Raw genomic sequence first — 103,302 nt, 5'->3', positions numbered from 1 at the left:
CCAGACGGCCCTGGCGGAGTCGGCCGTCGAGTTCGACGACTTCGCCTTCATCGACCGGCTCTGGCGGGAGTGGTCGCCCGGCTGCAGGTTCCGTGCCCGCCCGGCCGTCTTCCATGACCGGTGGTGTGGGGTTCTGCACACTCCCCCGCCGCAGGTCAACAGCAAGTTGACGGGTCTCGAAGGCCCGTGGTGGACTGCCGGAGCCATATACGGCGGCAGGAGAGGAAGCCGGTGCGAATCCGGCGCGGTCCCGCCACTGTCACCGGGGTAGGTAGCCCCGGGAGCCAGGAACTCTCGCCGCCGGACTCGTCGAACCAGGGCGCGGACACCCTGAGTGAGGACATGACGCGATGCTCGCCTGCCGATCCACCAGCAGTACCAGGCACTTGAACGACCCCGCGATCGGCTGACCCGATGCGTGCCGATCGCGTTTTCGCGTACGGCGCCGCCGCCGGTCTGATCGGTGACCTTCTGCTCGGTGACCCACGTCGTGGGCACCCGGTCGCCGCGTTCGGACGGGCCGCCGGTGCCGTGGAGCGGGTGCTGTGGCGGGACCACCGGGGGTGGGGCGCGCTGCACACCGCCGTGTGTGTGGGTGCCGCGGTGGGGCTCGGAGCCGTCGCGGAGCATGTCGTACGTCCGTCCCGTACCGCTTCCGTCGTTCTCACCGGCGCCGCCACCTGGGCTGTCGTGGGCGGGACTTCACTCGCGCGGGAGGCCCGGGTCATCGGGCGGGCGCTGGAGGCCGGGGACGTGGACGCGGCCCGGGACCGGCTGCCTCATCTCTGTGGGCGCGACCCTCAGGCTCTCGACGCCGACGGAATCGCCCGGGCGGTCGTGGAGTCCGTCGCCGAGAACACCTCCGACGCCGTCGTGGGGGCGCTCGTGTGGGGTGCCGTCGGCGGGGTGCCGGGGCTGCTCGGGTTCCGCGCCGTGAACACGCTCGACGCCATGGTGGGGCACAAGTCGCCCCGGTACAGGCGTTTCGGGTGGGCCTCGGCCCGGCTCGACGACCTCGCCGGGTGGCCCGGGGCGCGGCTGACCGCCGTACTCGCCGCCCTGGCCGGGGACAGTCCCCGGCGTGCGGTGCGGGCCTGGCGGGAGGACGCGCACAGGCATCCGAGTCCCAACGCGGGGCCCGTGGAAGCCTCGTTCGCGGGCGCGCTGGGGGTCCGGCTCGGGGGGACCCTCTCGTACGCCGGGCGGGTCGAGCACCGGCCGGTGCTGCATCAGGAGGGGCGGGCCGTCGCCACCCACGACATCGAGCGCGCGGTACGGCTGTCGCGGCGCGTCTCACTGCTCGCGCTCGGCGTCGGTGTCGCCGCGCGGGCCTTCGTGAAGGGGCACAGGGCATGAGGGGCGGGGGTCTTCTCGTCGCAGGTACCACCTCGGACGCCGGCAAGAGTGTCGTCACCGCCGGGATCTGCCGGTGGCTGGTGCGGCAGGGGGTGAAGGTCGCGCCGTTCAAGGCGCAGAACATGTCCCTCAACTCGTTCGTCACGCGCGAGGGCGCCGAGATCGGGCGGGCGCAGGCCATGCAGGCGCAGGCCTGCCGGGTCGAGCCGACCGCGCTGATGAATCCCGTGCTGCTCAAGCCCGGTGGTGAACAGAGCAGTCAGGTCGTGCTGCTGGGGAAGCCGGTCGGTGAGCTGAGCGCACGTGGGTATCACGGGGGGCGGCAGCAGAAGCTGCTCGGGACGGTGCTCGACTGTCTCGCCGAGTTGCGGGGCACGTATGACGCGGTGATCTGTGAGGGGGCCGGGAGCCCGGCCGAGATCAACCTCCGGCGGACCGACATCGTGAACATGGGGATCGCCCGCAACGCGGGGCTGCCCGTGCTGGTCGTGGGCGACATCGACCGCGGGGGCGTCTTCGCGTCCTTCTTCGGGACCGTCGCGCTGCTCTCGCAGGAGGACCAGGCGCTCGTCGCCGGGTTCCTCGTCAACAAGTTCCGGGGGGACGTCTCGCTGCTCGAACCCGGGCTCGACATGCTCCACAGCCTCACCGGCCGGCACACCTACGGCGTACTGCCCTTCCGGCACGGCCTCGGGATCGACGAGGAGGACGGGCTGCGGGTGTCGCTGCGGGGGACGGTCCGGGAATCCGCGGTGAGCCCTCCGGTGGGTGAGGACGTGCTGCGGGTCGCCGTCTGTGCGATCCCGCTGATGTCCAACTTCACCGATGTGGACGCCCTGGCCGCCGAGCCGGGTGTCGTGGTCCGGTTCGTCGACCGGCCCGAGGAGCTGGCCGACGCCGACCTCGTCGTGATCCCGGGAACCCGTGGGACCGTCCGCGCGCTGGAGTGGCTGCGCGAGCGGGGGCTCGCGGCGGCCATCGGGCGCAGGGTCGCCGAACGGCGGCCCGTCCTCGGTATCTGCGGCGGGTTCCAGATCCTCGGCGAGCACATCGAGGACGAGGTCGAATCGCGCGTCGGAGCCGTCGACGGCCTCGGAGTCCTTCCCGTGCGGGTGCGGTTCGCGCGGGAGAAGACCCTCACCCGGCCGGTGGGGGAAGCCCTCGGGGAGCGGGTCGAGGGGTACGAGATCCATCACGGGGTCGCCGACGTGAGCGGAGGCGTCCCCTTCCTCGACGGCTGCCGCGTCGGCCAGACCTGGGGCACGCACTGGCACGGCTCGCTGGAGTCGGACGGCTTCCGGCGGGCCTTCCTGCGAGAGGTGGCGGCCGCCGCGGACCGCCGGTTCGTACCGGCCCCCGACACCTCGTTCGCCGCGCTGCGCGAGGAGCAGCTCGACCGGCTCGGCGACCTGATCGAACAGCACGCGGACACGGACGCGCTGTGGCGGCTCATCGAGTCCGGCGCGCCGCAAGGACTGCCTTTCATTCCACCGGGAGCGCCCGCATGAGCACAGTGTTGTTGTTGTCCACCGCCGACACGGACCTGTTGGCGGCCCGGGCCGCTTCGGGTGCCTCGTACCGGATCGGGAACCCGACCCGGGTCGATGTCGCGCAGGAGCTGCCGGCGCTGATCGAGGGCGCGGACATCGCCGTCGTACGGCTGCTCGGCGGCAAGCGGGCCTGGGAGGACGGGCTCGGCGCGCTGAGGGCTTCGGGCATCCCGACCGTCCTGCTGGGCGGAGAGTCCGTACCCGACGCGGAGTTGATGGCCGAGTCGTCCGTACCGGCCGGTGTCGTGGCGGAGGCGCTGAAGTACCTCGTCGAGGGCGGGCCCGCGAACCTGGAGGAACTCGCCCGGTTCCTCTCCGACACCGTGCTGCTGACCGGCGAGGGCTTCGTCGAGCCGCACAAGATGCCGGAGTACGGCGTCCATGGCGCCTACGCGCGGGAGAGCGGTCGGCCCACCGTCGGTGTGCTCTTCTACCGCGCCCACGAACTCAGCGGCAACACCGGCTTCGTGGACACCCTGTGCGAGGCGATCGAGGCGAAGGGGGCCAACGCCCTTCCCGTGTACTGCGGTTCGCTGCGCGGAGCCGACGCCGGGCTCTACGAGATCCTCGCCGGGGCCGACTCCCTGATCGCCACCGTCCTCGCCGCCGGCGGCACCCACGCCTCGCAGGCCTCGGCCGGCGGGGACGAGGAGGCCTGGGACATCGGGGCGCTGGCCGACCTCGACGTGCCGGTGCTGCAAGGGCTCTGCCTGACGACGTCCAGGGCGGCCTGGGACGAGTCCGACGCGGCCCTGTCCCCCATGGACGCGGCCATGCAGGTCGCGATCCCGGAGTTCGACGGACGGCTGATCACCGTGCCGTTCTCCTTCAAGGAGCAGGGCCCCGACGACGTCCCGGTGTACGTGGCCGACCCGGAGCGGGCCGCGCGGGTCGCCGGGATCGCCGTACGGCACGCGAAGTTGCGGCACAAGCCGAACGCCGAGAAGAAGCTGGCGCTGGTCTTCACCGCGTATCCGACCAAGCACTCGCGCGTCGGCAACGCGGTGGGCCTGGACACGCCCGCTTCGGCGGTGCGGGTGCTGGACGCGCTGCGGGACGCCGGGTACTCGCTCACGGAATACCCTTCCGGCGGCGACGAGTTGATCCACCGGCTCATCGAGGCGGGCGGCCACGACGTCGAGTGGCTCACCGAGGACCAGCTGGCCTCCGCCCCCGCGCGGGTGCCGCTCGCCGACTACCAGGCGTGGTTCGACCGGCTGGACCCGGAGCTCCGGCAGGCCATGCTGGACGCGTGGGGCGAGCCGCCCGGCTCGCTGTACGTCGACGGGGACGACATCGTGCTGGCCTCCCTCCAGTTCGGCAATGTCGTCGTGATGATCCAGCCGCCGCGCGGCTTCGGGGAGAACCCGATCGCGATCTACCACGACCCGGACATGCCGCCGTCGCACCACTACATGGCCGCGTACCGGTGGCTGGACCACTCGTTCGGTGCCGACGCGGTCGTCCACATGGGCAAGCACGGCACGATGGAGTGGCTGCCGGGCAAGGGGCTCGGTCTGAGCGGGGGTTGTGCTCCGGACGCGGTGCTCGGTGAGCTGCCGCTGATCTACCCGTTCATCGTCAACGACCCCGGCGAGGGCACCCAGGCCAAGCGGCGCGGGCACGCCACCGTCGTCGACCACCTGGTCCCGCCGATGGCGCGGGCCGACACCTACGGCGACCTCGCCAAGCTGGAGCAGCTGCTCGACGAGTACGCCCTCGTCTCCGACCTGGACCCGACCAAGGCCCCGGCCGTGCGGGCGCAGATCTGGACGCTGGTCAAGGCGGCCGAGCTGCACCACGACCTGCATGTCGACGAGCAGCCGGACGACGCGGCGTTCGACGAGTTCGTCATGCACATCGACGGCTATCTGTGCGAGATCAAGGACGTGCAGATCCGGGACGGGCTGCACATCCTCGGGGGCGGTCCGGTCGACGAGGCCCGCGTCAATCTGGTGCTGGCCGTGCTGCGCGCCTCGCAGGTCTGGGGCGGGCAGGCGAACGCCCTGCCGGGGCTGCGGGCCGCGTTCGCCGCTCATTTCGGGCTGGTGGAGAAGGAGTTGCTGGCCGAGCCGGGGGCGCCGGTGAAGGTGCCGGTCGAGCTGTCCGACCTGGTGGAGGGACCGTCCCGTACGGCCGCCGACGCGATCGACCTGCTGGAGCAGCTGTGCCGGCGGGTCGCGGAGGGCATGGAGGCCGTGTCCTGGGACGCGGCGGCCGTCCCCGGTCTCGTCCGTGACGTCCTCGGCACCGAACTCGCCGACGCCGTCGCCGTGTTGGAGTTCGCCTGCGACGAAGTCGTGCCGAGGCTGGCCCGCACGACCGACGAGATCGGCCACATCCTCAAGGCCCTGGACGGCGGTTACGTCCCGGCCGGGCCCTCCGGCTCCCCGACCCGTGGGCTCGTCAACGTCCTGCCGACCGGCCGGAACTTCTACTCCGTCGACCCCAAGGCCATTCCGTCCAGGCTCAGTTGGGAGGTCGGGCAGTCGCTCGCCGACTCGCTGGTGCAGCGGTACCTCCAGGACACGGGTGAGTACCCGAAGTCCGTGGGCCTCACCGTCTGGGGCACGTCCGCGATGCGCACGCAGGGCGACGACATCGCCGAGATCCTGGCACTGCTCGGTTGCCGTCCGGTGTGGGACGAGGCCTCGCGGCGGGTCACCGGTTTCGAGGTGATCGGCCTGGAGGAACTCGGACGGCCCCGCATCGACGTGACCGTCCGGATCTCCGGGTTCTTCCGGGACGCGTTCCCGCATGTGGTCGGGCTGATCGACGACGCTGTCCGCAAGGTGGCCGAGCTGGACGAGCCGGCCGACCGCAACTTCGTGAAGGCGCACGCCGATGAGGACACCGTCGAGCACGGTGACCGGCGGCGCGCGACCGCCCGGATCTTCGGGTCAAAGCCGGGGGCGTACGGTGCCGGGCTGCTGCCCCTGATCGACGCCCGCAACTGGCGCTCGGACGCCGACCTCGCCGAGGTGTACGCGGTGTGGGGCGGCTACGCCTACGGGCGCGGGCTCGACGGGCGGGCGGCGCGCGGGGACATGGAGACGGCGTTCAAGCGGATCAACGTCGCCGCGAAGAACGTCGACACCCGCGAGCACGACCTGGTCGACGCCGACGACTACTTCCAGTACCACGGCGGCATGGTCGCCATGGTGCGCCACCTCACGGGCACCAACCCCGAGGCGTACGTGGGTGATTCGGCCACCCCGGACCAGGTGAGGACGCGCACGCTCGGCGAGGAGACCCACCGGGTCTTCCGGGCCCGGGTGGTCAACCCGCGCTGGATGGCGGCCATGCGGCGGCACGGCTACAAGGGCGCCTTCGAGATGGCGGCGACCGTCGACTACCTCTTCGGCTACGACGCCACGGCGGGCGTGGTCGACGACTGGATGTACGAGAAGCTCAGCGCGGAGTACGTCTTCGACGCGGAGAACCGGGACTTCATGAAGAAGTCCAACCCCTGGGCGCTGCGGGGCATCACGGAACGGCTCCTGGAGGCCGCCGACCGTGGACTGTGGGCCGAGCCGGACGCGGAGACGCTGGAGCGGCTGCGGGCCACGTACCTGGAGCTCGAGGGCGACTTGGAGGGTGACGAGAAGTGAGTACCCCGTTTCCGTTCACGGCCGTCGTCGGCCAGGACGACCTGCGGCTCGCGCTGCTGCTGAACGCCGTGTCACCGGCGGTCGGCGGAGTGCTGGTGCGCGGCGAGAAGGGCACCGCCAAGTCGACGGCGGTGCGCGCCCTCTCGGCGCTGCTGCCCGAGGTCGCGGTCGTCCCCGGCTGCCGGTTCTCCTGCGATCCGGCCGCGCCGGACCCCGCGTGCCCGGACGGCCCCCACGAACCGGGGCCGGGCACCTCGCGGGCGTCCCGCATGGTCGAACTCCCCGTCGGCGCCTCCGAGGACCGGCTCGTCGGCGCCCTCGACATCGAGCGGGCGCTCGCGGAGGGCGTGAAGGCCTTCGAGCCGGGACTCCTCGCCGACGCGCACCGCGGGATCCTCTACGTCGACGAGGTCAACCTCCTCCACGACCACCTCGTCGACCTGCTTCTCGACGCGGCCGCGATGGGGGCCTCGTACGTCGAGCGGGAGGGCGTCTCGGTACGGCACGCCTCGAAGTTCCTGCTGGTCGGCACCATGAACCCCGAAGAGGGCGAGCTACGGCCGCAGTTGCTCGACCGGTTCGGGCTGACCGTAGAGGTCGCGGCCTCGCGGGAGCCGGACCAGCGGGTGGAGGTCGTACGGCGCAGGCTCGCGTACGACGACGATCCGGCGGGTTTCTCGGCGCGCTGGGCGGACGAGGAGGCGGCCGTACGGCAACGGGTCGTCGCCGCACGGGAGTTGCTGCCGTCGGTGCGGCTGGGCGACGGGGCGCTGCGGCAGATCGCGGCGACCTGTGCCGCGTTCGAGGTGGACGGCATGCGGGCCGACATCGTGATGGCGCGTACGGCGACCGCGCTGGCCGCGTGGGCCGGGCGCACCGACGTGCTCGCGGAGGACGTGCGGCAGGCCGCGCTGCTCGCGCTGCCGCACCGCAGGCGCCGTAATCCCTTTGACGCGCCGGGACTCGACGAGGACAAGCTCGACGAGACGCTGGAGGAGTTCAGCGGCTCCGGGGACTCCGAGGGCTCGGAGGGCTCCGGGGACGACGAGCCGGATCCGGACGGGCCCGGTGGGGGTGGCGGGCAGCCGCCCTCCGCCGACGGGCCGCAGGCCGACGGGGGTTCCGGCGCGCGGCCCGAGGCCGGGGACGACGGTGAGCCGCAGGCGTCCGGTGCCGGTGCCGGTGAACAGGCCGCCGCACGGGCGTCCGAGCCCTTCCGCACCAAGGTGCTCAGCGTGCCCGGACTCGGGGACGGCGCTGCCGGGCGACGGTCCCGGGCGCGGACCGAGCACGGGCGGACGACGGGGGCCCGCCGCCCCCGAGGGGCCCTGACCAAGCTGCACTTGGCGGCCACCGTGCAGGCGGCCGCCCCGCATCAGCGGGCGCGGGGACGGTCGGGGCGTGGGCTCGTGGTCCGGCGTGACGATCTGCGGCAGGCGACCCGTGAGGGGCGCGAGGGCAATCTCGTGCTGTTCGTCGTCGACGCCTCGGGGTCGATGGCGGCGCGGCAGCGGATGAGCGCGGTGAAGGGGGCCGTGCTGTCGCTGCTCCTCGACGCGTATCAGCGGCGGGACAAGGTGGGGCTGGTGACGTTCCGGGGGTCGGCCGCGGAGGTCGCGTTGCCGCCCACCTCGTCGGTCGACGCGGCGGCCGCTCGGCTGGAGACGCTGCCGACCGGTGGGCGTACCCCGCTGGCGGCCGGGCTGCTGCGGGCGCACGAGGTGCTGCGGGTGGAGCGGCTGCGGGATCCCGCGCGACGGGCGCTGGTCGTGGTGGTGACGGACGGGCGGGCCACCGGCGGGCCCGAGCCGGTCGCCCTCGCGGGGCGGGCGGCCAGGCTGTTCGCCGCGGAGGGTGTCGCCTCGGTCGTCGTGGACTGTGAGTCCGGGCCCGTACGGCTGGGTCTCGCCGGGCAGCTCGCCGGTGAACTGGGCGGTACCGCGGTGACGCTGGACGAGTTGCGGGCCGACTCGATCGCCGGACTGGTGAAGGACGTACAGAGGAGGGCCGCGTAATGCCTCAGGGACAGCCGAGTGTGGTGCCGGACGACGGGTTGACGACGCGACAGCGGCGCAACCGGCCGCTGGTCGTCGTGCACACCGGAGTGGGGAAGGGGAAGTCCACCGCGGCTTTCGGGCTCGCGCTGCGGGCCTGGAACCAGGGGTGGCCCATCGGGGTGTTCCAGTTCGTCAAGTCGGCGAAGTGGAAGGTCGGCGAGGAGAACGCGCTGCGGGTGCTCGGGGCGTCCGGGGAGGGCGGGTCCGTCGACTGGCACAAGATGGGCGAGGGCTGGTCCTGGGTGCAGCGGGACGCCCAGATGGACAACGAGGAGAAGGCCCGGGAGGGCTGGGAGCAGGTCAAGCGGGATCTCGCCGCCGAGACGTACAAGCTGTACGTGCTCGACGAGTTCGCCTACCCGATGCACTGGGGGTGGGTGGACACGGACGAGGTCCTCGATGTGCTGCGGGAGCGGCCCGGGACCCAGCATGTCGTGATCACCGGACGGAACGCCCCCGAGAAGCTGGTCGACTTCGCCGATCTCGTGACCGACATGTCCAAGGTGAAGCACCCCATGGACACCGGGCAGAAGGGGCAGCGGGGTATCGAGTGGTGATGTCCTCCACCGTTTCCGTCCCTCGGCTGGTCATCGCCGCGCCGTCCTCCGGCAGCGGCAAGACCACCGTCGCCACGGGGTTGATGGCCGCGTTCGCCGCGCGGGGACTCGCCGTGTCTCCGCACAAGGTGGGCCCCGACTACATCGATCCCGGGTATCACGCGCTCGCATCCGGGCGGGTGGGGCGGAACCTCGACGCGTACCTGTGCGGGCCGGAGCTGGTGGCTCCGCTGTTCCTGCGCGGGGCACGGGGGTGTGACATCGCCGTCGTCGAGGGGGTGATGGGCATGTTCGACGGGGCTGCGGGGGAAGGCGAGCTGGCCTCTACGGCCCATGTGGCGAAGTTGCTTCGGGCGCCGGTGGTACTGGTCGTCGACGCCTCGTCGCAGTCCCGGTCGGTGGCCGCGCTGGTGCACGGGTTCGCGTCGTGGGATCCCGAGGTGCGGGTGGGTGGCGTGATCCTCAACAAGGTCGCGTCCGATCGGCATGAGGAGCTTCTGCGGGAGGCATTGGAGTCGGCCGGGGTGCCGGTGTTCGGGGTGCTGCGGCGGGTGGCGCAGGTCGACACGCCTTCTCGGCATCTGGGGTTGGTGCCGGTCGCCGAGCGGCGGGCGGATGCGGTCGACTCCGTCGCGGCGATGGCGGAGCAGGTGCGTGCCGGGTGTGATCTTGAGGGGCTGATGGCACTTGCTCGGGGTGCCGGTGCGTTGTCCTGTGCGGTGTGGGACGCGGCTGAGGTCCTGGCTTCTTCGCCCCCGCCGCCCCTACCCGTCCCGTCCCCGGGGGCTCCGCCCCCAGACCCCCGCTCCTCAAACGCCGGAGGGGCTGAATCGGCGCGAACGCCGGAAGGGCTGGATTCGGCTCAGGTCACCCACCCAGGGGCGCGGGGAACTGCGCGACCAGCCCCCACGCACCCGCACCCGACTTCCGACGGACCGGTACGAGTTGCCGTCGCCGGTGGGCCCGCCTTCACCTTCTCCTATGCAGAGCACTCCGAGCTGCTCACCGCCGCCGGTGCCGAGGTCATCGTCTTCGACCCCTTGCGCGACGAGCAACTGCCGGACGGGACACGCGGGTTGGTCATCGGCGGCGGTTTCCCCGAGGTCTACGCCGCCGAGCTCTCCGCCAACGAACCGCTGCGCAAGGCCGTTTCAGCCCTCGCGGAGACCGGCGCACCCGTCGCCGCCGAGTGTGCCGGGCTTCTCTATCTGTGCCGGGAGCTCGACGGGCAGCCGATGTGCGGGGTGCTCGACGCCTCGGCGCGGATGGAGGAGAAGCTCACCCTCGGGTACCGGGACGCGGTCGCCGTCAGCGACAGTTCGCTGGCCGTCGCCGGGACGCGGATGCGGGGGCACGAGTTCCACCGGACCGTGGTGGAGCCGGGGGCGGGGGACGCGGCGGCCTGGGGTGTGCGGGTGCCCCGGCGGCGGCTCGAAGGATTTGTACAGCGTGGTGTGCACGCGAGTTATCTGCACACGCACTGGGCCTCGCAGCCCGGTGTCGCCCGTCGGTTCGTGGAGAGGTGCCGGACGTCATGAGCAGCAGCAGGTTGATCGGGGTCGGGGTCGGGCCGGGGGATCCGGAGCTGGTGACCGTCAAGGGGGTCAACGCCCTGCGCGCCGCCGACGTGGTCGTCGTACCCGTGATGGCTGCACCTGATGGAAAGGACGGCGGAGAGCGCGGGCGGGCCGAGGCGACCGTGCTGCACTACGTGCCGCAGGAGAAGATTGTCCGGGTCGTCTTCGCCCTCAACGAGCGCAGCGATCACGGACGGCGCGAGGCCGCCTGGGACGCCGCCGGGGATCGGGTCGCCCAGTTGCTCGCCGCGCACACGTCGGTCGCCTTCGCCACCATCGGCGACCCCAACGTCTATTCCACCTTCACCTATCTCGCCCACACCATCGGCGAGCTCGTGCCCGGCGTCGTCGTCGAGACCGTGCCCGGCATCACCGCCATGCAGGATCTCGCGGCGAGGTCGGGGGCCGTGCTGACCGAAGGCACCGAACCGCTCACGCTGGTGCCCGTCACCGCCGGTTCCGCCGTGCTCAAGGACGCGCTCAACGGGCCCGGGACCGTCGTCGCCTACAAGTTCGGGCGGCAGGCCGCTGAGGTGGCCGAGGCGCTCCGGGAGACCGGGCGGATCGAGGACGCCGTATGGGGATCGGCGCTGGGTCTTGAGGCCGAGTCCATCCGGCCCGCCGCCGAGCTCGACGGGGCTCCGCTGCCGTATCTCTCCACCCTGATCGCGCCCGCGCGGCGGGACGGCACCCGGGGTGGCAAGTTGTGACCCCCTCGGCGAACCCCTTCAGAGTGGCCCGGTCAGCCGGACAACCCCACCACCAGCCAGATGAAACCCACTCCCGCGACCGTGCACAACAGGGTCGAGCGGGCGGGGTGTTCGTGGTGGGCCTCGGGGAGGATCTCGGCCGCCGCGAGGTAGAGGAGCGCGCCGCCGAAGAGGCCGAGATAGCCGCCGAGCAGGCCCTCCGGGATGGTCACGAACGACGTCGAGGCGGCACCCACCACCGGGGCCGCCGCGTCCGCGAACAGCATCGTCAGCGCTTTGCGGCGGTCGTTCCCGTACAGGCTCGTGATCGTGTACGTGTTGAAGCCGTCCGCGAAGTCGTGGGCCACGACCGCGAGTGCGACCGCCGTGCCCATGCCGCCGCCCACCTGGAAGGCCGCGCCGATGGCCACGCCGTCCATGGCGCTGTGGCCGACCATCGCGGCCGCTGCCGTGAGGCCGACCTCGGGGACCCGGCCGTCGTGCTCCTCGCCGCCGTGCGCGGCCTGGCGGGCGGCCAGCAGGCGTTCCACCAGATGGGCCAGCAGGAATCCGGCCACGAACAGGAGCAGGGCCGCGGGCACGCCGAAGACCTCGTCGCCGGCCGCGTGCAGTGCCTCCGGCAGCAGGTCCAGGCCGACCACGCCGAGCATCAGCCCGCCGGCCAGGCCGAGGACCAGATGACGGCGGTCGGTCACCCGCTGTGCCGTCCAGCCGCCGGCCAGCGTCATCAGGAACGCGCCGAGCGCGACGAAGACCGCCATAGGGACTTGGTATCCGATCGACCCCCGTTCGCGCACATCCGGCCACCGCGCCGACCGCAGCCCTAAGACCTTTTCCATACCTTTTGTGACGAGAGGACCGATTTCCATGGCCGATGCCCCCACCGGCAAGGTGACCTTCGTCGGTGCCGGCCCCGGCGCCGCCGATCTGCTGACGTTCCGGGCCGCGCGCGCCATCGCCGAGGCCGACGTCGTGATCTGGGCCGCGAGCCTGGTGCAGGCGGAGGTCCTCGAGCACGCGCGGAAGGACGCGGAGATCCTCGACTCAGCGACCATGTCGCTGGAAGACGTGGTCGCCGTGTACGAGCGGGCCCGCGAGGAGGGTCTCAAGGTCGCCCGGATCCACTCCGGCGACCCCGCCCTGTGGGGTGGCACGCAGGAGCAGCTCGACCGGTGCGCGCGGCTCGGCATCGCGACCGAGGTCGTGCCCGGGGTCTCCGCCTTCTCCGCGGTGGCCGCGCTCGCGCAGCGTGAACTGACCATCCCCGAGGTCGCGCAGTCCGTGGTGCTCACCCGGCTCGGCGGCGGCAAGACGCCGATGCCGCCCGGCGAGGAGGTGCGGGAGTTCGCCAAGCACGGCACCACCATGGCGATCTTCCTGTCCGCGGCCCGCAGTGGGCAGTTGGTGCGGGAGCTGCTGGAGGGCGGCTATCCGACCTCCACGCCGGTCGTCGTCGCCTACCAGGCGACCTGGCCCGAGGAGCTGGTCGTGCGGTGCACGATCGAGACGCTGGAGGAGACCGTCAAGGAACACAAACTGTGGAAGCACACGTTGTTCCTGGTCGGGCCCGCGCTGGACGCCGAGGGCACGCGGTCGCACCTCTACCACCCGGGCCACTTCCACGGGTACCGCAAGGCCGACCCGGAGGCCCGGCGGGCGCTGCGGGCGTCGCGGGGTGCCGGCACATGATCACGGTGGTGGGTACGGGGACGGGGGCGGCGCCTCCGGAGTGCCTGGCCGGGGCCGAGCTGGTCGTGGGCGGCCGGAGGCATCTGGACGCCGCGGCGGTCCCCGCGGACGCCGAGCGGGTCGTCCTCGGACCGCTGGCCCCGGCGCTGGACATCATCGAACGGCATCACGACAAGGGGAGCCGGGTCGTCGTGCTGGCCTCCGGTGACCCCGGGTTCTTCGGGATCGTGCGGGTGTTGGCCGAGCGGTTCGGGGCGGGCGCGTTGGACGTCCGTCCCGGTGTGTCCTCCGTGGCCGCCGCGTTTGCCCGGGTGGGGTTGCCGTGGGACGACGCGGTGGTGGTCAGTGCGCATGGGCGGGATCTGCGTGCGGCGGTGAATGTGTGCCGGGCGCATCCGAAGGTGGCGGTGCTTACCGGGCCCGGGGCCGGGCCTGCGGAGTTGGGAGCTGCGCTCGCGGCAGGGGGTGCCGAGAAAGGTTGTGGGGCGGGTGCGGCGCCGTTGGGGCTGGTCGCGCAGTTCCCCGCGCCCCTGGAGCGTGTTCTCGTGGTCGCCTCCGACTTGGGTACCGGCGATGAGCGTGTCGAGCGGGTCACCCCTGCCGAAGCCGCCGCCCGGGACTGGGGTTCCGGTGTGAGTGTCGTTCTCTGTCTCGACGAGTCTCGGGCTCTCGGCGGTGTGCGCACGGTTGCCGGACCTCCCGCCGCCCCCTCCCGATGGGCCCTGGAGGAAAGCGAGTTCGCGCACCGCGACTCGATGATCACCAAGTTCGAGGTGCGGGCGCTCGCGCTCGCGCGGCTCGGGCCGCGGCTCGGGGAACTGGTGTGGGACGTCGGTGCCGGGTCCGGGTCCGTGGCCGTGGAGTGTGCGCGGCTCGGCGCCGCCGTCGTCGCCGTCGAGAAGGCCGACGACGGGATCGAGCGGATCCGCGCCAACGCGGCCGCACACGGAGTCGACGTACAGGTCGTCCACGGGGCGGCGCCGGACGCTCTCACCGCACTGGACGATCCCGACGCGGTCTTCGTCGGTGGCGGCGGACGCGAGCTGCCCGAGATCGTCGCCGCCTGTGCCCGCCGGGCCCGGCGGAGCGTCGTCGTCGCCATGGCCGCGCTGGACCGGGTGCCGGCCGTCCGCGCGGCCCTCACCGACGCCGGGCTGGACTGCGACGGCGTACTGCTCCAGTCGTCCCGGCTGGCGCCGCTGCCCGGGGACGTGACCCGGCTCGCGGCGACCAATCCGGTTTTCCTGCTGTGGGGCGTCAGAAACCCCGTGTATCGAGAGGGAGTTGCTCAGTGATCGGCCTTATTTCCGCCACCGCGGCGGGGGCGGCGGCACGCGACCGGCTGGCCGCGGCATGGCCGGACCGCACGCGCGTGTACGACGGACCCGTGGGGGACGCCGTGCGGCGGGCGTTCGCGGAGTGCGAGCAGCTCGTGTGCTTCCTGGCCACGGGGGCGGTCGTCCGCCTGATCGCGCCGCTGCTGGGCGACAAGGCGTCCGACCCGGGTGTGGTGTGTGTCGACGAGGGCGGCCGGTTCGCCGTGTCCCTGGTCGGCGGCCACGGCGGCGGTGCCAACGAACTCGCCCGCGAAGTCGGGGAGTTGCTCGGCGCCGAGCCCGTGGTGACGACGGCCACCGACGCGGTGGGGGTGCCGGGGCTCGACACGCTCGGGCTGCCGGTGGAGGGCGCGGTGGCGGCCGTGTCGCGGGCGCTCCTGGACGGTGAACCGGTCGCCCTGCGCAACGAGTCGGGCTGGCCCCTGCCGCCGCTGCCGGTCGCCGGCGAGGGCGCGTACGGCATCCGTGTCACGGACCGGCTCGTCGAGCCCTCCGAGCGGGAGGTCGTGCTGCGCCCGCCCACGCTCGTGGTCGGCGTCGGCGCCTCCAAGGGGGCGCCCGCCGAAGAAGTCCTGGAGTTGATCGAGGAGGCGTTGCGCGAGGCCGGGCTGTCCTCCAGGTCGCTCGCCCAGCTCGCCACCGTGGACGCCAAGGCCGAGGAGCCGGGGATCCTGGCGGCGGCCGAGCGGCTCGGCGTGGCCCTGGTCACCCACACCGCGGAGGAATTGGCCGCGGTCGAGGTCCCCAACCCGTCGGACGCGCCCCTCGCCTCCGTGGGCACCCCGTCCGTCGCCGAGGCCGCCGCTCTGATCGGCGGCGGTGAACTCCTCGTCCCCAAGCGGAAATCGGCCGCGACGCCCGCCATGGCGACCTGCGCTGTCGTACGGCGTCCCGCGCGCGGCCGGCTCGCGGTCGTCGGACTCGGTCCAGGAGCCCGGGACCTGCTCACGCCCCGCGCGAAGGCGGAGTTGCAGCGGGCTTCGGTGCTGGTCGGGCTCGATCAGTACGTCGACCAGATCCGGGATCTGCTGCGGCCCGGGACCCGGGTGCTGGAGTCGGGCCTGGGAGCCGAGGAGGAGCGGGCACGCACGGCCGTCGAGGAGGCCCGCAAGGGCCAGGCCGTCGCGCTGATCGGCAGCGGGGACGCCGGCGTGTACGCCATGGCCTCGCCCGCGCTCGCCGAGGCCTCCGACGACATCGACGTGATCGGCGTCCCCGGGGTGACCGCGGCGCTCGCGGCGGCCGCGATCCTCGGGGCCCCGCTGGGTCACGACCATGTGTCCATCAGCCTGTCCGACCTGCACACCCCGTGGGAGGTCATCGAGCGGCGGGTGCGCGCGGCCGCCGAGGCGGACATCGTGGTCACCTTCTACAACCCCCGTTCCCGGGGCCGGGACTGGCAGCTGCCCAAGGCGCTCGCGATCCTCGCCGAGCACCGGGAGCCGGCCACGCCGGTCGGTGTCGTACGCAACGCCTCGCGGCCTGACGAGTCCGGTCGGCTGACGACACTGGCCGCTCTCGACCCGGCGACGGTCGACATGATGACGGTCGTGACCGTCGGCAACACGGCGACCCGTGACATCGCGGGGCGCATGGTGACGCCGCGCGGCTACCGCTGGCAGGAGGGCGCCAAGTGAACCGTGTCGTCCACCCGATCGAGGTGGAGTCCTACCGGAGGCTGCGCGCCCGCCTGGACACCTCGCACTTCCCGCCGCTGACCCGGGCGGTGGTGGAGCGGATCATCCACTCCGCCGCCGATCTGGAGTACGCCACCGATCTCGTCATGGACGAGGGCGAGTTGGAGAAGGCGCACGCCGCGCTGCACGCCGGCGCGCCGGTCGTCACCGACGTGGAGATGGTCGCGGCGGGCATCACCCGGCGGGAGACCGTCTGCCGGCTGAAGGACGCCGAGTCGGGGCCCGGGCTGACCCGTTCGGCCCACGCGATCCGCCTCGCCCACGAGCAGGTCGGCCCGGGGGCGATCTGGGTGATAGGCAACGCCCCCACCGCGCTGGAGGAGCTGCTGACCCTGGACGCGGCCCCGGCACTCGTCATCGGGCTGCCCGTCGGTTTCGTCGGGGCTGTCGAGTCCAAGGCCGCGTTGCGCGAGAGTGGGCTGCCCGCCGTCAGCAACGTGTCCGAGAAGGGCGGTTCGGCGGTGGCCTCGGCCGCGCTCAACGCCCTGCTGTACCACCCTGTTGTCCACAAGACCGAGGAGACATCGTGACCACCCCGCCGCCCGCCCTGCTCATCGCCGGTCATGGCACCCGGGACGAGGCCGGAGCCGAGGCTTTCCGTGACTTCGTCCGGGAACTGGGGGCTCGCCGTCCCGAACTGCCCGTCGCGGGCGGCTTCATCGAGCTGTCCCCGCCTCCGTTGGGCGACGCGGTGGCCGAGCTGGTGGAACGCGGTGTCCGCCGGTTCGCCGCCGTGCCGCTGATGCTGGTGTCCGCCGGACACGCCAAGGGCGACATCCCGGCGGCGCTGTCCCGTGAGAAGGAGCGGCACCCGGGGATCTCGTACACCTACGGGCGCCCGCTGGGCCCGCACCCGGCGCTGCTGAACGTCCTGGAGCGGCGCCTCGACGAGGCGCTCGGCGCCACCGGCGGGCGCGCCCCGGCGGACCGGGCGGACGTGACCGTGCTGCTCGTCGGGCGGGGTTCCACGGACCCCGACGCCAACGCCGAGGTGTACAAGGCGGCCCGGCTGCTGTGGGAGGGGCGCGGGTACGCGGGCGTGGAGACGGCGTTCGTGTCGCTGGCCGCGCCGGATGTGCCGAGCGGACTCGACCGGTGTGTGGCGCTGGGCGCGCGCAGGATCGTCGTACTCCCCTACTTCCTGTTCACCGGCATCCTGCCCGACCGGGTGCGGCACCAGACCGAGGGCTGGGCGGCCGCGCATCCGGCGGTCGAGGTGCGTTCGGCGGAGGTCATCGGTCCGGAGCCGGAGCTGCTCGACCTGGTGATGGAGCGGTACGAGGAGGCCGTCAAGGGCGATCTGCGGATGAACTGCGACTCGTGCGTGTACCGCATCGCGCTGCCGGGCTTCGAGGACAAGGTGGGCCTGCCGCAGCAGCCGCACTTCCACCCGGACGACGACGGCCACCATCACCACGACGGCCACCACCACGGAACCCACACCCATGCGCACTGACCGGGCCGGGGGCCACGATCTGCGGCACCACGGCGACGCCGAGGTGCGGGACGACGGGGCGCGGCTCACCGACCTCGCCGTCAACGTCCGCGCGGACACTCCCCCGGCCTGGCTGCGGGAGCGGATCGCAGACTCGCTGACCGGGCTCGCCGCCTACCCCGACGGACGGCGGGCGCGGGCGGCGGTGGCGGCCCGGCACCAGGTGCCCGTGGAACGGGTGCTGCTGACGGCGGGGGCCGCCGAGGCGTTCGTGCTCCTCGCGCGGGCTCTGACGGTTCGTCACGCGGTGGTGGTGCACCCGCAGTTCACCGAGCCGGAGGCGGCGCTGCGGGATGCCGGGCACGAGGTCCACCGGGTGCTGCTGCGGGAGGAGGACGGCTTCCGGCTCGATCCGGCGGCCGTCCCCGAGGACGCCGACCTGGTGGTCGTGGGAAACCCGACCAACCCCACCTCGGTCCTGCACCCGGCGGCCACGATCGCCGAACTGGCACGTCCCGGGCGGACGTTGGTGGTGGACGAGGCGTTCCTGGACGCGGTGCCGGGTGAGCGCGAGGCCCTGGCCGGGCGGACGGACGTGCCCGGACTCGTCGTCCTGCGCAGTCTGACGAAGACGTGGGGCCTGGCCGGTCTCCGGATCGGCTACGTCCTCGCCGCCCCGGAGACGATCGCCGCACTGGAACGCGCCCAGCCCCTGTGGCCGGTGTCCACGCCCGCCCTCGCCGCCGCCGTGGCGTGCATGGAGCCGCGGGCCGTGGCGGAGGCCGCCCACGCGGCCCACCGCGTCTCCACCGACCGAGCTCATCTTGTCGCCGGGCTGCGGGAGTTCGCCCCGGACGGCCTCCGGGTTGTCGAACCGGCCAAGGGCCCCTTCGTCCTCGTACGCCTGCCGAAGGCGGCCGCCGTACGACGGCATCTGCGGGACCTGGGCTTCGCGGTACGGCGCGGGGACACCTTCCCGGGGCTCGGCGAGGAGTGGCTGCGGCTCGCGGTGCGGGACCGGGCGACGGTCAACTCCCTTCTCCAGGCCCTGGATCAGGCCGTGACGCTGGCCCAGCACTGACGCGGGTGCCGTCAGGGAAGCGGATCTCGACAGTGCCGTCGGCGGTGGGCGTGGCGTCCGCGCCGGTGACCGGCACGTCGATGCCGAGGGCCACGAGGGTGACCAGGAGCGGCCCGGTGCCTTCGAGGACGGGGGTGGCCGAGTACCGCCCGCAGGCGTTGGTGTCCTCGGCCGCCACGACCGTCCCGGCGCCCTCGCCCCAGCCGTACAGGCCGACGATCGCGCTCGTCAGCCCGTCCGCCGCCCGGCGGGCCCGCGCCCAGCCCGGCCCGCACTCGGCGACGGGCGGCTCGGTGGCGTCGGCGAGAGCCCAACCTCCTTCTCTTACCTGGCCCCGGTGTGCCTCGTCGATGCGGTGCACGCGGACCTCCCACGGCCCGTGGACCACGCTCACCGTCTCCACGCGGTGGCCGAGCGCGCGATGCCAGGAGGCGGCCCTGTCGCCTTCGCAGGCCAGCGGATGGATACGGCCGCGGGAGGACGGGGTGCCGTCGGGGGCGAGCAGGGCGAGGTGGTTGTCGGGGCCGAGGGGGGTCTCGGGGGCGGTGACGGTGGAGTAGGCGAGCTTGGCGTAGTGGGGGCTGTCGGCGTCGGTCGCGGGTGGGGGCGGGAGGCGGTCGGTGCCGTGGTTGACGAGGCGGACGATGCCGTCGGAGGCGGTCGAGTGGAGCAGCCAGCCGGGGGCGGGGAGGGCGAGGACGGTGTCGGTGGTGTCGACGGGGCCGGGTTCCTCGGGGGCCGTCCACACGGGGTGGTCGGCCGGCAGCAGCAGGCCGAGGAACGCCTTGCTCGCCCAGTACGGGGAGGCGGGGCCCGAGTAGCGCTGGAGCACTCCCTCGAACGGCCGGTACCAGCCGAGCGAGAGCAGGCCGCGTTCGTCGGGGACGCCCCGCTCGGTGAAGTGCCTCAGGATGCCGGAGGCCAGGCGGCGGGTGCGGCCGGGCGGCAGCGGGGTGGCGTCGGCGAGGGCTCCCGCCCAGAGCGGGGCGGCGGCCGCGAACCGGTAGGTGAGGGAGCGGCCCTGGTGGACGGGGGCGCCGTCGGAGCCGAAGAAGTACTGGTGGACGCCGAGGAACTCGCGCAGCCGGTCGCGGTGGCGGGCCACGGTCTCCGGGTCGGCGCGCGGTCCCGCGATCCGGGCCCACAGCACCGGGTACAGGTGCAGCGCCCAGGCGTTGTAGTAGTCGAACTTCTTCCCTTCCCCGTCGGTGTACCAGCCCCCGCCCCGGTACCAGTCGTCCAGTCGGGCGAGACCCGCGTCGATCTCCGCCCGGCTGTGCGGGGCCCCCACGGAGGCCAGGAACTCCTCCGTGATCACCTGGAACAGCCGCCAGTTGGAGTCGTTGGCCGTCGCCCCGACGAAGGCGCCGAGCCACTCGACCACCCGGCCCCGCACACCGTCGTCGAGCCGGTCCCACAGCCAGGGCCGGGTCTCGTGCAGCGCGAGGGCGATCGAGGCCGCCTCCACCATCGGCTGGGCGCGGTCGGTGATCGGGGGCCAGTGCTCGGGGTGGTGCGGATCGGTACCGGCGGCGAGCCCGGCGGCGTACCGCTCGACGAGCGCGGGGCCGACCCGCCCCGCCGACCCGGCGATCCGGAAGGCGGCGAGCAGGAAGGACCGCGCGAACCCTTCGAGGCCGTCGGACCAGGCCCCGGAGTGACTGGGCGGGCCGGGCAGCCGGTACTGGGCGAAGCCGGGGGTGGCGTAGGGCAGCAGCCCGTCGAGGAGGCGGTCGGCGACGGCTTCCCAGTGGGCGCGGGTCCAGCCGGTGACCGGCGAGCGCAGGGGGTCGGTGGGCGGCAGGTCGAGGTGGTGCGTCGGGTCGTCGGGGAGCGACACATGCGGCGCGGTCATACGGGGGTGAGTCCTCCGTCGGTGGGTGGGGCGACGCTTCGGCGTACGACGATGTGTGTGCCCAGCAGATGGTGGCTTCCGGCGGCGTGTTCGGGGTCGCGCAGGGCGATGCGTACGGCGGCGCGGCCGAGTTCCTCGGCGGGTGTACGGACCGTCGTCAGCGGGGGGTTGAAGTCCTCGGCGAGCGGGATGTCGTTGTAGCCGACGACGGAGATGTCCGCCGGTACGGCGAGCCCCGCGTCGGCGATGGCGCGCAACGCCCCCGCGGCGACCATGTCGTCCCCGGCGACCACGGCCGTGAACTCCCTGGTCTCCTTGAGCAGTTCGCCCATGGCCCGCAGTCCCGCCGCCCGCCCAAGCCCGCAGTCGACGACTCGTGCGGCCTCGGACGGCAGTCCGTGCTCGGCGAGCGCGGCCCGGTATCCCGCGACGCGCGCATCAAGGGCTGTGTTGCCCGGCAGCCCCCCGAGAAAGACGATCCGCCGGTGCCCCGCGGACAGCAGGTGCCCGGTGATCGCCCGGGCCCCCGCCTCGTTGTCGAACTCGACGACCAGCGCCGGGATGTCGGGATCCGGGGCGGGACGGCCGCACAGCACGAGCCGGGCCCCGGAGGAGTCGAGGGCCTGCGCGTAGTGGGCCACGCGGGAGCGGTACGCCTCGTCCTCGACGACCCCGCCGACGAGGATCACCAGCCGGGCCCCCTCCTCCCGCATCAGCTGCACGAACTCCATCTCCCGCTGCGGGTCCCCGCCGGTCGCCCCGACCACGCACAGCCACCCGCGGTCGGCGGCCTCGGCCTCCACCCCCTCGGCGACCTGCGCGTAGAAGGGGCTGGTGACCTGCCGGACGACGACGGCGGCCATCTTGCGGCCGCCGCCGACCAGCGCCCGGGCGTGCGCGTTGGCGACGTAGTCGAGATCGCGGGCGGCACGCAGGACACGGGCCCGGGTCGCGGCCGGTACCGGGTGGTTGCCGCTGAGCGCGCGCGAGGCCGTCGCCATCGACACCCCCGCCCGCTCGGCGACCTCACGGATCGTGACCCGCCGCCTGGACCCCGTGTCCGTCATGTCGTTCTCCATCCCCCGCGTCTCCTGTTCCACCGGCGGCGCCTCATGTGTTGGCCGCGTAGTCCTTCGCGAACTCCCCGGCCATTCTGTCGCCGCCCCGGTCCCGCCACTTCTTGACCACCGCGTCCCACTCCGACAGCGGCAGCCGTCCGGCCACGATCCCGGTGACGGCGTCGTCGAGCATCGCCTTGAGCGTGGTGCCCTGGGCGTTCTTGGTGCGGGACTGCAGGCCGTTGGAGGCGTTGCGGATGGCGTGCGGCACGACCTTTCGCTGCCAGGAGTGCAGGGCCCGTACGGCGTCCGGCATGCCCGGCACGAACAGCACCTGCGGGCCCTCGGCGAGGTACTTCAGCGGCAGGTTGGTGTTGTTCTCGACCTCGCCGAGCTCGGTGGGCTCGGGTGAGCCGTCCTTGCCGCGGGTGAAGTGGGTGCCCTCGACGCCGTAGTGGACGAGCTCCCACTCCTGGCTGCCGAAGGGGGCGGCGAGGTAGTCGAGGATGCGCAGGAGGAGTTCGACGCGCTCCTTCTTGGCCTTCTTCAGGACGGTGTAGCCGAAGGAGCGGCGGGCGGCGACGATTCCTCCGCTCTCGCCGTCCACGCTGTACGGGAGAGCTGCGGCCGGGGTCAACTTGCCCTGCGACTCACGGTACTTGGGCAGGTAGGCGCCGAAGCCGTCCTGCATGGAGCCGACGGTGCCGTTGTAGTAGAGGGTGGTCAGGTCGATCTGGGAGACGGACGTCGAGTCGGGGTAGTAGGAGCCGTTCTTGCGGAGTTCGGCCTGAAAGGCGATGGCCGCCTTGTAGCGTTCGTCGGCCGCGCAGTGGTGGAAGGTGCCGTCCTTGGTGACGGCCCACTCGTTGGGCGCGTTGTGGGCGGCGGCGTGCACGGCGTTGCCGAACAGGGAGCCGTTGGCGGCCCCGAGCGCGTAGGTACGGCCGCTGGTGGCCCGCTGTGCGACGGCGGCGAAGTCCTCCGAGGTCCAGCCCTCCTTCATGCCGGCATCGGTGAACAGGCCCTGGTTGAGCCAGAGGGTGGAGCCGGGCAGCGGGCGCTCCAGCGGGATGCCGTAGAGGCGGCCGCCGATGCGGCCCATGTCCTGCCAGGCGTGGGTGGGGATCCCTGCCAGGTTCGGGTATGCGCTGATCGCCTCGCCGGAGAGGTACGGCGTGAGGTCCTCGGCCCGTCGCTGCACGAACTCCGCCTCGCGAGGCAGGACGAACCCGGAGAACAGGTTGATGATGTCGGGCAGGGTGTCGGGGTCGGCCGCCATGACGGTGGCCATCTTCTTCTGGTAGTCGGCCTGGGAGACGATCGTGTACTCGATCTTCACGCCCAGCGCCTTCTCGACCGCCGCCCAGAACCGGTTCGCCGAGGCCGGCTTGGGCGGGGTGCCGAAGGACACCGACATGACCTTGACGGTCGAGCCGTCGCCGGGCGTGCGGGAGACGGACCTGACCAGGTCGGCGGGGTAGGACGTGTATCCGGCCTGGACGCCCGCCTCGGTGGGGGCGAGGTCCGGCTTGGGCCCGCTCGCCGCCTTGTACGCGGGCCAGGGAGCCAGCTTCTTGCCCGCGTTGGAGACGTCGCTGTCGCCGGATCCGGTGGAGCAGGCGGTCAGCGCTCCGGGGACGGAGAGCGCCGCCGCGGACAGCAGCAGGGTGCGTCGGGACAGGCTGGGCATGGGTGAATCACCTCGTGTCGGCTTGTGTCAGCTCGGGTCAGCTCTTGATGGCGCCGGTGAGCACGCCCTTGGTGAAGTACTTCTGCAGGAAGGGGTAGATCAGCAGGATCGGCACGGTGGCGATCACGAGGACCGCCATCTGCACGGTCTGCGGGGCGGTGACGGTGCCCTCGCCGGTGGTGGCGTCGGTGAGCCCGGAACCGGCCACCACGTAGGTGCGCAGCACCTGTTGGAGGGGCCAGTGGTCGCTCTCCAGGTAGAGCGAGGCGTAGAACCAGGAGTTCCAGTAGGCCACCGCGTAGAAGAGCCCCACGACGGCCAACGCCGCCTTGGACAGCGGCAGTACGACGGAGACCAGCACCCGCCAGTCCCCCGCCCCGTCGAGGCGCGCGGCCTCGTACAGCTCGTCGGGGATGCCCTGGAAGAACCCGCGCAGGACGACCAGGTTGAAGACGTTCACCAGCACGGGCAGCACCAGCGAGGCGTAACTGTCCAGCAGGCCCAGCTCCTTGACCAGCAGGAAGCTCGGGATCATGCCGGGCGGGAAGAGGAAGGTGAACAGGACCAGCAGGAGCACCGGCCGGCCTCCGAAGACGCCGGGGCGGGCGAGGGCGTAGGCGAGGGTGACCGTGCACAGGAGGCTCAGCAGGGTGCCCACGACCGTGACGCCGACGCTGACGCCGAGGGCGTGGGTGACGATGCCGCCGTCGAGGATGTCGCGGTAGGCCTTCAACGACGGATGGGTCGGCCACAGCACCCAGCCCCCGTTGTCGACGACCTCCTCGGTGGAGGCGAGCGAGGTCGACACGATGACGAGGAACGGCACGCAGACCAGCAGGACGACCACGGCGAGGGCGAGCGCCTTGCCGGCCTGGGTCACCGGCTTCGGTTTCTCCATCCATCCCGGACGGGTCTGGGCACTCACTTGTAGACCCCCTGTTCGCCGAGGCGGTGGGCGACCTTGTTGGCCGCGTAGACGAGGAGGGCGCCGACGACACCCTTGAACAGGCCCGCGGCGGCGGCGAATCCGTAGTCGCCGCCGACGATGCCCTGGTAGTAGACGAAGGTGTCGATGATCTCGGAGGCCTCGGGGCCGACCGCGTCGCGCTGGAGCAGCATCTGCTCGAAGCCGACGGAGAGGATGTCACCGAGCCGCATGATGAGCAGCAGCACGATCACCGGGCGGATGGCCGGCAGGGTGACGTGCCAGAAGCGCCGCCAGGGGCCCGCCCCGTCGATCGCGGCGGCCTCGTACTGCTGCTCGTCGACCTGGGCGAGGGCGGCGAGGAAGATGATCGTGCCCCAGCCGGCGTCCTTCCAGATGACCTGGGCGACGACGAGCGGCTTGAAGGCCTCGGGGTTTCCGATGATGTCGACGCTGTGCAACCCCATACCGTCCAGGCCCGAGTTGAGCAGTCCGGTGTCGCCGAGCAGCTGCTGGAAGAGGGCGACGACGATCACCCACGAGATGAAGTGCGGGAGATAGGCGACCGACTGGACGAACCGGCGGACGCTGCTCCAGGTGAGGCTGTGCAGCAGCAGGGCGAGGCCGAGCGGGACCGGGAAGTAGAAGACGAGCTGGAGGACGGCGATCCAGACGGTGTTGAGCACCGCGTCCCAGAACGCGGTGTCCTCGAACATCCGCCGGAAGTTGCCGAGCCCGGTCCAGGGGCTGCCCCACAGACCGTCGAAGGGGACGTACTCCTTGAACGCGATGACGTTGCCGACCAGCGCGCCGTAGTGGAAGAGCAGGAAGTAGGCGAGGCCGGGCAGCATCAGCAGGAACAGGGTCCTGCTCTGGAAGCGTTTTCGTCGGACGACTGCCAAGACTCTCCCTCTTCCTGGTGGATCAGACCGAAGAGGAAGTTAAAGCGTTTTCATAGAAGGGTCAACACTTCTGACAAAGGTGGTGAGTTGAGGCAGGTCAGAGAGGTGCGCTGACGCGTGTCTGTGAATGAAAACGCTCTCACAGCTCCGGGACGGGCGTGGACCGGCGGGCCAGAAGGACGCTCGCGGTGATCACCCATACGCCCGCGAGCGCGAAGGCGAAGAAGCCGACCCAGGGGATGAAGACCAGGACACCGAGGACGAGCGCGGCCCAGGTCAGCCATCGGGGTACGGGCGAACCGGTGGCGCCGACCGTGGCCAGGCCGGTGGCCAGCAGCATCAGGCCCATCCCGGCGACGAACGGGATGAAGAAGTCCTCGTTGAGCACGTTGAGCGCCTGGAGCGCCTGAGGGGAGGCCGAGGACTTGTCCGAGAGATCCAGCAGGGCCAGGGTGATCGCCGCGCCCACCAGGAAGCCCGCGGCGAGCAGAACGCCACCCGCGAGCACCACGCGGTGCAGCCACTCGCCGGGCTGGACGTCCCGGACCGCGCGGGCCAGGCAGGCGGCGAAGAAGACGAACAGCACCGCGGCGATGACCAGCAGATACAGGCTCACTCCGGTCTGCGCGCGATGGTCGTCGTAGTACGACCTGACCTCGCGGCCGGGGGCGCCGGTCCCCGGAGTGTCGCCCAGCAGGAGGAAGGCGGCGACCGTCAGCGCCACGGCCACGACTCCGGTGAGCGGTGCTGTGCGCATGGGGACCTCCTCGCCCCCCGGGCAGGGCCGCCCCTTGTTTCCCACGGTGGCAGAGATACGGCCGCTGCGCCATCCGGGTGAGCGCGGGTCAGCGCCGGCGCGGACCGCCGGCGAGGACTACGTCGAGGCCCAGGGCTGCGACCCGGTGTCACGTTCCCCGACAGGTCAAGCGCGTCCGCCTTCACACGCTGCGCCTACTCCGCCACCCGGCCGTTCAGCACGACCTGGAGCGGGTTCGCCAGCACGCGTACGTCCGTGCGCGGGTCCTGTTCGTACACCACCAGGTCCGCGGCGGCGCCCTCCTCCAGGCCCGGCCGCCCCAGCCACTTCCGGGCGCCCCACGTGGTCGCCGACAGTGCGTTCAGCGGGGGAATTCCGGCCGTCACCAGTTCGGCGACCTCCGCCGCCACCAGGCCGTGCGGGAGGGTGCCGCCCGCGTCCGTGCCGACGTAGACCGGGATGCCGGCGTCGTAGGCGCTGCGGACGGTGTCGTAGCGGCGGTCGTGGAGTCGGCGCATGTGGGCCGACCAGCGGGGGAACCGGGACTCGCCGCCGTCCGCCAGCTTCGGGAAGGTCGCGATGTTGACCAGGGTCGGGACGATCGCGACGCCCCGCTCGACGAAGAGGGGGATCAGCTCCTCTGTGAGGCCGGTGGCGTGTTCGACGCAGTCGATGCCCGCCTCGACCAGGTCCTTCAAGGAGTTCTCGGCGAAGCAGTGCGCGGTGACGCGGGCGCCGAGGCGGTGGGCCTCCGCGATGGCCGCCTCGACCGCCTCCCGCGGCCAGCTGGGGGCCAGGTCGCCCACCTCGCGGTCGATCCAGTCGCCGACCAGCTTGACCCAGCCGTCACCCCGGCGGGCCTCCTGGGTGACGTAGGCGACGAGGTGCTCGGGCTCGATCTCCCAGGCGTAGTTCCTGATGTAGCGGCGGGTGCGGGCGATGTGCCGGCCGGCCCTGATGATCTTCGGAAGGTCCTCGCGGTCGTCCACCCAGCGGGTGTCGGAGGGCGATCCGGCATCGCGGATCAGCAGGGTGCCGGCCTCCCGGTCGGCCAGGGCCTGCTTCTCGGCCACGTCCTGGTCGACCGGGCCGTGCGCGCCCAGGCCCACATGGCAGTGCGCGTCCACCAGACCGGGCAGCGCCCAGCCCGACACCGTCCGGATGTCACGGGCGGCGACGGGACGGTCGTAGGAGATCCGCCCGTCGACCACCCACAGCTCGTCCCGGACGTCCTCGGGGCCGACCAGGATCCGGCCCTTCACGTGCAGCACCGCGCGATCGTTCATGGACCGCACCCTAGTCAGCCGGGCGTCACTGTTCCCAGGGGCGGTGGCCCCTCGAAGGCGAGCTGGTGGACGTCGAAGAGGACCGCCGCCTCGACACGGAGGGCGGGACCGCCGTGTCGGGCACCCAGATCAGTTCGCCGGTGACGTCCACGCCGCGCGTGGGGCGGTCGGCGCCGGCGACAGCCACGAAGCGGACACCGCCCCAGGGTTCGAGGTCCTCGTCGGTGAGTTCGGGGAAGATCCAGCGGTTGCCGGCGTCGCGTGCCACGTCGAGCACGGTGGTCGGCCTGGTCGGGGCACCCCGGCCACCATGCGCACGGCGTGCGCCCCTGTCACCGCGGCCTCTGGCCGGTGCCGCCGGATCGCCCGCACGATGTCGCGGCACGGGGCCGGGCCCTCCTCGATCATCCCGCCGTGGTGGTCGAGGAACTCCACCGTGTCCACGACCACTGCACGCGCGCCCGCCCGATCCGGGGGCACTCCGCCGATGCCCGCCTCGCCGCGAGGCCGGCAGAGAGGCGACCTGCCCGCCCCGGATCGTCCAGCGGGCCGTCTCGGACACCGCCGCGTACTCGATGTGTACGTCCCCTGTCAGGCGCCCTTTCCGGCGCTCTTTCCGGCGTCCTCTCCCCCGTCGCGCTCCTCCACGTCGGCCATCGCCGGGTCGAGGAGCCGGGAGAGGAAGTGGCGGGTGCGCTCATGGCTCGGATCGCCGATGACCTGGGCCGGGGTGCCGTCCTCGACGATCACCCCGGCGTCCATGAAGACGACCCGGTCGGCGACCTCGCGGGCGAAGGTCATCTCATGGGTGACGACCATCATCGTCATGCCCTCCTGGGCCAGCATCCGCATGACCGCGAGCACATCGCCCACCAGCTCCGGGTCGAGGGCCGAGGTCGGCTCGTCGAAGAGCATCACCTCGGGGCCCATGGACAGGGACCGGGCGATCGCGACGCGCTGCTGCTGTCCGCCGGAGAGGGAGGCGGGATAGGCGTCGGCCTTCTCGGCGAGGCCCACCCGCTCCAGGTTCTCGGCGGCCACCTTCGCGGCCTCCGCCTTGCCCCGCCTGAGGACCCTGCGCTGCGGCAGCGTGAGGTTCTCGGTCACCGTGAGGTGCGGGAACAGGTTGAACTGCTGGAAGACCATGCCGATACGGCGGCGTACGGCGTCGATGTCGACGTCGGGGTCGGTGAGTTCGGTGCCGCCGACGAAGACCTGCCCCTTGGTCGGCTCCTCCAGGAGGTTCACACAGCGCAGCAGCGTGGACTTGCCCGAGCCCGAGGGGCCGATCACACAGACGACCTCGCCCTGGCCGATCCTGAGGTCGATGCCCTTGAGGACCTCGTTGGTGCCGAACGACTTGTGCAGACCGCGTACTTCGATCTCCGGCCGGCTGGCCTCAACACTCATTTCACGGCCTCCTGGGCCTTGGCCTCCATACGGCGGACCACGAACCCGAGCGGGATCGTCACCAGCAGATAGCACAGGCCGGCGACGAGGATCGGCGTGGAGTTGGCCGTCGTACTGGCCAGGTCGCGGCCGTACTTGGACAGTTCGCGCTCCTCCAGGGTGACGCCGAGGAACAGCACCAGGGAGGAGTCCTTGAAGAGCAGGACGAGTTCGTTGGTCAGCGGCGGGAGGATGATCCGGAACGCCTGCGGGATGATGATCGAGACCATCGCGCGGGCCGGTGAGAAGCCCAGCGAACGGGCCGCCTCCATCTGCCCCTTGGGCACCGCCTGGATGCCCGCGCGGATCGTCTCCGCCATGTAGGCCGCCGCGACCAGGCCGAGCGCGAGGGCGACCTTGCCGTAGGTGCCGCCGATGATCTCCGTGCCGGGGAAGGCGAGCGGTACGGCCACGCCGATGAAGATGAAGATCAGCAGGGCGGGCAGGCCGCGGAAGATCTCGATGTAGACGCCGGCGAACCAGCGGTACGGACCCACCGAGGACAGCCGCATGAGCGCTATGACCATGCCGAGGACGAGCCCGACGACGAATCCGGACAGCGTGTAGAGCACGGTGTTCTTCAGCGCCAGCGTGATGACGTCGGGGAACATCTGGTCGGCGATGTCCGCCTGCGCGAACTGGTTCTTCAGTCGCCCCCAGTCCGCCGAGACCGCGAAGGCGATCACGGCGGCGAGGAAGACGGCGTACTGGATGCCTCGGGACAGGCTGCGCTTCTGACGTCGGGTCAGGCCCTTTTTGCGGGGCTGGAGTTGCGTGCCCGCCGCGGTCATGAGGCGGAGGGAGAGGCGACCGACGCCTCGTACGGGCCGATCCACTTCTCGTAGAGCTTCTTGTAGGTGCCGTCGGCCTTGGCGTCCGCGAGCGCCTTGTTGATCGCGGCCCGCAGCTTGGTGTTGCCCTTCTTCACCGTGAAGCCGTACTGCTCACCGGTGTTGATGTTGTCGGCGACCTGGAACGCGTCGGAGTTGGCCTTGTCCTTGAGCCAGCCCTGGACGACCGGGTAGTCGATGACGACGGCCTTGACCTGGCCGGAGCGCAGGCCGTTGAGGACGGCGTCGGAGGACTCGAAGGAGACCGGGTCGAAGCCCTGCGCCCTGACGTAGTCCTCGCCCGTGGTCTGGGCCTGGGCGCCGAGCTTCACCTTCTTCGCCTTGGCGTCGGCGAGCGAGGAGATCCCGCTGCCCTTGGCGACCAGGAGGGCCTGGGTGGCGTCGAAGTACGGGTCCGAGAAGTCGACGTTCTTCTTGCGCTCGTCGGTGATGGTCATGCCGGCCGCGGCCAGGTCGCACTGGCCGGAGTTGAGGAAGGCGCCGGTCTTGAAGTTCTCGAAGGGGGTGTCGATGATCTTCTGCTTCACACCCAGGTCCTTGGCGACCAGGTCGATGAGCGAGACGTCGAAGCCCTGGTACTTACCGTCGATCTCCGACTGGAACGGCGGGTACGGCAGGTGGGTGCAGGTGGTGAGCTGTCCGCCCTTGACCAGTTCGACCCCGCCCGCGGCGGTCTTCGAACCGCTGCCGCCGTCGTCGCTTGAGGTGCAGGCAGCGACGAGCAGGAGCCCGGCCGTCGCGGTGGTGGCGGCCAGGACGCGGGTCCGGCGCCCGGAGAGGGTGTTCACGGGAGGCCTCCTGTGAGGGAACTATGGGTTCCGATTATAAGGAAAGGTTTGAGTCTCTCAAACCAAACCGATGGCAGCGAGGCCGTTCAGCCTAAGAAGTCGCCGGTCGTAGGGGGTTGATCGGGAACGGTTACGCTCGTTCACGTCTACCCCAGAGAGCGAAGAGAGCACCGTCGTGACGCACCCCTTCCTGGACCTGGCACCGCTCGGCGCGGCGCAGTTCGCCTCGATCGAGGACCGTGTGGCGCGGCTGCTGCGCACCGAGCAGGACGTCGTGATCATGCAGGGCGAGGCGCTGCTGCCGCTGGAGGGGGCGATCCGGGGGACCGCGGGTCCGGGCACGACCGCGCTGAACGTCATCACCGGTCCGTACGGGCAGACCTTCGGGAACTGGCTGCGGGACTGCGGTGCGACGGTGATCGACCTGGCGGTGCCGTTCCACACGGCGGTGACGGCCGAGCGGATCGCGGCGGCGTTCGAGGAGCACCCGGCGATCGACTTCGTGTCGCTGGTGCACGCGGAGGCGGCGACCGGCAACACGAACCCGGTCGCGGGGATCGGGGAGGTCGTGCGGCGGCACGGCGCCCTCCTCTACCTGGACGCGGTCGCCTCCGTGGGGGCCGAGCCGGTGCTGCCGGACGCGTGGGGTGTGGACCTGTGTGTGATCGGGGCGCAGAAGGCGATGGGCGGGCCCGCAGGTGTGTCGGCGGTGTCGGTGAGTGAGCGGGCGTGGGCGCGGATGGCGGCGAACCCGCAGGCCCCGCGCCGGTCGTACCTCTCCCTGCTCGACTGGAAGGAGCGCTGGATCGACGGCGGCCGCAAGGTCCTGCTGCACGCTCCCGCGCAGTTGGAGATGCTGGCCCTGGAGGCGTGCGTCGAGCGGATCGAGGCGGACGGCCTCGATGCGGTGATGGGCAGGCACCGGGCCGCGGCGGCGGCGACCCGGGCGGGGGCGCGGGCCCTGGGCGGGGGCCTGGAGCCGTATGTGCACGCCGACCACGAGGCCGCTCCGGTGGCCACGACGCTGCGTTCGCCGTCCGGCGTGGCGGCGTCGGAACTCGTCGCCCGGGCCCTGTCCTCCGACCCCGTGCTGCCGCTGGCCGCGGGCGGGGGCGCGCCGGCCGAGGAGATGATCCGGGTCAACCACTACGGGGTGGACGCGACGCGGGGGGCCGTGCGGGCGAGCCTGGCGGCGCTGGGGGCCGCGCTGGGCGAGAGGGGGCTCGCAGTGGACGTGGCGGGGGCGCTGCGGGCGGCCGAGGAGGCGTTCAACCGGACAATGAATGCGCGCGGTACCGGTGCATAATTCATGAAGTAATTCCGGGGTTTATCTGAGAATAGCTTCCCGTATTCTTCTGCCCGCTTTCTCTCGGGCTAAACGCAAAGATTCTGCGAACGCGAACCGGTCGAATTCGGGGAGATCTCGTGGCGGTTACATGCTTGTGACGCGTTACACATGGTGATCAATTTGCCCCTTATCTGTTGGATGTAATCAGACATAACAGTCACTTCTTGCGCGTCGGCGCGCGCCCGCGTGATAACACACGAAGCGCCCGTACGTAACCCCACTCGGCGATGCAATTTTGAATTTCCCTCGGTAAATTCAATTCGCATGACTGCCGCACAAGCAGACCTGCAAATCGACCGGCCGACGGTCGCGGACGGAGCCGCGCTGTGGCGGATCGCCCGCGACTCGGAGGTCCTCGACCTGAACTCGTCGTACAGCTATCTGCTGTGGTGCCGCGACTTCGCCGCCACGTCGGCGGTGGCACGGAACGAGCAAGGGGAGCCGATCGGCTTCGTCACCGGGTACGTCCGCCCGGACCGACCTGGCACCCTCCTCGTCTGGCAGGTGGCGGTGGACTCGGCGTACCGCGGCCGCGGGCTCGCCGCCGCCCTGCTCGACGGACTGACCGCGCGGCTGGCCGCCGAACGCGGGCCGGCCACCGTCGAGACCACGATCACGCCGGGCAACACCGCCTCCGAGCGGCTGTTCACGGCGTTCGCCGAACGCCATGGCGCCCGCCTGGAGCGCGAGGTGCTGTTCGACACGAGCCTGTTCCCCGACGGGCCGCACGACCCCGAAGTGCTCTACCGGATCGGACCCCTCTCCCCCGGTTCCGCCACTCCCTCCGCCTGACCCCCCACGCACCCGAGGAGCGATTCGTCGTGACCATCACCCAGCCCGACCTCAGCGTCTTCGAGACCGTCGAGTCCGAGGTGCGCAGCTACTGCCGAGGCTGGCCCACCGTCTTCGACCGCGCGCAGGGCAGCCGCATGTACGACGAGGACGGCCACGCGTACCTGGACTTCTTCGCCGGCGCCGGTTCACTGAACTACGGCCACAACAACCCCGTGCTGAAACGGGCGTTGATCGACTATCTGGAGCGCGACGGCGTCACGCACGGCCTCGACATGTCGACCACCGCCAAGCGCGCCTTCCTGCAGACCTTCCAGGACCTGGTGCTGCGGCCGCGCGACCTGCCGTACAAGGTCATGTTCCCGGGCCCGACGGGGACCAACGCCGTGGAGTCGGCGCTCAAGCTGGCCCGGAAGGTCAAGGGACGCGAGGCCATCGTGTCCTTCACCAACGCCTTCCACGGGATGTCGCTCGGCTCCCTCGCCGTCACCGGCAACGCCTTCAAGCGGGCCGGCGCCGGTATCCCGCTGGTGCACGGCACGCCGATGCCGTTCGACAACTACTTCGACGGCACGGTCGAGGACTTCCTGTGGTTCGAGCGGCTCCTGGAGGACCAGGGCTCCGGACTCAACAAGCCGGCCGCCGTGATCGTGGAGACCGTGCAGGGCGAGGGCGGCATCAATGTGGCCCGCAAGGAGTGGCTGCAGGCGCTCGCCGCGCTGTGCGAGCGGCAGGACATGCTGCTCATCGTCGACGACATCCAGATGGGCTGCGGACGGACGGGGGCCTTCTTCTCGTTCGAGGAGGCGGGCATCACGCCCGACATCGTCACCGTCTCCAAGTCCATCAGCGGCTACGGCCTTCCCATGTCCCTGTGCCTGTTCAAGCCCGAGCTGGACATCTGGGAGCCGGGCGAGCACAACGGCACCTTCCGCGGCAACAACCCGGCCTTCGTCACGGCCACCGCCACCCTGGAGCAGTACTGGGCGGACGGTTCCGCGATGGAGAAGCAGACCCGCCAGCGCGGCGAGCAGGTCGAGCAGGGGCTCATCTCCATCACCGAGGAGAACCTGGCCGACGTGAAGGAGTACCGCGGGCGCGGGCTCGTGTGGGGCATGGAGTTCCACGACAAGGAGCGCGCCGGACGAGTGGCGCACCGCGCCTTCGAACTCGGCCTGCTCATCGAGACGTCGGGCCCCGAGAGCGAGGTCGTGAAGCTGCTTCCGGCACTCACGATCACCCCCGAGGAACTGGACGAGGGGCTGAGCATCCTCGCCCGTGCCGTCCGGGAAACCGCCTGAACCACCAACCCAGCCATCGTCTACGTAGGAGGCATCGCAGCACCGTGATCGTCCGTTCGTTCAAGGACATCGAAGGCACCGACCGGCATGTGAAGGCCGCGTCCGGCACCTGGGAGAGCAAACGCATCGTGCTCGCCAAGGAGCGGGTCGGCTTCTCGCTGCACGAGACGATCCTGTACGCGGGTACGGAGACGTCGATGTGGTACGCGAACCACATCGAGGCCGTCGTCTGCGTCGAGGGCGAGGCCGAGCTGACCGACCACGAGAGCGGGCAGACGCACTCGATCACGCCGGGGACCATGTACCTCCTGGACGGTCACGAGCGGCACACACTGCGGGTCAAGGAGGACTTCCGCTGCATCTGTGTGTTCAACCCGCCCGTGACCGGCCGGGAGGACCACGACGAGAACGGCGTCTACCCGCTGCTCACCGAACCCGAGGAGGTGTGACCGCATGACCACCATGACCACCGTCACCGATCTCTACCCCAGCCGCGGCGCCACCGAGGTGTCGATCCCTCGCAAGGACCCGGTCGTCTGGTCGGCGCCCGGCGCGCCGGGACCGATCGCCACGGGCGAGCTGGAGACATTCGAGCGCGATGGCTTCCTCGCCGTCGACCAGCTCATCGGCCCCGACGAAGTCCCCGTCTACCAGCGCGAGTTGGAGCGGCTCGTCACCGACCCGGAGATCCGCGCGGACGAGCGCTCGATCATCGAGCCGAAGTCCAAGGAGATCCGCTCGGTCTTCGAGGTGCACAAGATCAGCGAGGTGTTCGCGAATCTGGTGCGCGACGAGCGGGTCGTCGGCCGGGCCCGGCAGATCCTCGGCTCGGACGTCTACGTCCACCAGTCGCGGATCAACGTCAAGCCCGGTTTCGGGGCCAGCGGCTTCTACTGGCACTCCGACTTCGAGACCTGGCACGCCGAGGACGGCCTGCCCAACATGCGCACGGTGTCCGTCTCGATCGCGCTGACCGAGAACTACGACACCAACGGCGGCCTCATGATCATGCCGGGGTCCCACCGCACGTTCCTCGGGTGCGCGGGCGCCACCCCGAAGGACAACTACAAGCAGTCGCTGCAGATGCAGGACGCGGGTACGCCGTCGGACGAGGCGCTGACGGCGATGGCGTCGGAGTACGGCATCAAGCTGTTCACCGGCAAGGCCGGTTCGGCGACCTGGTTCGACTGCAACGCCATGCACGGTTCCGGCGACAACATCACGCCGTTCCCGCGCAGCAACGTGTTCATCGTGTTCAACAGCGTGGAGAACCAGGCCGTGGAGCCGTTCGCGGCCCCGATCCGGCGCCCCGAGTTCATCGGCGCGAGGGACTTCACGCCGGTGAAGTGACCCGGTGAGCTGATCCTCACAGCCACGACAGCGACGCGGCCCGCTCCAGTACGTTCCGTACGGCGGCCGCGTCGCCCGTCGTTTCCCGGGGCACGGCGTCCGGTGCGTACCGGCCGCCGACGAGCAGGCAGAAGTCCACGGCGTCCAGGGTGAGTTCGGCGGCCACGGGGGCGCTCTGCGAACCGAGCACCCACTCCTCGCCGCCCCTGACCGCGAACAGCACGGGCGGCGCCTCGGTCCCGAGAACCCCGCCGAGGATGCGGACGGCCAGCCTGACGAGCCGTCCCAGGTGCTCCTCGGGGGGCGGCGGTACGACCAGGCCCAGCGCGCGGCCGATGTCGTCGGTGTGGATCCACGTCTCGAAGGCGCGCACCAGGAAGTGCTCGGTGACGGGCAGCCGGATGCCCATCAACAGCGTGGTCCCGGAGGCGAGTTCGGGGTCGAGGGCGTGCGGGGTGCCGAGCAGTTCGGCCGCCTGCACGGCCCAGTCGGCGACGGTCTCCCCGGGCGTACGGCCGTACTCGTGGGCGATCACCTCGGCGGTGCGCCGCTCCCAGGCGTCCGCCCAGTCGGCGTCCTCGTCGATCCGCGCGCCCGGCACCCGGGCGCCGATCCCGAGCCGCAGGGCCAGGTGCTCGTCGGCGGCGAGCAGATGGGCGACGGTGGCGTGCACGTCCCAGTCGTGCACGACCGGCGTCGTCCAGCGCCCCGCCAGCTCGGGCAGCAGCGCCCTCACCCCGGCGACTGCGGCCGCGTAGGGCGCGGCGTGCCGGGCCACGGGGGGCGGGGCGGGACGGGCGCGGCGGGCGCCGGTCAGGAGGTCGTCGAGGTCGAGGGGGGACGGCGACTCGTCGAGCGGCGGCCCGTCCAGCAGTCGTACGGTCGCGTACAGCCGTTCCGCGTCCGCGGCGCAGGTCTCGCACTCGGCCAGGTGCGGTGGGACCAGCCGCTCCTCGGCCGGTTCCAGGGCGCCGAAGGCCCAGGCGGCCAGCAGGTCGCGCACGTCGTCGTGATCGGTCACCGCTCGCCCCCTTCCCCGTGTTCCCCTGCCGCCATCATGCGCCCTCTTCCCACGCCGGGTCGGGTGGGTCGGCCAAAGTCTCCGCCAGGGTGCGCAGCGCGGTGCGCAGCCGGGTCTTCGCGGTGCCCTCGGGGATGCCGAGCTCGACGGCGGCCTGCCGGTAGGTGCGCCCAGCGAAGTAGGCGAGGTGCACCACCTCCCGTTGTGGCTGCGGGAGTTCGGCGAGGGCGGTGTGCAACAGGTGGGAGCGCTCCCGGTCGACGACCGCCTCGGCGGGGCCGGGCGAGGCGTCCGGGATGCCGTGCAGCGCCAGGTCGTCGGCGCGGGCGTCCTTGCGGTGCCGGGCCTCGCCGCGCACCCAGTCCACGGCCCGCCGGTGGGCCAGCAGCGACAGCCAGGTGCGCAGGCTGCCCCTTCGCGCGTCGAAGGCGTACGGCCTGCTCCACAGCTGCGCGAAGACCTCCTGCGCGACGTCGTCGGCGGAGGCCCGGCTGCCGGTCACGCGCATGGCGACCGCCCGCACCAGCCCGCCGTACATCCCGTACGCCTCGGCCAGCGCGGACTCGTCGCCGTACACCAGCCGTCGGTGCAGCTCCGCGTCTGCGGGTTGCTGTACGGACGTCGTTCCGTCCGTGGACTCCACGGCACCACCACCCCTTGGTGCACTTCCTAGCGTCCCGGGCGGCGCGGCGCCAGCGGTTCAGTGAGACAGGGCGTCCAGAAGCCGGTCGACATCCGCGGCCGTGTTGTACAGGTGGAAGGAGGCGCGCAGGTTGCCCGCACGGTTGGACACCTCGATGCCCGCCGCGCTCAGCTCGGGCTGCCGCCCGCCGAGTCCGGGCACGGACACGATCGGCGAGCCGGGGGCCGGCAGGGGTGCGTGGCCGAGACGGGCGAGTCCGGCACGGAAGCGGTCGGCGAGCGCGAGGTCGTGGGTGCGCACCGCGTCCACCCCGAGCTCCTCCAGGAGTTCGAGGGAGCGCCGGGTGCCCGCGTAGGTGAACAGGGCCGGGCTGATGTCGAACCGCCGGGCGGAGTGGGCCAGTTCGGCGACGGGGCCGTAGCAGCTGTCCCAGGGGACCTCGCCCGCGACCCAGCCGGCGAGCACCGGCTTCAGGTCGCCGAAGTCCTCCGGCACGGCGAGGAAGGCCGCGCCGTGCGGGCCGAGCAGCCACTTGAAGGTGGTGGAGACGGTGTAGTCGTACGACCGCGCGTCCACCGGGAGCCAGCCCGCGGCCTGCGAGAAGTCGACGTAGGTACGGGTTCCGTGCGCCCTGGCCGCCTCTCGCAGGGCGGGCAGGTCGGCGATCCGGCCGTCGGCGGACTGGGCGGCGCTGACCGCGACGAGGGCGGTGCCGGGGCGGACGGAGTCGGCGAGCCGCTCCAGCGGCACCATGCGCACCTTGAGGTCGCCGCGGGTGTGGAAGGGGTTCACGACCGAGGTGAAGTCGTCCTCGGCGGTGAGGACTTCGGCGCCCGGCGGCAGCGAGGCGGCGACCAGGCCCGAGTGCGTGGACACGGACGCGCCCGCCGCGACCCGGGCGACCGGGACGCCGGCGAGCCTCGCGAACGAGGCGCGGGCCGCCTCCACGTCCTGGAACAGCGGATCCAGCGGCCTGCCCTCGGCGCGGATCAGCGCGGCCTCCTGGAGGGCGGTCACGGTGCGGGCGGGGAGCAGGCCGCTGCTCGCGGTGTTGAGGAAGGTGTTCTTCGGGGCGAACTCGGCGCGGACGAGGCTCTCGAAGGTCTCCATGACTCCACTGTGGGGCCGGGAGACCTCTCGGTCCATTGCGAATTTCTACGTGATTCCGCCAAGGAACGCTTATACGTCCGCGCCGACCTGCGCGTTTGTCAGCCGTGCTGGGGTACGGCGCACCCGTCGGGACCGCACGCCTCCGCGCCGGGGTCGCTCTGGTCGATCAGCTGCAGCGGGGAGCGGTTGCCCCAGGCCTGGGTGAGGGCCTGGGTGAAGACCTCGGCGGGCTGGGCGCCGGAGACGCCGTACTTGCGGTCCAGGACGAAGAAGGGGACGCCGTTCGCGCCGAGCTCGGCGGCCTCGCGCTCGTCGGCGCGGACCTCGTCGGCGTAGGCGGTGGGGTCGGCGAGGACCCTGCGGACCTCGTCGGCGTCCAGGCCGGCCTCCACGGCGAGCTCGACAAGGCGCTCGTCGCCCTCGGTGAACAGGGACCTCTCCTCGGCGAAGTTGGCCCGGTAGAAGATCTGGACGAGCTCGTCCTGCCTGCCCTGCTCCTTCGCGAGGTGGAGGAGGCGGTGCAGGTCGAAGGTGTTGCCGTGGTCGCGGTCACGGGTCCGGTAGGCCAGGCCCTCGGCGGCGGCCTGGGCACCGAGGTTCTCCTCGCCGGCCTGGGCCTGGGCCTCGCTCATGCCGTACTTCTTGCTGAGCATGGCGAGGACGGGCTGCACGTCGCTCTTGTCGCGCCCCGGGTCCAGCTCGAACGACCGGTGGACCACCTCGACGCCGTCACGGTGCGGGAAGGCCTCCAGCGCCTTCTCGAAGCGGGCCTTGCCCACGTAGCACCAGGGGCAGGCGATGTCGCTCCAGATCTCGACGCGCATGGTTCGGCTCTCTCCAGGTCGGACGGATGCGGAGACTCCCTCCGCCGGTTGGATGAACGTTCAAGCAGCGCGTTCCATTCCAGGAGCGCTCAGCTTCCGTCCCGCAGATCCGCCGGCCAGTCGGGCCTGAACTCGATGTGGTCGTACGTCACCACACAGCCCTCCCCCATCGGCGACTGCGCCATGAAACCGACCAGGGCCGCGCCGGTCTCCTTCTCGTCACCCAGGGTGAACAGGCGGACGAATATCCAGTGCTTGCCGTCGCGGGAGGCGTGGAAGGCGAAGGCCCGGCCGGTGCGGCTGACCCGCAGCCACACCGAACTGCCGTCCACGGTGAAGGAGTTGCAGTCGTCGGAGTGTCCCCGGGTGACGACCGTGCAGACGGTGGGCACGGTCGGGGAGTTCTCCAGGCAGAGCTTGGCCCAGGCCCGCTCGCCGACATGGACGTACAGGACCCCCGCGTCGAACGAGCCGTTGAAGCCCACCGTGACCCGGGCTATCAGCTGGAAGTCGCCCTCGGGGGCGCCGAGGAGGCGCGGTGCGTCGGCGGCGGGGTCCAGGGACTCCCCGGTGGGCGGCACGAAACGGTCCTGCCGGGGGCCGGCCCAGCCGGAGAGGATGCCGTCCTCGTGGAGCCAGTGCCCGTCGGGGCCGTAGGTGCGGAGAGGGAAGGGCAGTTCGGGGAGTTCGACGTCCATCCTCAGAGTTTTCCAGTTCCCTCTCCGCGTGCGAGCGTCGGGTGCCTAGCGCTCGAGACGGTTGTTGAAGCGGCGGGGCAGACCCAGCGGGTTGTCGTCCCTCAGCTCCGGCGGCAGCAGGGCCTCCGGCGCGTTCTGGTACGCCACCGGCCGCAGCCAGCGCTCGATCGCCGTGCCGCCCACCGACGTCGACGTGGAGGTCGTCGCCGGGTACGGACCGCCGTGCTGCTGGGCCGGGGCCACGGCCACGCCCGTCGGCCAGCCGTTCACCAGGACACGGCCGGCGAGGGGGGTCAGCTCCGCGAGGATCTCCGCGCCGCGTCCTTGGCCTGCGGCCTCCCCCTCGGACAGGTGGACCGTCGCCGTGAGGTTGCCGGGCAGCCGGGACAGCACGGTCCGGGCCTGCTCGTCGTCGTCGTAGCGGACCACCACGGTCACCGGGCCGAAGCACTCCTCCAGGAGCAGGTCGTACGCGCCCTCGGTGGTCAGCTTCTCCGCCGCCACCGTGAGGAAGCCCGGGCTGACCGTGTGCTCGCCGCCCGCGCCGGGCGTGACCGGCGACTCGACCTCGGGAAGCTGCGCGCGCTCGGCGACTCCGGCGACGAAGTTGTCCCGCATGCGGTGGTCGAGGAGGACGCCCGCGTCGGTGTCGCTGACCGCGTCGGTCAGCGACTTCACGAGGCCGTCGCCCGCCGCGCCGGACGGCACGAGGACCAGGCCCGGCTTCACGCAGAACTGGCCGACGCCGAGGGTCATGGAGCCCGCGAGTCCGGCGCCGATGGCCTCCGCGCGCTCGGCAGCGGCCTCCTCCGTGATCACGACGGGGTTCAGGGAGCCCAGCTCGCCGTGGAAGGGGATCGGCACCGGACGGGCGGCCGCCGCGTCGAACAGGGCGCGGCCGCCCTTCACGGAACCGGTGAAGCCCGCGGCGGCGACCAGCGGGTGCTTGATCAGCTCGATGCCGGCCTCGAAGCCGTGGACGAGGCCGAGCACGCCCGCGGGGATGCCGTGCTCGTCGGCGGCCCGGCGCAGCACGGACGCGACCAGCTCGGACAAGCCCGGGTGGTCGGGGTGGGCCTTGACGACGACCGGGTTGCCGGCCGCGAGGGCGCTCGCGGTGTCGCCGCCGGCGACCGAGAAGGCGAAGGGGAAGTTGGAGGCCGAGTACACGGCGACGACACCCAGCGGCACCTTGTAGCGGCGCAGGTCCGGGATCGGCGGGGTCGCGGTGTCGTCGGGGTGGTTGATCACCACGCCGAGGAACTCGCCCTCGTCGACGATGTCCGCGAAGGCCCGCAGCTGGTAGCAGGTGCGGGCGAGCTCGCCGGTCAGCCGGACCGGGCCGAGCGCGGTCTCGGCGTCCGCGGCCTCGACGAGGTGCTCCTTGGACTCCTCGAGCTTGGTGGCCGCGGTGCGCAGGAAGGCCGCGCGGACGGTGCGGTCGGCGAGGGAGGCTCGGGCGTCGTACGCGGCGCGGACGGCGGCGTCCACCTCCTGGGCTGTGGCCTCCACCGCAACCTGTTCGCGCTGCTTCCCGGTTCGGGGGTCGACACTCCAGACTGGTGCTGCTGCCACCGCGGGTCCCTCCACGTGTATCTGGGTCATCCACCAGGAACGTTCGATATGCTGAACGCTGTCTCTGATGGTGAATATGCTGTTGGAGACTATAACTCTGGTTCTCGTCCAACAAAGGGGTCAAGGGCGATGTCGGCAGGCGAGACGGGCGGCGGGTCACAGGTCAAGTCCGCGGTACGGACGGTTGAACTGCTCGAATACTTCGCCGGGCGCCCCGGCATGCATTCCCTGGCGGTCGTGCAGGAGGCCGTCGGATACCCCAAGTCCAGCCTCTACATGTTGCTGCGCACGCTCGTCGAGCTGGGCTGGGTGGAGACCGACGCGACGGGCACGCGGTACGGCATCGGGGTGCGGGCGCTGCTCGTCGGCACCTCGTACATCGACGGCGACGAGGTGGTCGCGGCGGCCCGGCCGACCCTGGACCGGCTCTCCGACGACACCACCGAGACCATCCACCTGGCGCGTCTGGACGGCACGAACGTCGTCTACCTGGCCACCCGGCAGTCGCAGCACTACCTGCGGCCCTTCACCCGGGTCGGCCGCCGCCTCCCGGCGCACTCCACCTCCCTCGGCAAGGCGCTGCTGAGCACGTACTCCGACGAACAGGTCCGCAAGATGCTGCCGGAGACCCTGCCGGCGCTCACCGAGCACACCATCACCGACCGCGAGAAGCTCATCGAGGAGCTGCACCAGATCCGGGAGCAGGGCTTCTCCGTGGACCGCGAGGAGAACACGCTGGGGCTGCGCTGCTTCGGCGTCGCGATCCCGTACCGCACGCCCGCGCGGGACGCGATCAGCTGCTCGGTGCCGGTGGCGCGGCTGACCCCGGCGCACGAACAGCTGGTGAAGGACGCGCTGTTCGACGCGCGGGACCGGCTGACACTGGCCACCCGTAGGCTCTGAGGCATGCAGATCGTTCTCCGTGAGGTCCATGACAGCGATCTGCCGGTCTTCTTCCGGCAGATGAACGACCCAGAGGCCCTGCACATGGCGGCCTTCACCCCGAAGGACCCGGCCGACCGGGACGCCTTCGACGCCCACTGGAGGCGGATCCGGGCCTCCGACGCCGTGCACCGCACGGTCCTGGCGGACGGTGACGTGGTGGGCAGCGCGGCGGTGTACGGCGAGCCGGGCGAGCGCGAGGTGACGTACTGGATCGACCGCGCCTACTGGGGACGCGGCATCGCCACGGAGGCCCTGCGCGAACTGGTCGCCCAGGTGCCCGAGCGTCCCCTGTACGCCCGCGCGGCCGCGGACAACACCGGCTCGCTGCGGGTGCTCCAGAAGTGCGGCTTCCGGGTGACCGCCCAGGCCTCCGGGTACGCCCAGGCGCGCGGTGCGGAGATCGACGAGTTCGTGCTCACGCTGGAGGCGTGACAGCTCGCGGATGAACGTCCGATGAGAAAAGCAGCCGCAGGGGAACGATTCGCTTCCGCCTGATCGTCTTGTCTGTGGGATGAACAAGACGATCAGGCGCGCATCGGTCTTCGCGCTGCTCCTGGTGTTCGCTCTGCTGATCCGAGCGACCTGGGTGCAGTTCTACGACGGCCAGGCACTCGCGGACGACAACGACAACCGGCGGAACGCGATCGAGACGTACTCCTCGCCGCTCGGGAACATCATCGTGGCCGGAAAAGCGGTCACGGGTTCCGAGAAGGTGACGGACAGCGACCTCGCGTACAAGCGGACGTATACGAACGGCAAGCTGTACGCGGCGGTGACGGGCTACGCCTCGCAGGCTTACGCCCCGACCCAGTTGGAGGGCATCTACGCCGACCTCCTCAACGGCACCGACAGTCGACTGAAGACCGTCATGGACACGATCACCAACCAGCGGGCCGAGCCCGGTGATGTGATCACGACGATCGACCCGACCGTGCAGAAGGCGGCCTACGACGCGCTCGGCGACAAGAAGGGCGCCGCCGTCGCGATCGACCCGAAGACCGGCAAGATCCTGGCGGTCGTGTCGACGCCGTCGTACGACCCGTCCGCGCTGACGGACGCCAACACCGCGGGCAAGGCCTGGAAGCAGCTCAACGCGGACTCCGACAAGCCGCTCACCAACCGCGCGCTGCGCCAGCCGCTGCCGCCGGGCTCGACGTTCAAGCTGGTGGTGGCCGCGGCCGCGCTGGAGGACGGCCTGTACTCCTCGGTGGACGAGAAGACCGTCAGCCCGGACCCGTACACCCTGCCGGGCACGGTGACCCCGCTGGGGAACGAAAGCGCCTCGGCCCCCTGCGAGAACGCCTCGATCCGGGTCGCGCTGGAGTATTCCTGCAACACCGTCTTCGCGAAGATGGCCGTCGACCTCGGCCAGGACAAGGTGAGGGCGATGGCCGAGAAGTTCGGCTTCAACGACTCGTCGCAGGACGTCCCGGTGCGGGCCTACGAGAGCGTCTACCCCTCCGGCATGGACAAGTCGTCCACGGCCCTGACCGGCATCGGCCAGTACGACGTCACGGCCACCCCGCTCCAGATGGCCATGGTCTCCGCGGCCATAGCCAACGGCGGCGAGCTGGTGACGCCCCACATGGTGTCGACGATCACCGACCATGGCGGCGACGTCCTGAAGAACTACGACGACGAGGCGAGCACGACCCGGATCGTCAGCTCCGACACGGCCGAGCAGCTCCAGTCGGCGATGCAGTCGGTGATCCAGGACGGCACCGGCACCAACGCCCGGATCGACGGCGTCACCGTGGGCGGCAAGACGGGCACCGCCCAGCACGGCGAGAACAACAGCAAGACGCCGTACGCCTGGTTCACGTCCTACGGAAAGGCCGGCGGGAAGGAGGTCGCCGTGGCGGTGGTCGTGGAGCAGTCGAACGCGGCCCGCTCCGAGGTGAGCGGCAACGGGCTGGCCGCCCCCGTGGCCAAGGCCATGATGGAGGCGGCCCTGAGGAACTGAGTCCTCCCGGTGGTTACTTGGCGCCGAGCAGCTGCTCGATCGGGTCGATGGCGAAGTACACGAGGAACAGCGCCGAGGCGGCCCACAGGAGCCAGTGGATCTCCCTGGCCTTGCCCAGCACCACCTTGATCACGACGTACGCCAGGAACCCGGCCCCGATCCCGTTGGTGATCGAGTAGGTGAAGGGCATCACGGCGATGGTCAGGAACGCCGGGATGGCGATGTCGTAGCGGTCCCAGTCGATGTGCTTGACCTGCGTCATCATCAGGAAGCCCACGGCGACCAGGGCGGGGGCGGCGGCCTGGAGCGGGACGATGGTCAGCAGGGGGGTCAGGAACAGCGCCAGGCCGAACATCCCGCCGGTGATCAGGTTCGAGAACCCGGTGCGCGAGCCCTCACCGACGCCGGCCGCCGACTCGATGTACGACGTGGCGGAAGAGGCCGACGCGGCACCGCCGGCCACCGCCGCCGCCCCGTCGATCAGCAGCACCCGGCCGAGGTTGGGCACCTTGCCCTCCTCGTCGAGGAGCCCCGCCTCCGCGCTGATCCCGACGACCGTGCCCATCGTGTCGAAGAAGTCGGACAGGATCAGGGTGAAGATCAGCAGGACGACCGTGACGATTCCGACGCCGGGCGCGCTGAAGGAGCCGAACAGGCTGAAGTGGCCGATCAGGCCGAAGTCGGGGGTGTCGACGATCTTGTCGGGCCAGGCCGGTGTGGTGAGCCCCCAGGTCTTGATGTCGGCGATCGAGTTGATGATCATCGCGAGGACCGTCATGGTCACGATGCTGATCAGAATCGCGCCCTTGACCTTGCGCGCGAGCAGCCCGATCGTCAGCAGCACTCCGAGACAGAAGACGAGGATGGGCCAGCCGGTGAGCGCGCCGGTGCCGCCGAGCTGAACGGGCACGGTGGTGTTCGCGGCGTCGGGGATACGGCTGACGAATCCCGCGTCCACGAAGCCGATGAACGCGATGAAGAGTCCGATCCCGACACTGATCGCCTGCTTGAGCGGTTGCGGGATGGCGTGCATGACGGCTTCTCGCAGACCCGTCACCACCAGCACGCAGATGAGCAACCCTTCCAGGACGACCAGGCCCATCGCGTCGTCCCAGCTCATCAGCGGGGCGATCTGGAAGGCGACGACCGCGTTCAGCCCGAGTCCGGCGGCGAGCGCGAGGGGCAGGTTGCCGCCCACGCCCATGATGATCGTCATCACCGCGGCTACCAGAGCCGTCGCCGTGGTCAGCTGCACCGCGTCCAGCTGGTGTCCGAACTTGTCCTTCGCGCTGCCCAGGATGATGGGATTCAGGACAAGGATGTAGGCCATCGTGAAGAACGTGGCGAAGCCGCCGCGTATCTCACGGGCGAAGGTGGATCCCCGTTCGGAGATCCTGAAGTACCGGTCGACGGACATGCTCGCTGCTCCCTGGTGCCTGAATGATCGTGTGCGGATGCTGGCTGGATTGTTCCTGCGTTGAACGCGCTTCAGGTCTCACCCGTGTTACGGATTCGGGGTCGCCCTGTCATACATCGTTCGAAGACCCGTACGAGAACACGTACTCGGTCACTGCTACGCTTCCGGATCTCCGCCCGGCCACCCCCGGACGATCACATGTCATTCACATGACACACAAGGGAGAGGGAGCCCGTGGGCACAGTCGTCGACGACGCCGCCTCCGTGGAGTTCCACGCCTTCTTCGAGCGCCACTACGCCGAACTGTCCCGCCTCGCCCACCTGTTGACCGGCGAGCCGGACGCCGCCGACGACCTGGCGGCGGACGCGCTGCTGGCCCTGTGGCATCGCTGGGACCGGGTGCGCGCGGCCGACCACCCGGCGGCGTACGCGCGCGGAGTGGTCGCCAACCTGGCCCGCACCCGCATCCGCAGCGCGGTCCGTGAGCGTCGGCGCGTCGCCCTGTTCTGGTCCCAGCGCGAGGAGAAGGTCGAGAACCCCGACGTGGCGGGCGCGGTCGACGTCCAGGAGGCACTGCGCAGGCTGCCGTTCCGCAAACGGGCGTGTGTGGTGCTGCGGCACGCCTTCGATCTCTCCGAGAAGGACACCGCGCTGGCCCTGGGCGTCTCGGTCGGTACGGTTAAGAGCCAGACCTCCAAGGGGATGGCCGAGTTGCAGCGGCTGCTGGGTCCCCAGAACGCTCCGCTGAGGATGCACGCCGCGATGGCGCGCACCGGTGACGCCGGAGGAAGGGACCGATGACCATGCAGCGGGACGGGCACCGCGAACTGCGCGCCCGGCTGCGGGAGGCGGCCGGGGCGCACGAGCCGAACCGTGAGCACATGCTCGCCCGGATCGAACGCGGAATGTCGGAGAAGACGCGCCCCGACCATCGGGCGACCCGGCCGCCGGTCTACGGCTGGGTGCGGGTGGTGAGCGCCACCGCCGCGGTCGCCTGTGTACTGGGCCTCGGCGGTTACGCGGTGGCCTCCGCCGTCAAGGACGAGCCGCCCGCACAGAAGTCGATCGCCGCCACGGGCACACCGACCCCCTCCCCCGACGCGACGAGCCGACCGCCCGCCCGGTCGGCGGATCCGACGCCGAGCGCCGCCCCCACCCACCGGGCCGAGAAGCCGAGCGGTACGCCCCCGTCCACGCCGAACGCCTCCACCGAGGTGCGGGCGTCCGGCGTCGAGGACGGTCCGCTGTGGTCGGACGGCTCGGTGGATCCGCACAGCAACGAGTTCTGGGCGCAGAGCAATCTGACCTTCAAGACCTCCGAGCAGCTGACCGCCCTCACGGTCGAGTTGAGGATCGCGCAGACCGGCGGTGTCACCAGTTCCGGCGCCTGGCGCTCGCTGCCCGAGGACGACTTCACGCTGACGGTCGCCGAGAAGGACGGCTTCCTCGTCTACACCTGGGTACTCAAGGACGGCCGTACGGTCCCGAAGGGCGAGTGGGTGTTCGCCGGGCAGTACGACCACAAGCGCGGCGGCCGGGACGCGAAGGACGACCGTTACACGGCGACGGCGACCGCGAAGTCCCGGGACCTCGCTGTGAAGGGCGGCTTCGCGGCCGAGGACGGCAAGACGGACGCAGGGGACTCGTAAAAAACTTCGTCGACGCGGCAACCCTTTCTTCTTCGGCGGCCACTGAGTGGGTGCAGGGCTCCCTGAAGGACTGGGTTTCGGCCGTTCCCACGGCTACCACCCCGCCCAACAACCGCTTTTTTCCCATGTGTTCGTATCATGGGAACAACCATTCGTACGTCTTCGACGTCACTAGTAGTGCCTGGAAGACCGTTCGACCTCATGGACCTGCTGGCCTGAGCCCCCCTCGGGTCGGCAGCTGCCGGCTGGAGCCCCCCTCGGGCCGGCACGAGGAACGCCCCGCCTGTGACGACAGGCGGGGCGTTCCGGCGTTCCGTGGCTCAGTCCATCGTGGTGCCGAGGGTGGTGGATCCGGTGGTCAGGAAGGCCGTCGAGGGCAGCGAACCGTCCGGACCGCGGGCTCCGTACGCCGTACCGGCGTCCGTCGACCTGAACGCGGGGGTCGGCACTCCGGCGTCCCAGTTGTTCGCCGCGGACGCCGCGGACGAGCCCAGCTTCGACGCCCCGCCCTTGTTGCCCACCGCGAGATTGCGCGCCAGCCGGGCCTTGCCCTCGGCGAAGGAGAACCCGGCCTCGGCGTTGGAGTACGCCGTGTTGCGGTTCAGCGCGATCGCCCCGGTGTTGGCGTTCTCCGTGAAGCCGTTCAGGGCGTTGTCCCAGGCCGCGTTGTCGTTGACGAGGTGCGCCACCGTGACGCCCCCGCCGCCCAGCTTGAACCCGTTGCCGTTGCCCTCGAAGGCGCTGTCCCTCCACCGGTTCCTGCCGTTCCCGAAGGCCCAGCTGTGCTCGACGGTGACCGGCGAGGAGAACTGCCACAGGTCGATCCCGTCGTCGGAGTTGTCGTACAGACGCGCCCCGGTGATCCGGTTGCCGGTGCCGGACCCGAACTTCACGGCGATCCCGTCGGCGTTCTGGCCGTGCCCGGCGGGGTCGTAGTTGCCGTAACTGTCCTGATTCTGCACGAGGTTGTCGCTGGTCCCGTCGCCGCGCAGGGTGAACCCGGAGTCCCCGTTGTTCGCGGTGACGAGGTTCTCGAAGACGCCGCCGACGGAGGAGGTGACGACGAGGCCCTGGGCCGGCGAGTGCTGGAAGGTGAGGTTCTGGACGGTCCAGTAATCGCCCTGGATCCCGGCCAGCCAGGACCCGGCGGGCAGCTCGGACCCGTCGATCCGCACCTTCTCGCTGCCGTGCGCCCGCAGGGTGATCCGTGCCGAACTCGTTCCGTCCGCGGTGGACTTGAGGGTGGCCGACGGGGTGTACGTACCGGCACGGACCTGGATGACCGTACCCGCGCTCGCGTTCCGCACCGCCGCCTCCAACTGAGCCGTGCTGGAAACGGTGACCGTCGTGGACGCGGCCTCGGCGCCGCCGCCCGACAGGCCGAGGTACACACCGCCCGCGCCCGCGGTCACGGCGACCGCCGCCGCGATGGAGAGCGTGCGGGCCCGGCGGTGACGTCCGGTGCTGTGACGCACGGGGGCGTTCCTTTCCTCGGGGGGCGGGGACGCCCTGAAGTCGCCGCCATGGCCGGGGAGGTTGCCGAGCCTCGACGAAAACGACCGAAACTTTCGCTGCTTCTCCTCGCGCACTCATCGATTGACGTGCTGTTTCCCACTCGTAACACTCCGAAGGCGCGCACAGGCCCCAACACAAACCCCCACACCCCCACACCCCCAGGAGCGACATGCGCCCACGTATCCTCCTCGTCGCCTGTCTCTCGTTGCTGCTGGCCCTTCTCACCGCACCGCCCGGTTCCGCCCACACAGGAGCACCACCCGTGAGCCACCCCAAGTACGCCGGCTATCTCTTCGCCTACTTCACCGGCGAGGGCACCGCCGACGGCGAGCAGATCCGCTACGCCCTCAGCCGCGGCAACGACCCCCTGCACTGGCGCGAGCTGAACCAGGGGAAGCCGGTCCTGACGTCGACGACCGGCGAGAAGGGCCTGCGCGACCCGTTCGTGATCCGCTCCCCCAAAGGCGACAAGTTCTATCTGATCGCCACCGACCTGCGCATGTACCAGAACAGCAGCGGCAGTTGGGACGACGTCCAGCGGCACGGCAGCAAGTCGGTCATGATCTGGGAGTCCACCGACCTGGTCCACTGGACCGACCAGCGGCTGGTGAAGGTCGCCCCGGACAACGCGGGCAACACCTGGGCGCCGGAGGCCTACTGGGACGACAGCCTCGGTGAGTACGTCGTCTTCTGGGCGTCGAAGCTGTACGCCGACGACGACCCCGGGCACACGGGATCGACGTACAACAAGATGCTCTACGCCACCACGAAGGACTTCCGCACCTTCAGCGCGCCCAAGGTCTGGGACGACCCCGGCTACTCGGTGATCGACTCGACGGTCGTGAAGTACAAGGACACCTACTACCGCTACACCAAGGACGAGCGGGACCCCACCTCCAGCTCGCCCTGCGCCAAGTTCATCACCGGCGAGAAGTCGACGAGCCTGACCTCTACGAAGTACGACCTGGTCGCGGACTGCATCGGCAGCGGGGCGATGGACCGCGGTGAGGGCCCGACGGTGTTCAGGTCGAACACCGAGAAGAAGTGGTACCTGTTCATCGACGAGTACGGCGGCCGCGGGTACGTCCCCTTCGAGACCACCGACCTCGACTCGGGCAGGTGGACCCCGTCCGCGAACTACCAGCTGCCCGCGAGTCCCCGGCACGGCACGGTGCTTCCGGTGACGCAGAAGGAGTACGACCGGCTGCTGGCCGCGTACCCGGTCTCCGGGACGTCCGTCGTGGACGCGACGGCCACGGGTCAGAAGGGGTACGCCATCGTCACCGAGGCCGCGTCGAAGGTCGTGCTGCCGATGCGGCCGGGCACCGATCTCGCCCGTCTCGCACCGGAGTTGGCGGTGGGTGAAGGCGCCACGGTCACCCCGGGATCCGGCACCCGGCGCGACTTCCGCAAGCCGCAGACGTACACCGTGACGGCGGCCGACGGGACGACCCGCAGCTGGACCGTCGAGGCCGTGCCGACCGGCAGCCCCGTCCTGCCCGGTCTGAACGCCGACCCCGACGTGCACTATCTGAACGGCGAGTACTGGATCTACCCGACCACCGACGGCTTCAACGGCTGGAACGGGACGCGGTTCAAGGCGTACTCGTCGAAGGACCTGGTCCACTGGAAGGACCACGGGGTCGTCCTGGACCTCGGCGCGGATGTGTCGTGGGCCGACAAGTACGCGTGGGCTCCGGCGATCGCGGAGAAGAACGGCAGGTACTACTTCTACTTCTGCGCCGAGCAGCAGATCGGCGTGGCGGTGGCGGACTCACCCGCCGGGCCCTTCAAGGACGCGCTGGGCAAGCCGCTGGTGGCGAAGGGCGGTTCGCTGCAGGGCCAGATGATCGACCCGGCCGTCTTCACGGACGACGACGGGACGTCGTATCTCTACTGGGGCAACGGGCACGGGTACGTGGTGCCACTGAACGGCGACATGACCTCGTACGACCCGGCGAAGATCAAGGACATCACCCCGGCCGACTTCCGCGAGGGTTCCTTCGTGATCAAGCGGAACGGCACGTACTACTTCATGTGGTCCGAGGACGACACCCGCAGCGAGAACTACCACGTCGCCTATGCGACGGGACCGTCCCCGCTCGGCCCGTGGACCAAGAAGGGGACGATCCTGTCCAAGCGTCCCGAGTACGGCATCCTCTCCACCGGTCACCACTCCGTGGTGAACGTCCCCGGCACCGACGACTGGTACATCGTCTATCACCGGTTCGCCCTGAACGGGCCGGGGAAGCCCGGCGGCGACGGTATGCACCGCGAAACCACCGTGGACCGCATGGAGTTCGCGGCGGACGGCACGATCAAGCCCGTGGTGCCGACCCTGGCGGGGATCCGGCCGGTGAAGAACTAGCTCACGAAGTACGTCGGGTTCGGGAGCTTGTACGTCCGGTCGGCGTAACCGCCGTCGAGGTCGGAGTACTGGTCGCCGAAGTTGGCGATGATCTCGTACCCGAGGTCCTTCTCGATGTGCGCGCGGGTGCCGGACTTGTACTGCACGGTGGTGCAGGTCCAGGTGCCCGGTGTGGCGCAGGCGCTCAGGTAGGACGGCGGGTTCGCCTTGTCCTTGAGGAACACATGGTCGGCGTCGAGGTTCACATCGGCGCCGATCTTCTTCAGGTTCTCGACCGCGGCCGAGCGCTGTGCCTCACTGAGGCCCGAGTTGTAGAAGACCTCGACGCCCTTCTTCTCGGCGTACTGCACGAGCTCGGGGCTGCCGAAGACGGCCGGGCGGTCGGCCCGGTTCACGTAGTCGGCCCACGTGGTCGAGTTGTACGTGTAGTTGTAGCGCTTCTCGTAGTCGAGGCTGAGCAGCAGCGTGTCGTCGATGTCGAAGACGACGGCGGGCTTCTCGCCCCGGTGGTGCGCCTTGCGGGCGGCCTGGTCTATGTACTTGCGCGCCGCCTCGTCGAGGGACGCCAGGTCCTTCGCGTAGGGGCTGGTGGGCGACGCCTGGTAGACACCGTTCGCGTCGGGCGCGGTGCCGTAGTAGGTGTCGATGTCCTTGACCAGGAGCCCGATGTTGTAGGGCTCGTGCGTGGAGTTCGCCGTGGACTGGTGGGCCGTGGCCGCACCGGCGCCGTACACGGCGACGCCGACGACCGCGCAGGCGGTGGCGACGGCTGCGATACGCAGTGACTTATGCATGACAGAGGTTCTACGCGCGTCACCCGCGTGGGCGCGAGACCCGCCGGGTAAAAAACGGGTCAAGCGCCCCGAGCCGGGTGTGCGGAGGCCGTGTCAGTTCATGGTCGCGCCGATGGTGGTGCTGCCCGTCGTCAGGAACGTGGTGGCGGGCAGGGTGCCGCTGGAGCTGCGGGCGTTGTACGTGGTCGAGGCGTCGGTCGACTTGAAGGCGGGGGTGCTGATCCCGCTGTCCCAGTTGTTGCCGGACGAGGTGACCTTGGAGCCCTTGCTCACCGAACCGCCGCCGTTGCTCACCGCGAGGTTCTTGCCGAGCTTCGCGGAGCTGGTGGCGAAGTAGTAGCCCCACTTGCTGTTGGCGTAGGCGGTGGTGCGGTTGATGACGATGGCGCCGGTGTTGGAGTTCTCGGTGAAGCCGTTGCCGGCGTTGCCCCAGGCGGCGGAGTTGTTGATGACGTGCGCGACGACCTCGCCGTCGCCGCCCAGCTTGTAGCCGTTGCCGTCGCCCGCGAAGGCGGAGTCGGACCAGCGGTTGACGCCGTTGCCCATGGACCAGGTGTGCTCGACGGTGACGGGCGAGGAGAAGGACCAGAAGTCGATCCCGTCGTCCGAGTTGTTGTAGAGGCGGGCCCCGGTGATGAGGTTACCGGAGCCGGAGCCGAACTTCACGGCGATGCCGTCGGCGTTCTCACCGTGGTTGGCGGCGTCGTAGTTGCCGTAGGAGTCGATGTTCTTGACGGTGTTGTTCACGGTTCCGTCGCCGGTGAGCGTGAAGCCGGAGTCGCCGCCGTTGATGGTCTTGATGTTGTTCCAGACCGTCCCGGTGCAGGACTGGCAGACGACCGCGCTGTCCGGGGAGTTCTGGAAGGTGATGTTGGAGACGTTCCAGTAGTCGGCGGTCAGCTTGAAGATCCAGTCCCCGTCGGGCAGCGAGGAACCGTCGATCTTCACGGTCTCCGAGCCGTACGCGGTGAGCGTGACCGGCGCGGAGGAGCTGCCGTTGGCCGTGGACTGGAGGGTGGCCGTGGGGTAGTAGGTGCCGCCGCGGACCTGGATGACGGTACCGGCGGTGGCGTTCTTGATGGCGCTGGACAGGTCGGTCGAGTTGCTGACGACGACCGTCGCGGCCTGGGCCTGGGAGGGGAGGACGGCGAGCCCGGTGCCGAGGGCGAGGGCTGCCGTGGCGATGAGAGCGGTACGACGAGACATGGAGTGCGGGTCCTTTCGTCGTGCTTTTCGGGGAAGGGGTTACAGGACGGCGTCGAGCCAGCCGAAGACCTCGTCCTGCATGCGGTCGACGAAGACATGGCCCAGGTCGGGCCAGGTCTTCAGATGCAACCGCTCCTCGGCGTGGCGGGAGTGCCAGACGGCGCGCAGCTTGTCGTACGCGACCTGTACGCCGTCGGCGGGGAACAGCGGGTCGAGCCCGCCGTTGAAGAAGAGCATCGGCCTGGGGGCGGCGATGCTCGCCACGTCGGGGAAGTCGAGGAACCGGGGCAGCCCCGGGTGGAGCATGTAGTAACTGGACTGCCCACGCAGGGTGTTGTTGCCGGGCACCATCATTTCCTTGAGGCCGGTCATCCAGCAGACCGCGGCCGTGGCCCGGACGGCGTCGGTCAGCGCGGCGGTCTGCCAGGCGCGGTAGGCGCCCATGGAGAACCCGACGGCCGCGACCCGGCGGGCATCCACCCGGTCCAGGCCGGCGAGGAAGTCGGCGGCGCGGGCGTCCTCACGGGCCATGAGCCCGGCGAGAGAGGAGCCGAGGTTGTAGAAGTTGGAGGCCAGGGCCTGCTGTTGGTCGTAGGCGATCGGCCCGCGGTCGCCCCAGCCGAGGGCGTCCGCGCACAGGACGACATAGCCGCGCCGGGCCAGCTCGTCGCCGACGAACCGGCCGCTGAAGTACCTGTCGACCCAGGCCTGCGCGGAGGCGAGCCGGGTGTCGTCGTACCAGGGCCGGACCAGTTTCTCCTTGCCGATGTCGAACTTCGCCCCGTGGTCGTGGAGCAGCAGCACGGCGGGGAACGGGCCGGGGCCGTGCGGGGTGAGCAGGGCGGCGCGGACGCGTTCGTGGTGGGTGAGGGAGAGGGTGACCAACTCCCTCGTGTAGCCGTCGCCGTGGGAGACGTGGCTGTGCTCGGGTGCGTACGGCGTTCGGTCCTCGCGGTCGACGAGAAGGTGCTCCTCGACCTTGGCACGAGCCTGCCGACGCCAGGTGCGGAAGTCGCGGACCGGTGAAGTCCCCCAGGCCAGCGGGAAGTTCAGCTCGGCCTTGAGCGCCGGGTGGAAGTCGGGCAGCGGGCCCTCCACGACCCCGGCCTCCGCTGGGCTCACCGCTGCCCCGGCCAGCACGGCCGCCCCGGCGCCCACCACGAACGCCCGCCGTCCCAGCGGGTCACCGGCACTCATAGGGCCTCCAGTCCCCGAGATAGGTGCGCGGGGTGTGCGCGGCGGCCTCGGCGGCGGTCAGCTGGGGCCGGTTGGCGGGGACGGAGATCACCGCGCCGGGGCCGGAGTTTGCGTACTCACGGAAGCGCATGGTCTGCCAGGGGTAGGTCTCGCGCATATTGGTGTAGGGCGCGACGGGGTCGATGCCGGGCCCGATCCGGCTGTCGCGCACCACGAGCGACGGCCAGGCGGTCGTCTCGTACGACGGCACCCAGGGCCGTGCCAGCTTGTACGCCCCGTCCTCGGCCCCGGAGGTGATGCGGGAGCGGACGGCGAGGATGCCGTACGGGTTGGCGCGGGCCGTGGAGGGGGCGAAGACCATGCCCTTGGGGGCGAAGCCGACGTCCCGCTGGAGGGTGTGGAAGTGGCACTCCTCGAAGACGGCGGTGGCCCGGCCGAAGACGAAGTCGACGTCACCCTCGATGTAGCAGCGCCGGAAGTACTGCCGGTCGAAGGCGGCGAGCGCGGTCGTCTCGACGAAGAGCGTGTCCTGGTGGGCCAGGAGCCGGACGTTCTCGAAGCGGGTGCGGTCGCCGTAGGTGTAGGCGGCGACCGCCTGGGTCCCGGTGATGTCGGGGTGGTCGGCGCGCAGCCAGTCGTTGGCGAGAGTGAGGTCACGGACGGTGAGGCCCGGGGCCGCAGAGGTGAAGGTGGCGGAGCCCGCGGTGCCGTAGGTGCCTGAACCGTCGGGCTTCTGGGTGCCGTTGGCGTTGTCGTACACGATGACGGCTGCGCGGGGTTCGCGGACGGCACCGCGCACGGTCAACTCGGCTGCGGCAGCCGGGATGTCGACGGCCTCGCGATAGGTGCCCGGGTGCACGACGATCGTCCAGCCGGGTCCGGTGACCGCGTCCACGGCGGCCTGGACGGAGTCACCGGGGCGGACGTGGAGGACACGGTGGCCGCCGGTGGCGAAGGCGGGGGTCGCTCCCGCCGCGGCGAGTCCGAAGCCGGCCGCGAGAAGGGTACGTCTGCGCATCAGCACGACTCCTTCCAGGGCCGCCAGTCGCCGAGGTAGGTCTCGCGCGTCGCCGACTCCGCCTGCTCCGCGGTGAGTTGGGGCCGGTTCTCCGGGACCGTGATCCTGGCGCCGGGCCCGGTGTTGCGGTACTCGGCGAAGCGCTGGTTCTGCCAGGGGAAGGTGTCCGACATGTTGGTGTAGGGAGCGGTCGCGTCGATACCGGGGCCCAGCCAGGTGTCCCGGACCACGAGCGACGGACGGGCCGTGGTGTCGGAGCTGGGGACCCACGGGCGGGCCAGCTTGTAGGCGGCGTCCGGGGCTTCGCCGGACACCCTGCCGCGCGTCACCAGGTATCCGCGCGGGTTGGCACCCGCCGTGGAGGGCGCGAAGACGAAGCCGTACGGCGCCGCCGCCAGGTCGGTCCGGTCCAGGGTCCGGAAGTGGCAGTTCTCGTAGACGGCGGTGGCCCGCCCGAAGACGAAGTCCACGTCGCCTTCGGCATAGCAGTGCGAGAAGTACTGGCGGGCGAAGGAGGTCAGGGCCGTCGAGTCGGCGTACAGGGTGTCCTGGTGGCCGAGGAAGCGGCAGTGGTGGAAGGCGGAGCGGTCGCCCTGGACCTTGAGGGCGACGGCCTGGGTGCCGGTGATGTCGGGGTGGTCGGCCCGCAGCCAGTCGTTGGCGAAGGTGATCCAGCGGGCGGTGAAGCCCTCGGCCTGGACCGTGGTGGTGGCGGAGCCGGTGGTGCCGTAGGTGCCGCCGCCGGGCTTGGGGGTGCCTGCCGCGTTGTCGTAGACGATCACGACGTCCCGGGGGTCCTCGGTGGCGCCGATCCAGGTGGCCTCGGTGCGCGTGACGTCGACGGCCACGGTCTCCCGGTAGGTGCCGGGCGCGAGGACCAGGGTCCAGCCACTGCCGGTGGCCGCGGTGACGGCGTCCTTCACGGTGGCGTGGTCGCCACGGCCCCGGGGGTCGACGTAGAGCGTCCGCGGTGTGAGCCGGGCGGCCGGGGATCCGAAGCGGCCGAAGGGGCGTCGGCCACCGGCGGCCCGAGCGGGGCTCGGCGTGAGCGCGAGGGAGGCTGCCGCTCCGGTGCTTGCGAGCAGGAATCCCCTTCTGGACAGGGGGAGTCGGGCGTGGGGCGAGGACATGCGGGTGCTCCTAGGAAACGCGGCTCGGTGGTGGGGTTCCTCGCGTGGGGGGTGAGGTGGCCGGGGCGGCCGCTGGATTCCGCCCCGGCCGGTCAGGGGGTGGTGTCAGCAGACGTGGCCCGCGCCCGCGCCCCGGTCGACGATCCCCGGCACCTTCTTGGCCGGGTCGATCTTCGTGCGCAGGGTCGGCGTCCAGCCCGCGCCGGACTGCAGGGTCTCGGCGGGGATCTCGGCGTTGTGGACGGCGATCAGGTCGGTGGGCGTGCCGTTGACGTAGTTGTCGTCGGCGGTGAGCGGGGAGACGTTCCACCGCTTGAGCACCTTGGCCGCGCTGACCCCGTCCGGCAGGGTGAAGGCGTTGTGCTCGGCGACGAGCTGGGACTCCTTGCCGATGCCGAAGCTGTAGGAGTAGTCGTCGTTCGCCACGAAGTGGTTGTTGTACGAGTCGACCTGTCCGAAGCGGACGCGGGGCGCGCGCTCGACGAGGTTCGAGAACAGGTTGTGGTGGAAGGTGACCTTGAGCTTGCCCCGGTCCCCGGCCGCCGTGGACTCGCTGTCGCTGTTTCCGATCAGGATCGTCTTGTCGTGGTCGGCGAAGACGTTCCAGGAGGCGGTGACGTGGTTGGCGCCCCGGACGATGTCCAGCTCGCCGTCGTGCTGCTGGTAGAGCATGCCGAAGTAGGCCGGCGCGGCGCTGTCGGGGTGGCTGCCGTCGGTGAAGGTGTTGTGGTCCAGCCAGACATGGGTGGAGCCGTACACGACGGCGGTGTCGTACTCGGAGTTCCAGTTGCCCTTGTCGCCGTCGGTGGGGTCCCACTGCGGGAAGCAGTCGATGGGGCTCTCGAAGGTGAGGTTGCGGACGATGACGTTGTCGACGGCCTTGATCTGGAGGCTCGCGCCCTTGAACCCGGCGTTCTTGCCGACGCCGATGATCGTGGTGTTGGCGGGGACGTTCGCCTTGATGGTCTGGTCCTGGTTGGCGGCGGAAGCGCGGCGCAGCCCCTCGGGGCTGTCGTCGGGCTCGGCGCTCAGGTCGGTGTCCAGGCCCCAGGCCTCCGGCGAGTACTTCGCCAGGTAGGCGCCGAAGTCGTAGCCGGGCGCGGCGAGGGAGTCACAGCCCTCGGAGACCGCGTCGATGGTCCCCTTCACCTTGATGATCTTGGGCGCGGTCCCGCCCGCGGCGAGCGCGGCCTTGAAGCCGGCCCAGTCGGTGACGGTGTACACGTGGGCGGCGTCCGCGGCCGCGCCTCCGGTGGTGCCGGTGCCCTCGGAGGCCCAGCCGTCACCGGCGGCGAGGGTCTCGCGGCCCGCGTCGTGGCCCTTGGCCTGAGCGGTGGTGCCGGTGACCGCGAGGACCAGGGCGGCGCAGCCCGCCACCGCCATCACCTTTGTTATGACATGGCCATGACATAGCTGTGCGTTCATTGTGCGGCTCTCTTTCGACTGCGGGAAGGTGTGGTCAGGCGGCGGCCGGCGGCGGCCAGGTGATCCAGGACTCCGGGATCTCGGCGTCGAGCCGGCGCACGTCCCGGGGCGCCAGCACGCGGTGCCGCAGCAGTTCACGGGCGACCAGACGGGCCACCGCGATGGCACCGGGCGGATTGAAGTGCGTGTTGTCCTGCTCGGTGTCGGTCCAGTTGAAGTACTTCTTGGTCTCCTCGACGCCGAGCCTCTGCCACAGGGCGAGGGACAGCGCCTGGATGTCTAGCAGCGCGACGCCCTCCTCCTGGGCGAGCGCCCGCATCGCGGCCGGGTACTCCCCGTGGGTCGGCACGGCGTTGCCGTTCGCGTCGAACTTCCGCCGCTCGACGGGGGTGGCGAGGACCGGCCGGGCACCCTTCGCGCGGGCGCCGTCGAGGTACCGGCGCAGATAGTCCTGGTACGTCGTCCAGGGCTCGGTGTAGCGGGTCGGATCGGCGGTCTTCTCGTCGTTGTGCGCGAACTGGACGAGCAGGAAGTCACCGGGCCTGATCAGCCCGAGAATCGCGTCGAGTCGCCCCTCGTCGACGAAGGACTTCGAACTACGCCCGTTCACCGCGTGATTGGCGACGGCCAGATCCTGGCGCAGAAAGAAGGGGAGTGCCATGCCCCACCCGGTCTCGGGCGCGGCGTCGGAGTATTTCTGTGCGGCGGTGGAATCACCGGCGATGTAGAGGGTGCGCTGTTCTCTGGCTTGCGCAGTACTAGTGGCGCTGAAAGCGACGGGCACGGCGGCCATCGCCGCCACGGTGACCTGTCTGCGTGTGAGTGACACCTTGGGTAGCCTCTCTTCCCTCAGGGGCGCGGGGAACTGCGCGACCAGCCACGACGGACCCGCAGCTCCCCACGACCGCATTCACCCGGGCTCTTAGCCGTTCTGTTCCTTCCACTCGGCCTGAGCCTTGTTCAGCTGCTCGGCCATGGTGTCCAGGAAGTCCTTGGCGCTCATGTCCCCCAGCAGCACCTTCTGGAAGTTGGGCTCGTTGTCGGCCTTGGAGATGGTGTTCCAGTCGGGCAGGTAGTACGGCAGCTGAACGATGCTCGTGGAACCGTCGGTCAGCGCGGCGGCGGCCAGCTTCGTGGGCTCGGCCTCCGAGATCCAGGCGTCCTTGGCGGCGTCGTTGTTCGACGGCACCTGCCCGGCGGACTTGTTGAACTTCGAGTTCTCCGCGGCGGAGGTCGCGAACTCGATGAACTTCCAGGCCGCGTCCTTGTTCTTCGAGCTCTTGAACACCCCGAGCCCGTCGACGGGGTTGGACACCTGCACCCGCTTGCCGGAGGCGCCGATCGGCTGCGGAATGCCCCGGAACTTGCCGGCTCCGAGCGCCTTCAGGTGGTCCTGGTACGACCCCAGGTTGTGGTTGAGCATCCCGATCGTGCCGGAGTCCCACTGCGCGACCATCTTGGTGAAGTCGTTGTTGAGGTCGGCCGCCGGGGTGTCCTTCTTGTACAGCGCCGCGTACTTCTCCAGCGCCGCCACGTTCTTCGGGTCGTTGAGGGTGGTCTTGTCGCCGTTCCAGAAGGAGGTGATCCCGCTCTGCCCGTACGCCGCGTCCAGGGCCTGGGCGATGGACCCGGCTCCGCCGCGGATGGTGTAACCGAACTCGTTCTTCTTGGCGTTGGTGAGCTTGTCCGCGGCCTTGTAGAACTTGTCCCAGGTCGTCGGCTCGTCGAGGCCGGCCTTCTTGAACAGGTCGGTCCGGTAGTAGAGCACACCGTTGTTGGCGGAGGTCGGGATCGAGTACAGGGTCCCGTCCCCACCCCCCGCCGCCTTCAGCGAGTCGACCATGTTCTCGTTGAGCTTGCCGCTCAGCGAGGACTTGGCGAGCCGGTCGTCCAGCGGCTCCAGCGCCTTCTGGGCGGAGAACCCGGCGAGCATGGCCGCGCCGACACCGCCGACGTCCGGCAGGCCCCCGCCCTGGATGGCGGTGTCGACCTTGGACTGGTACTCGGTGGACGCGATGCCGACGTACTCGACCTTGATGTCCGGGTTCGCCTTCTGGAAGTCGGCGATGACCTCCTTCCAGATGTCGGTGCGCACACCACCGTTGTTGTCCCAGAAGACGATCTTTCCCTTGCCGCTGCCCGCGTCGCCCTTGTCACCGCCGGCTCCGCTGCCGTCGTCACCGCAGGCGGTGGCGGTCAGCGCCAGGACGGACCCGAGGGCGACGGCTATGGCAGCGCGCCTGCTTCTGCGGATACTGATCTTCATTGATCGGCTCTCTTCTTCTTTCGATTCCAGCGGAGATGTGAAGTCGTGGGGGGAAGTCAGTGGCCGGTGTGGGGTGCCCAGCCGTCGGTGCCCTTGAGGTAGTTCGCGACGGTGTACGTCCTCGCGTCGGCGGCGTCGAGCTGCGGCCGGTCGGCGCTCGGGGCGGCTCCCGGCCCGGAGTTGCGGTACTCGGCGAACCGCGCGTCCTTCCACGAGAAGCCGCTCATGTCGGTCCAGGGCGCGGTCTTCACGGCGGCCGGAAGTTCGGTGTCGCGGATCAACACCTGGGCCACGGCGGCGGGTTCACCGCCCGGGTGCCACGGCCGCCCCAGGTGGAAGCTCTGCTCCGGGGCGTCGCTCACGACCTTCGACCGGGTGATCAGGAACCCGTACGGGTTGCCCGTCCAGGTCGAAGCAGCCGTGATGTAGCCGTTGTTGGAGTCCGAGCCGCGGCTCAGCGCCCGGATCACGGACCGGTCGATCACCGTGGTCGCCCGGCCGTAGATGAAGTCGACATCGCCCTCGATGTACGAGTCGTGGATGTAGACCCGGCTGATCACGTCCAGCTTGGGGCTGTCGGTCATCAGGGTGTCCTGGTTGCCCAGGAAGGCGGTGTCCTCGAAGACGATCCGGTCGCCGGTCGTCTTCATCGCGAGGGCCTGCTCGCCCTTCAGCTCGACCGCGGCCTCGTCGAAGTCGTTGCTGAAGGTGAGGTGGCGGGCGGTGACGTCGTTCGCGGCGATCCGGACCGTCGCGCTGCCCGTCGAACCGCCGTACTCGGCTGGGGTGTCGTAGACGATGACGGTGTCGGACCGGTCCTGTCCAGTCCCCTGGAGCACGATGTTCGGCTTGGTCGCCGGGATGTACACCTTGGCCCGGTAGGTGCCCGGCGCGACGGCGATCGTCACCGGCACGCTGTTCCCGTCGGGCACGGCGTCCACGGCGGCCTGCACGGTCGGGTGGTCACCGGGGACGTGCAGGGTCACCCCGATCCGCTGCTGCGGGCCGGAGAACCTCGACACCAGCGCGGGCACGGCGGCGGCCGGGTCCAGCCGGTAGTCGTAGAAGGAGCGCGGGTCGAATGCCGTACCCCACGCGTCCGTCCGCCCGGTCGTGTTCTTCAGGATCGACCCGCGCTGCACCAACTCGGCGGTGGCGTCGGCCTGGTAGGGATGCTGGACACCGTCGTAGTAGCTGCTCTCGATGACCATCCTGGTCCGGCCGCGCGACCAGTTCCCGTACGTCCACACCGGGTCCCCGTCGGCCACCTGCGCCGAGAGGTAGTTGTTGTAGAGGTGGGCGTAGGCGCAGTTGTCGGCGGACGGGTTGCGCTGCTTGGTCCCGGTGAACCAGTTGTGGTCGATGGTGATCTGGGTCAGCACGTTGGTCGTCCAGCCGATCCCGAACGCCTTGTTGTGGCTGCGGAACTGGTTGTACGAGACGGTGATGTACTGGCTGTCCTTGCGGATGTCGAGCAGCCCGTCACCCATGTGCTCGAAGCGGTTGTGGTCGATCCAGACGTGGTCGGCGGTGTCCATCTGGATCGCGTCGAAGTCGGTCGTCTTGCCGTCCCAGTCGCCCTCGACGTACGAGTCGCGGATGGTCAGGTTGCGGATGATCACGTTGTGGGTGCCCGGGTTGAGATGCAGCTCGCCGTGGACGATCTCGCCGGTGTCGCCGACGCCGATGATCGTCTTGTTCGAGGCCACGACGATGTCCGAGCCGAAGGGCTCGACGGCTATCGCGCCCGAGACCCGGATGACGTACGGCTCCTCGGCCGCCGCGTACTTGGCGAGCGAGGCCTGGTCGGTCACGGTGACGACCTTGCCGCCGGCCCCTCCGGTGGTACCGCCGGCGAGGGAGGCGAAGCCGTGGGCCCGGTCGCTCCAGCGGTCGGCCTGGGCCTTGCCGCTCCAGCGGTCGACCGGGGCCTTTTCGACGGCGACGGCCCTGGCCTGCCCGATGGCCCCGAGGCTCAGCGCGGCCAGCAGGCCGAGCACAGCGGCCAGGACCATGCCGTGTCCCGGTCTCTGCAAGCGCTTGCTACGAAGGTGCTGCGTCATTGCGGCTCCCAACAGGCTTACGGGTTCGGTGCGTTACAGGTGGTCGATCCTGAAGTGCGAGAAGGTTGCCGCGCCGGCGTGCCCTCCTCCGACGGGCGCGAGGGCGAACAGTCCGAGCAGGGCTCCGACCCAGCGCCAGGGGGTGGCGGCGAAGACGGGTCCGGAGGGCTGCGGGCCGTCGCCGAGGTCGTGGAAGAACCGGCAGCGCGCGCCCGCGCCGATCTCGATCCGCAGTCGCACCCGTCCGTCGGCGGCTTCGGGCACGAGGCGCGGACGGTGGGCGTCCCGCTCCTGCTCGGCGACGCCCTCGGCGAACCGGTGCACCAGCTGGACACTCCCGTCAGCGCCGCGCTGGAGCCCGATCCAGCTGAAGGCGTCCCCGAGGACGGCGAGACCGGCGCGTGCGCCCGGTTCCGCACTGTGCAGTCGCAGTTCCACCTCGACCGCCGAGGGCGTGCCGGGCAGCCGCTGGGTGAGCACGTTCGGCAGTTTGCGCAGGTCGTGCGCGTCGGCCGAACGCACGCAGGTGAGCCGCAGCCCGTCGCCGGAGTGGTGGGTGGCCCAGCCGGGCTGCGGATTGGCGGTCCACTGCCACTGTCGGCCGAAGCGTCCACCGGGGAAGTCGTCGTCGGTGGCGGGCGCAGCGTCCGGCTGCGGCGGCAGAGCGGGCCTCTCGTGTACGGCGACGGGGGCGCCCCCGTCGCCGAGCACCGGCCAGCCGTCCTCACCCCAGAGCATCGGCTGGAGGTGGACGACCCTGCCGTAGGCGCCCTTCTGCTGGAAGTGCAGAAACCAGTCCTGGCCGGCCGGGGTGCGCACCCAGCCGCCCTGATGCGGCCCGTTGACGTCCGTGTCCCGCTGCTCCAGGACGACCTTCTCCTCGTACGGGCCGAAGAACCCGCGCGAGCGGAAGGCGCCCTGCCAGCCGGTCTCCACACCCCCGGCGGGGGCCAGGATCCAGAACCAGCCGTCGTGCCTGTAGAGCTTGGGGCCTTCCAGAGTGAACCAGCCGGGGATCCGGTCCCCGTCGACGATCACCTTGCCCTCGTCGAGGAGTTCACGGCCGTCGAGGTCCATGCGGTGGCCGGTGAGGCGGTTCTTGACGCCGGAGCGGGACTTGGCCCAGGCGTGCACGAGATAGGCCTCGCCGCTCTCCTCGTCCCACAGCGGGCAGGGGTCGATCAGGCCCTTGCCCGACTTGAGGAGGTGCGGGCGGGTCCAAGGGCCCCTGATCCCGGGGGCGTTGACCTGGAAAATGCCCTGGTCGGGGTCGCCCCAGAAGATCCAGAACCGCTCGTCGTGATACCGGAGGGACGGTGCCCAGACACCGCAGTCGTGCCGGGGCCTGGTGAACTCCCCCGCCGGTTCCAGGCGTTCGAGGGCGTGGCCGATCAGGGTCCAGTTGACGAGGTCGCGGGAGTGCAGCAGCGGCAGGCCGGGGACCCGGCCGAAGCTGGAGGCGGTGAGGTAGAAGTCGTCGCCGACGCGGACGACGTCCGGGTCGGACCAGTCGGCGTTCAGGATCGGGTTCGTGTACGTCGTCGGCGGGTTCGGGTTCGTGGGTGTCACTGGCTGACCGCCTTCCGTACCAGGGCGGCCGCCTCGAGCCTGGGCAGGCGTCCGTCGGCGACGACCGTGACGATCCGCCGTACGACGGTCTCGCCGGGCGGGACCGGCAGTCTTGAGTCGTGGGCGAGCGAGGAGCCCACGCCCGGGTACTCGTCGGCGCGCACGAACCACGGGTCACGGCGGGTCTGCTCGGTGGCCCCGGCGAAGACGAGCGTCCAGGTGCTGCCCGTGAGCGCGACCCAGTCGGCGCGGGTGCCGTGGATCGCCGCCTCGCCCTCCCGGTCCGCGGTGAAGACGTCCGGCCGCTCCTGCTCCTTCCGGGCCCGCCAGAAGAAACCGCCGTACGCCGCGCCCGGCCGGCCGTTGGTGGCCGGGCTGCCGATCGACAGGGGGTCCTGGGTGACATTGGTGAGGGAGAAGGTGAAGTCCAACGCCCAGGCGGCGCCGGTCAGTTCGGTGGCCGCTACCGTACGGCGCTCGCGCAGCAGCTCCGCGCCCGAGGCGACCCAGCGCAGCTCCTCCACGAAACCGTCCGGGTCGCGGAGCTGGAAGGAGTGGTGGCGCTGGGCACCGTGGTTGTCCAGCTCGGTCGGGCCCTGGTCGCGGACGTAGGTGCGCCCGCCCCAGAAGTTGTGCCCCTCGACGTCGGGAACGGCGACACCGACGCCGAGGTGGTGGATGTGGTCGGCGGGGCTGAGTTCGGTGACCGCCGTGCCGGCCAGGGTGGTGACGGGGTGCAGATAGGGGCGCGGGGAGAGCCGGGCGGGCAGCTCGGGCCGGGTGACGTAGCGGCCGACCGGGCGGCCCGCGACACGCAGGACCGGGGAATCGGGGGTCGTCATGTGCTCACCTCGTTCGCGACGTGTGGCCGGGCCCAGTCGGCGCCCAGCTCGGAGTAGAGGGCGAGGTTGTCGGCGGCGGCCGCGACGAGTCCGTCGATGCCGGGGACGACACGGCGCTCCTCGTCGGGGAGCAGGTGCCAGGCCGTGGCCGGGAGCGGGGTCGGGTCCGGAGCCAGCCGGATCGCCTCGACGACCTTCATGAAGGCGCCCGTCACCTCGGGGACGACGAGCAGGTCGGCACCGTCGGTGACGTGGTCGACCAGGTTCTCCAGGAGGTCGGTGCGGCCGTACTCGTACTCCTCGGGGCCGTGCCCGGCCCGCTGGAGCAGCACGCGGTCCTGCTTGTACCAGTAGGTGATCCGGCCCTGGCTGCCGTGCACGACGACGTACGGCTCGTCGGGGTCCTCGGCGCACAGGGTCGCGGCGACGACGACCGGGATGCCGTTCTCGGTGGTGACGCGGACACAGGAGGTGTCGTCGGACTCGATGTCGTTGGCGCGTTGGAGCTCGGTCTCGATGCGGGTGACGTCCTCGGCGCGGGTGGTGCCGTTCAGGGCGAGTGCGGTGGCGACGGCGTGCGCGAGGGGGTTGGTCAGCACGCCGTCGATCACGTCGACGCCGTTCATCCGCCGCTTGCCCGCCCAGGGCGCGCGCCGGTAGTACGCCTCGGCTCGCGCCCAGGCACCGGCCCCGCCGACCCCGTTCACCTCGCCGATCGCGCCCTCCCGGACCAGCTCCCGGATCGCGGGCACGGCGTGCGAGCCCAGCGACTGGAAGCCGATCTGGCAGGCGACCCCGGCCGCGGCGACCCCGTCGGCCATCCGGCGGAACTCGGCGTACGACGGCGCCGGGGGCTTCTCCAGCAGGATGTGCACGCCTCGGCGAGCGGCTTCGAGCGCCAGGTCCGTGTGCGTCGGGATCGGGGTGCAGATCACCGCGATCCGGGCGCCGGTGGAGTCGAGGAGCGCCCCGAAGTCGGCGGACTGCTCGGGCGTACCCAGGCCTTGGGGGATCTCGTCGCCGGTCAGCGGGGTCAGCTCGCAGATCCCCGCCAGTCGTACGATCCCCTTGTCCTGGAGCCGGCGGATGTTCTCCAGGTGCCAGCGGCCGTGGCCGCGCGCGCCCGCCAGGACGATGTCCACGGTGCCCGGGGTGTTGTCGGTGTTCATGGTGTCCACGGTGTTCATGGCATCCTCCCTGCGCCCGCGCCGCGCGCCACCTGTCGGTCGGCTGCTTCGGCACTGTCGATCTTTGTGTGCAGGGTAGGCGTCCAGCCGACGTCCGCCGTGAGGTCGCGCTCGCTGCCGGAGTTGTAGGCGTTGTGGATGGCGAGCAGGTCCACCGGATAGCCGTTGAAGAGGGTGCCGCTCTGGTGCAGTGCGCTGCCGTTCCAGCTCTTGACGAGGTCGGCGGCCTCGATGTGGCCGGGGGTGTGGAAGGCGTTGTTCTCGGCGAAGATCGCGGACTCGGTGGAGACGCCGAGGGAGTAGCGGTAGTCGTCGTCCGGTACGACGTACCGGTTGTTGTAGACGTGCACCTGTCCGAAGCGAACCCTCGGCGCGCGCTGTACGACGGACTCGAACTCGTTGTGGTGCAGGGTGACCCGGAGCCTGCCGCGGTCGCCGGTGGCCGAGTCGCTGTTGCCGATGAGCATCGCCTTGTCGTGGTCGGCGAACCGGCTCCAGGAGACGGTGACCAGGTCGGAGCCGTTGGTGATGTCCAGCAGGCCGTCGTGACGGAGGTAGTTGCGGGCGAACCAGGTGGGCTCGGCGGAGTCGGGGTGGCCCTGGTCGCTCAGGGTCACGTGGTCGACCCACACATGGTCGGCGCCCGTCAGCCAGATGGTGTCGTAAGCCGTCTTCCAGTCGCCGAGGCCGCCGGTGTTGGGCTGCCAGACGGGGAAGCAGTCGTAGGCGTCCCGGACGTCGAGGTTGCGGATGATGACGTTGCCGGCGTTCCTGACCTGGAGGCTGCCGCCCTTGAGGACCGCCTTGCCGAGCCCGACGATCGTGGTGTTGGAACCGACGAGCAGCTCCACCCGCTCGGCCTGCTTCCTCGCGGACGCCTGCCGGGCCTCCTCCTGCGGTCCGCCGGGCTTGGCCGAGCCCCAGGTGCGGGGGTCGTAGGCGGCGAGGTACTTCTTCAGGGCGTAGCCGTCGGTGGCGTAGTCGGCGCAGTCCAGGTGGTCGCCGTCGTCGTCGGTGTTGGCATCGACGGTCCCGGCGATCTTGATGATCTTGGGCGTGTCGCTGCCACCGTCGAGGGCGCGGACCAGACCGGCGCGGTCGGTGACGGTGTAGACGTGCGCGGAGTCGGCGGCGGAACCTCCGGTGGTACCGGCCCCCTCCGCGGCCCAGCCGTCGGGCGCGGGAAGGGTGTCGCGGCCGAGGTCCCGGGCTTCGGCGTGGGCGGGGAGGCAGAGCAGCCCCAACAGGGCGGTGAGTAAGGCGATCTGGCGGAACCTCATATCTCCACCTCCGCGGCGGAACCGGAGACCGGCTGCTTCCGCACATCCGCGCCCCGGCGCACAGCGTGCGTGGCCCGCCCGTGACCGAGGGGTGCGGACACCCCGGCGTCGCCCGTCCCCAGGAGGACACGGCCGACGGCTCGTCCCTCGGCCCGGACGACGACGCCCACCAGACCCAGCACCATGGCACCCATGGCGATCCGACGGAGTCTCACTTCTCCGTCACCCCCTCGGATCCCGCAGCGAGAACTCTGGCCCGTGTCCGGCCCCCGCCGTTGTCAGCTGCTCCCGTCCGCGGACCGATGACCGGCCGCGCCGGAACTCGCCTTGCTTGAGCGCCGGCCGCACGGACACCACCGAAAGCCACCACCGGGCTGTCCGCCGAACCCGCTCCCCCGAACACCTGCCTGCTCCACGGGGAGCGCGGGCCCGGTGCCCCGGCGGGGGTCGCCCACGCCGGGGCCGGACCGCATGGTTTCGGCGTCCGAGCCCGGCAGCCGACCGACCGGTCGCGATCGTCACCGGCCCTCACCTGCCGGTCCGTCCCGCTGATCCGACGGAGTGTCATCCCTTCACCGCCCCCGCGCTGAAGCCCGTGATCAGCCACTTCTGGATGAACGCGAACACGATCACCACGGGCACCGCCGCGATGATGCCGCCGGCCGCGAGCGCGCCTAGGTCGACGCTGTCCGCGCTCATCAGGGTGTTGAGGCCGACCGGGATCGTCTGCTTGTCCTGGTTGTTGAGGAACATCAGGGCGAACAGGAAGTGGTTCCAGGAGTGCACGAAGGCGAAGGAGCCGACGGCGATCAGGCCGGGGCGGAGGAGGGGCAGGACGACGATCCTGAAGGCCGTCAGCCGGTTGCAGCCGTCGACCCAGGCCGCCTCCTCCAGGGAGTACGGCACGTTCTTGATGAAGTTGCTGATCAGGATCATCGACAGCGGAAGCTGGAAGACCGTCTCGGCGATGATGACACTGCCCAGCGAGTTGATCATCTTCAGTTCGGCGAAGATCTCGAACAGCGGCACCAGCAACAGCGCGCCCGGTACGAACTGCGAGCACAGCAGCGCCAGCATGAACGCGTTCTTGACCTTGAAGTCGAACCGGGCGAGGGCATAGCCGCCGGCCAGGGCCACCAATGTCGTCATCACCAGGGTGGCGAGACCGACGTAGACGCTGTTCTCGAAGTAGGTGCCGAAGGCCCGCTCCGTCCACACCTTCTCGAAGTGGTCGAAGGTGATCGGCCAGGGCACGAGCGAGGTCGAGCCGGCCGGGCGCAGCGCGAAGAGCAGGATCCAGTAGAAGGGGATCAGGGTGAAGACGAGGTAGATCGACAGCGGCAGGTAGATGTGCCAGCGCGGGACCTCGTCCCAGGCACGCCGGCGCTTCACCGACCGGGGCGGTTCGGGAGTCTCGTGCACGGGCGCGGGCGCGAGCTCCGTGGCCTCCTTGGTGATCACTTGGAACCGCCTCCGAACTTGCTCAGCCGCAGATAGACCATCGAGCAGAAGAGCAGGATCACGAACGCGACCGTGGTCAGGGCGGACGCGTAGCCGAAGTTGTGGGCGTCGACGCTGGTGTTGGCGATGTAGAGCGGGAGGGTGGTCGTCTCCCCCGCGGGCCCGCCGCCGGTCAGGGTGTAGAGCAGGTCGACGTTGTTGAACTCCCACACCGCGCGCAGCAGCGTGGACAGGATGATCGCGTCCTTCAGGTGGGGCAGCGTGATGTGCCAGAACTGCTTGATCGTGCTGGCCCCGTCGACCTCGGCGGCCTCGTACAGGTCCTTCGAGACGGACTGGAGGTCGGCGAGGATGAGGATCGCGAAGAAGGGCACGCCGCGCCACAGGTCGGCGACGACCGCCGCCGAGAAGACGGTGGAGGTGTCCGACAGCCAGCTGGTGCCGTAGGAGCCGATGCCCATGTCGGCGAGGTAACGGGTGACGCCCGTCTGGGAGTTGTAGAGCAGTACCCAGATCGCGGAGGTCAGCACGCCGGAGACGGCCCACGGGGAGAAGACGAGCGCGCGGCCCACCGCCCTGCCCACGAAGGTCTGGTTGACGATCAGCGCGAGCGCCAGGCCGAACAGCAGCTGGAGTCCGACCTCGACGAAGACCCACTTGGCGCTGAAGGTCAGCGTGTCCCAGAACTGCGGGTCCTTGGTGAAGATCTGGACGAAGTTGTCGAAGCCCGCGTAACCGTTCCGCCATGGCTTGGTGGGGTTGTAGTTCTGCAGGCTGTAGTAGAAGACGCTGATCACCGGGTAGGCGATGAAGCCCAGCATCAGCAGGGCCGCCGGTGCGATCAGCAGATACGGCAGTCTGCGCGGCGTGGCGGAGGCACGGCGTCGCCGGGGTGGCGCGGGCGGTGTCGCCACGGCTGCGGCTTGGGCCATGACAGGTCTCCGTTCTCGGTACGTCTCGGTGCGGCTTGCTTTCGCGGCGCAGGAAGCGCTTTCTCAATATGCGGAGGTCGGCCCCTGTTCGCGGTTCGGGGTGCCTCTTGCTGTGGTGCGGCGGGTGCGGGTGCGATGTGGCTTGTGGCGCAGTTCCCCGCGCCCCTGGGGAAGACTCGTCAACCGGCGTAAGGGTCGGGGACCTTGCCTTGCCCGGCCAGGAACTCGAAGTCGCAGCCTGTGTTCGCCTGGGTGATCTGCTCGTTGTAGAGGGCGCCGTAGCCGCGCTCGTAGCGGGTGGGCGGGGGCGTCCACTCCGCTCGGCGGCGCCCCAACTCCTCCTCGTCCACGTCGAGTTGCAGGGAGCGCGCCTCGACGTCGAGGGTGATGCTGTCCCCCGTCTGCACCAGGGCGAGCGGGCCGCCGATGTACGACTCCGGGGCCACGTGGAGCACACAGGTGCCGTAACTCGTACCGCTCATACGGGCGTCGGAGATGCGGACCATGTCCCGCACGCCCTGCTTGAGCAGGTGGTCCGGGATCGGGAGCATGCCGTACTCGGGCATACCGGGGCCGCCCTTGGGGCCGGCGTTGCGCAGCACCAGCACGCTGTCGGCGGTGATGTTCAACGCCGGGTCGTTGATGGTGCGTTGCATAGACCTGTAGTCGTCGAAGACGACCGCGGTGCCGGTGTGCTTGAGCAGGTGGGGTTCGGCGGAGATGTGCTTGATGACGGCGCCGTCGGGGCAGAGGTTGCCGCGCAGGACGGCGACCCCGCCCTCGCTCGCGACCGGGTTGTCCCGGGTGCGGATGACGTCGTCGTTGTGCACCTCGGCGCCCTCGATCTGCTCGCCCAGGGTGCCGTTGACGGTCGGCCGGTCCAGGTGGAGCAGGTCGGTGATCCGGGAGAGGAAGGCGGGCAGACCGCCGGCGAAGTAGAAGTCCTCCATGAGGTACGTCTGTCCGCCGGGCCGTACGTTCGCCAGCACCGGGACCGTGCGGGCGATGCGGTCGAAGTCGTCGAGGGTGAGCGTGACCCCGCAGCGTCCCGCCATCGCGATCAGGTGGATGACCGCGTTGGTGGAGCCGCCGAGTCCGAGCACCGTGGTGACGGCGTCCTCGAAGGCCTCGCGGGTGAGGATCTCGGACGGCCTGAGCCCGGTCCAGGCGAGCTCCACCGCGCGGCGACCGGAGGCCGCTGCCATCCGCTCGTGCGCGGAGTCGACGGCCGGGATCGAGGACGCACCCGGCAGGGTCATGCCAAGGGTTTCCGCCGCAGCGGTCATGGTCGACGCGGTCCCCATGGTCATGCAGTGACCGGGAGAGCGCGCCAACCCGCCTTGCAGTTCCCGCAGTTCACAGTCCGTCAGGTTGCCGGCACGGTGCTCGTCCCAGTACTTCCACATGTCGGTGCCGGACCCGAGGGTCTCGCCCCGCCAGTGCCCCGGCAGCATCGGCCCCGCGGGCACGAAGATCGAGGCGACGTCGGCCGAGGCCGCGCCCATGAGCAGCGCGGGCGTCGACTTGTCGCAGCCACCGAGCAGCACCGCCGCGTCGATCGGGTACGACCGCAGCAGCTCCTCCGTCTCCATCGCGAGCAGGTTGCGGTAGAGCATCGGGGTGGGCTTCTGATACGTCTCCGAGAGGGTGGCGACCGGGAATTCGCGCGGGAAGCCCCCGGCCTGCCACACCCCCCGCTTGACCGCCTCGGCCCGCTCGCGCAGATGGACGTGGCAGGGGTTGATGTCCGACCAGGTGTTGAGGACGGCGATCACCGGGCGGCCCCGGTACTCCTCGGCCTCGTAACCGAGCTGGCGCATCCGGGCGTTGTGCGACCAGGTCCGCAGCTGACCCTCGGTGCCGTACCACTGGTGGCTTCTGAGCTCTTCGGGACGCTTCCTGTCGGTCATATGGACCACCCGGCGGCTATCGCGGCGACCTCGGAGCGTGCGGCCTCGGGCAACTCGCGGCTCGGCGGGCGCACTTCGCGGCGGCACAGGCCGAGGGAGGCGAGGGCCTCCTTGACGACGGTGACGTTGTCGGCGGATCCGTTGGCCGCGCGCAGTTCCTCGAAGCGGCGGATCTGCTCCCAGACCTTCATGGCGGCCGGGTAGTCACCGGATCGAAGCGCTTCGATCATGTTCAGCGAGACGGCCGGGGCGACGTTCACGAGCCCCGAGGTGAAGCCGGTGGCGCCCGCCGAGAAGTAGGAGGGCGCGTAGGGCTCGGCGAGTCCGGCGACCCACACGAAGCGTTCCAGTCCCGCGTCCCGAGCGAAGGCGGCGAACCTGGCCGCGTCCGGGACGGCGTACTTCACGCCGATCACGTTCGGGCAGGCGTCGGCGAGTTCGGCGAGGCGGTCACCGCCGAGCTGGGCGTTGCGGATGTACGGGACGACGCCGAGCTCCGGGACGGCCGAGGCGATCGCGCGGTGGTAGTCGATCCAGCCGCCCTGCGAGACGTAGGGGTGGACGGGCTGGTGGACCATGACCATCCCGGCGCCGAGTTCACGGGCGTGGCGGGCGGAGGCGACGGCAGTGGGCACGTCGTGTCCGACGCCGACGAGGATGTCGGCCCGGTCCCCGGCCTCCTCGACGGTCAACTCCGTGACCATGCGGCGCTCTTCGGGGCTGAGGGCGTAGAACTCGCCGGTGTTCCCGTTGGGGGTGAGGGTGGTGATCCCGCCGTCGAGCAGCCGACGCAGCAGGGCCCGGTGGCTGTCCTGGTCGACGCTGCCGTCCTCGGCGAAAGGCGTCACCGGGATCGCCACCACGTCGGCCAGGGCCGCCCGCTGGGTCTCGAAGGTCTCGCTGCTCATTCCTGGCCTTCCTGGTCCAGCACTCCGGGGAACGCTCGTTCCACGAAGGACGCGATGTGGGCGTGCAGGGCGCGGGCCGCGCCGTCCGCGTCGCCGTCCAGGGCGAGCCGCAGGATCTCCCGGTGCTCACCGGCCTCCCGGTCCCAGGAGGGCGAGGCCGCCCAGGCGACGGCGGAGACCAGGGCGGCCTGGTCGCGGACTTCGTCGAGCATCCGGCCGAGCAGCGGATTGCCGCAGGGCAGGTAGAGGGCGCGGTGGAACTCCCGGTTGGCGAGGGAGCGTTCGGCGGTGTCGGTGGCGTCGTCGGCCTTGGTCAGGGCGTCGCGCGCGGCGTCGAGGGAGGCCCCGCGCCGTACGGCCCGCTTGAGCGCCTCGGGTTCGAGGAGCAGCCGGACGTCGTAGACCTCGCGCGCCATGTCCGCGTCCACCATGCGCACCGTGACGCCCTTGTACTGGCTCATCACGACGAGCCCGGTGCCGGCCAGGGTCTTGAGCGCCTCGCGCACCGGGGTCTTGGACACCCCGAACTGTGCGGCGAGTTCGGTCTCGACCAGGGCCTGACCCGGCGTCAGGCGCCCGGTGAGGATGCGGCGTTTGATCTCCTCCAGCACGTACTGCGTGCGGGAGGGGATCGGCGTGGGCACAGAGGTCATGCGCGCCTCTCGGATCTCGCGTATCGGATCTTGCGTATCTGATATCGCGTCTCATATATGACGTACGAAGTACGACGCGTTGAAGGTAAGAGGCCGGTGTTGTTTCGTCAATGCTTCCGGCAGACGAAGCCGAAGTTTCTGTGCGGGCGCGTCACACGAGCCGGGTGGCACCCTCGAAGGCCGTACTGGTGCGCCCGGCGAAGGCGACGGCCGCCCGCGTGGTGGCCGCTTCCCTGGTGAGCGTGGGTCCGACGTGGGTGACGATCAGTTCGCGCGCCCCGGCCTTGCGGGCGATGTCGCCGGCGTCCTCGGGGGTCAGATGGACCTGTTCGCCTTCGCGATGCCGATCGATGTCTGCCTCGCACAGGAACACGTCCGATTCCGCGGCGAGTTCGACGAGTGCGGCGCAGGGTCCGCTGTCCCCGGAGTACGCGAGGACACGTCCGGCGCACTCGGCGCGCAGCCCGTACGCCTCGGTGCCGTGCGCGACGGCCCGCGCGGCGAGCCGCAGGTTCCAGTGCCGGACCTCGTGGCCGTCGTACAGAGGATGGAAGGTGAGAATGCCGTCGAGGAAGCGCACGTCGGGGCGCCCGAAGAACCCGGCGAGCCGGTGGGCGCAGCCGGGCGGAGCGTACACCGGGATCGGGGCGGGCGGGGTGAGTCCGCCGTACGCGAAGGCGTAGACGGCGGACAGCAGATCCGCGCTGTGATCGGCGTGCAGATGGGAGATCCAGATCGCCGTCAGCCGGGAGGGATCCGTGTGCCGCTGCAACTCCGCGAAGGTACCGGGACCGGCGTCCACCCACACCTCGGCGCCGCCGCCGCGCAGCAGATAGCCGGAGCAGGGGCGGCCCGGCGCCGGGTGCGGGGAGGCAGTACCGAGGACGGTGAGGCTGAGGGGCGGCATGGTGGGGAGCGTACGGTCCGGGCCTGCCGCGCGCCGCCGGTTTCCGTGCGTCTACGCCTTCTCGGGGCGGCGTCTACGGCGTCCGGTCCGGGTTGCGCCCGCTGAGCCCGATCGCCCGGTCCAGCAGCGACGCGTCCTGTGGCACCGGGACGATCGGGCCGAAGATGGCGTCCCGGCTCGGATCCTCCGCGGAGGCCTGGAGGAAGTCGTACGACGCCTGGAGCGCGGCGGGGTCCGGGTCGTACGACTGACCGGTGGCGCGGGCCAGGTCCCAGCCGTGGACGACCAGTTCGTCGACGGCGACGGCGGCGGCGATCTGCGCGGGCAGGTCCACGCCGCCCGCGCGGGTCATGCCGGTCCAGGCGGCCGGGTCGCGCCAGGCCTCGGCGAGTTCGTCGAGGACCTTGGGGAGTTCCTCGCGCCAGCCGGGGCCGACGTCCGGGACGGAGTCGGTCGGCGGGGTGTCGGTCGTGGCCCCGAGATCCTTGCGGGCGGCGTCACGGAAGGCGGCGGTGAGGCCGGTCAGGTGGCCGAGCATATTGCGCACCGCGTACTCCGGACACGGGGTGGCGTGCCCCAGCTGATCATCGGTTACGCCCTCGGCCAGCAGGGCGATGACGTGGGTCTGCGGTCCGAGATCCAGGGGCGGGACGGTCATGCGGTGCTCCTCGGGGTTCGCGATGTCGTGAAGGGTGGACCGTCGCCGCCGCGAAAACTCATCGCCCGACATCCAGGGAACCTGCCCCATCCCTCCGCGGGGGCCTTAGACCCACGATGTCCAGGCATGACGAAGACACGGGCGGTGCTCCGTGACCGCAACGCCAGGCTCTACCTCACCGGAGTTCTCGTCTCAGGCTTCGGCACCTCGGCCCTGTGGCTGGTGTCCGGCGTCTGGGTCAAGGACCTCACCGGTTCGGACGGCCTGGCGGCGCTGTGCATGCTGGCGATGTGGGCGCCGACCCTGGCGGGCCCGCTGCTCGGCACCCTCGCCGACCGCGTCCGCCGCAAGCCGCTGCTGATCGGGGGCAACCTGCTGCCGGCGGCCCTCTTGCCGGTCCTGGTCACCGACCGGGCCCCGGTCATCCTCGCGGTCCTTCTCGTCTACGGAGCGACCGGCGTCGTCCACGACGCGGCGGAGTCGGCCCTGGTCGCCGGTGCCGTCGCCCCGTCCCTGCTCGGCGACTTCAACGGGCTGCGGATGGCGATCACCGAGGGCATGAAACTGGTGGCACCACTGGCGGGAGCGGGCCTCTACACCCTCTGGGGCGGACCCGCCGTGGCACTTCTGGACGCGGTCACCTTCGTGCTCGCCGCGCTCCTGTACACCGGGCTCCGGGTCCACGAGAGCCGACCGGTCGGCCTCACGTCGACCACGGCCGGCGCCGGGGGCGGCCTGTCGGAGCCCACAACGACCCCGGCGGAGGCACCCGGCCGCGGCGCGGCCCGCACCGTCCGGCACAGGCCGACCACCACCCCCAGGCACAGGCCGGGCGCCGCCTTCAGGCACAGCCTGTTCAGGCGAGCGGCGACGGCGCCGAGCACGCCCCGCAGCGCACCGCCGTCGAAACCCCTCTCCCCCGTCGGCGACCACCCCACGCCCTCCAGGCGCACCCCCGCCACCGCCGGAACCCGCCACATATGGGCCCACCCCATACTCCGCCCCCTGGTCCTGGCCGCCGGCACCACCATGCTCTTCGCCGGGCTCAACGGGGCACTGCTGTACGCCGTGATCGACGGCCTCGGCCACTCCCCCGCGTACGCCGGTGCGCTGTACGCCGTCCAGGGCGCCGGTTCCGTGGCCGTGGGGCTGCTCTCCGGGCCCGCGCTGCGTCGGCTGGGCGAGCGTCGGTTCGCCGCGTACGGCATCGCCCTGACGGCCGTGGCCGCGGGGCTGCGGGCCGTCCCCTCGGACCCGCTCGCCCTCGTCTGCAGCGCGGCCATCGGCCTGGGCCTGCCCTGTGTGCTGATCGCCGTGCTCACCGCCGTCCAGCGCGAGACCCCGGACGCGCTGCTGGGCCGTACGGTCGCCACCGCCAACACCCTGGTGTACACCCCGAACGTGCTCGGCCTCGCGGCCGGCGCGGCCCTGGTCGGACTGGTCGACCAGCGGCCGCTGTCGGCCGTGGTGGGCGTGCTCTGGCTCGCCGCGGCCCTGCCGCTGCTTCAGAGGACGGCGAGCCCCTCACGGATCGCGGACAGGTCGCCGTCCGACGCCAACCCCGCGTGATACAGCCGGACTTCGTTCGCCCCGAGCTCCCGCGCGCGGGCCACGTCCGCCGCGAGCGTGCTCGGGCTGCCGCCCATCTGCGAGACGACGGGGAAGTTGGCGGCGATCACCGCGTCCTCGCGGGCCCGCTCGAAGGGCGTGAGCAGCTCCGGTCCCCCCGCGCAGGGCACCACGACACCGTCCGCGACGGACAGGATGTGCTCGGGGTCCACGCCCGGGTTGGCACCGACGTGGTACGTCACGGGGTCGGCGTGCAGCAGGATCTGGAAGCCCTCGGGAGCGGCCGCGCGGACCGCACGGACCACCGTCTCCTGGAGCGTACGGGCGGTCTCGTCGCGCCACGCGCGCGTGGCCGCCGCCGTCCCGGCGCCGAGCAGCTTCTCGACCCCGGCCCAGCCCCCGTCGTCCGGCGCGCCCTGCCACAGCGGCTCCAGCGCGGCCCGGACGGCGACGGCGAGCGCGTCGGCGTCCAGCCCCTGTTCGCCGTACCCCTCGCGGCACGTCCCGCAGAAGCAGAGCGCCATGAGGTACATCCCGGCGTCGCCGAGGGGCACCCCGCCGGTCTTGTCGTGGGCGTGCAGGTGCTGGAGGCCGTACCAGCCGAGGGACTCCAGCTCGGTGCCGGCCGCACCCGGGCGCAGTGCCGCCTCGACGGCGAGGTCGACGAGGTACGCGCGCGTGGCGGGCTGTGCGATGCACGGGGCCCACGGGTAGCGGTCGCCGTAGGCGTTGACGACGGAGGTGTCCGGGTGCTCGGCGCCCAGGCGGGAGTTGTGCGCGAGGACGACCCAGGTGTGCACTTCGAGGCCGGCCCGGGTGAGTTCCGACAGCGCCTCCCCGAAGGCGTCGCCGGGGGCCCAGTCGCCCGCCGCGTAGGGACGCAGTTCACGCCCTTCCCAGCGGGAGTCCGTCGGGTACAGCACGGCCGCGTGCTCGGCGGTGACGATGCGGTGGCGCGGATGGCGGGGGGTCAACGCGCGCGTGGAGTGGTAGGCGGAGGCGAGGGTCGCCTGCTGTACGCCGAGCCCCGCGATGCGGGCCGCTGCCTCCGGGTCCCCGTTGACGTCCCAGGGGTAGACGAACGTCGACGCCTTCACTGTGCCTCCTCCAGCAGCGCGTGACCGCGCTCGATGATCTCCGCGAGCTGCTTCACATGATCCTCGCCCGGCTCGTGCAGCGGCGGGCGGACCTCCCCCACGTCGAGCCCGCGCATCCGGACACCGGCCTTGACGAGGGAGACGGCGTAGCCGCGGCCCCGCGCGCGTAGTTCGACGAAGGGACGGTAGAAGCCGTCGAGCAGACGGTCGGCCGTCGCCCGGTCGCCGTCGATGAGCGCGCGGTGGAAGGCGAGGGCGATCTCGGGGGCGAAGCAGAAGACGGCGGACGAGTACAAGGGGACGCCGATGGCCTGGTAGGCGAGCTGGGTCTGCTCGGCGGTCGGCAGTCCGTTGAAGTACAGGAAGTCGCCGGGCACCTCGGTGCGCACCGCGCTGACGATCCGCTGCATGAGGTCGAGGTCGCCGAGACCGTCCTTGAGGCCGATGATCCCCTCGGTGCGAGCCAGTTCGACGACGGTCTCGGGGGTGAAGACGGCGTTGTCGCGCTGGTAGACGATCATCTGGAGCGCGGTCGCGGCGGCCACCTCGCGGTAGTGCCGCAGCAGCCCCTCCTGCCCGGCCACGACGAGGTAGGGCGGCATGGCGAGCAGCCCGTCGGCCCCGGCCGACTCGGCGAGCCGCGCGTACCGCACGGCGAGGGCGGTGCCGTATCCGGCGCCCGCGACGACCGGTACGCGCCCTGCCGTCTCCGCTACGGCCGCCCGGACGCACGCCTCGAACTCCTCGGGCGTGAGCGCGTGGAACTCCCCCGTGCCGCAGCACGCGAACACGGCCGCGGCCCCCGCGTCCACGCCTGCGCGTACGTGCGCGCGATACGCGGCGAGGTCGACGGATCCGTCCGGGCCGTAGGCGGTGACGGGGAAGAACAGCGGCCCGCTGGGGATGCCGAGTCGATGGGCGAGGTCGGCGGACGGCGTCACAGGCTCTCCCTAGAGTGGCATGCAGAATACTGATCAGAGTTTATATTTATGAACTCGCATCGCGCCACCCTTGACGAAGCCAAGACACGATCCCTAACTTGTCCACGAATGTGAATACCGTACTCACGAGGCCCTTCAAGGAGACCCGCGGATGCCCGCTCCCCGTACCGTTCTGCTCACCGGTGCCGCCGGCGGGCTCGGCACCCTGATGCGGGATCTGCTCCCGGCCTACGGCTACGAGCTGCGTCTGCTCGATCTGCGGCCCGTCGAGGGCGAGCCGGACGCGATCGTCGCCGACCTCGCCGACAAGGACGCGGTGCGCGAGGCGGTGCGGGGCGTCGACGCGATCATCCACCTCGCGGGCATCTCCCTGGAAGCGCCCTTCGAGAAGATCCTCAAGGCGAACATCGAGGGCACCTACAACCTGTACGAGGCCGCGCACGCGGAGGGCGTCGGACGCATCGTCTTCGCCTCCTCCAACCACGCGGTGGGCTACACCCCCCGCCCCCGGGGCGACGACCCGTTGATCCCGATCGACACCCCGCGCCGCCCGGACACCTTCTACGGCCTGTCCAAGTCCTTCGGCGAGGACCTCGCGCAGTTCTACTGGGACAAGCACGGCCTGGAGACCGTCTCCGTGCGCATCGGCTCCTGCTTCTCCGAGCCGACCAGCGTGCGCATGCTCTCGGTGTGGATGAGCCCGGCCGACGGCGCCCGCCTCTTCCACGCGGCACTGACCGCCGAGCAGGTCGGCCACACCGTGGTCTACGGCTCCTCGGCCAACACCCGCCTGTGGTGGGACCTGACCACCGCGCGCGCCCTCGGCTACGACCCCCAGGACGACTCCGAGCCCTACGCGGAGAAACTGATCGCCGAGCAGGGCGAGCTCCAGGAGGGCAACGAGGCACACGCCTACCTGGGCGGCCAGTTCGTGACGGACCCGCCGATCTGGCCGTACTGAATCCTCGCCGCAAGGGCGGGCGGGCACCGAACGGGCCCGCCCGCATCCATATCCGGGCACGGCCGGACTCCTGGGGGCAGGCGCGACAGCGCCGCACTCAGGGGCGCGGGGAACCGCGCGACCAGGCACAACGAACCCGCAGCCGCCACCCGACCGCACACCCCACCCCCGTAGGCCCGGCCCGCCCGAACGGGCACACACGGACAGGATCCCTCCCGCAACAGACCTGGTCACCACCTCACACCCGCTGTACAACTTCCTGCATACGGCCCGAACGGGCAGACGGCACAGGAGAGCGGGTGACCCCATGACCGGAACCGCGGAAGAACGCCAGCGGCACATCGTGCGTGCCGCCCGCACCACCGGCGCCGTCGACGTCAACACCCTCGCCACCCAACTCGGCGTGGCCAAGGAGACCGTGCGCCGCGACCTCCGCGCCCTGGAGGACCACGGCCTGGTCCGCCGCACCCACGGCGGCGCCTACCCCGTGGAGAGCGCCGGATTCGAGACGACCCTCGCCTTCCGCGCCACCAGCCACGTGCCCGAGAAGCGCCGGGTCGCGGCCGCCGCGGCCGAGCTGCTCGGGGACGCCGAGACGGTCTTCGTCGACGAGGGCTTCACCCCGCAGCTCATCGCCGAGGCCCTGCCCCGGGACCGGCCACTGACCGTGGTCACCGCGTCCCTTCCGGTCGCCGGCGCCCTCGCCGAGGCCGAGAACACCTCCGTCCTGCTGCTCGGCGGCCGGGTCCGCCCCGGCACCCTGGCGACCGTCGACCACTGGACGACGAAGATGCTGGCCGGCTTCGTCCTCGACCTGGCCTTCATCGGCGCCAACGGCATCTCTCGCGAGCACGGCCTCACCACTCCCGACCCCGCGGTCAGCGAGGTCAAGGCGCAGGCGATCCGGGCCGCGCGCCGCACGGTGTTCGCCGGAGTGCACACCAAGTTCGGCGCGGTCAGCTTCTGCCGGTTCGCGGAGATCGGCGCGCTGGAGGCGATCGTGACGAGCACACTGCTGCCGTCGGCGGAGGCCCACCGATACTCCCTGCTGGGCCCGCAGGTCATCAGGGTCTGAATTTCAAACTGACATCTCTGCAGGGCCACTCACACCAGGGGTGCCCCTTATGTCCCTCTATGTCCAGGAGCGATCCATGCGAACCCAGAGCCGACGACGGCCACCGCGAGCCACGCTCGCCATGGCCGCCGCAGGGACGCTGCTCGCCCCGCTGCTCTCCGGCTGCTGGGTCGGAGCGGGCGGGGCGGGGTCGGGCGGTGACTCCATCAACGTCCTGATGGTCAACAACCCCCAGATGACCGAGCTGCAGAAGCTGACCAGCGCCCACTTCACCAAGGAGACCGGGATCAAGGTCAACTTCACCGTCCTGCCCGAGAACGACGTCCGCGACAAGATCAGCCAGGACTTCGCCAACCAGGCCGGCCAGTACGACGTGGCGACCCTCTCGAACTACGAGATCCCGATCTACGCCCGCAACGGCTGGCTGCACGCGATGGACTCGTACGTGGCCAAGGACCCGTCGTACGACGAGAAGGACGTCCTGGCGCCGATGCGCCAGTCGCTGACCGGCGACGACGGCAAGCTCTACGGCCAGCCCTTCTACGGCGAGTCGTCCTTCCTGATGTACCGCAAGGACGTCTTCGAGCGGAAGGGCCTGACGATGCCGGCCCGGCCCACCTGGCAGCAGGTGGCCGACCTGGCGGCGAAGGCCGACGGGGCGCAGCCCGGCATGAAGGGCATCTGTCTGCGCGGCCTGCCGGGCTGGGGCGAGGTCATGGCCCCGCTCACCACGGTCGTGAACACCTTCGGCGGCACCTGGTTCGACAAGGGCTGGAAGGCCCGGCTCGACTCGCCCGAGTTCGAGAAGGCGGTGAAGTTCTATGTCGACCTCGTGCGCGAGCACGGTGAGTCCGGCGCCGCCCAGTCCGGGTTCGCCGAGTGCCTCAACAACATGACCCAGGGCAAGGTCGCCATGTGGTACGACGCCACCTCCGCGGCCGGTTCCCTGGAGGCGAAGGGCTCCCCGGTCAAGGGCAAGATGGGCTACGCCCCCGCCCCCGTCGAGGAGACGAAGTCCTCCGGCTGGCTCTACACCTGGGCCTGGGGCATCCAGGACGCCTCCCGCAACCCCGACAAGGCCTGGAAGTTCGTCTCCTGGGCGTCCGGCAAGCAGTACGAGCAACTCGTCGGCGACCAGATCGGCTGGTCCAACGTACCGGCAGGAAAGCGCGCCTCGACGTACACCAACCCGGCCTACGTCAAGGAGGCCGCCGCCTTCCAGGAGATGACCAAGCAGGCCATCGAGCAGGCCCGGCCGAACGACCCGGGCGTGCAGCCGCGCCCCGCGCCCGGCATCCAGTTCGTCGGCATCCCCGAGTTCACCGATCTCGGCACCAGGGTCTCCCAGGAGATCAGCGCGGCCATCGCCGGACGCCAGTCCGTCGAGTCGGCCCTGAGGAAGTCCCAGCAGATCGCCGAGAAGATCTCCGAGGAGTACGAGGGACGATGACCGCGACGACCACGGCCCCGCTGGCCACCACTCCCGTCCGCACCGCGCGGCAGCCCTCGGGCCGACTGCGCGCCTGGGCCACCCGCGCCCCGCTGCTCCCCGCCCTGATCTTCATGATCGTGGTCACCCAACTGCCGTTCGTGGCCACGGTGGTGATCTCGTTCTTCGACTGGAACGCGCTCTATCCCAAGGCCCGTCACTTCACCGGCGTCGACAACTACAAGGACGTCCTGACCGACGCGGACCTGCGCCACTCGGTGTGGACGACCATCCTGCTGACGGTGACGGTGGTCCTGGTCAGCCTGGTGCTGGGGCTCCTCCTGGCGCTGCTCCTGGACAGGAGGTTCCGCGGCCGGGGCGTGGTCCGCACCCTGCTGATCGCCCCCTTCCTGGTGGTCCCGGTGGCGGCGGCACTGCTCTGGAAACACGTGCTCTACAACCCTGAATACGGCCTGCTCAATGGGTTGTTGCACTATGTGGGCGGCCCACAGCCGGACTGGATCTCCAACACCCCGCTGCTCGCGGTCGAGGCGTCCCTGGTCTGGCAGTGGACCCCGTTCATGATGCTCATCCTGCTGGCCGGACTCCAGAGCCGCGACCAGCAGCAGATGGAGGCCGCTCGGGTGGACGGCGCGAGCGACTGGCAGATCTTCCGCTATCTGACACTCCCCCACCTGCGCCGCTACCTGGAGCTGGGCGCCCTGCTGGGCTCGATCTACATCGTCCAGAACTTCGACGCCGTCTTCACGATCACCTCCGGCGGCCTCGGCACCGCCAACCTTCCCTACACCGTCTACCAGAGCTTCTACCAGGCCCACGAGAACGGCCTCGCCTCGGCCGCCGGCGTCCTGGTCGTCATCGGCTCGATCATCATCGCGACCTTCGCCCTGCGCGTGGTGTCGTCCCTGTTCCGTGAGGAGGTCGGCCGGGCATGAGCAGCACCATCGCCGTGAAACGCAAGGGACTTGGCCTGGGTCTGGTGGCCTGGCTGCTGGGAATCGTCTTCTTCCTGCCGATCGCCTGGATGGCCCTGACGTCCTTCCACTCGGAGACGGACGCGGCCACCAACCCGCCTTCCTTCGGTGCCGCCCTCACCCTGGACGGCTACCGCGAGTTCTTCGGCACGGGCGGCGGCGCGAGCCCCTGGCCGGCGCTGATCAACTCGACGGTCGCCTCGCTGGCCTCGACCCTCTTCGTCCTGCTCCTGGCCCTCCCGGCGGCGTACGCGCTCTCCATCCGCCCGGTCAAGAAGTGGACGGACGTCCTGTTCTTCTTCCTGTCGACGAAGATGCTGCCGGTGGTGGCGGGCCTGCTGCCCATCTACCTGTTCGCGAAGAACACGGACATGCTCGACAACATATGGCTGCTGGTCATCCTCTACACGTCGATGAACCTGCCGATCGCGGTCTGGATGATGCAGTCCTTCCTCGCCGAGGTGCCGGTCGCGGTGATCGAGGCCGCGCGCGTGGACGGCGCCCGCCTGCCGACGATCCTCGCGCGCGTAGTGGCCCCGATCGCCCTGCCCGGCATCGCCGCCACAGCCCTGATCTGCTTCATCTTCAGCTGGAACGAACTGCTCTTCGCGAGGGTCCTCACCGGCGTGGTGGCCGAGACCGCCCCCGTCTTCCTGACCGGCTTCATCACCAGCCAGGGCCTGTTCCTGGCCAAGGTGTGCGCCGCGTCGCTCGTCATCTCCCTGCCGGTGCTCGCCGCGGGGTTCGCCGCCCAGGACAAACTGGTCCAGGGCCTGTCACTGGGAGCCGTGAAATGAAGGCCGCCGTCATCGAGTCCGTGGGCCGTGCCGTCGTCGCCGAGGTCCCCGACCCGACACCCGGCCCCCGCGAGGTCGTCGTCGAGGTCGCCGCGTGCGGCCTGTGCGGCACCGACCTGCACATCCTCCAGGGCGAGTTCGCCCCCGAGCTGCCGATCGTGCCGGGCCACGAGTTCGCCGGCCAGGTGGTCGGGGTCGGCACCCGGGTCACCGAGCTCGCGGTCGGCGACCGGGTGGCGGTGGACCCGTCCCTGTACTGCCACGAGTGCCGGTACTGCCGTACGGGCCACAACAACCTCTGCGAACGCTGGGCCGCGATCGGCGTGACCACGGCGGGAGGCGCGGCGCAGTTCGCCGTCGCACCGGTGGCCAACTGTGTACGGCTGCCCGAACACGTGCGTACCCAGGACGCGGCGCTGGTGGAGCCGCTGTCCTGCGCGGTCCGGGGTTACGACGTCCTCCAGTCCCGCCTGGGCGCCCATGTGCTGATCTACGGCTCGGGGACGATGGGCCTGATGATGCTGGAGCTGGCCAAGCGGACCGGTGCGGCGAGCGTGGACATGGTGGACGTGAACCCGGCCCGCCTGGAGACGGCCCGCAAGCTCGGTGTCTCGGCCTCGGCCGCGAACCCGGACGAGCTGGACCGCCCGCAGGGCTGGGACCTGGTCATCGACGCGACGGGCAACGCGGCGGCGATCCAGGACGGCCTGGACCGGGTGGCCAAGGCGGGCACCTTCCTCCAGTTCGGCGTGGCCGACTACGCGACGCGGGTGACGATCGACCCGTACCGGATCTACAACCAGGAGATCACCATCACCGGCTCCATGGCGGTCCTGCACAGCTTCGAGCGGGCGGCGGAGCTGTTCGCGACGGGGGTACTGGACCCCGACGTCTTCATCAGCGACCGGCTGCCGCTGGACCGGTATCCGCAGGCGCTGGAGCAGTTCGCGGCGGGGGTGGGACGCAAGATCGTGGTGGTGCCGTAGCCCCGTGGGGAGGGGGCCGGGTCGATCCGGCCCCCATTTGGCCCTCGGGTAAGGGAACGGCAAAGTGGGCCCGATCGTTCACGGGGCATGACAGCTATGACCCCCGGCTCGAACATCCCCCTGTCCGCCGCCCGCGTGACGGTGGACGTCGCCGCGCCCGTGCGGCTCGACGTATCGGGCCTGCTGCTCACCGCCGACGGCAAGGTGCGCTCCGACGACGACTTCATCTTCTACAACCAGCCCTCCGGCCCGGGGGTGACGTACCGCTCGGGCGGCGGTACGGCCCCCGACGCGATCACCGTCGACACGGCGGCCGTACCGCCCGGCATCGAGAAGATCGTCGTCACCGCGAGCCCGGACGCCGCGGGCCAGACATTCCAGGGCATCGAGCCGACGGCCACGATCCGCAACGCGGACGACAACAGCGTGCTGGCCACGTTCACCCCGCCGCAGCTCGGCACCGAGACCGCGCTGGTGATCGTGGAGGTCTATCTGCGCAACGGCGCCTGGAAGGCCCGCGCGGTGGGACAGGGATACGCCAACGGGCTGGCGGGCATCGCGACGGACTTCGGCGTGACGGTGGAGGAACCGGCGCCCACGCCCGCTCCGACCCCCATGGCTCCGCCCGTCACACCCACCGTGCAGACACCGGTGGCCCCGCCCGCGCCGGCCATGGACCCCCGGATCGCCGCGCCGCCGGTGCCCGCCGCTCCCCCGGCCGCTTCCCCGGCCCCGCCCGCTCCCGGTGCCGGTGCCGGGAAGATCAACCTCGACAAGGGGCGGGTCAGCCTCCAGAAGAACCAGACGGTGTCCCTGGTCAAGGGCGGGCGTCCGCTGCTCTCCCAGGTCAAGATGGGTCTCGGCTGGGAGCCGGCGTACCGCGGCAAGGACATCGACCTCGACGCGTCGGTCATCGCCTACGGCCCGCAGCGCAACCACATCGACAGCTGCTACTTCGGCAAGCTGTCCATCGTCGGCGGCGCGATCAAACACTCCGGCGACAACCTCACGGGTGAGGGCGGTGGTGACGACGAGGTGATCGTCGTCGACCTCGGCCGGCTCCCCCAGGAGGTCACCGGTCTCGTCTTCACGGTCAACTCCTTCTCCGGCCAGAAGTTCACGGAGGTCGCCAAGGCGTACTGCCGCCTCATCGACGCCGCGAGCGGAGAGGAACTGGTCCGCTTCGACCTCACCAACGCGGAGGCGCAGACGGGCGTGATGATGGCCAAACTGATCAAGCAGTTCTCCGGCGAGTGGGAGATGACGGCGATCGGCGACTTCGTGAAGTCCCGCACGGTGAGAGGGATGGTGAAGCCGGCGGCCCAGGCTCTGTGAGCAACGCCGGGTAGTGTTCCCCGCGCTGGGCTGCACCCACCCAGGGGCGCGGGGAACTGCGCGACCAGCCCCCACTCACCCGCAGCCGCAACACGACACAGCCGGCACATCCAAAGGCGCCCCTAAGCCCGCAGTCCCTCCGTCAGCAGCGTCAGATACCGCCGGATCGACTCCCGGCCCCCGTCGGCCAGTTCCGCCGCCACCGCCACTCCATGGGCCAGCCGGAGCAGCTCGACCGGCTCGAGATCGCGCCGCAGCGTCCCCTCCGCCTGCGCCGCCGACACCAACCGCTCCGCCGCCCCGCGCACATGCGTCCCGCAGTCCGTGAGCACGGCGATACCGCCGTCCGCGACAGCGGATCCCAGCAGCGCCTTCATGCCCCGCACCTGAGTCGTCCCCACGCACAGCTCGTACAGCCACTCCGCCAGCGCCCGGCCCGGCGGCAGCTCCTCCGCGAGCGCGTCGGCACGCCGGGCGAACCCCTCGACGCGATCCATGTACGCCGCCTCCAGCAGGGCCTGCCGGGTCGGGAAGTGCCGGTAGAGCGTTCCGGACCCCACGCCCGCCCGCTTGGCGATGTCGTCGAGCGACGCGCCCTCCCCATGCTCGGCGAACGCCTCCGCGGCCACCTTCAGCAGCCGCTCGTAGTTGCGCCGAGCATCCGCGCGCATGGACCTGACCTGCGTCATCCAGACACTCCTTGCGAACCGGAGACTCGCTCCGCATCGTAGCGAACACCAGACGGAGGCAGCCCCTGATCACTGCGGAAGCAGTCGTCGCAGGTCGGTCCCGGCGCAGGCTCGGGGCGGGTCAGAACAGCGCGCTGTACCCGTTGAGCGCCGGCTGACCGCCGAGGTGGGCGTAGAGCACGGTGGAGTCGGCGCCGATCTCCCCGCGCCGGACGAGGTCGATCATCCCGGCCATGGACTTGCCCTCGTACACGGGGTCGGTGACCATCCCCTCGGTGCGGGCGGCGAGACGCATCGCCTCCAGGGTGGTCTCGTCGGGGATGCCGTAGATCCCGGCGTGGTACCGCTCGTCCAGCTCCACGTCCTCCTCGGTCAACTCCTTCTGCGCGCCGATGAGTTGTCCGGTGTTGTGGGCGATCCGCGCGATCTGTTCCCGGGTGGTGACGGGCTTGGCGGAGGCGTCGATGCCGAGGACGCGCCGGGGCCGGCCGCCCGCCTCCTCCAGCGCCCGGAACCCGGCGACCATGCCGGCCTGGGTAGAGCCGGTCACCGAGCAGACCACGACCGTGTCGAAGAAGACGCCCAACTCTCGCTCCTGATCGGCGACTTCGTACGCCCACGCGGCGAAACCCAGCCCGCCGAGCGGGTGGTCGGAGGCGCCGGCGGGGATGGCGTACGGCTTTCCGCCCGACTCCTCGACATCCCTGAGCGCCTGCTCCCAGCTCTCCTTGAACCCGATCCCGAACCCGGCCTTCACCAGCCGTACGTCGGCCCCGGCCAGCCGGCTGATCAGGATGTTGCCGACCTTGTCGTAGACGGCGTCCGGCCAGTCCACCCAACTCTCCTGCACCAGCACGCACTTGAGCCCCGCCCGGGCGGCACAGGCCGCGACCTGACGGGTGTGGTTGGACTGGACGCCGCCGATCGAGACGAGGGTGTCGCAGCCCTGGGCGAGGGCGTCGGCGACCAGGTACTCCAGTTTGCGGGTCTTGTTGCCGCCGTACGCGATCCCGGAGTTGCAGTCCTCGCGCTTGGCCCACAGGGCGGCTCCGCCGAGGTGTGCGGTGAGGCGCTCCAGGCGGTGGACGGGGGACGGTCCGAAGAGGAGGGGATAGCGGTCGTAGGACGCGAGGGGCATGGGGACCTCCGGGGGTGGGGCGCTGTGGGTTCAGTCGCTGTCGGCGAGTTGGGCCAGGCCCCGCCAGATCTCCGCCGTGACCCGGACCGCCTCGTCCACGTCACCGGCCGCGCAGGCCTCGATCAGCCGGTCGTGCAGACCTGCCGACCGGCAGTTGCCACCCTCGGCGAAGCGCCGGCGCTCCAGGCGGCGGATGAGCGGGGTGTAGCGGGCGGTGGTGGCGGCCGCCGCGCGGTTGCCGCTCACCCGGACGAGGACGTCGTGGAGCGCGTCGTCGGCGCGCACGGCCTCGTCCACGTCTCCGGCGGTGACGGCGGCCGCGAACCGCTCGTTGGCCGCGCGCATCAGCTCGATGTCGGCGGCGAACAGCCGGGGCACGGCGACCCGCGTGACCAGTTCGTGCATGGCCCCGACCACGGCGGCGGCGTCCCGCACCTCTGCGGCGACGACCTGGGTCACCCGTGTGTAGCTCTGCGGCTTGCTCTCCAGGAGCCCCTCGTCGACGAGGCGCGCGAAGGCCTCCCGCACGGGCGCCCGCGACAGCCCGAGCCGCTCGGCGAGCTCGGCGTCCCGCACGACCGCCCCGGGCTCGATCTCCCCGGCCACGATGGCGTCCCGGATGGAGACGTAGGCACGGTCGCGGAGAAGGGTGCGGGTGAGTGGTCGTATGGCCTCCATGAACTGAAATGTTAGATGTCACCTGCTCTGACAGCAAGGCCGCCTGCCACCCGGCCGACCGACGGGTGAAGGTTCCCTCGGCGGCCGACGGGTGAAGGTTCCGCTCCGTTGTCCACAGCGGAGGCACGGCGCGGGCTCCCCACGACGTGCCTCCGCCTCCTGCCTGCCGGAAAGGCCCTGCGGTCTAGCGGCGGTGCCGCTTCCAGGGCCCGGTGATCGCCAGCATGATCCCGGGGGTCTGGATGTTGGCGTACAGCGTCCGGCCGTCGGGCGAGAAGGTGACGCCGGTGAACTCGCTGTACTCCGGCGCCTCCGCGGTGCCGATGTTGAGTTCGTTGCGGGCGATCGGGTAGGTGCGGCCGCTCTCCGTCGCGCCGAACAGGTGCTGGACGCCCTCACCGTCCTCGGCGATGACGAGGCCGCCGTACGGGGAGACGGTGATGTTGTCCGGGCCGTCGAAGGCGCCGTCCTTGGACGGGTCCGGGTTCACACCGAGGAGCACCTTGAGCGTGAGGGTGCGGCGCTTGGGGTCGTAGAACCAGACCGCGCCGTCATGCTGGACGGGGCTCTCGGTGCGGGCGTACGAGGAGACGATGTACGTGCCGCCGTCGCCCCACCACATGCCTTCGAGCTTGCGGGCGCGAGTGACCTGGCCGGCGGTGAACTGCTTGCGGACGGAGGTCGTCTTCGCGTCACGGTCGGGTACGTCGACCCAGTCGACGCCGTACACCGTGCCGATCTTCGTGGCGCGGGAGAGGTCGTCGACGAACTGGCCGCCGGAGTCGAAGCACTTGAAGGCCTGGAGGGTGCCCGCGTTCTCGGCGAGGGTGCGCAGCTTGCCGTGGCCGTGGCGGAAGCCCTCGGGCGGGGTCCAGCGGTACAGCAGCCCGTTCGGGTTGGACGCGTCCTCGGTGAGGTAGAGGTGGCCGCGCTTGGGGTCGACGACGACGGCCTCGTGGGCGTAGCGGCCGAGCGCCTTGATGGGCTGGGGGTTCTTGTTGGCGCGGCGGTCGCAGGGGTCGACCTCGAAGACGTAGCCGTGGTCCTTGGTGAAGCCGTTGGTGCCGGCCTTGTCCTCGGTCTCCTCACAGGTCAGCCAGGTGCCCCAAGGGGTGTTGCCGCCCGCGCAGTTGGTGGCGGTGCCGGCGATGCCGACCCACTCGGCGACCTTGCCGCCGGGGCGCACCTCGACGACCGTGCAGCCGCCGGCCGCGGCCGGGTCGTAGACGAGGCCCTCGGTGAGCGGCACCGGGTAGGGCCACTTGGCACGGGCGCCTGCCAGCTCGTGGTTGTTGACGAGGAGAGTGGTGCCGCGCGGGCCGTCGAAGGTGGACGTGCCGTCGTGGTTGGACGGGGTGAACTCGCCGGACTCCAGCTTGGTCCTGCCGCTGTAGGTGATGACCTTGTACTTGAATCCGGCGGGCAGCGCGAGCAGGCCCTCGGGGTCGGCGATCAGCGGGCCGTAGCCGACGCCCCGGTGGGCTCCCGCGGACTCCGCGCCCTCGTCGACGCCCTCGTTCTCGACGTCGGTGGCGGCGAGCGCGTTGGGCGCGGTGGCGAGGGCGCCGACACTGCCCGCCAGTGCGACACCGGCTCCGGTGATCGCGGATTTCGCGGCAAAGTCCCTGCGGGTGAGCGACATGGTGTCTCCTGAGACGGTGGATGAACGCCGTGGAGGGTGGGGGACCTCGGGTCGGCGCTACGGTCCCGCCCACACCTGAACACCGGTTGAACGCCAGGAGACTTCAGTGCACCCGGTTCCATGAATCAACAAAGGGCAGGGAAAGCACTCCTTTGGAGGCACCGGCTGGAGGCACCGGCACCGCAACCTCAACCCCCCTGCTGCGACCGCGCCTTGAACGCGGCCTTCCGCGCCTCCTTGGCGACCCGCTTGTCCGGATGCAACCGCCCCATCGCCTCCAGCACATCCGCCGTGGCCGGATGGTCCACCCGCCAGGCCGCCGCGAAGAACCCGCTGTGCTGCTGGGCCAGTCCCTCCACCAGCCCCTGCAGCTCCTCGGAGTTCCCCTCCGCGGCGAGCTGCGCGGCGATGGTGTCGACGGTCAGCCAGAACACCATGTCCTGGGAAGGCGCGGGCACATCCGCGAACCCCCGCTCGGCCAGCCAGACCCGGGCCAGCCCACCCAGCTCGGCATCGTCGAGGACCTCCCGCAGCGCGGGCTCGGCGACCGTGCCGACCAGCGACAGGGCCTGCTGGCATCGCAGCCTCCGCAGCGGCGCCCCCGGGTCGCTGCCCCGGGCGGCAGCCAGCAACTCCCGTGCGGCCTCCAGAGGTTCACGCCGGTCCAGCCACTGCTCGGTCTCGGCCTGGGCGGACGAAGGAGGAAACGCCGCGGTCCCGTCCAGCAGCGCGTCCGCCCCCTTGTCGGCGAGGTCGCCGACGGCCGGTGCCGGGATTCCCGCCTCCAGCAGCCGCGATCGCAGCCCGTACAACCCGAGCGGGGTCAGCCGCACCATGCCGTACCGGGAGACGTCGGTCTCGTCGACGACCGCGGCGGGCTCCTCGTCGGCGTCGGCCATCAGCGTCTCGTCGACGGGCTGGTACTCGACGATCCCCACCGGCTCCAGGATCCGGAACTGGTCGTCCAGCCGCATCATCGCGTCGGACACCTGCTCCAGGACGTCGTTGGTCGGTTCGCCCATGTCGCTCGGCACGATCATCGACGCCGCGAGGGCGGGCAGCGGCACGGGTCCGTCGCCGGGACCGTCCGCGCCGACCGTGAGCAGGTAGAGGTTGCCGAGCACACCGTCGAGGAAGTCCTGTTCGGCCTCCGGGTCCCAGTCCAGGGAGGCGAAGTCGACCTCCCCCCTCTCGTCCAGGGCGTCGACCAGGTCCTCCAGATCCGGCACGCTCGCGTCGGCCAGCGCCGTCTCCAGGGCCGTCATCCACACGCCGAGCACGTCCTGCGGGGACCCGGACAGCAGGGCCAGGTCCTCGCCCGTGGCGACGGTGCCCTCCTCCTCGTCGACGATCTCGACGAGCCCGGTGTCGACGGCGACCCGCCAGGCCTCGCTCGCGTGCGCGGCCGCCTCGTCCCCGGTCAGTCCGAGGTGCGCGGCCGCCGCGGGCAACTGTTCCTCGACGAGTCCGCCCCCGGCGTCGACCCGCGTCCGATCGCCGGCCCAGCGGGCGAGCCGGGCGGCCCGGGCGAGCAGCGGGGTGGACAGGGCGGCCCGCGCCAGCTCCGCTTCGGGGTGCAGCCGCACCGGCGGCAGGGGGGAGCTGTCTGACATCGGCTGGTTCTCCTCGGACGCGTCGTGCCACTCAGCCGCTCAGCGTAGACGGATATCGACCCATGCCGCCCGGTTCATCTCCCCGACAGGGTCCGTACATGGCTGAAACCTTGACAACTGGGCTGACCAGGCAGGAGATTGACGCGCGTAGAAATCCGGCGGACATCTGTTCACTGTATTTTTCTACGCGCGTCGCAACCGCCCCACAGGTCGCGGCTCCCACCGTTCCACGTCACCCTCGTCCCGGCGCCTACGTTCGTCCCCGGAGGGATCCCGTTGCCGAGCAAGAAGTCCGCGCGTCTCGCCGCGCTCACCGTCGCCGCCCTGTCCGCGGCCTCCACCGTCGTCCTCGTGTCGCCCGCGCACGCGGCCGCCGTGAGCATCCATGACATCCAGGGCGCGACCCGGATATCCCCGTACGCCGGTCAGAAGGTCACGGATGTGGCCGGAATCGTCACCGGTGTGCGCACCTACGGCTCCTCGAAGGGTTTCTGGATCCAGGATCCGAACCCCGACGCCGACCCGGCCACCAGTGAGGGCGTGTTCGTCTTCACCAGCTCCGCTCCGAAGGTCGCCGTCGGTGACGCCGTCACGGTCACCGGCACGGTCTCGGAGTACGTCCCGGGCGGCACGTCCAGCGGGAACCAGTCGCTGACCGAGATCACCAAGCCGACGGTCACCGTCGTGTCCAGCGGCAACGCGGTCCCCGCGGCCACCGTGGTCGACACCAGGTCGGTGCCGGCCGCGTACGCCCCGGAGGGCGACCCGGCCGCGGCCAACTCGATCAACGGCCTGACCCTGGAGCCGAAGAAGTACGCCCTGGACTTCTACGAGTCCCTGGAGGGCATGAACGTCCAGGTCAAGGACGTCCGCGTGGTCGGCGCGACCGACCCGTACACCGAGCTGTGGGTGACGGTGAAGCCGCGCGAGAACGCCACCGGGCGGGGCGGCACGCTCTACGGTTCCTACAGTTCGCAGAACACCGGCCGACTGCAGATCCAGTCGCTCGGCGCGACCTCCGCGTTCCCCGTCGCGAACGTCGGTGACGTCCTCACCGGCGCCACCTCGGGCCCGCTGGACTACAACCAGTTCGGCGGCTACACGCTGGTCGCGGGCGAGATCGGCACCCTGAAGAGTGCCGGTCTCGCGCGGGAGACCACGCAGAAGCAGAAGAACGGCGAGCTCGCGGTCGCGACGTACAACGTCGAGAACCTCGACCCGTCCGACGCCACCTTCGAGGAGCACGCCTCCGCGATCGTGAACAACCTGAAGTCGCCCGACATCGTGTCCCTGGAGGAGATCCAGGACAACACCGGCGCGAAGGACGACGGCACGACCGCCGCCGACGTCACGGTGACCAAGCTGATCGACGCGATCGTCGCGGCGGGCGGCCCGAAGTACGACTGGCGCTCGATCGACCCCGCCAACGACACCGACGGCGGCGAGCCGGGCGGCAACATCCGCCAGGTGTTCCTCTTCAACCCGGAGCGGGTCTCCTTCACGGACCGCGCGGGCGGCGACGCCACCACCGCGGTGGGCGTCACCAAGGTCCACGGCAAGGCGCAGCTGACGGCCTCCCCGGGCCGTATCGCCCCCACCGACGACGCCTGGAAGTCCAGCCGCAAGCCGCTGGCCGGCGAGTTCGTCTTCCGTGGCCGCACGGTCTTCGTGATCGCCAACCACTTCAACTCCAAGGGCGGCGACTACGGTCTGACCTCGGCGACCCAGCCGGTGCCGCGCAGCTCGGAGATCCAGCGCCACCAGCAGGCGACCCTGGTCAACGCCTTCGTCAAGGACATCCTCGACACCCAGAAGAACGCTGACGTCATCGCCCTCGGCGACATCAACGACTTCGAGTTCTCCGACACCGCGAAGATCCTGGAGGGTGACGGCGAGCTGTGGTCGGCGATCAAGTCGCTGCCCAGGAGCGAGCGTTACACCTACGACTACCAGGGCAACCAGCAGGTCCTGGACCAGATCCTGGTGAGCCCGTCGATCCGACGCGGCTGCGACTTCGAGTACGACAGCGTGCACATCAACTCGGAGTTCAACGACCAGATCAGCGACCACGACCCGCAGGTGCTGCGCTTCAAGCCGTAACCCGTAGCCGGTCAGGCCTGGTTGAACACGCCGTTCAGCCAGGCCTGCCACTCGTTCTCGCACTCCTTGATGTCGGTGTCCGCCGAGAAGTCGTGCAGGGAGATGCCGACCGGGTGGCCCCAGTGGTTGCGCCCGAAGATCCGGGTGAGGCCCCGGTCGGTGCGCAGCCCGATGAAATAGGGGTTGCGGAAGTCGACGACGGCCTCGAAGGTGTCCGGTCCGTGGACCGTCACCCGCGTCCCCGCGGCCACGTCCTCGCCGACGCCGAGGGCCTGTCCCACGACAGCGAGGGCGTCGGGCGCCTTGGACGCCTCGGGTCCGTCGAAGGTGGCGAAAGCGGCCGGGCGGGGCGCGAAGTGGGTCAGGTACTCGCGCAGGGTGTGCAGATAGAAGTCGGTGTGCTTGGCGGCACCGTCGTACTGGTTGTCCCAGTCGTCGACGAAGATCCCGCTGTGGACATACCGCACCCAGGCCCGCCGGCCCTCGTCGCGGGGTTCGATGGTGTAGTCGAGCTGGTTGAGGCTCTGCTGGGAGATGCCCTCGACGTCCTCGACACGGTTGGTGTAGCGGTGCGGCGGGTCCCAGGCGGTGACCTTGGACCCGAAGGGGCCGGTGCCGCCGACGCGGGGCTCGGGCGGCTCCATCGGCCACAGATAACCGCCGGTTCCGGTGGTGATCGCCTCCCACACCTGCTCGGGGGTGGCGTCGACCTCGAACTCACGGGCGATCTCGAACTCTTTGGACATGATCTACTCCAACTCGGTCTGTTTGAGCGTGGGATGGACGGCCACCACGATCCGGTGGTCACGGCCCCCCTCGGCGTCCGGAGCGTCGTACTTGCGGATCAGGCCGGTGACTCCGGCCGTCAACTCCTCGATGAACGCGGCCCGTTCGGCGGCCGAGGCGAAGCGCACCTCGCCGTCCAGCGCGTACGTCGCCAGCCTCTTGCGGGCCTTCGCCGCGCCGGTGATCAGCGAACCGACATCCCGCACCAACCGGGCACCCAGCGCCAGCAGCCAGCGCGCGGAGAGCTGGTCGCGGAAGCGGTCCGGGTCGGGCTGCACGGCGGCGAGGGCGAGCGGTGAGATCACGTACGACGCCGCGGTCGCCCGCATCAGCCGCTCGGTGACATTGCCCTTGCGGCGCTCCCCCGCGAGCTCGACCAGGCCGTGCCGCTCCAGCGCCTTGAGGTGGTAGTTCACCTTCTGCCGGGGCAGCCCGACCTGGCCGGCCAGCATGGCGGCCGACGCGGGTCCGGCCGCCAGCTCGGCGAGCAGTCGCGCCCTTATGGGGTCCAGCGAGACGGCTGCGGCCTCGGGGTCTTCGATCACGGTGACGTCCAGCATGGGTCCACCGTCTCACCGAACACTTTTTTTGTCCAGAAGGTTCGAGTTTTCGGTGGGGCCTAGTCTGGAATCAACCCGAGAGCGTGGTCGTACCTGCTGACCACGCTGCTCTTCAGCCCCGGCCAGCTCTGCACGCGCTCCCAGCGGTCCGAGGCCGAGCCGATCCCGTCCCCAGGGGCTGCGAGCGCGTCGAGGTGGGCCTGGGCGCTCTCCCACTCGGCGTAGTTGAGGACGCGGGTGCCGTCGATGCTGAGGTGGAAGTGGCCGCTGATGCCGCCGGGGTGCGGGTTCGGCTCGCTCTCCAAGGCCTCGATGACGGCGTCGACCCAGGCGCGTTGCCGGTGGGGATCGGGGCCCTCGAACTCGATGTCGACGATCACTATGCAGCCCGGAATTCGCTGGTCACCGTCCTGGACGACGCTGCGATGGTGCCGGTACCGGCCGAGCCCCAGCCGCTCGATGCCGGGGACGGCGGTGTCGATCTCGTCGACCCGCTCCAGCCGCTGGGTCCGCGCGAACGCCTCGTAGGTCTGCTCGTCCGTCCACTGCGAGTAGTGCAGGAGGCTCGCGGTGTCGTGCCCGGTGTACACGTGGTAGCCGAGGAGCCCGTCGGCGGGCCACGGCCGGCGTTCCCAGGCGCCGGCGATGGCCTCGACGGTCTGCCGCTGCCGCAGCGGGTTGCCCACCCGCCAGGTGCTGAAGAGGGACGCGCCCACCTCGGGCCGGGCGGGGTCGGGATGGTTGTGGGTTCGGCGGGTCATGCGGGCCTCCTCGGATCACTGCTCGGTGTGTGCGCCACCCACCCTCCGACCTCAACCGAGATTCAGGTCAAGTCCGCTGTTCAGGAGGCGATTCGAGAGGGGGTTTCGGGAGACCCGCCTCGGCATGGAAGAGCAGGCCGAGGAACAGCCGCACAGTCCCGCCAAGTTGTCCGCACGATCCTGGCGCGCGGTGCTGCGGCGCACGGCGAAGGAGTTGCTGGACGACGAACTCGCCGACCGTGCGGCGGCGTTGACGTACTACGGTGTCCTGTCGCTGTTTCCCGCCCTGCTGGTGATGGTCTCCCTGCTCGGCGTGGTGGGACAGCGCGCCACGGACAAGATCCTGGACAACATCGGGGACCTCGCGCCGGGTCCGGCCCGGGACATCCTGCGGGACGCGGTGGTCCAGCTCGGCGACAGCGGGGGCACGGGGAGCGTCCTGGCGATCCTCGGCCTGCTCGCCGCGCTGTGGTCCGCCTCCGGGTACGTCGCCGCCTTCATCCGTGCGTCCAACGCGGTGTACGACCTTCCCGAGGGGCGCCCGGTGTGGAAGCTGACGCCGCTGCGGCTGGCGCTGACCGTGACGCTGATGCTGATGCTGGCGGCGAGCGCGCTGATCGTGGTGTTCACGGGTCCGCTGGCCGAACGGGCGGGCCGGGCGGTGGGGGTCGGCGACGCGGCGATCGCGCTCTGGGGTGTCGCCAAGTGGCCGGTGCTGCTGCTCCTGGTCGTCGTGATGATCGGGCTGCTGTACTGGGCCGCCCCCAACGTTCGCGGTGGGGGCTTCAGTTGGATCTCCCCGGGCAGTGTCCTCGCCACCCTGGTCTGGCTCGCCGCCTCCGCGGGTTTCGCCCTCTACGCCGCCAACTTCGGTTCGTACAACAAGACGTACGGCACCCTCGCCGGGGCCATCGTCTTCCTGGTGTGGCTGTGGCTGACGAACCTGGCCATCCTGCTGGGCCTGGAGTTCGACGCGGAGCTGGCCCGGGAACGGGCGATCGCCTCCGGCACGGCAGAGACGACGGAGGAGCCGTACGTGGAGCCCCGGGACACGCGGAAGTGGCCGCCCAGGTTGCGGGCGCGGGTGGCACGGGGGAAGTGAGGCATTCCGGGCCACCGGACCACACCCACGGCGGGACGTGCGACATCCCGGCGGCGACCGAACCGCACCCACGACTGTGGGTGGCATCCCCGCGACGACCGGACCGCACGCACGGCGGGACGTGCAACATCCCCGCGGGCGCCGGACCACACCCACGACTGTACGTGCAACATCCCCGCGGGCGCCGGACCACACCCACGACTGGACATGCAACATCCCCGCGGGCGCCGGACCACACCCACGACAGCGGGCAGCGCCCCCGCGGCCACCGGACCACACCCACGGCGGGACGTGCGACATCCCCGCGGCGACCGGACCGCACCCACGACTGGGTGCGGCACCCCGTCGCACGACTGTGGGCGGCACCCCGGGTTTCCGGGTGCCGCCCACGTCGGGCCTTCGGTGTACCGCGGCCTACTTCTTCGGGTACCGCCAGGACACGACGACGATCGCGGCCAGGGCCGCGCCGACGATCAGCACCGGCCGCGGATGCCGTATGGCTGCCAGGACCAGGGGCCGGGCCGGGGCGGGCACGCTGTGCTCCGCCCGGTGCTCCAGCGCGGAGCTCGTCTGCGAGGCCTTGCCCTGGCTGAGCCGCCCCGCCCGCTGCGTCCGGTCCTGGACCTGGTGCCCGGCCTGCGTCGCCCGGTCCTGCACCTTGTGGCCGGCCTGGGTGGCCTTGTCCTGCACGGTGTGACCCGCTTGCGTGGCCTTGTCGTGGACGGTGTGGCCGGCCTGCGCCGCGCTGCTGCGCAGCTGCACGGTCATCGCGCCCGCCTTGTCCCTGAGGTCCGCCGCACGAGCCCGAGCTCGACCCTTCACGTCCATCTTTCCTGCCAACTCCTCAACTGTGTCGCCGAGTTCACTACGGGTCCGCTCGATCTGCTGCCGCAGTTCCTCGGGTCCCTTGGCCCCCGTCACGGGGGGCTCGCTGCCCGTGCTGTCCGTCATCGGTGTGCCCTTTCCTTGATCTCCTCGACGTCCGCCTTGACGCTGCCGAGGGCCTCCTCGGGCGTCGGGGGTGTGGCACGGCGCAGCTGGGCGCGGCCGACGGCGGCGAGCACCCCTGCGATCACGAACAGCACAGCCGTCACGATGAGTGCCGAGGCCCACACCGAAAGCACCAGTGCGAGAGCGGCCGTGGCGGTTCCGGCCAGGGCGAGCAGTCCCGCGTAGGCGAAGGCGCCGGCGGCACCGAGCAGCCCGCCGCCCTTCCCGGCCCGCCGGCCCTTCTCGGCCAGCTCCTCCTTCGCGAGGGCGACTTCCTGCCGCACCAGCCTGGAGACCTGTTCGGTGGCCTGTCCGACGAGTTCGCCCACCGAGTGATGTTCGTCGTGCGCCGGCCTGGGGGCCGTGGTTCCGGTCACGGTGTTCCGCCTCCTCTCGGTCGGAACACCCGGGTACCCGGCCCGGCCCCCGCTACCCCACCTGCGGACCGTCGTCCGGGCCGCGCTGTCCGAGGCGGGCCAGCTGGCTCTGGAACCAGTCGAGCCGGGCCTGCAACAGGGCTGCCTCGGCGGCGAGTTCGGGCACTCCGAGCTCCTCGGGCAGGCCGGGATCGACTTCCGTGCGTACGGCGGCCGGCCGGGCCACCACCCGCAGCCCCTCACCGGCCAGCCGGGCGAACCCGGCGAGCGAGACCGCCGTACGTCCGCGTAGGCAGCCCGAGCAGGAGGGGGCCAGGGCCCGCCAGCCGGGTCGGCCCCAGCCGGCGTCCGCGAGCGCCGCCGCGACCAGGCCGCAGGCGCAGGGTCCGACGGTGGCGGTCCGCACCCGCTGGCGGGCGTAACGGAAGCCGAGCTCGAAGCGGAGGTAGCGGCCGAGGACCAGGACGTCGAGGAGGACGGCCGTACGGTGCTCGGCCGTGCACAGCAGTGCCTCGGCCGCCGCGCGGTCGTGCACGCAGTGGAAGCCGCAGTCGCAGCGGCGGTTCGGTGCCCGGTGCCGCAGGCCGTACACGCAGGACGCGTCGGCCAGGACGCCGTACGGCAGCGCACCGCCGAGCGACACACCGGTGAACCCGGCCCGGGTGCCGTCCTGGGACAGCACCGGGTGGGCGATCTTGTATCCGGTCGGCGGCTCCGTCGGGCGTTCCTCCGGAAGCCGCAGCCTCATCGGGCCGCCGGAACCTCTTCGGGGGCCTTCAGTTCCTTGATCTCCTCGGGGAGCTCCAGCTCCTCCTCGTGGATCTCCGGCCGCTCTTCCGCGACTCCGGTGGCGAGTGCCTTGCCGAGCTTCATGACGCCTCCAGGACCAGGGGTCGTGCACCGTCCTGACCATGGTGACCCATGTGGGCCCGGTTTGGACATAGGACCTTTTCGCAGCATCCCTTACCGGTACACCGTAGGAGAATTAAGTGGAGCTTCACGGTCGGTCGGCCGAGACTACGCGTATGACGACAACCGCCCCGCCTTTCGGCCGCGCCCTCTGCGCCATGGTCACACCCTTCGACGAGGCCGGTGCCCTCGATCTCGACGGCGCGCAGACGCTCGCCGACCACCTGGTGAGGGAGGGCTGCGACGGGCTCGTCCTGTCGGGCACCACGGGCGAGTCGCCGACCACGACGGACACCGAGAAGGCGGCGCTCGTCATGGCGGTACGGGAGGCGGTGGGCGAGCGGGCGTCGGTCGTGGCGGGGGTGGGCACCTTCGACACCAGGCACACCGTGGAGCTGGCCCTCGCCGCCGAAAAGGCGGGCGCGGACGGGGTGTTGGTGGTCAGCCCGTACTACAGCAGGCCGCCGCAGGACGCGCTGGAGGCGCACTTCCGCGAGATCGCGGACGCCTCGGGACTGCCCGTCATGCTCTACGACATCCCGGGCCGCACCGGCACCCGCATCGAACCGGAGACGATGATCCGGCTCGCCGAGCACCCCCGGATCGTCGCGGTCAAGGACTGCTCCTACGACCTTCTCGGCGCCCAGAAGGTCCTGAACCGCACGGAGTTGGCGTACTACGCGGGCTGCGACGAACACATCCTCGCCCTGTACGCGGTCGGCGGATCGGGGTACGTCAGCACGGTGGCCAACGTGGTCCCCGCTCAACTCCGGGCGATCCTCGACACGTTCGAGGCGGGCGACACCCTCGTGTCCGCCCGCCTCCAACAACGGGCCACGCCGCTGATCGAGGCGATGATGGCGGCGGGCCTGCCCGGCACGGTCACCGCCAAGGCCCTCCTCCACGCGCTCGGTCTGCCCGCGGGCCCGGTCCGCGCCCCACTGCGGCCGGCCGGCCGGGAAGCGGCCGAGGGGCTGCTGGCGGAGTACGAACGACTCGTGGCCGCCTGATCAGGGCTGGGCGAACAGCGGCTCCCACCGCCCGGCGTCCCCGTCGTTCCCCGGCCGGAACCAGGACCAGCCGCTGATGGAACTCGTTCTTGCCGTTCTTGCCGATGTCCCGGGCGATGAGTTGCTTGTCGCCCACCCGGGCGAGCAGTTACTGCCCGCGCACGTCGGTCTTCTCACGGGTCGCGGCGTCGACGATCCAGGAGGAGGTCTTCCGCTTCTTGCCCGCGAAGTCACCGGCGACGAGCCTGCCGTCCGGCGACTTCCCCGCGTCCACGAACCACGACAGGTAGCCGGGCTCCATGGGGCTGCCCTCCCAGACGTACCGGCCGTCGGCGGTGAGCGACCCCGACGGCGAGCACCCGGTCGGCGAACCCCGCTGCCGCCGGGGTGTGCGCCGCCCCTCCGACCCTTGTGACACGTACGGGTGGCCGCCGCTATGCCGTCCCCACGGAATAAATCGCCGCGAAGGACATGCGTCCTCCGCGGCGACTCCCGGTAGCGCGGGTCGGTTCCAGGAGTACCCGTCGCCGATGTACCCGTAAGTGATCTTCGCGGGTCAGTTGTGGCTGTGCAGGACGTCGTTGAGGCCGCCCCAGACCGCGTTGTTCGGGCGGGCCTCGACCGTTCCGGTGACCGAGTTGCGGCGGAAGAGGATGTTGGACGCGCCGCTCAGTTCGCGGGCCTTGACGATCTGGCCGTCGGGCATGGTGACCCGGGTGCCCGCGGTGACGTAGAGACCGGCCTCGACGACGCACTCGTCGCCGAGCGCGATGCCGACGCCCGCCTCGGCGCCGATCAGGCAGCGCTCGCCGATGGTGATGCGGACGTTGCCGCCGCCGGAGAGCGTGCCCATGGTGGAGGCGCCGCCACCGATGTCCGAGCCGTCGCCGACCACGACACCGGCGGAGATGCGGCCCTCGACCATCGAGGTGCCGAGGGTGCCCGCGTTGAAGTTGACGAAGCCCTCGTGCATCACGGTGGTGCCCGCGGCGAGATGCGCACCGAGCCGGACCCGGTCGGCGTCGGCGATGCGGACGCCCTTGGGGGCCACGTAGTCCGTCATGCGCGGGAACTTGTCGACGCTCGTCACGGCGAGGTGCAGGCCCTCGGCGCGGGCGTTGAGGCGCACCTTCTCGATCTCGTCGACGGCGACCGGGCCGAGCGAGGTCCAGGCCACGTTGGGCAGGAGGCCGAAGATGCCGTCGAGGCTCTGGCCGTGCGGCTGGACCAGACGGTGCGAGAGCAGGTGCAGCCGCAGGTAGGCGTCGTGCGTGTCGAGCGGCTTGTCGTCGAGGGAGGCGATGACCGTGCGGACCGCGATCACCTCGACGCCACGGCGGGCGTCCGGGCCGATCGCCTTGGCGGCGCCGTCGCCGAGCAGCTCCACGGCCCGGTCGGCGGAGAGCCGCTCGGTGCCGGCCGGGCCGGGTTCGGCGGAGAGCTCGGGGGCGGGGAACCAGGTGTCGAGAACGGTGCCGTCGGCGGCGACGGTGGCAAGGCCTGCGGCGATGGCGCCGGTGGTGCGCGAAGCAGTCGTGTCGGTCATGAGGGAAACCTAACCGGCACGGGGCACGCGACGCGAACCCGTGCACAGGGCGTCTCGGGTGGTGGGCGGCCCGCACTCCCCCGTGGTGCGGGCCGCCCGGTCCGTGGGGTCAGCCGCGTTCACCGGCCTTGTCGACGACGGCCGTGGCGACGAGGGAGTTGCCCCCGACGACCTTCTCGCCGACCAGCATGCGCATACCGAGCACGCGGTACGTCTGCGGGTCGAGCGGCCACTGGTCCCGCAGCGTCTCCTCGGTCCCCGGACAGGGGTCTCGCGTGTGGTACTCGAGTGCGATGGCCCGGCGTCCGGAAGCGGTCTCGACGAGGTGGCCCACGACCGACCCGCCCGGCAGGGCGGCGAGCGCGCGGTAGAGCGAGGCCAGCCCCTTGGAGGGCATGACCTCGGCGCTGAGGACGTAGCGGGAGCGGATCCGGAAGGCGACGAGGAAGGTGTCCGACGTGCTGTCGTCGGCCGCGCCGTCGCCGAGGCGGCGGGCGGCGTACCGGTGGATGTCCGGCGCGTAGCGGTCGTAGAGCCGGGCGAACAGCTCCGGGTGCTCCAGCGACCGGGCTACCACCTCCGCGTCGTCCTGCGTCCGTGCCGTGGACGGCGGTGGTCCACTCACAAGGCTCCCCCCTGGTTCGTCGGTGTGTGCGTGACACCCCCTGTTCCCGGGTGGGCGGCGCAGAGTTCACGGTCGGTGCCAGAACCTCAGCGCCTCCCCCGGGTCCCCTTCGGGATCACCCGCGCGAGCACCTCCCGCGCGTACTCCTCGTCGTACGCCATCCCCGTCAGCAGCACCTGGAGACAGATCCCGTCCATCAGCGCGACCAGCGCCCGCGCGGTGACCGGGTCCGTGTGGTGGGTGAGGCGTTGGGCGAGGTCGTCGGCCCATTCGGCGGCGACGGGGCGCAGGGCGGGGCGGCGCAGGGCGGCGAGGTAGAGCTCGTACTCCAGCTCGACGCCGGTGCGGTCGCCGCCGAGCCAGTCGCCGAGGACGCGGGCGAGGCCGGCGGCCAGGTCGCCGCCGGGATCGTCCAGGGCGCCGTGCGCGGCGACCGCCTTGGCGAAGCCCTCGCTGGCCTGGCGCAAGGCGGCGACCATCAGTTCGTCGAGGCTCTTGAAGTGGTACGTCGTCGAACCGAGCGGTACGTCGGCCTCGGCGGCGGCGCTGCGGTGACTGAGTCCCGCCAGCCCCTTCTTCCCCACGACCCGGATGGCCGCGTCGATGATCCGCTGCCTGCGCTCGGGGTCGTGCCTGCGGGCCATCAGTGCGCCCCGCCCAGGTTCAGGACCACGACGCCCAGGATGATCAGCGCGATCCCGGCGGCCTTGGTGGCCGTCATCCCCTCCCCGAGGAAGACCATCCCGATCGTGACGATGGCGGCGGTGCCCACCCCGGCCCAGATCGCGTAGGCGGTGCCGACCGACACCGTCTTGAGGGTCTGGGCGAGCAACGCGAAGGAGAGGACGTATCCGAGCACGGTCAGCAGCGAGGGCCCGAGCCGGCTGAAGCCCTCGGTGTACTTCATGGCCGTGGTCGCTCCGACCTCGGCGGCGATGGCTCCGGCGAGCAGCAGGTATCCCATGTGTACGAGCGTACATAACGGCTCGCCCGAATGGCCCGGTACGGCCTCGCAGGCATGGAGTTCCCGCAGTCGGGGTTCGGGGTCGAGGTCCAGGCCGAGTTCAGTGCGGCAGGAGCGGCGCGGCGTGCTGCCCGGGCGGGGGCAGCCGAGGACCAAGACGGGCCCTACGGGACAAGGGGGTGCAGAGGTGACCACACCGCCACGCCATCTCGCCCGGCGCGCCGTGTCTTTGAGCCCGCCGAGAGGGGAATGTGGAAACCGGCCGGTTCAAAGGGCTGCTCGGGACCGCCGGTTACCACTAGTGTTCACCCGGAACCACTCGTGTTTCACCATTCACATACCGCGCCACCACAGCAGCGGCACGTCGCTCCGCGCCGCGCCGGAGGAACAGCGCATGCCCGAAGACAAGTCCCGGCCGCCCCAGGACCGCCCCTGGGAGAACGGCTGGACACTGGACACCTCCCGCACGCCCGGCACCAGACGG

96 protein-coding genes and 1 riboswitch (1 of these 97 running past the window's edge) are annotated in these 103,302 nt (G+C 70.8%); of the genes, 36 read left to right on the top strand and 60 right to left on the bottom strand.

Features of this window, described 5'->3' with window-relative positions; all coding sequences use genetic code 11:
- The first annotated feature begins 173 nt into the window (after nucleotides 1–173).
- A riboswitch (cobalamin riboswitch) is annotated at nucleotides 174–317 on the top strand.
- Between the two features lie 97 nt (nucleotides 318–414).
- From ABZT93_RS26860 to cobI, 7 genes are read left to right on the top strand one after another with little or no spacing between them, the layout of a single operon-like run.
- On the top strand, nucleotides 415–1,356 hold the full coding sequence (locus tag ABZT93_RS26860) for a cobalamin biosynthesis protein (RefSeq protein WP_356109247.1): 942 nt from the start codon (nucleotides 415–417) through the stop codon (nucleotides 1,354–1,356).
- Nucleotides 1,353–2,864, top strand: a complete 1,512-nt coding sequence (locus ABZT93_RS26855; protein ID WP_356109244.1) for a cobyric acid synthase — start codon at nucleotides 1,353–1,355, stop codon at nucleotides 2,862–2,864. The genes ABZT93_RS26860 and ABZT93_RS26855 overlap by 4 nt, the downstream gene beginning before the upstream one ends.
- Complete coding sequence (cobN, locus tag ABZT93_RS26850) at nucleotides 2,861–6,517, top strand: cobaltochelatase subunit CobN (protein ID WP_356109241.1); 3,657 nt, start codon at nucleotides 2,861–2,863, stop codon at nucleotides 6,515–6,517. The genes ABZT93_RS26855 and cobN overlap by 4 nt, the downstream gene beginning before the upstream one ends.
- Entirely contained in the window at nucleotides 6,514–8,532 is a 2,019-nt protein-coding gene (locus ABZT93_RS26845; RefSeq protein ID WP_356109238.1) for a putative cobaltochelatase, read from the top strand. Before cobN ends, ABZT93_RS26845 begins: the two co-directional genes overlap by 4 nt.
- Nucleotides 8,532–9,131, top strand: a complete 600-nt coding sequence (gene cobO, locus ABZT93_RS26840; protein WP_351991126.1) for a cob(I)yrinic acid a,c-diamide adenosyltransferase — start codon at nucleotides 8,532–8,534, stop codon at nucleotides 9,129–9,131. The genes ABZT93_RS26845 and cobO overlap by 1 nt, the downstream gene beginning before the upstream one ends.
- A complete protein-coding gene (locus ABZT93_RS26835) occupies nucleotides 9,131–10,669 on the top strand; it encodes a cobyrinate a,c-diamide synthase (protein ID WP_356109234.1) in 1,539 nt (512 codons plus the stop codon). The genes cobO and ABZT93_RS26835 overlap by 1 nt, the downstream gene beginning before the upstream one ends.
- Nucleotides 10,666–11,418: a precorrin-2 C(20)-methyltransferase gene (cobI, locus tag ABZT93_RS26830; protein ID WP_356109233.1), complete on the top strand. Its 753-nt coding sequence runs from the start codon at nucleotides 10,666–10,668 to the stop codon at nucleotides 11,416–11,418. Before ABZT93_RS26835 ends, cobI begins: the two co-directional genes overlap by 4 nt.
- A gap of 32 nt (nucleotides 11,419–11,450) precedes the next feature.
- On the opposite strand, the gene ABZT93_RS26825 is transcribed toward cobI, so the two are convergent.
- Nucleotides 11,451–12,179, bottom strand: coding sequence for a ZIP family metal transporter (locus ABZT93_RS26825; RefSeq protein ID WP_356109230.1), 729 nt, complete (start codon nucleotides 12,177–12,179; stop codon nucleotides 11,451–11,453).
- Nucleotides 12,180–12,285: 106 nt separating this feature from the next.
- On the opposite strand from ABZT93_RS26825, the gene cobM reads away from it, so the two are divergent.
- Genes cobM through cobC form a run of 6 tightly spaced genes read left to right on the top strand, consistent with a single transcriptional unit; the run spans nucleotide 12,286 to nucleotide 18,657 of the window.
- Complete coding sequence (gene cobM / locus ABZT93_RS26820) at nucleotides 12,286–13,107, top strand: precorrin-4 C(11)-methyltransferase (RefSeq protein ID WP_356109228.1); 822 nt, start codon at nucleotides 12,286–12,288, stop codon at nucleotides 13,105–13,107.
- Complete coding sequence (gene cbiE / locus ABZT93_RS26815) at nucleotides 13,104–14,402, top strand: precorrin-6y C5,15-methyltransferase (decarboxylating) subunit CbiE (RefSeq protein WP_356109225.1); 1,299 nt, start codon at nucleotides 13,104–13,106, stop codon at nucleotides 14,400–14,402. The genes cobM and cbiE overlap by 4 nt, the downstream gene beginning before the upstream one ends.
- A complete protein-coding gene (gene cobJ, locus ABZT93_RS26810; RefSeq protein ID WP_356109223.1) occupies nucleotides 14,399–16,081 on the top strand; it encodes a precorrin-3B C(17)-methyltransferase in 1,683 nt (560 codons plus the stop codon). The genes cbiE and cobJ overlap by 4 nt, the downstream gene beginning before the upstream one ends.
- A complete protein-coding gene (locus ABZT93_RS26805; protein ID WP_356109221.1) occupies nucleotides 16,078–16,671 on the top strand; it encodes a precorrin-8X methylmutase in 594 nt (197 codons plus the stop codon). The genes cobJ and ABZT93_RS26805 overlap by 4 nt, the downstream gene beginning before the upstream one ends.
- Nucleotides 16,668–17,597, top strand: coding sequence for a sirohydrochlorin chelatase (locus ABZT93_RS26800; RefSeq protein WP_356109218.1), 930 nt, complete (start codon nucleotides 16,668–16,670; stop codon nucleotides 17,595–17,597). Before ABZT93_RS26805 ends, ABZT93_RS26800 begins: the two co-directional genes overlap by 4 nt.
- Nucleotides 17,587–18,657 (top strand): Rv2231c family pyridoxal phosphate-dependent protein CobC, encoded by a 1,071-nt coding sequence (gene cobC, locus ABZT93_RS26795; RefSeq protein ID WP_356109215.1) that lies wholly within the window; start codon nucleotides 17,587–17,589, stop codon nucleotides 18,655–18,657. The genes ABZT93_RS26800 and cobC overlap by 11 nt, the downstream gene beginning before the upstream one ends.
- On the opposite strand, the gene ABZT93_RS26790 is transcribed toward cobC, so the two are convergent.
- The 11 genes from ABZT93_RS26790 to ABZT93_RS26740 all read right to left on the bottom strand — a co-directional run bounded on the left by ABZT93_RS26790 (nucleotide 18,605) and on the right by ABZT93_RS26740 (nucleotide 30,218).
- Nucleotides 18,605–20,512, bottom strand: a complete 1,908-nt coding sequence (locus ABZT93_RS26790; RefSeq protein ID WP_356109212.1) for a DUF2264 domain-containing protein — start codon at nucleotides 20,510–20,512, stop codon at nucleotides 18,605–18,607. The genes cobC and ABZT93_RS26790 overlap by 53 nt on opposite strands.
- The gene (locus ABZT93_RS26785; RefSeq protein WP_356109209.1) at nucleotides 20,509–21,579 is read right to left on the bottom strand and encodes a LacI family DNA-binding transcriptional regulator; all 1,071 of its coding nucleotides are present in this window, start codon (nucleotides 21,577–21,579) and stop codon (nucleotides 20,509–20,511) included. The genes ABZT93_RS26790 and ABZT93_RS26785 overlap by 4 nt, the downstream gene beginning before the upstream one ends.
- A gap of 43 nt (nucleotides 21,580–21,622) precedes the next feature.
- Nucleotides 21,623–23,260: an extracellular solute-binding protein gene (locus ABZT93_RS26780; protein WP_356109206.1), complete on the bottom strand. Its 1,638-nt coding sequence runs from the start codon at nucleotides 23,258–23,260 to the stop codon at nucleotides 21,623–21,625.
- A 37-nt stretch (nucleotides 23,261–23,297) separates the two neighbouring features.
- The gene (locus ABZT93_RS26775; protein ID WP_356109203.1) at nucleotides 23,298–24,185 is read right to left on the bottom strand and encodes a carbohydrate ABC transporter permease; all 888 of its coding nucleotides are present in this window, start codon (nucleotides 24,183–24,185) and stop codon (nucleotides 23,298–23,300) included.
- On the bottom strand, nucleotides 24,182–25,036 hold the full coding sequence (locus tag ABZT93_RS26770) for an ABC transporter permease subunit (protein ID WP_356109253.1): 855 nt from the start codon (nucleotides 25,034–25,036) through the stop codon (nucleotides 24,182–24,184). Before ABZT93_RS26770 ends, ABZT93_RS26775 begins: the two co-directional genes overlap by 4 nt.
- A 190-nt stretch (nucleotides 25,037–25,226) precedes the next feature.
- Nucleotides 25,227–25,844: a hypothetical protein gene (locus ABZT93_RS26765; RefSeq protein ID WP_356109200.1), complete on the bottom strand. Its 618-nt coding sequence runs from the start codon at nucleotides 25,842–25,844 to the stop codon at nucleotides 25,227–25,229.
- Nucleotides 25,845–26,038: 194 nt separating this feature from the next.
- On the bottom strand, nucleotides 26,039–27,130 hold the full coding sequence (locus ABZT93_RS26760; RefSeq protein ID WP_356109197.1) for an amidohydrolase family protein: 1,092 nt from the start codon (nucleotides 27,128–27,130) through the stop codon (nucleotides 26,039–26,041).
- Between the two features lie 25 nt (nucleotides 27,131–27,155).
- Nucleotides 27,156–27,398, bottom strand: a complete 243-nt coding sequence (locus ABZT93_RS26755; protein WP_356109195.1) for a hypothetical protein — start codon at nucleotides 27,396–27,398, stop codon at nucleotides 27,156–27,158.
- A 323-nt stretch (nucleotides 27,399–27,721) separates the two neighbouring features.
- The gene (locus ABZT93_RS26750; RefSeq protein ID WP_356109192.1) at nucleotides 27,722–28,540 is read right to left on the bottom strand and encodes an amino acid ABC transporter ATP-binding protein; all 819 of its coding nucleotides are present in this window, start codon (nucleotides 28,538–28,540) and stop codon (nucleotides 27,722–27,724) included.
- On the bottom strand, nucleotides 28,537–29,370 hold the full coding sequence (locus tag ABZT93_RS26745; protein ID WP_356109190.1) for an amino acid ABC transporter permease: 834 nt from the start codon (nucleotides 29,368–29,370) through the stop codon (nucleotides 28,537–28,539). The genes ABZT93_RS26750 and ABZT93_RS26745 overlap by 4 nt, the downstream gene beginning before the upstream one ends.
- Entirely contained in the window at nucleotides 29,367–30,218 is an 852-nt protein-coding gene (locus ABZT93_RS26740) for a transporter substrate-binding domain-containing protein (protein ID WP_356109187.1), read from the bottom strand. The genes ABZT93_RS26745 and ABZT93_RS26740 overlap by 4 nt, the downstream gene beginning before the upstream one ends.
- Before the next feature lie 175 nt (nucleotides 30,219–30,393).
- On the opposite strand from ABZT93_RS26740, the gene ABZT93_RS26735 reads away from it, so the two are divergent.
- The 5 genes from ABZT93_RS26735 to thpD all read left to right on the top strand — a co-directional run bounded on the left by ABZT93_RS26735 (nucleotide 30,394) and on the right by thpD (nucleotide 35,009).
- Nucleotides 30,394–31,524, top strand: a complete 1,131-nt coding sequence (locus ABZT93_RS26735) for an aminotransferase class V-fold PLP-dependent enzyme (protein ID WP_356109184.1) — start codon at nucleotides 30,394–30,396, stop codon at nucleotides 31,522–31,524.
- 306 nt (nucleotides 31,525–31,830) lie between these two features.
- On the top strand, nucleotides 31,831–32,358 hold the full coding sequence (gene ectA / locus ABZT93_RS26730) for a diaminobutyrate acetyltransferase (protein ID WP_356109181.1): 528 nt from the start codon (nucleotides 31,831–31,833) through the stop codon (nucleotides 32,356–32,358).
- A 29-nt stretch (nucleotides 32,359–32,387) separates the two neighbouring features.
- On the top strand, nucleotides 32,388–33,659 hold the full coding sequence (gene ectB, locus ABZT93_RS26725) for a diaminobutyrate--2-oxoglutarate transaminase (RefSeq protein ID WP_356109179.1): 1,272 nt from the start codon (nucleotides 32,388–32,390) through the stop codon (nucleotides 33,657–33,659).
- Between the two features lie 44 nt (nucleotides 33,660–33,703).
- Nucleotides 33,704–34,108, top strand: coding sequence for an ectoine synthase (locus ABZT93_RS26720; protein ID WP_007381148.1), 405 nt, complete (start codon nucleotides 33,704–33,706; stop codon nucleotides 34,106–34,108).
- A gap of 4 nt (nucleotides 34,109–34,112) precedes the next feature.
- Nucleotides 34,113–35,009: an ectoine hydroxylase gene (gene thpD / locus ABZT93_RS26715; protein ID WP_356109176.1), complete on the top strand. Its 897-nt coding sequence runs from the start codon at nucleotides 34,113–34,115 to the stop codon at nucleotides 35,007–35,009.
- A 16-nt stretch (nucleotides 35,010–35,025) separates the two neighbouring features.
- On the opposite strand, the gene ABZT93_RS26710 is transcribed toward thpD, so the two are convergent.
- The 6 genes from ABZT93_RS26710 to ABZT93_RS26685 all read right to left on the bottom strand — a co-directional run bounded on the left by ABZT93_RS26710 (nucleotide 35,026) and on the right by ABZT93_RS26685 (nucleotide 40,880).
- The gene (locus ABZT93_RS26710) at nucleotides 35,026–36,030 is read right to left on the bottom strand and encodes a maleylpyruvate isomerase family mycothiol-dependent enzyme (RefSeq protein ID WP_356109173.1); all 1,005 of its coding nucleotides are present in this window, start codon (nucleotides 36,028–36,030) and stop codon (nucleotides 35,026–35,028) included.
- Between the two features lie 34 nt (nucleotides 36,031–36,064).
- A complete protein-coding gene (locus tag ABZT93_RS26705; protein ID WP_356109171.1) occupies nucleotides 36,065–36,673 on the bottom strand; it encodes a sigma-70 family RNA polymerase sigma factor in 609 nt (202 codons plus the stop codon).
- Between the two features lie 57 nt (nucleotides 36,674–36,730).
- Nucleotides 36,731–37,783, bottom strand: coding sequence for an aminotransferase class V-fold PLP-dependent enzyme (locus ABZT93_RS26700; RefSeq protein WP_356109168.1), 1,053 nt, complete (start codon nucleotides 37,781–37,783; stop codon nucleotides 36,731–36,733).
- A 98-nt stretch (nucleotides 37,784–37,881) separates the two neighbouring features.
- Nucleotides 37,882–38,607, bottom strand: a complete 726-nt coding sequence (locus ABZT93_RS26695; RefSeq protein ID WP_356109165.1) for a DsbA family oxidoreductase — start codon at nucleotides 38,605–38,607, stop codon at nucleotides 37,882–37,884.
- 89 nt (nucleotides 38,608–38,696) lie between these two features.
- Complete coding sequence (locus ABZT93_RS26690) at nucleotides 38,697–39,305, bottom strand: DUF1349 domain-containing protein (protein ID WP_356109163.1); 609 nt, start codon at nucleotides 39,303–39,305, stop codon at nucleotides 38,697–38,699.
- Nucleotides 39,306–39,350: 45 nt separating this feature from the next.
- Complete coding sequence (locus ABZT93_RS26685; RefSeq protein WP_356109160.1) at nucleotides 39,351–40,880, bottom strand: aldehyde dehydrogenase (NADP(+)); 1,530 nt, start codon at nucleotides 40,878–40,880, stop codon at nucleotides 39,351–39,353.
- A gap of 129 nt (nucleotides 40,881–41,009) precedes the next feature.
- On the opposite strand from ABZT93_RS26685, the gene ABZT93_RS26680 reads away from it, so the two are divergent.
- The 3 genes from ABZT93_RS26680 (at nucleotide 41,010) to ABZT93_RS26670 (ending at nucleotide 43,788) form a co-directional block, all read left to right on the top strand.
- Nucleotides 41,010–41,783, top strand: a complete 774-nt coding sequence (locus ABZT93_RS26680; protein ID WP_356109157.1) for an IclR family transcriptional regulator — start codon at nucleotides 41,010–41,012, stop codon at nucleotides 41,781–41,783.
- A gap of 3 nt (nucleotides 41,784–41,786) precedes the next feature.
- Nucleotides 41,787–42,257, top strand: a complete 471-nt coding sequence (locus tag ABZT93_RS26675) for a GNAT family N-acetyltransferase (protein WP_356109155.1) — start codon at nucleotides 41,787–41,789, stop codon at nucleotides 42,255–42,257.
- 79 nt (nucleotides 42,258–42,336) lie between these two features.
- Nucleotides 42,337–43,788, top strand: coding sequence for a penicillin-binding transpeptidase domain-containing protein (locus ABZT93_RS26670; protein ID WP_356109152.1), 1,452 nt, complete (start codon nucleotides 42,337–42,339; stop codon nucleotides 43,786–43,788).
- 13 nt (nucleotides 43,789–43,801) lie between these two features.
- Here the strand turns inward: ABZT93_RS26670 and ABZT93_RS26665 are convergent, their stop codons facing one another.
- Entirely contained in the window at nucleotides 43,802–45,205 is a 1,404-nt protein-coding gene (locus ABZT93_RS26665; protein ID WP_356109149.1) for an NCS2 family permease, read from the bottom strand.
- Between the two features lie 234 nt (nucleotides 45,206–45,439).
- Here ABZT93_RS26665 and ABZT93_RS26660 point away from each other — a divergent pair, with 234 nt between their 5' ends.
- Nucleotides 45,440–46,006, top strand: coding sequence for a SigE family RNA polymerase sigma factor (locus ABZT93_RS26660; protein ID WP_356109147.1), 567 nt, complete (start codon nucleotides 45,440–45,442; stop codon nucleotides 46,004–46,006).
- Nucleotides 46,003–46,854 carry a hypothetical protein gene (locus ABZT93_RS26655; RefSeq protein ID WP_356109144.1) on the top strand — a complete coding sequence of 284 codons (852 nt, stop codon included), beginning with the start codon at nucleotides 46,003–46,005 and terminating at the stop codon, nucleotides 46,852–46,854. Before ABZT93_RS26660 ends, ABZT93_RS26655 begins: the two co-directional genes overlap by 4 nt.
- A gap of 320 nt (nucleotides 46,855–47,174) precedes the next feature.
- Here ABZT93_RS26655 and ABZT93_RS26650 read toward each other — a convergent pair whose 3' ends face one another.
- Nucleotides 47,175–48,329 (bottom strand): right-handed parallel beta-helix repeat-containing protein, encoded by a 1,155-nt coding sequence (locus ABZT93_RS26650; protein ID WP_356109141.1) that lies wholly within the window; start codon nucleotides 48,327–48,329, stop codon nucleotides 47,175–47,177.
- Between the two features lie 209 nt (nucleotides 48,330–48,538).
- On the opposite strand from ABZT93_RS26650, the gene ABZT93_RS26645 reads away from it, so the two are divergent.
- Nucleotides 48,539–50,737 (top strand): family 43 glycosylhydrolase, encoded by a 2,199-nt coding sequence (locus tag ABZT93_RS26645; RefSeq protein WP_356109139.1) that lies wholly within the window; start codon nucleotides 48,539–48,541, stop codon nucleotides 50,735–50,737.
- Here ABZT93_RS26645 and ABZT93_RS26640 read toward each other — a convergent pair.
- The 21 genes from ABZT93_RS26640 to ABZT93_RS26540 form a co-directional block, all read right to left on the bottom strand.
- Entirely contained in the window at nucleotides 50,734–51,531 is a 798-nt protein-coding gene (locus ABZT93_RS26640) for an HAD family acid phosphatase (RefSeq protein WP_356109136.1), read from the bottom strand. The two genes, ABZT93_RS26645 and ABZT93_RS26640, sit on opposite strands and share 4 nt — an antisense overlap.
- A 93-nt stretch (nucleotides 51,532–51,624) precedes the next feature.
- On the bottom strand, nucleotides 51,625–52,737 hold the full coding sequence (locus ABZT93_RS26635; protein WP_356109133.1) for a chondroitinase-B domain-containing protein: 1,113 nt from the start codon (nucleotides 52,735–52,737) through the stop codon (nucleotides 51,625–51,627).
- A gap of 39 nt (nucleotides 52,738–52,776) precedes the next feature.
- Entirely contained in the window at nucleotides 52,777–53,934 is a 1,158-nt protein-coding gene (locus ABZT93_RS26630; protein ID WP_356109131.1) for a dienelactone hydrolase family protein, read from the bottom strand.
- The gene (locus ABZT93_RS26625) at nucleotides 53,921–54,952 is read right to left on the bottom strand and encodes a pectinesterase family protein (RefSeq protein WP_356109128.1); all 1,032 of its coding nucleotides are present in this window, start codon (nucleotides 54,950–54,952) and stop codon (nucleotides 53,921–53,923) included. Before ABZT93_RS26625 ends, ABZT93_RS26630 begins: the two co-directional genes overlap by 14 nt.
- Nucleotides 54,952–56,082: a pectinesterase family protein gene (locus ABZT93_RS26620; protein ID WP_356109125.1), complete on the bottom strand. Its 1,131-nt coding sequence runs from the start codon at nucleotides 56,080–56,082 to the stop codon at nucleotides 54,952–54,954. Before ABZT93_RS26620 ends, ABZT93_RS26625 begins: the two co-directional genes overlap by 1 nt.
- A 105-nt stretch (nucleotides 56,083–56,187) precedes the next feature.
- Nucleotides 56,188–57,507, bottom strand: a complete 1,320-nt coding sequence (locus ABZT93_RS26615; protein WP_356109123.1) for a pectate lyase — start codon at nucleotides 57,505–57,507, stop codon at nucleotides 56,188–56,190.
- A gap of 34 nt (nucleotides 57,508–57,541) precedes the next feature.
- Nucleotides 57,542–58,336: a rhamnogalacturonan acetylesterase gene (locus ABZT93_RS26610; protein WP_356109120.1), complete on the bottom strand. Its 795-nt coding sequence runs from the start codon at nucleotides 58,334–58,336 to the stop codon at nucleotides 57,542–57,544.
- 93 nt (nucleotides 58,337–58,429) lie between these two features.
- On the bottom strand, nucleotides 58,430–59,773 hold the full coding sequence (locus ABZT93_RS26605) for a sugar ABC transporter substrate-binding protein (RefSeq protein WP_356109117.1): 1,344 nt from the start codon (nucleotides 59,771–59,773) through the stop codon (nucleotides 58,430–58,432).
- A 56-nt stretch (nucleotides 59,774–59,829) separates the two neighbouring features.
- The gene (locus ABZT93_RS26600) at nucleotides 59,830–61,836 is read right to left on the bottom strand and encodes a pectinesterase family protein (RefSeq protein ID WP_356109114.1); all 2,007 of its coding nucleotides are present in this window, start codon (nucleotides 61,834–61,836) and stop codon (nucleotides 59,830–59,832) included.
- Nucleotides 61,837–61,869: 33 nt separating this feature from the next.
- Entirely contained in the window at nucleotides 61,870–63,405 is a 1,536-nt protein-coding gene (locus ABZT93_RS26595; RefSeq protein WP_356109112.1) for a family 43 glycosylhydrolase, read from the bottom strand.
- Nucleotides 63,402–64,247, bottom strand: coding sequence for a PmoA family protein (locus tag ABZT93_RS26590; RefSeq protein WP_356109110.1), 846 nt, complete (start codon nucleotides 64,245–64,247; stop codon nucleotides 63,402–63,404). The genes ABZT93_RS26595 and ABZT93_RS26590 overlap by 4 nt, the downstream gene beginning before the upstream one ends.
- Complete coding sequence (locus ABZT93_RS26585) at nucleotides 64,244–65,434, bottom strand: Gfo/Idh/MocA family oxidoreductase (protein ID WP_356109108.1); 1,191 nt, start codon at nucleotides 65,432–65,434, stop codon at nucleotides 64,244–64,246. The genes ABZT93_RS26590 and ABZT93_RS26585 overlap by 4 nt, the downstream gene beginning before the upstream one ends.
- Nucleotides 65,431–66,714, bottom strand: a complete 1,284-nt coding sequence (locus ABZT93_RS26580; protein WP_356109106.1) for a pectate lyase — start codon at nucleotides 66,712–66,714, stop codon at nucleotides 65,431–65,433. Before ABZT93_RS26580 ends, ABZT93_RS26585 begins: the two co-directional genes overlap by 4 nt.
- Nucleotides 66,711–66,929: a hypothetical protein gene (locus tag ABZT93_RS26575; protein ID WP_356109104.1), complete on the bottom strand. Its 219-nt coding sequence runs from the start codon at nucleotides 66,927–66,929 to the stop codon at nucleotides 66,711–66,713. Before ABZT93_RS26575 ends, ABZT93_RS26580 begins: the two co-directional genes overlap by 4 nt.
- A gap of 349 nt (nucleotides 66,930–67,278) precedes the next feature.
- A complete protein-coding gene (locus ABZT93_RS26570; protein WP_356109101.1) occupies nucleotides 67,279–68,175 on the bottom strand; it encodes a carbohydrate ABC transporter permease in 897 nt (298 codons plus the stop codon).
- On the bottom strand, nucleotides 68,172–69,107 hold the full coding sequence (locus tag ABZT93_RS26565) for a sugar ABC transporter permease (RefSeq protein ID WP_356109098.1): 936 nt from the start codon (nucleotides 69,105–69,107) through the stop codon (nucleotides 68,172–68,174). Before ABZT93_RS26565 ends, ABZT93_RS26570 begins: the two co-directional genes overlap by 4 nt.
- Before the next feature lie 179 nt (nucleotides 69,108–69,286).
- On the bottom strand, nucleotides 69,287–71,017 hold the full coding sequence (gene araD / locus ABZT93_RS26560; protein WP_356109095.1) for an L-arabinonate dehydratase: 1,731 nt from the start codon (nucleotides 71,015–71,017) through the stop codon (nucleotides 69,287–69,289).
- Nucleotides 71,014–71,925 (bottom strand): dihydrodipicolinate synthase family protein, encoded by a 912-nt coding sequence (locus ABZT93_RS26555; RefSeq protein WP_356109092.1) that lies wholly within the window; start codon nucleotides 71,923–71,925, stop codon nucleotides 71,014–71,016. Before ABZT93_RS26555 ends, araD begins: the two co-directional genes overlap by 4 nt.
- Nucleotides 71,922–72,578, bottom strand: a complete 657-nt coding sequence (locus tag ABZT93_RS26550) for a GntR family transcriptional regulator (RefSeq protein ID WP_031044780.1) — start codon at nucleotides 72,576–72,578, stop codon at nucleotides 71,922–71,924. Before ABZT93_RS26550 ends, ABZT93_RS26555 begins: the two co-directional genes overlap by 4 nt.
- Before the next feature lie 151 nt (nucleotides 72,579–72,729).
- Nucleotides 72,730–73,485, bottom strand: a complete 756-nt coding sequence (locus ABZT93_RS26545) for an MBL fold metallo-hydrolase (protein WP_356109091.1) — start codon at nucleotides 73,483–73,485, stop codon at nucleotides 72,730–72,732.
- Between the two features lie 73 nt (nucleotides 73,486–73,558).
- The gene (locus ABZT93_RS26540) at nucleotides 73,559–74,143 is read right to left on the bottom strand and encodes a TIGR03086 family metal-binding protein (protein ID WP_356109089.1); all 585 of its coding nucleotides are present in this window, start codon (nucleotides 74,141–74,143) and stop codon (nucleotides 73,559–73,561) included.
- A 126-nt stretch (nucleotides 74,144–74,269) separates the two neighbouring features.
- Here ABZT93_RS26540 and ABZT93_RS26535 point away from each other — a divergent pair, with 126 nt between their 5' ends.
- Nucleotides 74,270–75,712, top strand: a complete 1,443-nt coding sequence (locus ABZT93_RS26535; RefSeq protein ID WP_356109086.1) for an MFS transporter — start codon at nucleotides 74,270–74,272, stop codon at nucleotides 75,710–75,712.
- Here ABZT93_RS26535 and ABZT93_RS26530 read toward each other — a convergent pair.
- A complete protein-coding gene (locus ABZT93_RS26530) occupies nucleotides 75,649–76,809 on the bottom strand; it encodes a hypothetical protein (RefSeq protein WP_356109083.1) in 1,161 nt (386 codons plus the stop codon). The two genes, ABZT93_RS26535 and ABZT93_RS26530, sit on opposite strands and share 64 nt — an antisense overlap.
- On the bottom strand, nucleotides 76,806–77,750 hold the full coding sequence (locus ABZT93_RS26525) for a 5-dehydro-4-deoxyglucarate dehydratase (protein ID WP_356109080.1): 945 nt from the start codon (nucleotides 77,748–77,750) through the stop codon (nucleotides 76,806–76,808). The genes ABZT93_RS26530 and ABZT93_RS26525 overlap by 4 nt, the downstream gene beginning before the upstream one ends.
- A 151-nt stretch (nucleotides 77,751–77,901) precedes the next feature.
- Here ABZT93_RS26525 and ABZT93_RS26520 point away from each other — a divergent pair, with 151 nt between their 5' ends.
- The 7 genes from ABZT93_RS26520 to ABZT93_RS26490 all read left to right on the top strand — a co-directional run bounded on the left by ABZT93_RS26520 (nucleotide 77,902) and on the right by ABZT93_RS26490 (nucleotide 85,328).
- Nucleotides 77,902–78,711 carry an NAD(P)-dependent oxidoreductase gene (locus ABZT93_RS26520; RefSeq protein ID WP_356109077.1) on the top strand — a complete coding sequence of 270 codons (810 nt, stop codon included), beginning with the start codon at nucleotides 77,902–77,904 and terminating at the stop codon, nucleotides 78,709–78,711.
- A 307-nt stretch (nucleotides 78,712–79,018) separates the two neighbouring features.
- Complete coding sequence (locus tag ABZT93_RS26515; protein ID WP_356109075.1) at nucleotides 79,019–79,786, top strand: DeoR/GlpR family DNA-binding transcription regulator; 768 nt, start codon at nucleotides 79,019–79,021, stop codon at nucleotides 79,784–79,786.
- A 76-nt stretch (nucleotides 79,787–79,862) separates the two neighbouring features.
- A complete protein-coding gene (locus ABZT93_RS26510; RefSeq protein ID WP_356109073.1) occupies nucleotides 79,863–81,236 on the top strand; it encodes a sugar ABC transporter substrate-binding protein in 1,374 nt (457 codons plus the stop codon).
- A complete protein-coding gene (locus ABZT93_RS26505; protein ID WP_356109070.1) occupies nucleotides 81,233–82,171 on the top strand; it encodes a sugar ABC transporter permease in 939 nt (312 codons plus the stop codon). Before ABZT93_RS26510 ends, ABZT93_RS26505 begins: the two co-directional genes overlap by 4 nt.
- A complete protein-coding gene (locus ABZT93_RS26500; RefSeq protein WP_020121437.1) occupies nucleotides 82,168–83,007 on the top strand; it encodes a carbohydrate ABC transporter permease in 840 nt (279 codons plus the stop codon). Before ABZT93_RS26505 ends, ABZT93_RS26500 begins: the two co-directional genes overlap by 4 nt.
- Complete coding sequence (locus ABZT93_RS26495; RefSeq protein WP_356109067.1) at nucleotides 83,004–83,993, top strand: zinc-dependent alcohol dehydrogenase family protein; 990 nt, start codon at nucleotides 83,004–83,006, stop codon at nucleotides 83,991–83,993. The genes ABZT93_RS26500 and ABZT93_RS26495 overlap by 4 nt, the downstream gene beginning before the upstream one ends.
- A gap of 96 nt (nucleotides 83,994–84,089) precedes the next feature.
- On the top strand, nucleotides 84,090–85,328 hold the full coding sequence (locus ABZT93_RS26490) for a TerD family protein (RefSeq protein WP_356109250.1): 1,239 nt from the start codon (nucleotides 84,090–84,092) through the stop codon (nucleotides 85,326–85,328).
- A gap of 122 nt (nucleotides 85,329–85,450) precedes the next feature.
- Here ABZT93_RS26490 and ABZT93_RS26485 read toward each other — a convergent pair whose 3' ends face one another.
- The 5 genes from ABZT93_RS26485 to ABZT93_RS26465 form a co-directional block, all read right to left on the bottom strand.
- Nucleotides 85,451–86,017, bottom strand: coding sequence for a helix-turn-helix domain-containing protein (locus ABZT93_RS26485; protein WP_356109064.1), 567 nt, complete (start codon nucleotides 86,015–86,017; stop codon nucleotides 85,451–85,453).
- Nucleotides 86,018–86,138: 121 nt separating this feature from the next.
- Nucleotides 86,139–87,155, bottom strand: coding sequence for a 1-aminocyclopropane-1-carboxylate deaminase (locus ABZT93_RS26480; protein ID WP_356109062.1), 1,017 nt, complete (start codon nucleotides 87,153–87,155; stop codon nucleotides 86,139–86,141).
- A 30-nt stretch (nucleotides 87,156–87,185) separates the two neighbouring features.
- Nucleotides 87,186–87,833, bottom strand: coding sequence for a GntR family transcriptional regulator (locus tag ABZT93_RS26475; protein WP_356109059.1), 648 nt, complete (start codon nucleotides 87,831–87,833; stop codon nucleotides 87,186–87,188).
- Nucleotides 87,834–88,017: 184 nt separating this feature from the next.
- Nucleotides 88,018–89,475: an alkaline phosphatase PhoX gene (locus ABZT93_RS26470; RefSeq protein ID WP_356109056.1), complete on the bottom strand. Its 1,458-nt coding sequence runs from the start codon at nucleotides 89,473–89,475 to the stop codon at nucleotides 88,018–88,020.
- Nucleotides 89,476–89,663: 188 nt separating this feature from the next.
- Nucleotides 89,664–91,088 (bottom strand): hypothetical protein, encoded by a 1,425-nt coding sequence (locus ABZT93_RS26465; protein WP_356109053.1) that lies wholly within the window; start codon nucleotides 91,086–91,088, stop codon nucleotides 89,664–89,666.
- Between the two features lie 276 nt (nucleotides 91,089–91,364).
- On the opposite strand from ABZT93_RS26465, the gene ABZT93_RS26460 reads away from it, so the two are divergent.
- Complete coding sequence (locus ABZT93_RS26460; RefSeq protein WP_356109051.1) at nucleotides 91,365–93,188, top strand: endonuclease/exonuclease/phosphatase family protein; 1,824 nt, start codon at nucleotides 91,365–91,367, stop codon at nucleotides 93,186–93,188.
- A gap of 11 nt (nucleotides 93,189–93,199) precedes the next feature.
- On the opposite strand, the gene ABZT93_RS26455 is transcribed toward ABZT93_RS26460, so the two are convergent.
- Genes ABZT93_RS26455 through ABZT93_RS26445 form a run of 3 tightly spaced genes read right to left on the bottom strand, consistent with a single transcriptional unit; the run spans nucleotide 93,200 to nucleotide 95,295 of the window.
- Nucleotides 93,200–93,934: an SRPBCC domain-containing protein gene (locus ABZT93_RS26455; protein WP_356109049.1), complete on the bottom strand. Its 735-nt coding sequence runs from the start codon at nucleotides 93,932–93,934 to the stop codon at nucleotides 93,200–93,202.
- Between the two features lie 3 nt (nucleotides 93,935–93,937).
- Nucleotides 93,938–94,534, bottom strand: coding sequence for a helix-turn-helix domain-containing protein (locus ABZT93_RS26450; protein ID WP_356109046.1), 597 nt, complete (start codon nucleotides 94,532–94,534; stop codon nucleotides 93,938–93,940).
- Between the two features lie 59 nt (nucleotides 94,535–94,593).
- A complete protein-coding gene (locus tag ABZT93_RS26445; RefSeq protein WP_356109043.1) occupies nucleotides 94,594–95,295 on the bottom strand; it encodes an antibiotic biosynthesis monooxygenase in 702 nt (233 codons plus the stop codon).
- 124 nt (nucleotides 95,296–95,419) lie between these two features.
- Here ABZT93_RS26445 and ABZT93_RS26440 point away from each other — a divergent pair, with 124 nt between their 5' ends.
- The gene (locus tag ABZT93_RS26440; protein WP_356109041.1) at nucleotides 95,420–96,397 is read left to right on the top strand and encodes a YihY/virulence factor BrkB family protein; all 978 of its coding nucleotides are present in this window, start codon (nucleotides 95,420–95,422) and stop codon (nucleotides 96,395–96,397) included.
- 414 nt (nucleotides 96,398–96,811) lie between these two features.
- On the opposite strand, the gene ABZT93_RS26435 is transcribed toward ABZT93_RS26440, so the two are convergent.
- Genes ABZT93_RS26435 through ABZT93_RS26420 form a run of 4 tightly spaced genes read right to left on the bottom strand, consistent with a single transcriptional unit; the run spans nucleotide 96,812 to nucleotide 98,637 of the window.
- Nucleotides 96,812–97,348: a DUF3618 domain-containing protein gene (locus ABZT93_RS26435; protein ID WP_356109038.1), complete on the bottom strand. Its 537-nt coding sequence runs from the start codon at nucleotides 97,346–97,348 to the stop codon at nucleotides 96,812–96,814.
- Nucleotides 97,345–97,764 (bottom strand): phage holin family protein, encoded by a 420-nt coding sequence (locus tag ABZT93_RS26430; protein WP_356020380.1) that lies wholly within the window; start codon nucleotides 97,762–97,764, stop codon nucleotides 97,345–97,347. The genes ABZT93_RS26435 and ABZT93_RS26430 overlap by 4 nt, the downstream gene beginning before the upstream one ends.
- A gap of 52 nt (nucleotides 97,765–97,816) precedes the next feature.
- Nucleotides 97,817–98,512, bottom strand: coding sequence for a hypothetical protein (locus tag ABZT93_RS26425; protein ID WP_356109035.1), 696 nt, complete (start codon nucleotides 98,510–98,512; stop codon nucleotides 97,817–97,819).
- Nucleotides 98,509–98,637, bottom strand: coding sequence for a hypothetical protein (locus ABZT93_RS26420; RefSeq protein ID WP_256122893.1), 129 nt, complete (start codon nucleotides 98,635–98,637; stop codon nucleotides 98,509–98,511). The genes ABZT93_RS26425 and ABZT93_RS26420 overlap by 4 nt, the downstream gene beginning before the upstream one ends.
- Before the next feature lie 152 nt (nucleotides 98,638–98,789).
- On the opposite strand from ABZT93_RS26420, the gene dapA reads away from it, so the two are divergent.
- Nucleotides 98,790–99,683, top strand: coding sequence for a 4-hydroxy-tetrahydrodipicolinate synthase (gene dapA, locus ABZT93_RS26415; RefSeq protein ID WP_356109033.1), 894 nt, complete (start codon nucleotides 98,790–98,792; stop codon nucleotides 99,681–99,683).
- Between the two features lie 148 nt (nucleotides 99,684–99,831).
- Here the strand turns inward: dapA and ABZT93_RS26410 are convergent, their stop codons facing one another.
- The 5 genes from ABZT93_RS26410 to ABZT93_RS26390 all read right to left on the bottom strand — a co-directional run bounded on the left by ABZT93_RS26410 (nucleotide 99,832) and on the right by ABZT93_RS26390 (nucleotide 102,818).
- Nucleotides 99,832–99,984, bottom strand: a complete 153-nt coding sequence (locus tag ABZT93_RS26410; protein ID WP_356109031.1) for a hypothetical protein — start codon at nucleotides 99,982–99,984, stop codon at nucleotides 99,832–99,834.
- Nucleotides 99,985–100,239: 255 nt separating this feature from the next.
- Nucleotides 100,240–101,229 (bottom strand): 2,3,4,5-tetrahydropyridine-2,6-dicarboxylate N-succinyltransferase, encoded by a 990-nt coding sequence (gene dapD / locus ABZT93_RS26405; protein ID WP_356109030.1) that lies wholly within the window; start codon nucleotides 101,227–101,229, stop codon nucleotides 100,240–100,242.
- 109 nt (nucleotides 101,230–101,338) lie between these two features.
- Nucleotides 101,339–101,854, bottom strand: a complete 516-nt coding sequence (locus tag ABZT93_RS26400) for a hypothetical protein (protein WP_356109027.1) — start codon at nucleotides 101,852–101,854, stop codon at nucleotides 101,339–101,341.
- Nucleotides 101,855–101,940: 86 nt separating this feature from the next.
- Complete coding sequence (locus ABZT93_RS26395) at nucleotides 101,941–102,498, bottom strand: TetR family transcriptional regulator (RefSeq protein WP_356109025.1); 558 nt, start codon at nucleotides 102,496–102,498, stop codon at nucleotides 101,941–101,943.
- Nucleotides 102,498–102,818 (bottom strand): multidrug efflux SMR transporter, encoded by a 321-nt coding sequence (locus ABZT93_RS26390; RefSeq protein WP_356109022.1) that lies wholly within the window; start codon nucleotides 102,816–102,818, stop codon nucleotides 102,498–102,500. The genes ABZT93_RS26395 and ABZT93_RS26390 overlap by 1 nt, the downstream gene beginning before the upstream one ends.
- 394 nt (nucleotides 102,819–103,212) lie before the next feature.
- On the opposite strand from ABZT93_RS26390, the gene ABZT93_RS26385 reads away from it, so the two are divergent.
- Nucleotides 103,213–103,302: the start of an AbfB domain-containing protein gene (locus tag ABZT93_RS26385; protein ID WP_356109019.1), read on the top strand. Its footprint extends 726 nt past the window's final position; 90 of the gene's 816 nt are visible here — the first part of the coding sequence; the start codon lies at nucleotides 103,213–103,215; its stop codon lies off the right edge, out of view.

It is taken from the genome of Streptomyces sp. NPDC005303, from assembly GCF_040607335.1.
Taxonomy (GTDB): Bacteria; Actinomycetota; Actinomycetes; order Streptomycetales; family Streptomycetaceae; genus Streptomyces.
The sequence above is the reverse complement of the archived record's forward strand: the minus strand, read 5'-3'. Positions and strand labels throughout refer to the sequence as shown.

Excerpts from the sequence above, each read along its gene's own strand:
- ABZT93_RS26855 (WP_356109244.1), top strand. The coding sequence starts at position 1,353 with ATGAGGGGCGGGGGTCTTCTCGTCGCAGGTACCACCTCGGACGCCGGC.
- ABZT93_RS26680 (WP_356109157.1), top strand. The coding sequence starts at position 41,010 with ATGTCGGCAGGCGAGACGGGCGGCGGGTCACAGGTCAAGTCCGCGGTA.
- cbiE (WP_356109225.1), top strand. The coding sequence starts at position 13,104 with ATGATCACGGTGGTGGGTACGGGGACGGGGGCGGCGCCTCCGGAGTGC.
- ABZT93_RS26510 (WP_356109073.1), top strand. The coding sequence starts at position 79,863 with ATGCGAACCCAGAGCCGACGACGGCCACCGCGAGCCACGCTCGCCATG.
- ABZT93_RS26545 (WP_356109091.1), bottom strand. The coding sequence starts at position 73,485 with ATGCCGCCCCTCAGCCTCACCGTCCTCGGTACTGCCTCCCCGCACCCG.
- ABZT93_RS26615 (WP_356109123.1), bottom strand. The coding sequence starts at position 57,507 with ATGAACGCACAGCTATGTCATGGCCATGTCATAACAAAGGTGATGGCG.
- ABZT93_RS26550 (WP_031044780.1), bottom strand. The coding sequence starts at position 72,578 with ATGACCTCTGTGCCCACGCCGATCCCCTCCCGCACGCAGTACGTGCTG.
- ABZT93_RS26410 (WP_356109031.1), bottom strand. The coding sequence starts at position 99,984 with ATGGAGCCCGGCTACCTGTCGTGGTTCGTGGACGCGGGGAAGTCGCCG.
- ABZT93_RS26750 (WP_356109192.1), bottom strand. The coding sequence starts at position 28,540 with ATGAGTGTTGAGGCCAGCCGGCCGGAGATCGAAGTACGCGGTCTGCAC.
- ABZT93_RS26770 (WP_356109253.1), bottom strand. The coding sequence starts at position 25,036 with ATGCTGCCCGGCCTCGCCTACTTCCTGCTCTTCCACTACGGCGCGCTG.
- ABZT93_RS26390 (WP_356109022.1), bottom strand. The coding sequence starts at position 102,818 with ATGGGATACCTGCTGCTCGCCGGAGCCATCGCCGCCGAGGTCGGAGCG.
- ABZT93_RS26535 (WP_356109086.1), top strand. The coding sequence starts at position 74,270 with ATGACGAAGACACGGGCGGTGCTCCGTGACCGCAACGCCAGGCTCTAC.
- ABZT93_RS26645 (WP_356109139.1), top strand. The coding sequence starts at position 48,539 with ATGCGCCCACGTATCCTCCTCGTCGCCTGTCTCTCGTTGCTGCTGGCC.
- ABZT93_RS26675 (WP_356109155.1), top strand. The coding sequence starts at position 41,787 with ATGCAGATCGTTCTCCGTGAGGTCCATGACAGCGATCTGCCGGTCTTC.
- ABZT93_RS26395 (WP_356109025.1), bottom strand. The coding sequence starts at position 102,498 with ATGGCCCGCAGGCACGACCCCGAGCGCAGGCAGCGGATCATCGACGCG.
- ABZT93_RS26435 (WP_356109038.1), bottom strand. The coding sequence starts at position 97,348 with ATGACGGACAGCACGGGCAGCGAGCCCCCCGTGACGGGGGCCAAGGGA.
- ABZT93_RS26580 (WP_356109106.1), bottom strand. The coding sequence starts at position 66,714 with ATGAGGTTCCGCCAGATCGCCTTACTCACCGCCCTGTTGGGGCTGCTC.
- ABZT93_RS26620 (WP_356109125.1), bottom strand. The coding sequence starts at position 56,082 with ATGTCCTCGCCCCACGCCCGACTCCCCCTGTCCAGAAGGGGATTCCTG.
- ABZT93_RS26425 (WP_356109035.1), bottom strand. The coding sequence starts at position 98,512 with ATGAGGCTGCGGCTTCCGGAGGAACGCCCGACGGAGCCGCCGACCGGA.
- ectA (WP_356109181.1), top strand. The coding sequence starts at position 31,831 with ATGACTGCCGCACAAGCAGACCTGCAAATCGACCGGCCGACGGTCGCG.
- ABZT93_RS26765 (WP_356109200.1), bottom strand. The coding sequence starts at position 25,844 with ATGCGCACAGCACCGCTCACCGGAGTCGTGGCCGTGGCGCTGACGGTC.
- ABZT93_RS26470 (WP_356109056.1), bottom strand. The coding sequence starts at position 89,475 with ATGTCGCTCACCCGCAGGGACTTTGCCGCGAAATCCGCGATCACCGGA.
- cobN (WP_356109241.1), top strand. The coding sequence starts at position 2,861 with ATGAGCACAGTGTTGTTGTTGTCCACCGCCGACACGGACCTGTTGGCG.
- ABZT93_RS26450 (WP_356109046.1), bottom strand. The coding sequence starts at position 94,534 with ATGCTGGACGTCACCGTGATCGAAGACCCCGAGGCCGCAGCCGTCTCG.
- cobM (WP_356109228.1), top strand. The coding sequence starts at position 12,286 with ATGGCCGATGCCCCCACCGGCAAGGTGACCTTCGTCGGTGCCGGCCCC.
- ABZT93_RS26475 (WP_356109059.1), bottom strand. The coding sequence starts at position 87,833 with ATGGAGGCCATACGACCACTCACCCGCACCCTTCTCCGCGACCGTGCC.
- dapD (WP_356109030.1), bottom strand. The coding sequence starts at position 101,229 with ATGACCGACACGACTGCTTCGCGCACCACCGGCGCCATCGCCGCAGGC.
- ABZT93_RS26445 (WP_356109043.1), bottom strand. The coding sequence starts at position 95,295 with ATGACCCGCCGAACCCACAACCATCCCGACCCCGCCCGGCCCGAGGTG.
- ABZT93_RS26630 (WP_356109131.1), bottom strand. The coding sequence starts at position 53,934 with ATGAGTGCCGGTGACCCGCTGGGACGGCGGGCGTTCGTGGTGGGCGCC.
- ABZT93_RS26670 (WP_356109152.1), top strand. The coding sequence starts at position 42,337 with ATGAACAAGACGATCAGGCGCGCATCGGTCTTCGCGCTGCTCCTGGTG.
- ABZT93_RS26505 (WP_356109070.1), top strand. The coding sequence starts at position 81,233 with ATGACCGCGACGACCACGGCCCCGCTGGCCACCACTCCCGTCCGCACC.
- ABZT93_RS26780 (WP_356109206.1), bottom strand. The coding sequence starts at position 23,260 with ATGCCCAGCCTGTCCCGACGCACCCTGCTGCTGTCCGCGGCGGCGCTC.
- ABZT93_RS26665 (WP_356109149.1), bottom strand. The coding sequence starts at position 45,205 with ATGTCCGTCGACCGGTACTTCAGGATCTCCGAACGGGGATCCACCTTC.
- ABZT93_RS26520 (WP_356109077.1), top strand. The coding sequence starts at position 77,902 with ATGCCCGCTCCCCGTACCGTTCTGCTCACCGGTGCCGCCGGCGGGCTC.
- ABZT93_RS26465 (WP_356109053.1), bottom strand. The coding sequence starts at position 91,088 with ATGTCAGACAGCTCCCCCCTGCCGCCGGTGCGGCTGCACCCCGAAGCG.
- ABZT93_RS26605 (WP_356109117.1), bottom strand. The coding sequence starts at position 59,773 with ATGAAGATCAGTATCCGCAGAAGCAGGCGCGCTGCCATAGCCGTCGCC.
- ABZT93_RS26515 (WP_356109075.1), top strand. The coding sequence starts at position 79,019 with ATGACCGGAACCGCGGAAGAACGCCAGCGGCACATCGTGCGTGCCGCC.
- ABZT93_RS26825 (WP_356109230.1), bottom strand. The coding sequence starts at position 12,179 with ATGGCGGTCTTCGTCGCGCTCGGCGCGTTCCTGATGACGCTGGCCGGC.
- ABZT93_RS26480 (WP_356109062.1), bottom strand. The coding sequence starts at position 87,155 with ATGCCCCTCGCGTCCTACGACCGCTATCCCCTCCTCTTCGGACCGTCC.
- ABZT93_RS26490 (WP_356109250.1), top strand. The coding sequence starts at position 84,090 with ATGACCCCCGGCTCGAACATCCCCCTGTCCGCCGCCCGCGTGACGGTG.
- ABZT93_RS26695 (WP_356109165.1), bottom strand. The coding sequence starts at position 38,607 with ATGCGCGTCGAGATCTGGAGCGACATCGCCTGCCCCTGGTGCTACGTG.
- ABZT93_RS26555 (WP_356109092.1), bottom strand. The coding sequence starts at position 71,925 with ATGAGCAGCGAGACCTTCGAGACCCAGCGGGCGGCCCTGGCCGACGTG.
- ABZT93_RS26625 (WP_356109128.1), bottom strand. The coding sequence starts at position 54,952 with ATGCGCAGACGTACCCTTCTCGCGGCCGGCTTCGGACTCGCCGCGGCG.
- ABZT93_RS26760 (WP_356109197.1), bottom strand. The coding sequence starts at position 27,130 with ATGAACGATCGCGCGGTGCTGCACGTGAAGGGCCGGATCCTGGTCGGC.
- ABZT93_RS26540 (WP_356109089.1), bottom strand. The coding sequence starts at position 74,143 with ATGACCGTCCCGCCCCTGGATCTCGGACCGCAGACCCACGTCATCGCC.
- ABZT93_RS26440 (WP_356109041.1), top strand. The coding sequence starts at position 95,420 with ATGGAAGAGCAGGCCGAGGAACAGCCGCACAGTCCCGCCAAGTTGTCC.
- ABZT93_RS26455 (WP_356109049.1), bottom strand. The coding sequence starts at position 93,934 with ATGTCCAAAGAGTTCGAGATCGCCCGTGAGTTCGAGGTCGACGCCACC.
- ABZT93_RS26690 (WP_356109163.1), bottom strand. The coding sequence starts at position 39,305 with ATGGACGTCGAACTCCCCGAACTGCCCTTCCCTCTCCGCACCTACGGC.
- cobO (WP_351991126.1), top strand. The coding sequence starts at position 8,532 with ATGCCTCAGGGACAGCCGAGTGTGGTGCCGGACGACGGGTTGACGACG.
- thpD (WP_356109176.1), top strand. The coding sequence starts at position 34,113 with ATGACCACCATGACCACCGTCACCGATCTCTACCCCAGCCGCGGCGCC.
- cobC (WP_356109215.1), top strand. The coding sequence starts at position 17,587 with ATGCGCACTGACCGGGCCGGGGGCCACGATCTGCGGCACCACGGCGAC.
- ABZT93_RS26655 (WP_356109144.1), top strand. The coding sequence starts at position 46,003 with ATGACCATGCAGCGGGACGGGCACCGCGAACTGCGCGCCCGGCTGCGG.
- ABZT93_RS26785 (WP_356109209.1), bottom strand. The coding sequence starts at position 21,579 with ATGACGGACACGGGGTCCAGGCGGCGGGTCACGATCCGTGAGGTCGCC.
- ABZT93_RS26640 (WP_356109136.1), bottom strand. The coding sequence starts at position 51,531 with ATGCATAAGTCACTGCGTATCGCAGCCGTCGCCACCGCCTGCGCGGTC.
- ABZT93_RS26600 (WP_356109114.1), bottom strand. The coding sequence starts at position 61,836 with ATGACGCAGCACCTTCGTAGCAAGCGCTTGCAGAGACCGGGACACGGC.
- ABZT93_RS26500 (WP_020121437.1), top strand. The coding sequence starts at position 82,168 with ATGAGCAGCACCATCGCCGTGAAACGCAAGGGACTTGGCCTGGGTCTG.
- ABZT93_RS26590 (WP_356109110.1), bottom strand. The coding sequence starts at position 64,247 with ATGACGACCCCCGATTCCCCGGTCCTGCGTGTCGCGGGCCGCCCGGTC.
- araD (WP_356109095.1), bottom strand. The coding sequence starts at position 71,017 with ATGACCGACAGGAAGCGTCCCGAAGAGCTCAGAAGCCACCAGTGGTAC.
- ABZT93_RS26495 (WP_356109067.1), top strand. The coding sequence starts at position 83,004 with ATGAAGGCCGCCGTCATCGAGTCCGTGGGCCGTGCCGTCGTCGCCGAG.
- ABZT93_RS26585 (WP_356109108.1), bottom strand. The coding sequence starts at position 65,434 with ATGAACACCGTGGACACCATGAACACCGACAACACCCCGGGCACCGTG.
- ABZT93_RS26790 (WP_356109212.1), bottom strand. The coding sequence starts at position 20,512 with ATGACCGCGCCGCATGTGTCGCTCCCCGACGACCCGACGCACCACCTC.
- ABZT93_RS26420 (WP_256122893.1), bottom strand. The coding sequence starts at position 98,637 with ATGAAGCTCGGCAAGGCACTCGCCACCGGAGTCGCGGAAGAGCGGCCG.
- ABZT93_RS26635 (WP_356109133.1), bottom strand. The coding sequence starts at position 52,737 with ATGTCTCGTCGTACCGCTCTCATCGCCACGGCAGCCCTCGCCCTCGGC.
- cobI (WP_356109233.1), top strand. The coding sequence starts at position 10,666 with ATGAGCAGCAGCAGGTTGATCGGGGTCGGGGTCGGGCCGGGGGATCCG.
- ABZT93_RS26745 (WP_356109190.1), bottom strand. The coding sequence starts at position 29,370 with ATGACCGCGGCGGGCACGCAACTCCAGCCCCGCAAAAAGGGCCTGACC.
- ABZT93_RS26835 (WP_356109234.1), top strand. The coding sequence starts at position 9,131 with ATGTCCTCCACCGTTTCCGTCCCTCGGCTGGTCATCGCCGCGCCGTCC.
- ABZT93_RS26700 (WP_356109168.1), bottom strand. The coding sequence starts at position 37,783 with ATGGAGACCTTCGAGAGCCTCGTCCGCGCCGAGTTCGCCCCGAAGAAC.
- ABZT93_RS26565 (WP_356109098.1), bottom strand. The coding sequence starts at position 69,107 with ATGGCCCAAGCCGCAGCCGTGGCGACACCGCCCGCGCCACCCCGGCGA.
- dapA (WP_356109033.1), top strand. The coding sequence starts at position 98,790 with ATGACGACAACCGCCCCGCCTTTCGGCCGCGCCCTCTGCGCCATGGTC.
- ABZT93_RS26485 (WP_356109064.1), bottom strand. The coding sequence starts at position 86,017 with ATGACGCAGGTCAGGTCCATGCGCGCGGATGCTCGGCGCAACTACGAG.
- ABZT93_RS26860 (WP_356109247.1), top strand. The coding sequence starts at position 415 with ATGCGTGCCGATCGCGTTTTCGCGTACGGCGCCGCCGCCGGTCTGATC.